General features: G+C 35.3%; 102 protein-coding genes (1 of these 102 running past the window's edge). 46 read left to right on the forward strand and 56 right to left on the reverse strand.

The features are described 5' to 3' along the window. Nucleotides 1–217: 217 nt before the first annotated feature. The 20 genes from C7377_RS07085 to C7377_RS07175 all read right to left on the reverse strand — a co-directional run bounded on the left by C7377_RS07085 (nucleotide 218) and on the right by C7377_RS07175 (nucleotide 22,538). Complete coding sequence (locus C7377_RS07085) at nucleotides 218–655, reverse strand: DUF3276 family protein (protein WP_116496657.1); 438 nt, start codon at nucleotides 653–655, stop codon at nucleotides 218–220. Nucleotides 656–1,158: 503 nt separating this feature from the next. Then, nucleotides 1,159–2,679 (reverse strand): ATP-binding protein, encoded by a 1,521-nt coding sequence (locus tag C7377_RS07090; protein ID WP_116496658.1) that lies wholly within the window; start codon nucleotides 2,677–2,679, stop codon nucleotides 1,159–1,161. Nucleotides 2,680–2,923: 244 nt separating this feature from the next. Then, nucleotides 2,924–3,877, reverse strand: a complete 954-nt coding sequence (locus C7377_RS07095) for a ComEC/Rec2 family competence protein (protein ID WP_116496659.1) — start codon at nucleotides 3,875–3,877, stop codon at nucleotides 2,924–2,926. A gap of 2 nt (nucleotides 3,878–3,879) precedes the next feature. Further along, nucleotides 3,880–4,368 (reverse strand): hypothetical protein, encoded by a 489-nt coding sequence (locus C7377_RS07100; protein ID WP_116496660.1) that lies wholly within the window; start codon nucleotides 4,366–4,368, stop codon nucleotides 3,880–3,882. Between the two features lie 394 nt (nucleotides 4,369–4,762). Beyond that, entirely contained in the window at nucleotides 4,763–5,422 is a 660-nt protein-coding gene (locus C7377_RS07105; RefSeq protein WP_116496661.1) for a hypothetical protein, read from the reverse strand. Further along, nucleotides 5,368–5,616, reverse strand: coding sequence for a hypothetical protein (locus C7377_RS09385; protein ID WP_165806868.1), 249 nt, complete (start codon nucleotides 5,614–5,616; stop codon nucleotides 5,368–5,370). Before C7377_RS09385 ends, C7377_RS07105 begins: the two co-directional genes overlap by 55 nt. 111 nt (nucleotides 5,617–5,727) lie before the next feature. Continuing rightward, nucleotides 5,728–5,934 (reverse strand): GDCCVxC domain-containing (seleno)protein, encoded by a 207-nt coding sequence (locus C7377_RS09800; RefSeq protein WP_116496662.1) that lies wholly within the window; start codon nucleotides 5,932–5,934, stop codon nucleotides 5,728–5,730. A gap of 2 nt (nucleotides 5,935–5,936) precedes the next feature. Continuing rightward, nucleotides 5,937–6,743 carry a cation transporter gene (locus tag C7377_RS07115; protein ID WP_449374850.1) on the reverse strand — a complete coding sequence of 269 codons (807 nt, stop codon included), beginning with the start codon at nucleotides 6,741–6,743 and terminating at the stop codon, nucleotides 5,937–5,939. Beyond that, on the reverse strand, nucleotides 6,724–7,110 hold the full coding sequence (locus C7377_RS07120) for a DUF302 domain-containing protein (protein ID WP_116496663.1): 387 nt from the start codon (nucleotides 7,108–7,110) through the stop codon (nucleotides 6,724–6,726). Before C7377_RS07120 ends, C7377_RS07115 begins: the two co-directional genes overlap by 20 nt. 79 nt (nucleotides 7,111–7,189) lie before the next feature. After that, a complete protein-coding gene (locus tag C7377_RS07125; RefSeq protein WP_207778452.1) occupies nucleotides 7,190–7,528 on the reverse strand; it encodes a P-II family nitrogen regulator in 339 nt (112 codons plus the stop codon). A gap of 34 nt (nucleotides 7,529–7,562) precedes the next feature. After that, complete coding sequence (locus tag C7377_RS07130; protein ID WP_116496665.1) at nucleotides 7,563–10,067, reverse strand: heavy metal translocating P-type ATPase; 2,505 nt, start codon at nucleotides 10,065–10,067, stop codon at nucleotides 7,563–7,565. A 12-nt stretch (nucleotides 10,068–10,079) separates the two neighbouring features. Then, complete coding sequence (locus C7377_RS07135; RefSeq protein ID WP_116496666.1) at nucleotides 10,080–10,409, reverse strand: P-II family nitrogen regulator; 330 nt, start codon at nucleotides 10,407–10,409, stop codon at nucleotides 10,080–10,082. A 13-nt stretch (nucleotides 10,410–10,422) separates the two neighbouring features. After that, nucleotides 10,423–11,715 (reverse strand): efflux RND transporter periplasmic adaptor subunit, encoded by a 1,293-nt coding sequence (locus tag C7377_RS07140; RefSeq protein WP_116496667.1) that lies wholly within the window; start codon nucleotides 11,713–11,715, stop codon nucleotides 10,423–10,425. Nucleotides 11,716–11,733: 18 nt separating this feature from the next. Beyond that, nucleotides 11,734–16,074, reverse strand: coding sequence for a CusA/CzcA family heavy metal efflux RND transporter (locus tag C7377_RS07145; RefSeq protein WP_116496668.1), 4,341 nt, complete (start codon nucleotides 16,072–16,074; stop codon nucleotides 11,734–11,736). 72 nt (nucleotides 16,075–16,146) lie between these two features. Continuing rightward, nucleotides 16,147–16,449 (reverse strand): DUF6660 family protein, encoded by a 303-nt coding sequence (locus C7377_RS07150; protein WP_116496669.1) that lies wholly within the window; start codon nucleotides 16,447–16,449, stop codon nucleotides 16,147–16,149. Between the two features lie 70 nt (nucleotides 16,450–16,519). Beyond that, entirely contained in the window at nucleotides 16,520–16,933 is a 414-nt protein-coding gene (locus C7377_RS07155) for a Fur family transcriptional regulator (protein WP_116496670.1), read from the reverse strand. 438 nt (nucleotides 16,934–17,371) lie between these two features. After that, nucleotides 17,372–18,634 carry a TraB/GumN family protein gene (locus C7377_RS07160; RefSeq protein WP_116496671.1) on the reverse strand — a complete coding sequence of 421 codons (1,263 nt, stop codon included), beginning with the start codon at nucleotides 18,632–18,634 and terminating at the stop codon, nucleotides 17,372–17,374. 124 nt (nucleotides 18,635–18,758) lie between these two features. Next, nucleotides 18,759–20,006, reverse strand: a complete 1,248-nt coding sequence (locus tag C7377_RS07165; RefSeq protein ID WP_116496672.1) for a hypothetical protein — start codon at nucleotides 20,004–20,006, stop codon at nucleotides 18,759–18,761. Between the two features lie 206 nt (nucleotides 20,007–20,212). Then, entirely contained in the window at nucleotides 20,213–22,177 is a 1,965-nt protein-coding gene (locus C7377_RS07170) for an LTA synthase family protein (RefSeq protein WP_116496673.1), read from the reverse strand. Then, complete coding sequence (locus C7377_RS07175) at nucleotides 22,170–22,538, reverse strand: diacylglycerol kinase (RefSeq protein ID WP_116496674.1); 369 nt, start codon at nucleotides 22,536–22,538, stop codon at nucleotides 22,170–22,172. The genes C7377_RS07170 and C7377_RS07175 overlap by 8 nt, the downstream gene beginning before the upstream one ends. A 220-nt stretch (nucleotides 22,539–22,758) precedes the next feature. Here C7377_RS07175 and C7377_RS07180 point away from each other — a divergent pair, with 220 nt between their 5' ends. Together C7377_RS07180 and C7377_RS07185 are read left to right on the forward strand one after the other, a co-directional pair. Next, nucleotides 22,759–23,829, forward strand: a complete 1,071-nt coding sequence (locus C7377_RS07180) for a tyrosine-type recombinase/integrase (RefSeq protein ID WP_116496675.1) — start codon at nucleotides 22,759–22,761, stop codon at nucleotides 23,827–23,829. A 325-nt stretch (nucleotides 23,830–24,154) separates the two neighbouring features. Next, nucleotides 24,155–24,346, forward strand: coding sequence for a cold-shock protein (locus C7377_RS07185; RefSeq protein WP_116496676.1), 192 nt, complete (start codon nucleotides 24,155–24,157; stop codon nucleotides 24,344–24,346). A 96-nt stretch (nucleotides 24,347–24,442) separates the two neighbouring features. Here C7377_RS07185 and C7377_RS07190 read toward each other — a convergent pair whose 3' ends face one another. Genes C7377_RS07190 through C7377_RS07205 form a run of 4 tightly spaced genes read right to left on the reverse strand, consistent with a single transcriptional unit; the run spans nucleotide 24,443 to nucleotide 26,808 of the window. After that, nucleotides 24,443–24,709 (reverse strand): arginase family protein, encoded by a 267-nt coding sequence (locus C7377_RS07190; protein ID WP_116496677.1) that lies wholly within the window; start codon nucleotides 24,707–24,709, stop codon nucleotides 24,443–24,445. Nucleotides 24,710–24,720: 11 nt separating this feature from the next. Further along, a complete protein-coding gene (locus C7377_RS07195; protein ID WP_133241471.1) occupies nucleotides 24,721–25,137 on the reverse strand; it encodes an arginase family protein in 417 nt (138 codons plus the stop codon). A 42-nt stretch (nucleotides 25,138–25,179) separates the two neighbouring features. Further along, complete coding sequence (locus C7377_RS07200; protein WP_116496679.1) at nucleotides 25,180–25,368, reverse strand: hypothetical protein; 189 nt, start codon at nucleotides 25,366–25,368, stop codon at nucleotides 25,180–25,182. A 24-nt stretch (nucleotides 25,369–25,392) separates the two neighbouring features. After that, nucleotides 25,393–26,808, reverse strand: a complete 1,416-nt coding sequence (locus C7377_RS07205) for a DUF2130 domain-containing protein (protein WP_116496680.1) — start codon at nucleotides 26,806–26,808, stop codon at nucleotides 25,393–25,395. Nucleotides 26,809–26,984: 176 nt separating this feature from the next. Here C7377_RS07205 and C7377_RS07210 point away from each other — a divergent pair, with 176 nt between their 5' ends. After that, nucleotides 26,985–28,475 (forward strand): SGNH/GDSL hydrolase family protein, encoded by a 1,491-nt coding sequence (locus C7377_RS07210; RefSeq protein WP_116496681.1) that lies wholly within the window; start codon nucleotides 26,985–26,987, stop codon nucleotides 28,473–28,475. After that, a complete protein-coding gene (nadD, locus tag C7377_RS07215) occupies nucleotides 28,475–29,050 on the forward strand; it encodes a nicotinate (nicotinamide) nucleotide adenylyltransferase (RefSeq protein ID WP_207778453.1) in 576 nt (191 codons plus the stop codon). The genes C7377_RS07210 and nadD overlap by 1 nt, the downstream gene beginning before the upstream one ends. On the opposite strand, the gene C7377_RS07220 is transcribed toward nadD, so the two are convergent. After that, on the reverse strand, nucleotides 29,047–30,366 hold the full coding sequence (locus C7377_RS07220) for an MATE family efflux transporter (protein ID WP_116496683.1): 1,320 nt from the start codon (nucleotides 30,364–30,366) through the stop codon (nucleotides 29,047–29,049). The genes nadD and C7377_RS07220 overlap by 4 nt on opposite strands. A gap of 141 nt (nucleotides 30,367–30,507) precedes the next feature. Here C7377_RS07220 and C7377_RS07225 point away from each other — a divergent pair, with 141 nt between their 5' ends. The 3 genes from C7377_RS07225 to dnaB all read left to right on the forward strand — a co-directional run bounded on the left by C7377_RS07225 (nucleotide 30,508) and on the right by dnaB (nucleotide 35,131). Next, nucleotides 30,508–30,882 carry a hypothetical protein gene (locus C7377_RS07225; protein ID WP_116496684.1) on the forward strand — a complete coding sequence of 125 codons (375 nt, stop codon included), beginning with the start codon at nucleotides 30,508–30,510 and terminating at the stop codon, nucleotides 30,880–30,882. Nucleotides 30,883–31,069: 187 nt separating this feature from the next. After that, on the forward strand, nucleotides 31,070–33,370 hold the full coding sequence (locus tag C7377_RS07230; RefSeq protein WP_116496685.1) for an ATP-dependent helicase: 2,301 nt from the start codon (nucleotides 31,070–31,072) through the stop codon (nucleotides 33,368–33,370). Nucleotides 33,371–33,592: 222 nt separating this feature from the next. Then, nucleotides 33,593–35,131: a replicative DNA helicase gene (gene dnaB / locus C7377_RS07235; protein ID WP_116496686.1), complete on the forward strand. Its 1,539-nt coding sequence runs from the start codon at nucleotides 33,593–33,595 to the stop codon at nucleotides 35,129–35,131. Here the strand turns inward: dnaB and C7377_RS07240 are convergent. Then, nucleotides 35,128–35,859, reverse strand: a complete 732-nt coding sequence (locus C7377_RS07240) for a pseudouridine synthase (RefSeq protein WP_165806870.1) — start codon at nucleotides 35,857–35,859, stop codon at nucleotides 35,128–35,130. The genes dnaB and C7377_RS07240 overlap by 4 nt on opposite strands. Nucleotides 35,860–36,002: 143 nt before the next feature. On the opposite strand from C7377_RS07240, the gene mdh reads away from it, so the two are divergent. From mdh to C7377_RS07265, 5 genes are all read left to right on the forward strand, one after another. Further along, the gene (gene mdh / locus C7377_RS07245) at nucleotides 36,003–36,938 is read left to right on the forward strand and encodes a malate dehydrogenase (RefSeq protein ID WP_116496688.1); all 936 of its coding nucleotides are present in this window, start codon (nucleotides 36,003–36,005) and stop codon (nucleotides 36,936–36,938) included. 95 nt (nucleotides 36,939–37,033) lie between these two features. After that, on the forward strand, nucleotides 37,034–37,396 hold the full coding sequence (locus C7377_RS07250) for an arsenate reductase family protein (protein WP_116496689.1): 363 nt from the start codon (nucleotides 37,034–37,036) through the stop codon (nucleotides 37,394–37,396). After that, entirely contained in the window at nucleotides 37,372–37,800 is a 429-nt protein-coding gene (locus tag C7377_RS07255; RefSeq protein ID WP_116496690.1) for a retropepsin-like aspartic protease, read from the forward strand. Before C7377_RS07250 ends, C7377_RS07255 begins: the two co-directional genes overlap by 25 nt. Before the next feature lie 85 nt (nucleotides 37,801–37,885). After that, nucleotides 37,886–40,852, forward strand: a complete 2,967-nt coding sequence (secDF, locus tag C7377_RS07260; RefSeq protein WP_116496691.1) for a protein translocase subunit SecDF — start codon at nucleotides 37,886–37,888, stop codon at nucleotides 40,850–40,852. A 191-nt stretch (nucleotides 40,853–41,043) separates the two neighbouring features. Beyond that, nucleotides 41,044–42,165 (forward strand): OmpA family protein, encoded by a 1,122-nt coding sequence (locus tag C7377_RS07265; protein ID WP_116496692.1) that lies wholly within the window; start codon nucleotides 41,044–41,046, stop codon nucleotides 42,163–42,165. A gap of 73 nt (nucleotides 42,166–42,238) precedes the next feature. Here the strand turns inward: C7377_RS07265 and C7377_RS07270 are convergent, their stop codons facing one another. Then, entirely contained in the window at nucleotides 42,239–43,447 is a 1,209-nt protein-coding gene (locus C7377_RS07270; protein WP_116496693.1) for a M20 metallopeptidase family protein, read from the reverse strand. A 45-nt stretch (nucleotides 43,448–43,492) separates the two neighbouring features. On the opposite strand from C7377_RS07270, the gene C7377_RS07275 reads away from it, so the two are divergent. From C7377_RS07275 to bioB, 7 genes are all read left to right on the forward strand, one after another. After that, complete coding sequence (locus C7377_RS07275; RefSeq protein ID WP_116496694.1) at nucleotides 43,493–44,557, forward strand: DUF1573 domain-containing protein; 1,065 nt, start codon at nucleotides 43,493–43,495, stop codon at nucleotides 44,555–44,557. Between the two features lie 107 nt (nucleotides 44,558–44,664). Then, complete coding sequence (meaB, locus tag C7377_RS07280; RefSeq protein WP_116496695.1) at nucleotides 44,665–45,759, forward strand: methylmalonyl Co-A mutase-associated GTPase MeaB; 1,095 nt, start codon at nucleotides 44,665–44,667, stop codon at nucleotides 45,757–45,759. 24 nt (nucleotides 45,760–45,783) lie between these two features. Then, the gene (gene lpdA, locus C7377_RS07285) at nucleotides 45,784–47,175 is read left to right on the forward strand and encodes a dihydrolipoyl dehydrogenase (RefSeq protein ID WP_116496696.1); all 1,392 of its coding nucleotides are present in this window, start codon (nucleotides 45,784–45,786) and stop codon (nucleotides 47,173–47,175) included. Between the two features lie 130 nt (nucleotides 47,176–47,305). Beyond that, entirely contained in the window at nucleotides 47,306–48,667 is a 1,362-nt protein-coding gene (gene xseA / locus C7377_RS07290) for an exodeoxyribonuclease VII large subunit (RefSeq protein WP_116496697.1), read from the forward strand. 45 nt (nucleotides 48,668–48,712) lie between these two features. Next, entirely contained in the window at nucleotides 48,713–49,369 is a 657-nt protein-coding gene (locus C7377_RS07295; RefSeq protein WP_116496698.1) for a cysteine dioxygenase, read from the forward strand. A gap of 273 nt (nucleotides 49,370–49,642) precedes the next feature. Beyond that, nucleotides 49,643–51,709 (forward strand): TonB-dependent receptor plug domain-containing protein, encoded by a 2,067-nt coding sequence (locus C7377_RS07300; protein WP_116496699.1) that lies wholly within the window; start codon nucleotides 49,643–49,645, stop codon nucleotides 51,707–51,709. Between the two features lie 72 nt (nucleotides 51,710–51,781). Further along, nucleotides 51,782–52,756 (forward strand): biotin synthase BioB, encoded by a 975-nt coding sequence (gene bioB, locus C7377_RS07305; protein ID WP_116496700.1) that lies wholly within the window; start codon nucleotides 51,782–51,784, stop codon nucleotides 52,754–52,756. Between the two features lie 111 nt (nucleotides 52,757–52,867). Here the strand turns inward: bioB and C7377_RS07310 are convergent, their stop codons facing one another. Further along, nucleotides 52,868–53,809 (reverse strand): glycosyltransferase family protein, encoded by a 942-nt coding sequence (locus C7377_RS07310; RefSeq protein WP_116496701.1) that lies wholly within the window; start codon nucleotides 53,807–53,809, stop codon nucleotides 52,868–52,870. Nucleotides 53,810–54,060: 251 nt separating this feature from the next. Here C7377_RS07310 and C7377_RS09590 point away from each other — a divergent pair, with 251 nt between their 5' ends. The 3 genes from C7377_RS09590 (at nucleotide 54,061) to C7377_RS07320 (ending at nucleotide 56,525) form a co-directional block, all read left to right on the forward strand. Beyond that, entirely contained in the window at nucleotides 54,061–54,633 is a 573-nt protein-coding gene (locus C7377_RS09590; protein ID WP_207778454.1) for a glycosyltransferase family 2 protein, read from the forward strand. Between the two features lie 87 nt (nucleotides 54,634–54,720). After that, on the forward strand, nucleotides 54,721–55,023 hold the full coding sequence (locus C7377_RS09595) for a hypothetical protein (protein ID WP_207778455.1): 303 nt from the start codon (nucleotides 54,721–54,723) through the stop codon (nucleotides 55,021–55,023). 326 nt (nucleotides 55,024–55,349) lie between these two features. Further along, a complete protein-coding gene (locus tag C7377_RS07320; protein ID WP_116496702.1) occupies nucleotides 55,350–56,525 on the forward strand; it encodes a CD0519/CD1768 family membrane protein in 1,176 nt (391 codons plus the stop codon). Between the two features lie 53 nt (nucleotides 56,526–56,578). Here C7377_RS07320 and C7377_RS07325 read toward each other — a convergent pair whose 3' ends face one another. The 7 genes from C7377_RS07325 to folE all read right to left on the reverse strand — a co-directional run bounded on the left by C7377_RS07325 (nucleotide 56,579) and on the right by folE (nucleotide 67,001). After that, nucleotides 56,579–58,237, reverse strand: a complete 1,659-nt coding sequence (locus tag C7377_RS07325) for a nucleoside kinase (RefSeq protein WP_116496703.1) — start codon at nucleotides 58,235–58,237, stop codon at nucleotides 56,579–56,581. 9 nt (nucleotides 58,238–58,246) lie between these two features. Continuing rightward, nucleotides 58,247–59,581, reverse strand: a complete 1,335-nt coding sequence (locus tag C7377_RS07330; protein ID WP_165806871.1) for a serine hydrolase domain-containing protein — start codon at nucleotides 59,579–59,581, stop codon at nucleotides 58,247–58,249. 183 nt (nucleotides 59,582–59,764) lie between these two features. Further along, nucleotides 59,765–62,590 carry an excinuclease ABC subunit UvrA gene (gene uvrA / locus C7377_RS07335; protein ID WP_116496705.1) on the reverse strand — a complete coding sequence of 942 codons (2,826 nt, stop codon included), beginning with the start codon at nucleotides 62,588–62,590 and terminating at the stop codon, nucleotides 59,765–59,767. Between the two features lie 6 nt (nucleotides 62,591–62,596). Next, on the reverse strand, nucleotides 62,597–63,559 hold the full coding sequence (locus C7377_RS07340) for a lytic transglycosylase domain-containing protein (protein ID WP_116496706.1): 963 nt from the start codon (nucleotides 63,557–63,559) through the stop codon (nucleotides 62,597–62,599). A gap of 110 nt (nucleotides 63,560–63,669) precedes the next feature. Continuing rightward, nucleotides 63,670–65,385, reverse strand: a complete 1,716-nt coding sequence (locus C7377_RS07345) for an AMP-binding protein (RefSeq protein ID WP_116496707.1) — start codon at nucleotides 65,383–65,385, stop codon at nucleotides 63,670–63,672. A gap of 125 nt (nucleotides 65,386–65,510) precedes the next feature. Further along, complete coding sequence (locus tag C7377_RS07350; protein WP_116496708.1) at nucleotides 65,511–66,425, reverse strand: DMT family transporter; 915 nt, start codon at nucleotides 66,423–66,425, stop codon at nucleotides 65,511–65,513. A 24-nt stretch (nucleotides 66,426–66,449) separates the two neighbouring features. Then, entirely contained in the window at nucleotides 66,450–67,001 is a 552-nt protein-coding gene (gene folE, locus C7377_RS07355; RefSeq protein ID WP_394336367.1) for a GTP cyclohydrolase I FolE, read from the reverse strand. Nucleotides 67,002–67,210: 209 nt separating this feature from the next. Between folE and C7377_RS07360 the strand changes: the two genes are divergently transcribed. From C7377_RS07360 to C7377_RS07375, 4 genes are all read left to right on the forward strand, one after another. After that, nucleotides 67,211–68,029, forward strand: a complete 819-nt coding sequence (locus C7377_RS07360) for an enoyl-ACP reductase FabI (protein ID WP_116496710.1) — start codon at nucleotides 67,211–67,213, stop codon at nucleotides 68,027–68,029. 154 nt (nucleotides 68,030–68,183) lie between these two features. Further along, on the forward strand, nucleotides 68,184–70,691 hold the full coding sequence (gyrA, locus tag C7377_RS07365; RefSeq protein WP_116496711.1) for a DNA gyrase subunit A: 2,508 nt from the start codon (nucleotides 68,184–68,186) through the stop codon (nucleotides 70,689–70,691). Between the two features lie 16 nt (nucleotides 70,692–70,707). After that, the gene (locus C7377_RS07370) at nucleotides 70,708–71,865 is read left to right on the forward strand and encodes a tetratricopeptide repeat protein (protein ID WP_116496712.1); all 1,158 of its coding nucleotides are present in this window, start codon (nucleotides 70,708–70,710) and stop codon (nucleotides 71,863–71,865) included. Nucleotides 71,866–72,033: 168 nt separating this feature from the next. Continuing rightward, on the forward strand, nucleotides 72,034–72,540 hold the full coding sequence (locus C7377_RS07375; RefSeq protein WP_116496713.1) for a hypothetical protein: 507 nt from the start codon (nucleotides 72,034–72,036) through the stop codon (nucleotides 72,538–72,540). A gap of 74 nt (nucleotides 72,541–72,614) precedes the next feature. Here the strand turns inward: C7377_RS07375 and C7377_RS07380 are convergent, their stop codons facing one another. From C7377_RS07380 to C7377_RS07435, 11 genes are all read right to left on the reverse strand, one after another. Next, nucleotides 72,615–73,697, reverse strand: a complete 1,083-nt coding sequence (locus C7377_RS07380; protein ID WP_116496714.1) for a baeRF3 domain-containing protein — start codon at nucleotides 73,695–73,697, stop codon at nucleotides 72,615–72,617. A 175-nt stretch (nucleotides 73,698–73,872) separates the two neighbouring features. After that, nucleotides 73,873–74,343: a rhodanese-like domain-containing protein gene (locus C7377_RS07385; protein ID WP_116496715.1), complete on the reverse strand. Its 471-nt coding sequence runs from the start codon at nucleotides 74,341–74,343 to the stop codon at nucleotides 73,873–73,875. Between the two features lie 32 nt (nucleotides 74,344–74,375). Next, the gene (locus C7377_RS07390; protein ID WP_116496716.1) at nucleotides 74,376–76,145 is read right to left on the reverse strand and encodes an aminopeptidase P family protein; all 1,770 of its coding nucleotides are present in this window, start codon (nucleotides 76,143–76,145) and stop codon (nucleotides 74,376–74,378) included. Between the two features lie 3 nt (nucleotides 76,146–76,148). Then, complete coding sequence (locus C7377_RS07395; RefSeq protein ID WP_116496717.1) at nucleotides 76,149–77,048, reverse strand: NAD-dependent epimerase/dehydratase family protein; 900 nt, start codon at nucleotides 77,046–77,048, stop codon at nucleotides 76,149–76,151. A gap of 4 nt (nucleotides 77,049–77,052) precedes the next feature. After that, complete coding sequence (locus tag C7377_RS07400; protein WP_116496718.1) at nucleotides 77,053–77,703, reverse strand: phosphoadenylyl-sulfate reductase; 651 nt, start codon at nucleotides 77,701–77,703, stop codon at nucleotides 77,053–77,055. 50 nt (nucleotides 77,704–77,753) lie between these two features. Beyond that, entirely contained in the window at nucleotides 77,754–78,836 is a 1,083-nt protein-coding gene (locus C7377_RS07405; protein ID WP_116496719.1) for an alanine racemase, read from the reverse strand. 3 nt (nucleotides 78,837–78,839) lie between these two features. Further along, nucleotides 78,840–79,280 carry a GNAT family N-acetyltransferase gene (locus C7377_RS07410; RefSeq protein ID WP_116496720.1) on the reverse strand — a complete coding sequence of 147 codons (441 nt, stop codon included), beginning with the start codon at nucleotides 79,278–79,280 and terminating at the stop codon, nucleotides 78,840–78,842. Between the two features lie 141 nt (nucleotides 79,281–79,421). Then, entirely contained in the window at nucleotides 79,422–81,134 is a 1,713-nt protein-coding gene (locus C7377_RS07415) for an alpha-amylase family protein (RefSeq protein WP_116496721.1), read from the reverse strand. A 94-nt stretch (nucleotides 81,135–81,228) separates the two neighbouring features. Next, entirely contained in the window at nucleotides 81,229–81,990 is a 762-nt protein-coding gene (locus C7377_RS07420; protein WP_116496722.1) for a metallophosphoesterase, read from the reverse strand. Between the two features lie 439 nt (nucleotides 81,991–82,429). Then, nucleotides 82,430–83,542, reverse strand: a complete 1,113-nt coding sequence (locus C7377_RS07430) for a metallophosphoesterase (RefSeq protein WP_116496724.1) — start codon at nucleotides 83,540–83,542, stop codon at nucleotides 82,430–82,432. Between the two features lie 12 nt (nucleotides 83,543–83,554). Then, on the reverse strand, nucleotides 83,555–84,346 hold the full coding sequence (locus tag C7377_RS07435; RefSeq protein WP_116496725.1) for an SDR family NAD(P)-dependent oxidoreductase: 792 nt from the start codon (nucleotides 84,344–84,346) through the stop codon (nucleotides 83,555–83,557). 102 nt (nucleotides 84,347–84,448) lie between these two features. Here C7377_RS07435 and prfB point away from each other — a divergent pair. Continuing rightward, nucleotides 84,449–85,544 (forward strand): peptide chain release factor 2 gene (prfB, locus tag C7377_RS07440; RefSeq protein WP_116496726.1). Its coding sequence is split into 2 segments (ribosomal slippage): nucleotides 84,449–84,511 and nucleotides 84,513–85,544, totalling 1,095 coding nucleotides; the frame shifts between segments, so codons are not numbered across the junction. A gap of 4 nt (nucleotides 85,545–85,548) precedes the next feature. On the opposite strand, the gene C7377_RS07445 is transcribed toward prfB, so the two are convergent. Then, nucleotides 85,549–85,896: a hypothetical protein gene (locus C7377_RS07445; protein ID WP_116496727.1), complete on the reverse strand. Its 348-nt coding sequence runs from the start codon at nucleotides 85,894–85,896 to the stop codon at nucleotides 85,549–85,551. Between the two features lie 276 nt (nucleotides 85,897–86,172). On the opposite strand from C7377_RS07445, the gene C7377_RS07450 reads away from it, so the two are divergent. The 8 genes from C7377_RS07450 (at nucleotide 86,173) to C7377_RS07485 (ending at nucleotide 95,170) form a co-directional block, all read left to right on the forward strand. Next, nucleotides 86,173–87,513: an MBL fold metallo-hydrolase gene (locus C7377_RS07450; RefSeq protein ID WP_116496728.1), complete on the forward strand. Its 1,341-nt coding sequence runs from the start codon at nucleotides 86,173–86,175 to the stop codon at nucleotides 87,511–87,513. 3 nt (nucleotides 87,514–87,516) lie between these two features. Further along, entirely contained in the window at nucleotides 87,517–88,257 is a 741-nt protein-coding gene (locus C7377_RS07455) for a class I SAM-dependent methyltransferase (protein WP_116496729.1), read from the forward strand. A gap of 65 nt (nucleotides 88,258–88,322) precedes the next feature. Then, complete coding sequence (locus C7377_RS07460; RefSeq protein WP_116496730.1) at nucleotides 88,323–89,150, forward strand: universal stress protein; 828 nt, start codon at nucleotides 88,323–88,325, stop codon at nucleotides 89,148–89,150. 5 nt (nucleotides 89,151–89,155) lie between these two features. After that, entirely contained in the window at nucleotides 89,156–89,944 is a 789-nt protein-coding gene (locus C7377_RS07465) for an MBL fold metallo-hydrolase (RefSeq protein ID WP_116496731.1), read from the forward strand. Nucleotides 89,945–90,043: 99 nt separating this feature from the next. Beyond that, nucleotides 90,044–91,966 carry a tetratricopeptide repeat protein gene (locus C7377_RS07470; protein ID WP_116496732.1) on the forward strand — a complete coding sequence of 641 codons (1,923 nt, stop codon included), beginning with the start codon at nucleotides 90,044–90,046 and terminating at the stop codon, nucleotides 91,964–91,966. Nucleotides 91,967–91,970: 4 nt separating this feature from the next. Continuing rightward, nucleotides 91,971–93,242, forward strand: a complete 1,272-nt coding sequence (locus C7377_RS07475; RefSeq protein WP_116496733.1) for a replication-associated recombination protein A — start codon at nucleotides 91,971–91,973, stop codon at nucleotides 93,240–93,242. Beyond that, nucleotides 93,239–93,940 (forward strand): SAM-dependent methyltransferase, encoded by a 702-nt coding sequence (locus tag C7377_RS07480; protein WP_116496734.1) that lies wholly within the window; start codon nucleotides 93,239–93,241, stop codon nucleotides 93,938–93,940. The genes C7377_RS07475 and C7377_RS07480 overlap by 4 nt, the downstream gene beginning before the upstream one ends. A gap of 75 nt (nucleotides 93,941–94,015) precedes the next feature. Continuing rightward, complete coding sequence (locus C7377_RS07485; RefSeq protein WP_116496735.1) at nucleotides 94,016–95,170, forward strand: clostripain-related cysteine peptidase; 1,155 nt, start codon at nucleotides 94,016–94,018, stop codon at nucleotides 95,168–95,170. A 7-nt stretch (nucleotides 95,171–95,177) separates the two neighbouring features. Here the strand turns inward: C7377_RS07485 and pssA are convergent, their stop codons facing one another. The 5 genes from pssA to rsfS are packed head-to-tail and all read right to left on the reverse strand — an operon-like array spanning nucleotide 95,178 to nucleotide 99,977. Next, a complete protein-coding gene (gene pssA, locus C7377_RS07490; RefSeq protein WP_116496736.1) occupies nucleotides 95,178–95,879 on the reverse strand; it encodes a CDP-diacylglycerol--serine O-phosphatidyltransferase in 702 nt (233 codons plus the stop codon). Nucleotides 95,880–95,885: 6 nt separating this feature from the next. Beyond that, nucleotides 95,886–96,539 (reverse strand): phosphatidylserine decarboxylase family protein, encoded by a 654-nt coding sequence (locus C7377_RS07495; protein WP_116496737.1) that lies wholly within the window; start codon nucleotides 96,537–96,539, stop codon nucleotides 95,886–95,888. Between the two features lie 3 nt (nucleotides 96,540–96,542). Continuing rightward, complete coding sequence (locus C7377_RS07500) at nucleotides 96,543–97,358, reverse strand: phosphatidate cytidylyltransferase (RefSeq protein WP_116496738.1); 816 nt, start codon at nucleotides 97,356–97,358, stop codon at nucleotides 96,543–96,545. Continuing rightward, complete coding sequence (gene ftsH / locus C7377_RS07505) at nucleotides 97,351–99,573, reverse strand: ATP-dependent zinc metalloprotease FtsH (RefSeq protein WP_116496739.1); 2,223 nt, start codon at nucleotides 99,571–99,573, stop codon at nucleotides 97,351–97,353. The genes C7377_RS07500 and ftsH overlap by 8 nt, the downstream gene beginning before the upstream one ends. Before the next feature lie 35 nt (nucleotides 99,574–99,608). Then, a complete protein-coding gene (gene rsfS, locus C7377_RS07510; protein WP_116496740.1) occupies nucleotides 99,609–99,977 on the reverse strand; it encodes a ribosome silencing factor in 369 nt (122 codons plus the stop codon). Between the two features lie 247 nt (nucleotides 99,978–100,224). Here rsfS and C7377_RS07515 point away from each other — a divergent pair, with 247 nt between their 5' ends. From C7377_RS07515 to mnmA, 3 genes are read left to right on the forward strand one after another with little or no spacing between them, the layout of a single operon-like run. Beyond that, nucleotides 100,225–100,947, forward strand: a complete 723-nt coding sequence (locus C7377_RS07515) for an SIMPL domain-containing protein (protein WP_116496741.1) — start codon at nucleotides 100,225–100,227, stop codon at nucleotides 100,945–100,947. Nucleotides 100,948–100,970: 23 nt separating this feature from the next. Then, nucleotides 100,971–101,699 carry a biotin--[acetyl-CoA-carboxylase] ligase gene (locus tag C7377_RS07520; RefSeq protein WP_116496742.1) on the forward strand — a complete coding sequence of 243 codons (729 nt, stop codon included), beginning with the start codon at nucleotides 100,971–100,973 and terminating at the stop codon, nucleotides 101,697–101,699. 33 nt (nucleotides 101,700–101,732) lie between these two features. After that, a complete protein-coding gene (mnmA, locus tag C7377_RS07525; RefSeq protein WP_116496743.1) occupies nucleotides 101,733–102,878 on the forward strand; it encodes a tRNA 2-thiouridine(34) synthase MnmA in 1,146 nt (381 codons plus the stop codon). Between the two features lies 1 nt (nucleotide 102,879). Here the strand turns inward: mnmA and C7377_RS07530 are convergent, their stop codons facing one another. From C7377_RS07530 to C7377_RS09390, 3 genes are all read right to left on the reverse strand, one after another. Next, the gene (locus tag C7377_RS07530; protein WP_116496744.1) at nucleotides 102,880–103,788 is read right to left on the reverse strand and encodes an endonuclease/exonuclease/phosphatase family protein; all 909 of its coding nucleotides are present in this window, start codon (nucleotides 103,786–103,788) and stop codon (nucleotides 102,880–102,882) included. An 82-nt stretch (nucleotides 103,789–103,870) separates the two neighbouring features. Continuing rightward, the gene (locus C7377_RS07535; protein WP_116496745.1) at nucleotides 103,871–104,425 is read right to left on the reverse strand and encodes a hypothetical protein; all 555 of its coding nucleotides are present in this window, start codon (nucleotides 104,423–104,425) and stop codon (nucleotides 103,871–103,873) included. A 213-nt stretch (nucleotides 104,426–104,638) separates the two neighbouring features. Further along, entirely contained in the window at nucleotides 104,639–104,800 is a 162-nt protein-coding gene (locus tag C7377_RS09390; RefSeq protein WP_165806872.1) for a hypothetical protein, read from the reverse strand. A gap of 153 nt (nucleotides 104,801–104,953) precedes the next feature. Between C7377_RS09390 and C7377_RS07540 the strand changes: the two genes are divergently transcribed. The 8 genes from C7377_RS07540 to C7377_RS07575 all read left to right on the forward strand — a co-directional run bounded on the left by C7377_RS07540 (nucleotide 104,954) and on the right by C7377_RS07575 (nucleotide 114,742). After that, nucleotides 104,954–105,328, forward strand: coding sequence for a DUF3127 domain-containing protein (locus C7377_RS07540; protein ID WP_116496746.1), 375 nt, complete (start codon nucleotides 104,954–104,956; stop codon nucleotides 105,326–105,328). Next, the gene (gene aat / locus C7377_RS07545) at nucleotides 105,329–105,961 is read left to right on the forward strand and encodes a leucyl/phenylalanyl-tRNA--protein transferase (RefSeq protein ID WP_116496747.1); all 633 of its coding nucleotides are present in this window, start codon (nucleotides 105,329–105,331) and stop codon (nucleotides 105,959–105,961) included. It abuts the gene before it with no gap. 58 nt (nucleotides 105,962–106,019) lie between these two features. Next, nucleotides 106,020–107,141: a DUF4369 domain-containing protein gene (locus C7377_RS07550; RefSeq protein WP_116496748.1), complete on the forward strand. Its 1,122-nt coding sequence runs from the start codon at nucleotides 106,020–106,022 to the stop codon at nucleotides 107,139–107,141. A gap of 5 nt (nucleotides 107,142–107,146) precedes the next feature. Further along, complete coding sequence (locus tag C7377_RS07555; RefSeq protein WP_116496749.1) at nucleotides 107,147–107,902, forward strand: UDP-2,3-diacylglucosamine diphosphatase; 756 nt, start codon at nucleotides 107,147–107,149, stop codon at nucleotides 107,900–107,902. 5 nt (nucleotides 107,903–107,907) lie between these two features. Continuing rightward, nucleotides 107,908–109,260, forward strand: a complete 1,353-nt coding sequence (rmuC, locus tag C7377_RS07560) for a DNA recombination protein RmuC (RefSeq protein WP_243408308.1) — start codon at nucleotides 107,908–107,910, stop codon at nucleotides 109,258–109,260. Nucleotides 109,261–109,438: 178 nt separating this feature from the next. Further along, a complete protein-coding gene (gene dnaE / locus C7377_RS07565; protein WP_116496750.1) occupies nucleotides 109,439–112,948 on the forward strand; it encodes a DNA polymerase III subunit alpha in 3,510 nt (1,169 codons plus the stop codon). A gap of 75 nt (nucleotides 112,949–113,023) precedes the next feature. After that, nucleotides 113,024–113,341 carry a thioredoxin gene (gene trxA / locus C7377_RS07570; RefSeq protein WP_116496751.1) on the forward strand — a complete coding sequence of 106 codons (318 nt, stop codon included), beginning with the start codon at nucleotides 113,024–113,026 and terminating at the stop codon, nucleotides 113,339–113,341. Nucleotides 113,342–113,458: 117 nt separating this feature from the next. Next, complete coding sequence (locus C7377_RS07575; protein WP_116496969.1) at nucleotides 113,459–114,742, forward strand: MgtC/SapB family protein; 1,284 nt, start codon at nucleotides 113,459–113,461, stop codon at nucleotides 114,740–114,742. On the opposite strand, the gene C7377_RS07580 is transcribed toward C7377_RS07575, so the two are convergent. Then, nucleotides 114,739–115,343: the 3' portion of a DMT family transporter gene (locus tag C7377_RS07580; protein WP_116496752.1), read on the reverse strand. 334 nt of this gene lie beyond the right edge of the window; only the last 605 of its 939 coding nucleotides appear in the window; its start codon lies beyond the right edge, outside the window; it ends in the stop codon at nucleotides 114,739–114,741. The genes C7377_RS07575 and C7377_RS07580 overlap by 4 nt on opposite strands.

Raw genomic sequence — 115,343 nt, forward strand, 5'->3', positions numbered from 1 at the left:
TATATGTAATTGGCATAGCACTGCGATGATATAGCATTTACAAAAGGACGGGAATTTGAGTGAAGCGAAAATGTAGGAATTTTGTTCGCCGCAGGCGAATGCTATATCATCGTGTTTGTGTATGGCTTCGTTGCGGAAAATCAGCTATGATTTTTCGTCGTAAAACGAAGATAGCAAATTGCAAGGAATTTTCGGCAGAAAATTCAGCCGCAATGAGCTATACACGGTGTTGTGTGCCGTATTTTTCTTTCAATTCAAGTTTTTTTATTCGTGACCTAATCGCTCCGCTATTCCGTCCGAATAGTTCAGTTAGTTCGGTTACACTTTTACCTTCGCAATACAGCAATTCAAGTCGGTTGTCATCTTCATCAGTCCACGGATGGTATGCGTTCCGATGCGTTTTTCTTTTTTCGTCCAAAGAATAACTTTTTTCATCAGTCCGAATTTTTTCCGCTACTTCCGCTATTTTTTTCGCTAGTTTGTCAATTCCTTCGTCAAATACAATTATTTGGTGTCGTTCAAATTCAGTTTCACCTGTTCGTTTACTTTCAGAGATTTTTAAATATTTGTCGCCCCCTTTGGTAGTTTTTACGTCCAAAAAATAAGTCCGATTTCCCGCTTGAAATTTGGTTGAGAATATGTTTTCGTTTTTCATTTACGGTCAGTTTTTATATGGCACACAACGCAGTGCTATGTGTAGTTGTCTGTTTTTTTGTGAAGATAATTAAAATCGTTAGATTTTATATTTTGGGAACAAAAAAATAGCAACCAATTGCATATAGCTAATGATGTGTAGCGTAAATCACGCCTTGGCGGCGTTGTTTGATGATAGTGTTTTTTTTAGCTAATAGAGGTATATGTAATTGTCATAGCACTGCGATGATATAGCATTTACAAAAGGACGGGAATTTGAGTGAAGCGAAAATGTAGTAATTTTGTTCGCCGCAGGCGAATGCTATATCATCGGTTAGTGTATGTGGAGTGCGGAATTAAAAGTGATGAACTTTCAGTTACGCACGGAGCCAATTCGTTTATTCAGTATTTCAAATTTTCCGTCAATCGTCAAAGACGAATTGGCGGTGTTGCAACGAAGAACTGCGGTTGAATTACCCGCTGAAACCCGCATTACATTTACACTTTGTTGTGCGTTCGTACTTTTTAAATGTCCTTTATAAATTCTCTCATTTCTCCAATTGATTGTTGCAATTGTTCATTTGTAAATCTTAAATTTTCGTTATTCTCTGGATGATGGATTTGATGTCGAATATATTCACTTATAATTTTTTGTTCCTCCTTTACACTTCCATCTTTGCACTGCCTTTTATAATTCATCGTCGCTTTTCCATTTCTAAATTCGGTTAATAGCTGTTCACTCTCAATAAAACCATAAAGTTCATTGTGATATTCATCGTTAGATTCGTCAAAAGCCAAATAATTTACTTCATTTAATGATGGATAAGGCAAATCTCCTCTTTCTATACTTATTACTTCTATTCCTTCTCCATTTTTAACTAGTTTCAAATCTTCAAATTCTAATAATTTTACAATTGCAGGACTATGTGTTGTCATAATAACCTGGGTATTATCTGAATTGGAAAGCTCTTTAAACGCTTCAATCAACTTTCGTTGATGACTTGGATGTTGTGAAGTTTCTGGTTCTTCAATTGCATAAATGATACTTGGAATATTTTCCTCATTTTTTCTCCTTTCAGCCTCCGCTCTGAAAAAATTTAAAAGAATAAGTCTCTTAATGCCACTCCCTCTTTTATTAATTGGGATATCTTCGTCACCTGTAATTGATACGCTTTTAAATACATCTATCCATTTTAAACTGTCAGGGCTTGGGATAACTGGATTAAGACTTTGAGCAATTTCGGGATTCATTTCATTCAGCTTTTCTAAAGTTTTGCTGGAAACTTCCGTTAATTTCTTTTCCACTTCTTCAGCAACTTTGTCCAAGCTAGCTTTTAATTCTGCATCTTTAAGTATTTCTTGGACTGCAATTTTCATAGGATTTTGAACTTCACTATCTCCATCACTATTTTTTCTATCTGACTGAAACAAGGAATATAATGGCAAATAGTTTTTAAAATTTTCCCAACTGTTTTTAGCGTCAAGTTTGCCAAGTTCAATTTCTACTTCTCCTAACTGTAAATCATTTGAATAAAAATCCCAAATTGCTTTCCTTATGACTGCATTTTTTGTTTTATCTGCACACTCAATTTCGTCTGTGAGCATTTTTTTTAGGTCTGCATTCTTTTTTAATAATAAATCAGAACAATTAGGATTTGTAGGATGATTTGCTTTTATAAATACTTTTTCTTTACCTGCATTGGGATAAACTTTAATGATTTCAAGAGTTCCATCGGGTTGAAGTAAATATTCTTCTTCGAGAGTCGTTGGATTTGTTGCATCAATTGTTAAACTTTCTGGTAGTTCTTCAAAAACCACACTAATCTTTATTTCTGTATTTCCATTTTCTTTGCAATGTTTATTTACATCATCCTTATCAATTTTTATAACACCTTTATTTTCATTGAAAAAGATGTCTAATGCCTCAAGAATTGTTGATTTTCCAATATCATTTTTTCCAACAAAAACGCTCAAATTCCCAAATTCTATTGTTGTCTCATTTTCGTAACCTCTGAAATTCTCTAATTTGATTTTTTTGATTTTCATATTAATCTAAATTGGTTAGTATGGACGGTTTAGTATGACGCACATCGTTTGTGTATAAGAACAGTAGGGCGGAAAATACCCGCTAACTATTCGGTTGAACACAAGCCGAATTTTTAAATTTTTCTTATTACTTTTCTTTTCTCAATAAGCCAAATTTAAAAATTTGGCGACCTCGAAATACGCCCGAACCATTCGGTTTTGCTACAATTGCCCTATTGTTTTTATACGTTGTTACCTGTAGTGCTTAGGTGTACTGTTGATTATAAGTACCACTTCCATCGGCATTTATCTCAAACGTTATGTTCCCTTTATACCTTGTTGACCAAACGTGGTCGGAATATTGTCTGTAGCTATTTGTGGCATCGGTTGAAGGTTTTTTTCCAACCGAAACTATAGTATATGTAGGATTCATTAATTTTACGGCTGGTTGGTAATATCCACTTTTTCTACCGTGATGCGAGGCGTCCAAAACGGTTACATCTTTTATTTCGTCCTCATAGTTTTCAACTATATATTCCCAAGTTTCTTTTTCAGCATCGCCACCAAAAATAAATTTACGACCGCCATATTTTATTAATAAAACATAGCTCATAATATTTTTATTGTTTTTTTCTTGAGCAAGTTTTACCAATTCAGGTGTTGGTGATAATACAGTAATATTATCTTCGTTCAAATATTGTCTTGTATCTCCAGCAAAAGGTCTAATAACTGTTACACCATCCACAGGATTGCTCTTACTATCTCTAAATTTTTTAAGAAGTTTCCAATCATCTTTTTGCTTTTCGGAAAGTTTCGATTCGTCAACAGTAAAATTATTTTTTGCACACCAAATATTGTACACTGATTTTTGTTTAAATAGCTCACTCATTCCAGTAAAATGGTCAGCGTGAGGATGAGTTTGTACAAATCTAAAAACAGATGAATAACCTAAGTCAGAAATATATTGAATAGGGTCGGTAAGAGATTTTTTTACACCTGCTTTTTCCATTAAATTATCGGCAGACAAACCACCTAATAAGTAATTTAATTCATCACTTGAACTTAATCTTGACAAAGATTCCTTTATCAATTCACTCTTGGTGTCATCATCAAATTCAGACGAACGATTTATATCAATTATCATCAACCTATTAGTGTCTAAAAATTCAATTACTATTGTGTCTCCGTGTCCTACATTTAGATGATGTGTTTTTATCATATTCAGTCTTTATTAGCTTTTATTCTCTTGTTAATATACTCAGTTTGTTTTTTATAAGAAAGAATGTAAATTATTATAATAAAAATTGTTAAACCTGAAGTAGTATATATATCTGGAATATCAAAGTAATCGTCATATTCGCTGTAAATTTTGGTGAGAAGTAGGCAAAATCCCAATGAGATAAGTGTGCGATAAGTGTTATTAATTTCTGAAAAAAGGTTGATTTTGTCATCTTTTTTTGAAGAATAAACAAGATCTTTATAATTAGAAAACTTGACTAATTTACTTTTCTTTAAAACTTTTTCAATCCACAATGAACCTATTCGGCTAATTGTCATTCCCATAAAATAATATAGAAAAACTCCTAAAATTATATTTTCTACTTTAAAATTGTAGATACTCCATTTAGTAGCAATTACTGCAAAAAGAACTCCCGGAAAAAGGTAGTTGAAAAGATTATAGCTTGTTATTTTACTTACTATGTCTGTCATTTCGGTTGGTTGCTCGCATTACAGGTAACGGTTGGTGTATGAAGCGTTGGGCATTTCGAAGCACTTTACTGTCAAACCGCTACAAAGTTTATTAAATGTAACGCCCTTGAAATTAGCACTATCCGCCCAATGATTTATACACTTTGTTAGCAACTGGGCGTTGATTCTTCCAGTCTGTTTTTCAGTCATTTAAGGTTTCTTTAATTGTCTTTTCAATCTGCACAAAACTGTCAACGGAGCGCAAATTTATTTTGTTTTTTTGTGGGAGGGCAACCCTAAAACCGCCCTTAAAGGCGGTTACTTGGGCAGGCTTTGTAAGCTCTTTGGCAAGTTTTGGTCGTGCGTTGGCTCGTGGGGCTTGCCAATGTGCTTACAAATAGGGAGGGCAATTCCACTATCCTCTTATGGTTTTGCCCAATGCTTCTAATAGTTGTGGATTGTCCTCTAAACCAATCTTTGCTACGGCATAGAACTCACTCATCCAATCATCTATCTTTGCAAATGCTGCATCTTTGCCTTTGGTTGCATCTTGTGATTCCCCTTTTTCTTTCAGGTAAACTGCTCTTGCCGTTTCTAATTCAGAAATCAATGTGTTTGCCGCTGTCAAGTCGTCAACGGAGATTTTTAAACGGGATAATTTACCTTGAACCGCTGTATCGGCTGATGCCACGGAATAAAATTTCTTTGCAGCTTCTAACCATTTGATATAAGTCCGTGGCATTGTTCCAGAAATTGCCAATTTGTCAGCGGTTAATGAATCGTTACGGAATACAACTTTTGCTTTCTTGCGGTGAATGTTGAATGTATCCTCCAATTGTTCCTTTTTACTTGAAAAATCGGCGTAAGCGGCAGATGTTTCATCGTCTTCGGTTTTGTTTGCATCGTATGCAGTTCGGGTTTTTGTTAGCAATGCTTTGCCGTCTGCGATAACTGTTGAATCATAGCCTAAATCTGCCATGATTGCTGAAATTTCAGGTTGGGTTTCTGCATTTTCCAAAGCTACCCGGTACAATTCCAAGGTTGCTGTGTCTGTAAGTTTTGTGCGTGATGCCATAATTTAATTTTTAAAGGTTTATAATTAATTACATTTGGTTTTTTCGCTTTTACAATTTTGTTTTTCAGTTTTACAATTGCGTTTTCCCCACTCACATTTTCTCTTTTCTTATTTGGAATTGTATTTTCCGAACGTACTGCAATATTTTCCTTACTTGCAAGTCTATTTTTCCTTTCTACTATTGCATTTTCCAAACTTACACCTGCTATTTTTCAACTTGATTTTGTGTTTGTAAAACTAAATGTTAAATATAACGAAAATACTTTTTGTTAGAACTCAGTTGTACTTCCATTTGTTAAAAATAATCAGCAGCAACTTTCATTCTTTTGAATGGAAGGGCATTTTGCCGAACCATACGAACAATACACACAGCAATCTCCCTGTTTTGGTTTCAGAATGGTATGGCAATTTTCACATTTATAAAAGAATTGGCAAGAATCCATGGGCATGGTTTCTTTCTTCTGAAAGTCACAATTTGGACAGCTTATTATTGACTCTAAAATTACTTCCATATCTATTTTCCAAGTTTTAATATCCTGAAAGCCCCCCTGACCACAATTAAAAAAACAATTGCACCAATGATTAAATCAGGATACTTTGATTGGGTCAACAAAACCAATACTCCTGCTGCGATAACACCAGTATTGATAATAATATCATTCGATGTGAATATCATCGTGGCTTTCATGTGTGCTTCTTCACTTTTTGATTTTTGTAATAAATAAAGGCAAACGGAATTGGCAATTAATGCCAATATGGAAACAATAATCATGGTTTTGAAATCCGGCACAGCTTCGAAACTGATAAATCTGCGTATTACTTCTATAAGCCCAATCAATGCTAAAGCCAGTTGAAAATAGCCACTCAGCTTTGCCACTTTTTTCTTACGGAACACAGTTGAACCGACAGCCCAAAGGCTAAGACCATAAACAAGTGCATCTGCCAGCATATCCAACGAATCGGCAACCAAACCCATAGATTTAGAAATAAAACCCGTGGTAATTTCAATAATAAAAAATGCAAAGTTGATAATCAAAACCGTCCAAAGGAGTTTCGATTGTACCGATGAATTGTCCTTGAATTCATCCGCTTGGACAACAATTGTTTCTTGGAGTTGCGACCCTAAATTGAGTTCTTTCAGGTGATTCTCAATTTCAGAGCTTTCTTCAGAATGAAAGACAGTAAGTTTTCGGTTTTCAATATCGAACACCAAACTTTTAATCATGGAAAGCCCTTCGAGTTTCATCCTGATAAGGGTTTCCTCGGAAGGGCAATCCATTTTGGAAATTTTAAAGGTGCTTTTAAACATTGTGAATGACATGTTTTAATTTTTGTTGAACCTCATTTGCAACACCTGCCAATTTTTCATTTTCAACAGATTGCATTGATGCCATCGGGTCAACGGCAGCAATTTCTGTTTGGTTTTCTGAAATTTGTTGCACGATTACATTGCAAGGCAACATCGTACCGATTTTATCTTCTTCCTGTAATGCTTTGTAGGCAAAAGCAGGGTTACACGCACCAAGTATGCGGTACTTTCTGAAATCTACCCCCAATTTTTCTTTTAGTTTTTCGTGTATGTTGATTTCAGATAATACCCCGAAACCCTCCTTTTTGAGTTCTTCTGTTACCCTTTTTACTGCTTCTTCAAAAGAGCAATTCAATGTTTTTTCAAAATAGTATTTCATCGTTTTTGCTTTTAATGTGAATTATTTAAAAAAGCAAGTTGCCCGATATATTAAGGCAACCTGCCCTTAAAGTTATAAATTATTTTTCTCCATTTCCCAAACCCGTTTTCACACGGTACCCCTTTTCAATATCGGAAATATAGATTAGGCCATCGTCCGGATTTAGTGTACATCCGTATTCACAGATTATAGTACAAATAGTATCAACATCTTTATTTTCTGCTACATTCTCAAGTTTCGCAATCTCACTATCGGTAACAGAAAATATCTGCGAAACAAATGCTTTTTCATCTTGCAGTTTCCCTGTGCCTTCTGCCGAGGAGAGTGTAATGTTCTCAATATCGAACACCAAATTTTTAATGTGGGAAAGCCTTTCGAGTTTCATTCTGATATGGGCTTCCTCGGAAGGACAATCCATTTTGGGAATGTGAAATGAACATTTTAGCATATGATTACTTTTTGTACGCCAACAACCTTAGTGCATTAAATACCACAACAAGGGTTGAACCTTCGTGAATGAGCACGGCAATACCGATGCTGGCTAGGCCAAGGATGGTTGCAGGAATAAGTAGAGCTACGACACCCAGGCTAATCCAAAGGTTCTGTTTTATTATACCTTTTGCCTTTCTGCTCAGTCCAATAGCAAATGGAAGGGTTTCAAGTTTGTCGCCCATCAGGGCAATATCAGCGGTTTCGAGTGCCACATCAGAACCGGCCGCGCCCATGGCTATGCCCACGGTGCTGTTGGCCATTGCGGGGGCATCGTTCACGCCATCGCCTACCATTGCCACCTTCGATTCCTGCTTTTGTAGTTTCTTTATGGCATCTACTTTTTCCTCTGGCAACAGGCTGCCCCAGGCATCGGTCAAGCCTATTTCTTTGGCCACGGCATCGGCCACTTTCTGGTTGTCGCCCGTGAGCATGACCATCCGTTTGATTCCGATTTTCTTTAATTGTTCTAACGTGCTTTTTGCTTCTGCCCTCGGGGTGTCCATTAAGGCGATGATGCCCACATAATCGCTGTTCCGGCGAATTAGCATGGTGGTATTCCCTCCAGCTTCAAGGGCTTTTATTTCATCTACAATCTTTTTTGAAGGTTTTTTATCATCGAGGGCTTCATACAGTTCCAAATTGCCTATATATACTTTATCATTTCCCAGCGTTGCTTTTATGCCTTTTCCCAAAACGGCTTCCAAATCAGTGGCCTCGGGAATACTATCTCCTTCCAAACGCTTTTTGCCGTCCCTGACCACCGCCTTTGCCAAGGGGTGGTCGCTTAGGTTTTCTACGGCAATTGCCATTTTCAGCAATTCATTCTCATCGGTATTGTTCAGCGGAATTACTTTAGTGAGTTTTGGTTTGCCTTCAGTCAGAGTCCCGGTTTTATCGAATGCCAGGGCGGTTAAAACACCCAGGTCTTCCAACGGCCGCCCGCCTTTGATAAGCACCCCGCTTTTGGCAGCCCTGGCCACCCCACTCAGTACGGCACTCGGCGTGGAGATGGCTAGCGCACAAGGACTGGCGGCTACCAGAACGGCCATGGCCCTGTAAAAGCTGTCGCTAAAATTTTCATCAATAACCAAAAAAGCCCCGAGCAATAACACCACCAATCCCAAAACGGAAGGCACAAAGTATTTCTCGAACTTGTCGGTAAACCGCTGGGTGGGCGATTTCTGCGTTTGAGCTTCATTCACAAGCTTTACCAAACGGGAGAGGGTAGAATCTTTGGCTTCCTTAATGACTTTAACTTCTAATGTGTTGTTGCCATTGATTGTGCCCGAAAAAACCCTGTTTTCATCACTGATGTCTTTTTCGTTGTAATAGTCTTTTTCTTGGTCCTCCACCGGCATTTTATCCACGGGTACACTTTCGCCCGTTATTGGTGCCTGGTTCACGCTACTTTTGCCGCTAACCACAACCCCATCGGACGGAATTTTAGTGTTGGGCTTCACGACGATGATGTCGCCGACACTCAATTTTTCTATGCCTATCTCTTCTGTTTTCCCGTTCTTCTTTCGTAACGCAGTTTTGGGGGCGAGTTTGGCCAAAGCAGCAATAGATTTACGGGCTTTGTTCATGGCATAATGTTCGAGTGCATGCCCCATGCTGAAGAGAAACAACAACAAAGCACCTTCGGACCATGCGCCCAAAATAGCCGCACCAATGGCGGCAACGAGCATCAAAAAGTCAATTTCAAATCCACCTTTAAATACGGTTTCGACTGCTTCTTTGGTGGTGTAGAAACCACCAAAGAAATAAGCCCCGATGTACAGCGACAGGCTTACCCACGAGGGGAGAGCATCCACGAAAGAGAAGCCAAAACCAATAGCCAGCAATATTCCCGAAAGGATAGAGAAAATCAACTCCGTATTTTTGCCAAAAAGGCCGCCATGGGCATATTCATGTTCTACATCACCTTCTTCATGTTCAGGCTTCTTTTCAGACTTTTGGTCTTTCTGCGGCTTCTCTGTTTCTTTGATGCTGCGTAGATATTTTTCGGCATTTACGGCAGTATCCGGTATGTCGAGGCCTTCTTTTTGCAAAGCTTTAATAATTGTCGCTTCATCAAGCTGACTTCTATCGAATTCAACACGTACCATTCCCGAAGCAGAAACCGATGCTTCAATCATACCGTTTAAGTCGCTAAGATTGCGCTCGATACTGCGCGCTTGGCGAGAATGGCGGATGCCTTCTACTTCGATGAGCTTGTGTGCGATTTTTTCGGTAATGGACGCACCAGTTAGTCGGGCTATTGAACGTACGCGGTCAATGGAAATCAGTTCCGGGTTATAGTGAAAACAGAGTTGGGGCACGCCCTTATCTGCAGCTTCTAAAACATGGACTTTTTCCAGACCCTTTTGCTCCTGAAGCAGTGAGATAAGCTCCTGAACGCATTGGTCTTTTTCGTTTGGCACTTCGGGCAAAATGAGTGGTATTTCTATTTTTAGTTTTTTCATATTCTTTAAATATTAAAACCCGTTTTCCAGTCCTGTTTTCACCCGATACACTTTTTCAACATCGGAGACATAAATTAATCCATCGCCTGGATTTAATGTTTTACCATATTCCGAAATGATGTTTATTACCGTATTTATCTTTTCTTTTGCTACTACCATTTCAATTTTTGCCGTTGGGCTATCGGTTATGGAGAATTTTTGGGAAACAAACGCTTTGTCATCCTGAAATTTCCCTGTCCCTTCTGCAGTAGAAATGGTCATGTTTTCAAACCCAGCATCTTTTAAATGCTGAACAATTTCATTCACTTTATTTGGTCTTACAAATGCTTTTATTTCTTTCATAATTTCCTTATTTTTAATGTTCGTGTTCAGTTTCTTCTTTTTTCATATCGGCCAATAGATAGTAAGCCGCATTTAAAACCACCTGTGTGTTTTCAGGTAAGGAGTTAATCAGTTGTATTTCTGTATAACCTTCGTCTTTTAAACCGGGAATGACCTCTACCATTCTGAAAGCCATCTTTTCTTGAGTTGCATCATCATCGTCTGCATCGCCATGTTCATGCCCCTCATGATTTCCTTCTTCAACTTGTGCTTCTTTATCCTCATCGTGTCCGGCATGTTCGGTTTCGCTGTGCCCTTGTTCTTCAATAGCTTCATTGTCCAAAATAAAAATGAAGGATTTTGTCCCTTCGGAAACAATGGCATCGTTGGGCAAAGCCCTGGTATATTTTTCATCTGTATGCAAATGCCCCGAAATGTACATGCCGGGTATAAGCCCAGAAACTTTTTCATTGATTTTTGCATGGATATGAACTGCCCTTGAATTGGCCTCAAACTCTTTTCCAATGGCAAAAACGGTTGCTGTTAACTCTTCTCCCGGACGGTTTGAAACCGTGAAATGCACTTTTTGGCCTTCTTTTACCAGATGCACATCTTTTTCATAAACCATAAAATCGGCATGGATTGCACTATTGTCGGTTATTTCAAGGAGTATGTCTTTTGCATCAACGTAAGTTCCAACTTTTATATTTATGTCATTTATAAAACCGTTAATAGGCGACAGAATACTTATTGTGCTTGAAATCTCACCTTCTTTAACTTTATCAGGAGAAAGGTTCAACAACTGCAATCGTGATTTTAAGCCTTCATATTTAGCCTTAATTGTATTGTATTCAGATTTTGTTTGCTGATAATCCCTACCAGCTCCCACATTATTCTCGAAAAGCTCTTTTTGGCGTGCATACTCTTTTTCGATAAATTCGAGTTTGCTGGATATTTCAGCAAAGCCCTCCTGTAAAGAGATATAATCGGGATGTTCGAGCACTGCCAGTAATTGACCTTTTTTTACCCTATCGCCATGAAAAACATTAATTGTTTTTACATTGCCACCAATAATGGCTGTAACTTCGGCACTGCCTGACGGGGGGACTTCCAACTGACCATTTGACTTTACAAGCGTTGTTAGATTACGCATTTGAAAAGACCCCAATTTTAAATTTAGGGCTTCACGTTGTCTGGCATTTAAAACTACTGCCCCTTCAACACCATGCTCTTCATGTTCCTCACCTTCATGGCTATCTTTTTTTTCTGAATTACACGATAACATTGTAGCCACCATGATAAATGCTAAAAATATTTTTGTCTTCATTTTATATAATTTTTTCGATTATTTACCTGTTAAATATTTCAATTGGGCAGATAATTCATTGTACTCCGCCTGTTGCATTAAAAAATCTTGTTTTGTACGTATCGCCGCTTCAGTATTCTGAATAAATTGAACGTAGTCGATACTGCCAAGACGGTACGCTAGGTTGGAAGCCTGAATTTGTTCGTCGGCCAGAGGCAATGCTTCTTTTTGATAATAGTTGATAACCTGTTGCAAAGTAAGGTAACGGCTAATTTGCTGGTTGTACCCGGCTTTCAGTTCCAGTTCTTTTTGCTGGTACTGCTGGTTTGCAATTTGGAAGTCGATTTTTGCAGCTTTGGTTTTGCCCGATTGTGAAAAGAAAGCCAGCGGGACAGAAATACCTGCTTCCCAACCATAAAACCCTGAATTGCCGTCAACCGATTGCCACTTATAACCCAAGTCTAACTTTGGAAGGAAATTGGCTTTTTCCGCTTTCCATGCCGATTCTGCCACATCAATCCCGGTTGAATAATAATTCAGCAGCGGGCTTTCGCTCAATGAATCAATTTCGGAAACTATATTGAAAGCATACTGCCCCAAATCCTGTATGTTAACATCTACCGCAATCGGGTATAATAGGTATTGATTCAGAATTTGCAAGTTTGCCAAATAGTTGCTTTCAGCTTTTTTTAAATTTACCTGCAATTCTTTGTACTTAGCCGAAGCGGAAAGGTATTCAATCTTAGAAGTAGCTTGTGTTTTGTACCTCAATTCAGCGGCTTTTTGAAAATCGGCGTACAAGGTGTCAAGGTCTTTAAATAGCTGCCATTGCTGTTTGGCATGGACTGCATTGTACCAGGCAAGACTAACATCACGAGCCAACGAGTATTCCGTAAGTTGCTGACCGGATAAAGCTTGTTGGGTACGGCTGTTTGCAAGCTTGCTTTTAGCCGGTATGCCGAACAGGTCAATGTCTGTTTGTCCAATCCCGATTTTGTTTTGAATACCCGGTGCGTTGTTGCCTACTTCTTCTTTCCCGGTATAAATCGAAGTCGTTCCCAGTTCGTATGCCGTAGCTTTTAACGCTTCCTGTTTGTCGACTTCCAATTGGGCTGCCTTAATTGCCGGATAGTTTTCTTTTGCCCTTTCAATGGCTTGTGGCAATGTTAACGCAGAATCCTGCGCATTGGCATTTCCTGAAATTCCCAAACCTGCAATCACAACAAGAACGGTAAACATCCCTAAAGCTGTTTTTGGCATTTTTATTTTTTTAACGCCACTTTCAACAAATTTATAGAGAATGGGCAGCACAATAAGCGTCAACAAGGTTGATGTCAACATTCCTCCAATCACCACAGTAGCCAGAGGACGTTGAACTTCTGCTCCTGCCGACGTGGAAACCGCCATAGGCAGAAAGCCCAGAATATCGGTAGATGCTGTTAACAGTATTGGTCGGATACGCCTGATAGAACCTTTTATAATAATATCATTGATATGGAGTTTCCCTTCTGCCTTGAGTTCATTAAAACCCGATATGAGGACTAATCCGTTTAACACAGCCACACCAAACAAAACAATAAATCCCACTCCGGCAGAAATACTGAATGGCATATCTCTTAAGTATAATGAGAATACACCACCTACAGCGGCAAATGGTACAGCTACATAAATCATGAGGGTTTGTTTAAACGATTTTACCGCAAAAAACACCAACATGAAAATTAATGCTAAAGCGAGTGGAACTACCAGAGTCAATCTTTTTGAAGCTCTTTCGAGGTTTTCAAATGCTCCCCCATACCGAATATAATAACCCGTCGGTAGCTCCAAATTTTCATCTAAAGTTGTTTGAATTTCCTCTACGAGCGACTTAATATCCCTGCCTTCAACATTAATCCCCACATAGGTACGCCTGTTGGTATTGTCACGGCTAATTTGCATCGGCCCCGGCTGGTAACTTATTTCAGCCACTTCTTTTAAGGGAATTTGATTACCATCGGGAAGATTAACAAATAAATTCCTGATATCGTCAATACTTGTGCGGTGTTCTTCGTCCAATCGCACAACAAGGTCAAACATCCGCTCGCCTTCGTAAATGCTTCCGGCAACACCGCCACTAAAAGCAGTTTCAACGATAGTATTAAGTTCTTTAATATTCAAGTTGTACCGACCAAGCTTATTTCTATCGTAATTAACCGTAATCTGAGGTAATCCTCTTGTTGCTTCAGCTTTCACGGCTGCAATACCATCAATTCCAGAAATTAACCCGGCAATTTCTTCTGCTTTGTCAGCCAGCATTTCCAAATCATCGCCATATAGTTTAACGGCAACATCCTGACGAATACCAGTTAGCAATTCATTGAAGCGCATTTCAACGGGCTGGCTAAATTCATAATTGATACCGGGCAATACGCTCACTTTTTCTCTCACCTTATCAATTAATTCAGCTTTTGATTCAGCTTTTGTCCACTGGTCTTGTGGGGTTAATATCACAAAAATATCAGCAATATCAATTGGCATCGGGTCCATGGGTAAATCTGCCACCCCAATTCTACTTTGGATACTTTCTATTTCATCGGGGAAGTTTTCCAGAACAATTTGTTCCAGACGAGTTGAAGCTTTAGTAACCTCAGTTAAGGAAGTTCCCGGCTTTAAAAAAGCCTGAAAAGCAAAATCGCCTTCATCAAGTTTGGGAATAAACTCAGCCCCCATTCGTGTAAACACGAATCCCCCTGAGATTAACAAGACCAAAGCGATTACAATAACAATCCGGCTTCTTTTCAGTGCCCATACAATTACAGGAGTATATATCTTTTCAAGTTTTCCAATTATTTTATCTCCCCATGATTTTTTATCTGTTTTAGGCGGCTGAATAAACAGAGCTGCCATCATAGGAATATATGTAAGACACAATACTACCACGCCCAATACAGCAAAACCAAATGTCATTGCCATAGGGATGAACATTTTACCTTCGACACCTTGCAAGGCTAATACGGGTATAAAAACAATCAGAATTATGAGCTGCCCAAAAAATGCTGAGTTCATCATTTTACTTGCCGAATTATAGGCAATTTCATTGCGCTTGGTCTGGTCAAGTTTTGTGCCTATAAGGTTCTTTCGATGAAGGTAAAAAATCATACTTTCAACAATAATTACTGCTCCATCTACCAATATCCCAAAATCAAGTGCCCCCAAACTCATCAGGTTTGCCCACACCCCAAACAGGTTCATCATAATAAATGCAAATAGCAAGGCCAGCGGAATGGTTGATGCCACAATTAAACCGCCCCTTAAATTCCCGAGGAATATAACCAGCACAAAAATAACAATCAGCGCACCCAACGACAGGTTTTCGGCAACGGTAGATGTGGTGCTTTTAATGAGCTTACTGCGGTCAAGAAAAGGTTTAATTTCAACACCATCAGGCAGTGATTTTTGAATTAAGGCCATCCGCTCTTTTACATTCTTAATCACATCGTTTGAGTTTTCGCCTTTCAGCATCATCACGATTCCGCCAACGGCCTCTCCCTTTCCGTCTTTGGTAAAAGCACCATAACGGACAAAACTTCCGAATTTCACTTCTGCTACATCCCTGATGAAAATGGGTTGCCCGTCAATGTTTGCAACCAACGTATTTTTAATATCATCCAACGAACGCATCAACCCTTCGCCACGGATAAAGTTGGCCTGAAAATTTTTCTCGATATATGCGCCGCCTGTGTTCTGATTGTTGTCGTCAAGTGCTTCAAAAATATCCGAAATGGCTAAACCCATACTTCTGAGTTTATCAGGATTAACAGCGACTTCGTATTGTTTACCCCTGCCCCCAAAAGAGTTTACTTCTACCACTCCGGGCAGCATAGCCATTTGTCGTTTTACAATCCATTCCTGCATGGTGCGCAGTTCCATGTCGTTATAAACGGTATCGTAACCGGGTTGCACTTCAAGCGTGTATTGATAGATTTCGCCCAAACCCGTACTTATTGGAGCCATAAAAGGCTGTCCAAAACCATCGGGAATTTTTTCTTTTACTTCTGCCAAGGCTTCACTTACCAATTGCCGGGGTAAATAGGTTCCCGCACTTTCTTTAAAAACAATGGTAACAACAGAAAGCCCAAAACGTGACACGCTTCGTATTTCAGTCACATCAGGGAGGTTTGCCACGGCTAATTCTACCTGATAGGTTACAAACTGTTCAATGTCTTCTGTACCCAAATTGGGTGCAGTTGTGATTACCAATACTTGATTGTTTGTAATGTCAGGTGTGGCGTCAAGCGGCACTTTGGTCATAGAATATATTCCGCCAATAATCAGTCCGATTGTCATCAGCCCGATAAGTGCCTTATTCTTTATTGAAAAGGATATTATTTTGTTTATCATTTGATTTCTATAAATTTTTAATGTGAATACGATTAATAATAATGATATGAGCAAATTGTTAAGATGAAACGATTATATTTTGGGAGGTTGCCAGATAGAAGAAAAATGATTTGAAAATCTTGATTCTTTGAAAGTAATATTCAAAGCAACCACTTCAACATTGGACAATAAACCATTAAAAAAAGATGGGAAAGAAAGTGTTTGGCAACAATGACAAAAACAAAAAGGGGAACATAAATCAACATCACTTGTGTGATTTTGGCTTTGTTCCGCCAATTCCAAGGTGGCAGAATTTGTGCCAGCATGTACATCATTGCAAGGTATGGCTGTTAAAACCATTACATACACTGATAATATTACTGCTATATATTTCATCTGCAAATTCTTATTTCTAATAATTACAACTACAAAAATACTATATAGTTCGTGCAACCGAGTTGCAAACTTACTTTTTGCAATTTGAACAAATACCTTTGACAACAAAGTTTGCACTGGAAAATTCAAATCCATTGGGTAAGTCTGGCTGGGGAACAGGTAAATCTTTCATACAATACGTTTTTCCGCATTTGTTGCATAAAAAATGAACATGTAAATGTTCTGGTTCGCAAGTGCAAAAATCTTCGCAAAGTGCGTATCTTAAAGAGCCAGAGCCATCTTCAATTGAATGAATGAGTTGATGTTCCTGGAAAGTTTTTAAAGTTCTATATAACGTTGCTTTATCAGCTTTTTCAAATTTTTGTTCTAATTCAGGCAAACTAATAGCCGTTTTTTGTTCTGTCAGAACTTGTAAAACCAACTGTCGCATTGCGGTTGGTTTGATATTTTTCAAGTTGAGTTTGTTGTCTATTTCCTTTTTCATTTTACTAATTTCAATAATCTCGGTTTGTTCAAAGCTCAAATGTAACAATTAAGCACCGGTGCGTAGGCAGAATTGCAGCTCTTTTACAAGCCTTTGGTTTGGGTGTTGGCTTGTGGGGTCTTGGAAATGTGCTGCAATGTGGGTCAGGGTTTCCCTTCTTCTTTTTGCGGGGGGAGAAAAAACAAAATAAATTCCTCCAAGTTTGCACCGAACTTTTATAATTGCATGTCTTTTTTCGCCTTGTTGCTAACGGTCTTGCTAAGTTGCGTGGGCGATTTAAAAGAATTTACTATCCAAATCGCACGAAAGCAAGCCGAATAAATTTGTTTATATTTTTTTGCAAACCAATTTATATGGCTTGCTGGTGTTTCTTAATTGAACTAACTCTCAAGCAACTCGTCACCGCCCATGAAATTTAGCTTTTGTTATATGGCGTTTTTACTTCATTTCTTCGATTGGCACTTGTTCTTTAGATTCTCTTATCAATATTGCATAATCTATGAATTGTAAAGTATTTTTTCCTTTTAGTTTTCTTGTATTATGGTCTTTAAGAAACATTTTAATCTCTACTAAATCTGTCTCATGTGAATAAGGTGAGTTTTTTTGATTAAGTTTAAACAAAGTCAAATCGGAAAGACTTGCCTTTTTCAGATTTTTAATTCCTTTAAAATACTCTTTCCAATAATCCGAAATTCCGTAACCTGCTTTAGTTGTATAGCTTCTATAATTTCCGTCTTCATCATATTTTTTGTCCCAAAGAACTTTACTTTTTGTTAAATATCCCATTATTGTAATTACGTTATTTCTCTCGTAAACATTGTTTTCGATTAACCGAGTGAAAAATGAAGGATAATTTCCTTCACGTTCTTTTTGAATATGGAAGTAACCATATTTGGCAAATTGTTTCTTATCTGATAAGTTTAGTTTTTTATGCAAATACATATAGTTTGCAAAGATGATTTTTTCTCTTTCTCTTTTCTCTTTAAAATTGTAATTGATATTACCAATAATATGATCAAAATCGTCAATATCAGTAATTAACTCCTTGTATTTTTCTTTATTAGAAAGATAATCTTGAACAAATGATTTAACTATTGAGTTTATTTCTTTGTTCCATATTCCAAAATCTAGATCAACTTGAAGGTTTACTTTTTTCAAATTTTCTCGTTCATTCCAACTGTTATCATCTTTTGTGAGGTGTAAAATGTGTTTTATTGGAAAACGATATTCGTTTACAACGTCACAGCCAATAACTTTAATTGATTTATTTGGATATTTTAAGTTTAATTCACGAATGTTTTTCCAATGATTAAAAGTTTCGATTGTTCCTTCTTGAGAAACTATAGTTTGAAAAGAAAGAGTAAGTTCCTTTAATAATTTCTCATTCCCTGTTTTAAGGTATTCTTGAAAATAATATGCTTGGCTGTAATTCGTTTCAATTATATAGTAATCCAAAAGATTTTTTTCTACCAATGAACTTACCAAACTTAATTCTGCGTCATACGTTTTCGCACTTCCGTGTAATGCTCCAAAACCAATAATGTTAAAATCAGTTTCTGTTATCATTGGACTATCTGTTCTCAAATCAACCCTATTATCAGATAGATAATCAGTATTTTTTTGTCCGAAAATTGCTTGAACGAATAATATAAATAGAATAGTTAATTTCGTTTTTATCATTGTGTCTTTCTTAAATGCCATATAACGGTAAATTGTATGGTTAGCTGTGGTTTTTCGGGCGATTTCCTTTCCGCATACACACCGCTTTGAGGCGTGTGGGGGGCGCTGAAACGACCACTGCGCCCACAGTTAACTATACAAAATGTTATGTGGCGTTATTATGTTCATTTTCAATTCCTAACAATCTAGCAAATTCTAGTTTTACAGGATTCATAAACGCAGGTAGTTTTTGCTCAATTGAATCTGCATTCATGATAGAAGCGATATATTTAAAATCATTAATTTTCTTTGTATCATAGCTACGGGACTTAATAGATAGCTGATTGTCAATCATAAAAAATGATAGAATCTCATTTTTTGCATGTTTAATTCTTTCTTTACTATCAAGATTTTTTATATCACTAACACTGTATGCATACATTTCAGTAACAAAGAGAATATTGACTATATCATCTTTCTCTATTCGTTTTGCGATTTCATTAAACTTCCTGTATACTGTAGTTTTGATTGAAAACTCAAAACTATTTAATTCAAAAGTGTTATCACTGTATACTATCATACAAGTCGGCATTAGTTTGTTTTGCATTTGGAAAATCACTAAATGCATTAATTCAAACTTGCTTAAAATATCTCCATCAGACTTGAATTGATTTAAATTTTCAATAGAAGCTCTGTGTTTCCTATCTCCAGTAGTCAATGCAATTCTAGATGCTTTTTCAAATTTTTCATTTTTACAATTGAAGACATAATCGTCTACAAAAAGAAAATCTTTTGGCACTCGATAAAAATTCATCTTTTCTATTCTTCGTTCCAGCTCTTCTGATAAAATACAATCTTCATTCAACACCTTTTTCATACCAGACAAAAGTTGTTTCATTTGTGTTATTCCTAAAATAAAATTATCGTATAAGTCTTTTGTATGTCCTCGCTCATAAAACATGAACTCTACAGAAAAGAAGACTTCTATTTGACCTGAATTTAAAAATATCTCCCTTAATGATTCGACTATAGATGAGAATTCTACATCATTTTCAATCGTAAAAATAAACTCTGGTAGGGTATAGATACTCTTACCTGAATAGATGTTGATTACTATTCTTTTTTCTAAATCAAATGGTTGTTCTTTGGTTATATTATTCCGTTTATCTATAAACCATTTACCCACATCATAAATAAAAAATTTATCTCGTAGTTGCTCATAAACAGAACTAAATTCCGTTTTAGCCAAAGATTTTTGCAAAACAAATGTGATGTTTCTGTATTCTGAAAAAAAATTATCTAAGTGGCTTATATTATCGAAGAAGTTTGACCCTTTTTCAAATTTTTCCAAACTGCTTAAAGCACTATAAAATTTATGTAAGGCTGGATATAGTAAACCTCTTGAATTTTTCATTTAATCTATATTGAATATATGTTTATGCCTAATAATCGATTTAATTGCAATGCTGTTTTTTTAATGCCACATAACGGTTTGTGTATGGTTAGTGGCGGATTTAGAAGCACTTAACTTTCGGTTTAGCACTTGGTTTGTTAAATGCCAAAACCTTGAATTTCAGCACGAAACCGCCATTAACTATACACTTTGTTGTAAACAGTGCATTATTTTTTTAGTTTCATTAATCCATTTTTATATCGATAATCATTTGTTTGATAATAAGAAATAATATCTTTTAATTGTATTGAATCTTCTTTTTCAGGATTTAAAGTATTGGTTATTTTTTCATAAGTATAAAAAGATACTTTCTTTTGGTCGCCTAATACAGTTAATTTATTTCCTTTTAGCAACCCAAGTTTTCTGTAATTTCCAAAAAACGCTCTTTGTTCATTCTCTTTAATTGTATTTATATCTTTCCCGTAAAAATTAGATGTGTAATTCCAACCTAAATATCCAAAAAGTGTTGGAAATAAGTCTATTTGCGAGGTCTGTTTTTCAATTTTACTTGGTTCTATGTTTGGTAGATTATAAATTATTGCTGGAATATGGTATTTATCAACATTCAATTCCCATTTTCCAGCAGAACTTGCACAATGGTCTGCCATAAATACAATTACAGTATTATTATACCAAGGTTTGTTTTTAATTTTGTTGATAAACTCTCCAATCGCGAAATCTGTATATTTTACTGCACCATTTCTTCCTGTTCCAGATGGAATATCAATTTTATTGTTAGGGTATGTATATGGTCTGTGGTTTGAAGTAGTCATAATAAAATTAAAGAACGGTTTTTTATTAGAATAACTTTTATCCGCTTCCTTTATTACTTGTTTATAAATATCTTCATCACAAACGCCCCAAGCATTTTCAAATTGAATCTCATTATCTTTTATGTTTGTTCTTTTTGCTGTAAAAGAATCTCCAAAAAGATAACCTCGACCTCTATCTACAATGTCAAAACCATTACCGCCAAAAAAGGTATTCATATTGTCAAAATAACCATCTCCACCATAGAAAAAAGTTCTTGAGTATCCTTTTTCTTTAAAAACATCACCAATATTATACAAATTTGTGTTGTCTTTTCTTTTCACAATGCTTCTTCCAGGTGAAGGAGGAACAGATAACATAATTGCTTCCATTCCTCGAACTGTTCTTGTTCCGGTTGCATATAAATTCTCAAAAGAAATACTTTGGTTTATTAAAGAATCTAAATTAGGTGTTATGTTATTTTTATTACCAAAATTGTTTAAAAAATCTGCATTAAAACTTTCCAAACAAATAAAGATAACATTGGGTTTTATTTCTGTTCTATAACTTTTTATTGTTCGTTCAATACTATTTGGCTCGTTTGAAAATAAGGTATCATTTTGTGTTATTAATTTTTGTTTCAAATCTTTAAAAGAGTATTCTAAATCTTGAGTTTTATAAAAATCTGTATAACTCAATTCATTATTTCTAAAAGCAGCGAAAAAGGAATAAATTCCCGCTTTTGAAATTTCGTTTTCGTATCTGTTTTTAGACCACTCAGCATCTGTATTACTTATATAAAAACCAAAAAACAAGGGGATTAACAATCCTATAAATAATAATAGTTGCTGTTTTTTAGTTATTTTTAAAGAAAAAGTATGTGTAAAAGCTTTTTGTTTTTTTAAAATAAAATATTGTAAAAATACCAAAAGAAATATGATAAGTAAAAGCAATGGTATTGGATAAGATTGATTGATGTTTTCTACCACTTCATAGGTGTAAATTAAATAATCTACTGCAATAAAGTTAAATCTATTTTGAAACTCCTCCCAAAAAGTGAATTCTGCGAAAAATGAAAAGGTTAGTATTATTGTTGTTATAAAATAAAACGTATAGGTAAATAATTTATCAAAAATAGTTCCAACCCATTTATTAGGAAAAAGTATTAAATAGGTAAAGTAGATAATCGTAAAAAATGAAATAACGCCAATGTCAAAAAACAGCCCGAAAAACAAAGTTTTAAAAAAAGCTATTATAGAAAAATCTATATTACTAAATGACCAAATATAAAGTACTAACCTTACAATAAATGATATAATTAAGAATTGAATAATAAAGAAATATACAAGCGATAATCGATTGTTTTTAAAGATTTTAAACATATGTTAAGATATAAGGTAAGTATGTTATTATGAAAATTATTAGAAAAGTAAGCATTGCAAATGTTACTGCGCCAGCAGAAATATCTTTGATAAAGCCTATTTTTGGGTGGTGTTCTTTATGTATAAAATCTGCTGTTTTTTCTACGGCTGTATTCATTCCTTCTATACTTAACACTAATCCCATAGCAAAAGTTTGATTTATCCAGTCTTGTTTTGAAATACCTAAAAGAATACCTAAAATTATAATACCTAAAAAAATGATTGATTGTGCAATTATACTATGTTCTGTTTTAATTAGTAAAAAAAATCCTTTTATTGCATATTTGAAACTTTTCAATCTTCCTTTTAAAAAAATATTCATTTTTGTTTAGTGTTAATTTTATTGAATGCAGAATTACCTTCGCGCATTGTTTACAACACACAAATATACGCAATTCCTCTAAATTATATGCATAATTGTTGAAATTTTGTATTTTTATTGATTATCAGGCGTCTATGAGAATATTTCATATGCGTATTTTGCGTAACAATTGTTGCGTATTATATGTATCTTTACCATCTGATATATAAAATGCGTAGTGATGGATTTAGAAAAGTACAGGTTTAAGCAGGGAACTTGCAAAGGTAAAAATGTAATTTGGATTGCTTTTCCATATTCTGTAAAATTGAAAGATGACTTGAAAAGGCGCTTTCCTTCGGCTCGGTGGAGTGTCACAAATAAAATGTGGTATTTAACTGATTTGCCATCAGTAAGAAGTGTGCTAAATATTAAGCAGAGAGAAGAGGTAGGAGAGTTTTACAAATCAAAAATACTTCCCGTTAATCAGCAAGCGTTGAATAGTTTTATTCATCAATTGAAGTTAAAAGCATATAGCCGAAATACCATTCGTATTTATGTCGCTGAATTCACACATTTATTAGAATTATTAAAAAATAAAAATGTAGATGAATTAACGTCTGAACAACTAAAATCATATTTTCTTTATTGTATCAATTCGCTGGGAATGAAAGAAGCGAAAATGAATGGCAAAATAAATGCTGTTAAATTTTATTATGAAAAAGTATTGCATCAGCCACGAATGTTTTTTGATATTCCTCGACCTAAAAAACCACAAGTTTTGCCAAAGATGTTGAGTAAGAGTGAAATTAAAAAGATTTTTAACCAAATTGAAAACCGTAAGCATTTATTAATGTTAAAATTGTGCTATGGAATGGGCTTGCGAGTCAGTGAAGTGGTTAATTTAAAAATTCATCATATCGATAGTTCACGGATGCAAGTTTTAATAGGAGGTGCAAAGGGTAAAAAAGACCGCTATGTAAATTTACCTGAGTCAGTATTGGGATTGCTTCGGGAATATTATTTAGAATATAAACCTAAGGATTGGCTCTTTGAAGGGCAGTATGGAGGACAATATTCTGCACGTAGTGTACAGGCTGTTTTTAAAAAAGCGATGAAAAAAGCCAATATACATAAGCAGATAGGTATCCATGGATTACGACACAGCTATGCTACTCATTTACTGGAAAGTGGTGCAGACTTGCGATTTATACAGGAACTTTTGGGACACAATAGCATTAAAACTACACAAGTTTACACGCATGTAACAAATACCTCAAAATCAAAAGTAAAAAGTCCGTTAGATTCACTCTAAAGAAGTATTTTTTAACAAAATATTATAGATTTGGTTTATATATTTTAATATTTTACAAGATTTTACATTTATTTTGTTGTAATATTAGGTAGTGTCAAATATTAGCGGTACGTTTGCACCATAATATAAAAGACACCTATTTAAGTCCGTTTACAATACAATTAGTTTTATCGAGTTTTACTCATCTTTCCAATTATATTTTCACAACAACTTTACCAATAGCGTTTCTGAAAAGAATGGATGTTTCCATTGTAAGATCGCAAATCATTATGTGTCTTTTTATTATAGAAAATAATAATTAATAAAACATTTAAAATTAAGTAAAATGCAAGAAGGAACAGTAAAATTTTTCGACACAACAAAAGGATTTGGATTTATTACAGCAACTGAAACAGGTGAGGACATCTTCGTTCACAACTCAGGTTTAGTAGATGATATCCGCGAAAATGACAAAGTACAGTACGAAACTGAACAAGGAAGAAAAGGTTTAAACGCAGTTAACGTTCAAGTACTGTAATTAAGTAACCAAAATAAACGCTTTATCTTTACATGATAAAGCATAACTAAAGACCATCTGAAAATGATGGTCTTTTTTTGTGCAATCAAGTGTTTGTTACTGTTTATTTTTTGCTTTGATAAAATCTGAAATAAGGAAACTGAGAAATTCTCCCACTTGAGTTCTCGTTAGTTCATCGGAACTTATAGCAGGTGCACCTTCGCAGATATGCAAATAGCTTGTATTTTTGTTTTGTGCCATATACGAAGTGAAACGCCGTGCTTGCTCGGGAGTGAAACCACTCGGAGTTATGGCACTGCTAGGAAATCCCTGTATAGAGTCCAAGTCTATTTCAATACCATAGGGTTTTTCACTGATAAACATTATTCCTCGCTCTAGTTCCGCATCAAAATCACGTGATTTGTATATGGCGATCTGCTCAAATGTATTGAGTTTGAAATTGTCATTTTTAGCAATCGTGTCAAAAATATACTGTGGCGTTCTTCCAATTTTCTAAGATCTGTATGTGCATCTAGATTGACCACGTTTATCGGCGTTTTTTTGGCTAACGATAATCCTTTCAGGTTGCCATAAGCATTGTTGTGCCCACCACCTACAATAATAGGAGTTTTCTTGCAATCAATGATTTGCTGAACCAAACTGGAAACTTCATTATCAATTTTTTTGACCAATGCATCTCCTTCTTTTTTACTCATATATTCAAAGTCCATTACGTCTTCGAAAAAGTCCAAGTGCCCTAAGATTAGGATATCTTTACCTGTAATAAATTGGTTTTCTTGAATGTTGAGCAATGAAGTAAGTGCAGGAGTGTAAGCGGAGTACGCACCCCCAACTCAACGGTTCATTCGCACACCGATATCTTCCGGAATACCAAAAAGAACATATTTATAAGGAGACCTTTTTAGTTCTTCGAGATAATCTTCTTGATTCTTGATCACAGAAACAACTTCGCCTAATTTTACTTCTCCTTTTCGTGGTTTTATAAATGAATTTAACTCATGTTGGGTAGTTATGTGCAACATGTTATCCTGATTTTTAGAAATTGATTAGAATAATTCGTTTTTCTTATTGGCTTCGTCAAACTTGGCTTTCATAGTCGGATTGCCATGAGTGAGTTTTTTTATGGTAAGGTCATCAGCTTTATTGTTTGCCAGACGCAGGTTGTTCTCAGAAGAGAGCAATGCTTCTTTCGTTTTTTGCAGATGATTGATTGTTTTGTCTATTTCATCAATTGCAGTTTTAAACTTGCGACTCGCTAAGTCGTAATTCCTTGCAAATCCTGTTTTAAAAGCATTTATTTTTTCTTCAAAATTGGTAATGTCGATGTTCTGACTTCTCATCAGATTGAGTTCTGCTTTGTATTTTAAAGAATTCATGGCCGCATTACGAAGCAAGGTGATGATTGGGATAAAAAACTGAGGACGAATCACATACATCTTTGGATATTTGTGCGAAACATCTACAATTCCTTGGTTGTAAAATTCATTATCAGCTTCGAGAACAGAAACCAAAACTGCATATTCGCAATTTTTCTGATTACGATCTTTATCTAATTCTTTAAAAAAATCTTCATTTTTCTTTTTAGTAGCCGTCTCATCACCTTCGTTCTTCATTTCAAACATAATGGAGATGATTTCATTACCCTCATTATCTTCTTCTTTGTAAATGAAATCTCCTTTACTGCCTTGCCTTGCATCATTATCTTTTTCAAAATAAGCATTAGGGAAGGCTGTGGCTCGGATTTTATTAAACTCAATTTCACAATGTTGCTCTAAATTTTCGCCTAACATCTTTGTTGATTGCCTTACTTTAAAATCTTTATAGAATGCAACTTCTTCTTCTTTTGATTTTAATTTAATTTCGTATTTTTCAGTCAATGATTTTTCGAGCAGTTGTTGTTCTATTTCCTTACTTTTTAAATGGCTGGCTAAATCGTCACGTTCTTTTTCTATGGCTTTGGTAGCTTCCGACACTGCTAACTGTTTTTGTACTTCCGCATTCGCTATTTTTGACTGCAAAGTTGCTAGTTCAGACTCTTTTTGTGCTAGTTTTTCTTTAAGCAGTTCCTCTGTTTTTGCTTTGGCATCGGTGAGCTCTTTTTCAATAGCCTTTGTAGCTTCTGATACTGCTAATTGCTTTTGCACTTCGGCATTGGCCATTTTAGATTGCATCTCTGATAGTTCGGACTCTTTATTCGCCAGTTTTTCTTTAAGCAGTTGCTCAGTTTTTGCCTTTTCTTCGGTGAGTTCTTTTTCAGTTCTCGCTAAATGCTGTTGAAATTTCGATCGTTGCTTTTCCTCAGCGAGCTTTATCGCATCATTTTTTTCTTTTTCGGCAAGATGAAGACGCTCCGTTAGTTCTTTGTCAAATTGATTGTCTCTTACTTGTTTTAGAATCGACGCAAATCCTGCTTCGTCTACTTTAAAAACTTTTTTGCAATTTGGACAGATAATTTCGTTCATCTTCTTCTAAATTTATACACTTACATTTTAGCAAATTTACCGAAATTTGAGAGAATTGTCGTTTATTGCTTTAAAAAAAATGATTGACTACGAACTAAAACTGGTAAGAAAAGTATTTTTTAATATCAATCTCAGCTTAAATTTGTCTAATTTTGTTCTTTATAGCTAGATATCTTATGAAAAAAGCATGGTTAATACTTTTTATTGCAGCTTTGATAGGTGTGGGCTTACGCTATGCTTTTCCAAAAGATGCTTTACTGCCTACAGAGGAGAAAAAACATATCGACGAACTTTTAGCTGAAACTTTAAAAGAAGTAGAGAATGTCACTGTGGGTGATACTACGGTCGTTATAGTAGAAAATAAAGCTGTAGAGCAGAAAAAGGACGAACAAAAGTACAAAATACAGCCAGAAGATAAGTCTTTAGTTAAGGAAAACACCTTGGTTGGGTTTTTTGAGAAGTTGAGGGAACTTGAACTGCACAATAAAGGGCAGATTCGGATTGCTTTCTACGGCGATAGCATGCTTGATGCTGACATGTTAGTAATGCAGTTTAGACATTATCTTCAAAAACGATTTGGTGGCAAAGGGGTAGGCTATGTACCCATAACGTCTGTTTCTGCAGCTGGACGGTACAGTGTCAAACATTCTTTTTCCAACACCTGGAATAAACAAACATTTCTAAAAAAGAGAGATACTATATTTCCCTATGGAATTAATGGAGAGAGTTTCTTTGTTGGCGATACAGCTACAATCCAAGAAGCTTATGTTTCCTACAAAAGAGGACCGGCGTATAAGGAATTGAGTTTAGTAAATCCTAAGTTGTTTTATGGTAAACGTAAGGTTTATGATAGCTTAGAACTTGCAACTCCAGAAGTGCATGTTCTCACTGATGAAAATGAAATGGCGGTTTCATTAGACGGAAAGCGTTCTGTAAATATCATCGACTTACCTAATTATCAAAAAAAAATAGTTATTACTGTGAATGATCAAGGTACATTACCTCTATATGGCGTTTCATTTGCATCTTCAACGGGTATTATTGTTGATAACTTAGCAGTGAGAGGCAACTCGGGGCTTCCGCTCACACGACTTCACACAAGTTTGATGAGAGAGTTTAATCAGTATCTTGATTATGATTTAATTATTTTGAGCTATGGTACTAATGTGTTTTCACCAACATATACAAAAGGATTCAGATGGTATAGCAGACGTATGAGCAGAGTAGTAAAACATCTGAAAAATTGTTTTAATGACGCTAATGTGGTGATTATGTCTATGGCAGACAGAGCTTTTAAAGATGGCGAAGAAATGCAAACCCCTGCTGAGCTACCACTGTTTATCCGCGAGCAGAAAAGAATAGCTGATAGTACACAATCCGCATTTTTTAATCTTTATGCAATGATGGGTGGTGCAGGCAGTATGAAAGAATGGGCAGATGCCGAACCTCCGTTGGCAAATAAGGACTATACGCATTTTAATTCCAAAGGAGCGGAGAAAGCCGGACGTATGTTGTTTGACTGGATGATGAATGCATATCAGCGATATAAAGAGGAAAATCCCCTGCAAAACATTTCTGAAGAAAATTTGGATTTAAATAATAATAAAGTATCCCAAGCATCTGAGGTGTTACCAATTATTGAAACACATTCTAAAACTGCACAATAATGAAAATAGGGTTGTTTTTTGGTTCATTTAATCCTATCCACGTAGGACATCTTATTATCGCTAACTACATTAAAGAATATAGTGATTTAGACAGAATTTGGTTTGTCGTAAGTCCGCAAAATCCATTAAAGAAAAAAGCTTCCTTATTAGATGATTATCACCGATTGGAGTTAGTGAATCGTGCTGTGAAAGGATATGATGATTATGAAGAATCATCCATAGAATTCAATCTGCCAAAACCATCTTATACAATAGACACCTTAGTTTATATGAAAGAGCGGTATCCTTCTCATGATTTTCAAATCATTATGGGAAGTGATAACTTGAAGCATTTTCACAAATGGAAAAATTTTGAAATTCTATTGCGCGATTATGAAATTATCGTTTATCCTCGACCGACTTTTGATGTGGCAGATTTTAAATATGAAGGAAATCTAAAAGTGGTAAACGCTCCACTGATGGAGATTTCTTCATCGCTGATACGTAAAATGTATGCAGAAGGTAAGGATCCTTCTTTCTTCTTAGCACCTTCTGTGTATCAATATATTGAGGAAATGCATTTTTATGGAGCCTAGCTAACAAGCTGGGGTTTGTACCTCTTGCGGAAATCCCAAACCAATCCTCCTGCACGTATAAGCATCCATACGAAAAAAGCAGTCCAGATGGCATAAAGCTTCCAATCTAAATAATCAAAGAAAAGCAGAGTAGGAACGAAGCCAATAAAAGTAGCTGTCAAAAGAAGATTTCTTAACAAGGCTGCTTTGCCAAGCCCTTTGTACATCCCATCAAATAGAAAAGCAATAGCATTGATAGGTTGCATAATAATAACGACCCAAAAAACTTCTTCAAATAGTTCAATAATTTCAGTCTGATTTGGAGCAAACCATTCTCCAATAGATCGATAGAATCCAAAATAAAATGCCATTAAAACTAGCGTAACTATAACCATGCTTTTTGAAAGATCGATACTTAATAACCAGAGACTTTTATAGTCTTTAGCACCTAGTAATCTACCAGATATAGCATTGCCAGCATTCGAATAACCATCTAAAATAAATGCTGAGAGCAACCATATTTGCATTAAAATAGACTGCGTATCGATATATGCGGCTCCGTAAGATGTGGCATAGCGACTCGCGAGAAATAAAGCAATATTTAAAGAAGCCGTTCTGGCGATGAGGTTTAGTGTCATTCCTATAGCTTGAGGCATCAGAGGATGCAGTTTCAGCCTAAGTCGTAGTCGGAAAGGAGTTTTTGTAAATAAATAAAATAAAGCAAGCAAGAACATCACGCCTTGAGCTACTAAGCTTGCGTAAGCAATACCTTTAACATGCATGTCTAGTTGCAGAGCAAAGATATAATCTAACACAATGTTTAATAAGCCACCTGTTATGCTAATAGTCATCGCCCAAGAAGTGTTTTGCAATCCTCTAAAGGCACCAAAAATAGTGAATGTTAAAAGCGTAAGAGGATATCCCCAGGCTCTTATTTTATAATATTCTTCACAATAATCGAGGACTAAACCTTTTGCAGCATAGATTTTGAAAATTTCTCGAGCAAAAAAATAGGTGCTACTCAATATAAGGATGCTTATCACAAAATTCATCCAGAATATCTGACTGAATAAGGGACGTATGCCATTTATCTTACTAGCACCGTATGCTTGGGAAACGTAGGCAGAGATTGCAGATTTTGTCTGTGCAAATATCCAAATCAAAGTTGACAAGAAAGCACCAACTAAACCCACACCTGCTAGAGCAGCGACAGTGTCTGTGGGTAAACGGCCTGCAACAGCCGTATCCGTTATCGAAATAAGAGGTTCAACGATACCCGCGAATATGGCTGGAATAGCGAGTCTATTAATTTCTTTAAAGGATACTTTAGCAGTCATAGACCGCAAAGGTAGAAAAAATGAAGTTTTCTGAAAACTAGGTGGTGATTAACACTTATTTAGAACTTATAACAGACTCTTTGTTTGACTTTGGCACAGCACTTGCAATGGTATTATTGAAATTTTAAAATTTAAAAAGACATGAAAAAAGCATTAAAATTATTTGGAATTTTGAGTATTGCATTATTATTCTTAGCATCATGTGATGACGATGATGATCCTAAAGATAATAACGTTTTTGTTGGAACCTATGAAGGTGCGATTGGCTATACCAACGGTGATGAGTCAAAGAGTAATGATAATGGTGAAGTAACTGTTGTGAAAGTTGGAGACAAATACAACTTCCGCTTTTCTGATGGAATACCTTCCATAAAAGATGTCGAAATCGAAAAAGGAGAAAACAAATTTGAAATAGATTGGACAGAAGGTAGTATTATAACTATTGATGAGTCAAATTTAAATATCAAAATGTATAAAGACGGTGAAGCTTGGACAGCCAACTGTAAAAGAAAGTAAGTAAACATTAGTTTTTTAGTTAGTAAAAGAGGGGTAATATTACTCCTCTTTTTTTATGTGAAAAATAATGAGTTTAAGAAAAATTCTTTGTTATTAATTTCTTAGAATTATAGGAATTTATTGACAATGGCTTTGGTTGCTATTGAAATGCCTTATCTTTGAATCTTGAAATAAAAAAATAGCAGGAGTGGATTATTTACAGGATTTAAATGAAGAGCAAAGAAGAGCGGTTGAGCACATAGATGGAGCTGCATTGGTGATAGCCTCTGCAGGGTCTGGGAAAACTCGCGTGCTTACCTATAGAATTGCACATCTTATTGCAAATGGAGTGACACCCCACAATATTTTGGCATTGACATTCACCAACAAAGCGGCTCGCGAAATGAAAGAAAGAATTGCAAAAATCGTTGGTTATGACTATGCTGCAGGTCTATGGATGGGGACTTTTCACTCAGTCTTTGCTAAGATACTCCGCTATGAGGCTGAAGCAATAGGTTTTAACTCTTCGTTTACTATTTACGATGCGACTGATGCAAAAAATGCTGTAAAGCTCATTATTAAATCCCTGCAATTAGATGATTCCGTTTACAAACCTGTAGCTATTTACAATAGAATTTCTGCAGCTAAAAATAATCTTATCACTGCTTCAGCTTATCAAAATAGTCCGCATATACGTGTAAGAGACGAAGCTGCAAAACGTCCAAGAACAGGAGAAATCTATGAAATCTATGCTAATAAATGCCGAAAAGCGAATGCAATGGATTTTGATGACCTTCTATTGTACACTAATATTTTATTTAAAAATAATCCCGAAATACTGGCGAAGTATCAACAACGTTTTACACATATATTAGTAGATGAGTATCAAGATACGAATATGGCGCAATATATGATTATAAAAATGCTTGGACAAGTTCATAGAAACGTTTTTATGGTTGGGGATGATGCTCAAAGTATCTATTCATTTCGTGGAGCTAAAATTGAAAACATTCTGAACTTTAGAAACGATTATAAGGATGCTAAACTTTTTAAGTTAGAAAGAAATTATCGTTCTTCTCAAAATATAGTCAATGCAGCCAATAGTGTTATTGCACGAAACAAAGAGCAATTAAAGAAGGAAGCCTATTCTATGAATGATGAAGGGAGTAAGGTGAAAATAATTAAAGCCCTCACTGATAATGAAGAAGGTTTTCTTGTAGTTAAAGAACTTTTTAATCAATACCATCAAGGTGATAATACATATGAAGATTTCGCAATACTATATCGTACTAATGTTCAGTCACGTATTTTAGAAGAAGCTTTGCGTAAGCATAATATTCCATATAAAATCTATGGAGGCTTATCATTTTATCAGCGAAAAGAGATTAAGGATATGTTGGCTTATTTGAGATTGATAGCTAATCCTAATGACGAAGAAGCACTTCGCAGAGTGATTAATTATCCAAAGCGTGGTATCGGACTCACAACTATTGATAAAGTGGTAAATATTGCGACCTCTGAAGGGAAAAGTATGTGGGAAGTGTTAAGTAATATAAGTGCTTATCGTGATTACTTTAACTCTGGAACGATTAAAAAATTGTACGATTTTGTGCAACTTATCGAAAAATATCGAAAAGATCTAGAAGAAACTTCAGCTTTTGAATTAGCCAAAGATGTTGCCTTACAAACAGGTATTTTACAAGAAATGCGAGTTGATAAAACTCCCGAAGGAATTTCTCGGTATGATAACTTAAACGAATTGCTTAATGGAATTCAAGAGTTTTCCGAAACTGCACAAGAAGAAGATAATGAAGACAATTTAGCCAGTTATTTGGAAAATGTTGCACTCTTAACAGATATGGATAAAGATGAAGGAGACGATAAGAATCATGTTTCTTTGATGACTGTACACGCCTCTAAAGGTTTAGAATTTAAAAATGTATTTATAGTCGGTTTGGAAGAAAAACTTTTTCCTTCTGATATAGGTGGTGATATTACTGAGAAAAGTTTAGAAGAGGAACGCCGGTTGTTTTATGTTGCACTTACTCGTGCTAAGGAACGTGCGTGCTTGTCCTTTGCAGTTACGCGCTACCGCTGGGGAAATGTGCATCAGGAAAATCCTAGTCGTTTTCTCTTTGAACTTGACGAGAAATATTTGGAACAAGATTTAAAAGAATTGACTCATCGTCCAGCTTTTCTTTCGCGGAGCAATACTTTTGGTAAACCCAAATATCAATCATCGAAACCAAGCTATGCCAGTGGTGTTAATACTAACCGTCCAGCACCAAGATTTAAAAAACTATCTAGCACTACAGCCCCATCCAATTTTAAACCTGACGAGGCATCTGCTTTCGAACCCGGTATGCGAGTCATTCACTCCAGATTTGGCGCCGGAGAAATTATGAAAATTGAAGGGGAGGAGCAAAACAGAAAGGCTACGGTAAAATTTATCAGTTTTGGAGAAAAAACCTTGTTGTTGAAATTTGCAAAATTGCAGATTGTAAAGTAATTGAATGTAAGAAAGATTTCTAGTAATCAGATAATTTTACTCTGTGGTGGAATTAGATACAAAAATCAAAATACAGGAAGAAAAAGTATTGATTAGAGTAGATTTAGGTTATTATATTTTATCCGATCTATCATTCCAAAAAGTAATTAACAAAGGGAGGTAAAAAATGAAAAAGCTGTTACCTTTGTAATCCACAAAAAAATAAAAGTACCAATTATCAAGATGGCAAAGCAACAGCAACAAAAGAAAAAGTACGTATCAATAGACCAATTAGCAAGCCAAATCGGCAAAGTGCCACCGCAGGCTATCGAAATAGAAGAAGCAGTTCTAGGGGCTCTGTTATTAGAAAAAGATGCTGTAGTTGCCGTCGGCGATATATTAAATGCAGACAGCTTTTACAAGGAAGCACATCAGCATATTTATAATGCTATTTTTAGTCTCAACAGAAAGGGAGAAAATGCTGATATGCTTACCGTAGTGGAAGAATTGAAACGGATGGAACTTTTAGAAGCAGCAGGAGGTGCGGCTTATGTGGCACAGCTAACAAACAGCGTAGCCTCTGCGGCTCACGTAGAAACACATGCTCGGATTATCCATCAAAAGTTTATCCAAAGAGAATTAATTAGAGTTTCTTCTGAGATTCAGACTGATGCCTATGATGAAAGCGAGGATGTTGCTGAATTACTTGATAAAGCGCAACAAGATGTCTTCGATATTGCTGCCGGAAATATTCGTACAGAGACAAAACCGATAAAACCACTCATTGATGAAGCTTTAGATATTGTGAAAGAGTTGGCAAACCGGGAAGATGGTTTGAGTGGTGTGCCTTCAGGATTTACAGAACTTGACAGGATAACTGCAGGTTGGCAAAACAGTGATTTGGTTATTATTGCTGCCCGTCCCGCTATGGGAAAAACTGCATTTGTGCTGTCTATGGCTCGCAATATGGCTATTATTCACAAAGCTCCTATTGCCATTTTTTCTCTTGAGATGTCTTCTATTCAGTTGGTAAATCGTTTGATTGCAAGTGAAACGGAACTAGGCTCTGAGAAATTGCGTAGCGGTGATTTGAAAGCTTATGAATGGGAGCAATTAAATTCAAAGATTAAGGATTTAGTGGAAGCGCCTATTTATATCGATGATACTCCGGCCTTATCTATTTTTGAGTTAAGAGCAAAGGCGCGGAGACTTAAGCAACAATATAACATCGGCTGTTTGGTGATTGATTATTTGCAATTGATGTCAGCAGGAAATGTAGGCAGAGGTAATCGGGAACAAGAAGTTAGTCTCATTTCTCGTCAGTTAAAGATTATTGCTAAAGAATTAAATATTCCAGTTATCGCATTATCACAGTTGAATCGTGGGGTTGAGCAACGTGCAGATAAGCATAAAAAGCCTATGTTGTCAGACCTTCGTGAGTCTGGAGCCATAGAGCAAGATGCCGATATGGTGCTATTCATTCACCGGCCCGAGGTTTATGGTAAGACTGATGATGATAATGGTAATTCCCTTATAGGAATAGCTAATATTATTATAGCTAAACATAGAAATGGTGCTATTGGTGAAATCTCATTGAATTTCCGTAAAGAATTAGCTAAATTTTCAGATTTAGAAGATAAGGACTACAGTGATATAGCTAGATTTGGTTCTAGAATGAATGATAATGATGATGGTGGAGATACTGTATTTGATACCTCGCCCAATGATCATGCAGATTTTGAAAACTTCAGAAATCAAGAAGATGAGAATACACCTTTCTAAAAGAACTTTATATTCCGAACCTCTTTCTCTGTAAGCATTCGCCAATGACCTCTTTTTAGATTCTTCTTGGTAAGTCCTAAATATAACACTCTATCAACACGTGCTACTTTGTAACCTAAGCTTTGAAAGATTCGTTTTACCACTCTATTCTTATGAGAAAGAATTTCTATGCCCACAACTGATTTATCGACCTGTTTTACCCATCGAATGTTTGGCACTTCTATAAGTTCTCCATTTATTCTTATTCCTTTCTTGATTTTCTCCAGATCTTTTTCTTGCAGAGGCTCATTTAGTTGTACTTGAAAAACTTGTTCCTTTTTGTAAGTGCTAGCCATCAGTTTTTTGGTTAATTCACCATCATTAGTAAACAACAGCAAACCAGTGTCTTCTCTGTCCAATTGTCCTACAGGGTAGATGCGTTCTTTGCAAGCCGTTTTTACGAGTTGCATCACATGACGAGGATCATCTATGTTTTTTACTGTAGCTATAAAACCTTTAGGCTTATTCAGTAAAACGTAAAATCTTCGACGAGCTTGCAATTTTTTATTATCCCACTGTACCGTATCAGTACGACTTACTTTAGTGCCAAGTTGCGTGACTACCTCACCATTTACACGTATTTTCCCTTCTTTAATGAGTTGATCAGCTTCCCTGCGAGTACATACTCCAGCATTGGCAATATATCGGTTCAGACGAATCAGACGATGGGTGTATTTGTGCTCTGGCATAGGATATTTTTTTTGCAAAGGTACAATATCCATCGATATATAGATATGTTCTAAAGTATTTTTTTAGAACAGTGAATTTCTGTTATATTTGTTGAGACATTTTAACACAATAAAATATTTAAAACTCATTTAAAAATACAGATATGAAAATTACAGTCGTTGGTGCAGGAAACGTAGGTGCTACTTGTGCAAATTGCATTGCTCAAAAAGATCTAGCAAATGAACTAGTTTTAGTCGATATCAAGGAAGGTTTAGCAGAAGGTAAAGCTTTGGATATGTGGGAAACTTCTCCAATTAATTATTATGACACCAGAGTAAAAGGTGTAACTAATGACTATGAAGCTACTGCTGGTTCTGAAGTTGTCGTCATTACTTCTGGTATTCCTCGTAAGCCAGGAATGAGTCGCGCTGACTTGATTGCAACGAATGCAGGAATCGTGAAGTCAGTAACTGAAAATGTAGTGAAACATTCTCCAGATGCAATTATTATTATTGTTTCGAATCCATTAGACGTAATGACTTACGCTGCTTATTTGACATCAAAGAAAGCATCGAATAAAGTGTTTGGTATGGCAGGAGTGTTGGATACAGCACGCTACCGTTCTTTCTTAGCTGAGGCTCTTGATGTTTCTCCTAAAGATATTCAAGCACTGCTAATGGGAGGACATGGTGATACTATGGTTCCACTTCCACGTTATACTACAGTGAGCGGTATTCCTTTGAAGGAGTTAATTGATGACGACAAATTAGAAGCTATCATTGAACGTACGAAGACAGGTGGTGGAGAACTAGTAAATCTTATGGGAACTTCTGCTTGGTATGCACCGGGTGCTGCTGCTGCCCAAATGGTTGAAGCTATAGTGCGTGACCAAAAACGTATCTTCCCAGTATGTGCTTACTTGAATGGTGAGTATGGTATGAAAGATATTTATTTGGGAGTTCCTGTAAAATTAGGAAGAAACGGTATCGAGGAAATCATTGAAGTGAAATTGAATGAGGAAGAAAAAGCACTTCTAGATAATTCAGCAGAGGCTGTAAAATCAGTGATGAAAGTGCTTGACGAAATGGATATGTTCTAGAATATCTAATAATAAAATCAATAAAAAGGGGTTGTTTTGTACATCAAAATGCCCTTTTTTATTAAATAATCATATTCGAAATTAAGATTATTACGATGACAAAACTTTTATTAGTACAATATCCCAATTGCAGTACTTGTCGTAAAGCAAGCAAGTGGCTGGCAGATGATAATATAGATATTGAGTCAAGACACATAGTTGAAGACACTCCCACAAAGGATGAACTCGCTGAATGGATTAATCGCAGTGAGCTTCCAGTAAAGAAATTTTTTAACACTTCCGGAAAGGTTTACAGGGAAATGAATTTGAAAGATAAGGTAAAGACCGCCTCAGAAGAAGAACTAATAAAACTCTTGGCTTCAGATGGAATGTTAATAAAGCGTCCTATTGTTGTTGCTGATGATTTTGTGTTGGTAGGATTTAAAGAAGAAGAATGGAAGGAGAAGTTGCTAAAATGATGAAAATCCCTCTGGAAATTCTCACTCTCGAGGATAATAGCTACCACCTTTTAATAGATGTATTAATAAATGATGAAATTCATGGTAAAATGGTGGTAGATACAGGAGCTTCACGAACGGTGATTGATGCTACTTTGGCATTTGCCATTGATGAACTAAAAGAAACACCCTATACCAGTGGAATTGGGGGACAAGTTGATGTAACTTTTACCACATTGAACAGCTTAGCACTTGGAAATTTCCTAATAGAGGGTGTTTCCTTAGCCATGATTGATTTATCAACAGTAAATGAGGCATACAAACAAGTGTCAATAGAACCTATTATTGGACTTCTGGGTAGCGACTTGTTATTAAAATATCAAGCAAAAATAGATTACAAAGAAGCTAGTTTATATTTAGAATAAAGCTTTGGAAGTTATTTTCTAAAAAAATAAATTATCTTTGTGAGTTGAAAAAATACAATAGTATAACTTAAAACTTATATACAGAATGCAAAACAAAGGATTATTCCTCACGCTTATCATAGCGGTATCATTAGCATGCTTGTATGCATTATCTTTTACCATGGTAACCAAAAGTGTGGAAAGAGATGCTAGGAGCTACGCGTCGGGAGACTTACAAAAAGAAAAACATTATTTAGACTCTATGTCTTCAAAGGAGGTTTATCCTCTTTTAGGTTACACTTACAAAGAGAGTAAAGAGCGTGAGATTAATTTGGGACTAGACTTACGTGGAGGTATGAACGTAACTATGGAAGTGGCTGTGCCGGATATCCTTGTTGCACTTTCAGATCATAGTAAAGATGAGAACTTCAATAAAGCTATCGCCTTAGCTAAAGAGGAACAGAAAGAAAGTCAAGCAAACTTTATCGATATTTTCCAAAAGCATTTTGAAGCTATTGCGCCAAATGCAAAATTATCTTCGATTGATATCTTTGGTATGCGTCTCAAGAAACAAGGCGTAAACGAAAATACAAGTAATGATAAGGTGGTTAGTATTTTGAAAAAGGAGGCTGAAGCTGTTATTGACAATACCTTTAACGTTTTGCGTACTCGTATTGATAAGGTAGGTCTTACTCAGCCAAATATTACAAAATCTGATATTGCTGGTCGTATTGTGATAGAGCTTCCGGGGGTTAAAGATCCGGAACGAATTCGTAAATTATTGCAGGGTGCTGCTAATTTGGAATTTTGGGAAATATACTCAGCAAATGAAATATACCCAATCCTTTCCATGGCCAATAATAAATTGATAGAACTGAAAAGCTTAGAAGCTACTGGAGAAGAAGAGCTAAGCGAAGAAGCTGATAAAGTTGAGGAAGTTAATGAAGCAACAAATACAGAAACTTTGCAGTTAGATAGTCTTTCATTAGGTTTGGAAAATGAAAAAGGAGAAAAAATTGATGAGGTAAACAATCCATTATTTTCATTAATGTCATATCAGATGCAAGGTGGAGTCGTTTCTGTTAAGGCTAAAGATATGGATAAGGTTCAAGAATATCTTGACCTGCCACAGATAAAAGAATTGTTTCCAGCTAATATGAAAATATTGTGGAGTGGACAGTCTGTTGAACAAGGAGGAGAAGAGTTCTTCGACTTATATGTTGCAAAAGTGAATACACCAAACGGACAAGCTCCTCTTACAGGAGATGTTATGGTAGATGCTTCACAAAGCTACAGCAATAGAGGAGGAATCAATAGTCCATCTATTAGTATGACAATGGATAGTGAGGGAGCGAATATTTGGTCAAAATTGACACGTAAAGTAGCTACAAACTATGCTGGAGCTCAACAACCGGGACAAATCGCCATTGTTTTGGACAATTTAGTGTATTCAGCTCCTTCTGTAAGAGAAGAGATTAACTCACGTACATCTGAAATTACAGGTACATTTACAATTCAAGAAGCACAAGATTTAGCAACAAAATTAAAGTCGGGTAAATTGCCGGTTCCAGCACAAATTGTTTCGGAAGAAATTATTGGGCCATCATTAGGTAAAGAACAAGTGAAATCAGGAATGTATTCATTTATCATAGCCTTTGTTTTGGTTTTGGTTTATATGTTCTTTTTCTATAGTAAAGGGGCTGGTTTAGTGGCAAACATTGCTTTGGTCGCTAACGTATTCTTTGTGTTTGGAGTTTTAGCTTCGTTTGGTGCAGTGTTAACGCTTCCAGGAATTGCCGGTATCGTCTTGACTATCGGTATGTCTGTAGATGCAAATGTACTTATTTATGAACGGGTACGAGAAGAGTTAGAAGCCGGAAAGCACATCAAAAAAGCTGTTTCAGATGGCTATAAAAATGCTCTTTCAGCAATTATTGATGGTAACGTAACTACTTTCATTACAGGATTAATATTGTTTGTATTCGGTTCAGGACCTATCAAAGGTTTTGCTACCACTTTGATGATTGGTATTGCGACATCATTATTTTCAGCTATTTTCATTACACGTATTATAATAGAGAACAGATTATCTAAAGGAAAGAGTATTACGTTCTTTACAAAAGCAACAGAAAATTGGTTGAAGAATACAAAAATTAATTTCTTAGGAAAACGAAAGATTGCTTATATCATTTCCGGGATTCTTATCACAATAGGGTTGATTTCTTTAATGACGAAAGGTCTAAATAAGGGTGTTGACTTTACTGGAGGGCGTACCTATGTGGTGAAGTTTGATAATCAGGTAAACACGCATGACCTTATAAAATCTTTGCAAGATGTTTATGAAACACAGCCAGAAGTGAAAACATACGGAGGTAATGATCAAGTAAAAATTACTACTAAGTATAGAATTGATGAAGAAGGTTCAGAGATAGATGATGAAGTGGAAGCGTTACTTTATGAAGGATTAAAACCTTATCTTACTGAAGGCACAACTAAGGCAGATTTCTTAGAAAACAATAGAATAATGTCTCAGAAAGTAGGACCAACTATAGCTGATGACATCAAACGTGATGCTCTGATAGCTACTGGCTTTGCCCTGATATTTATTTTCTTGTATATCTTAGTTAGATTCCGTAACTGGAAATATGGATTGGGTGCTGTAGCAGCCTTAGCACATGATATTATTATTGTACTAGGATTATTCTCTGTTGCTTATGGATGGTTACCTTTCTCTCTAGAGATTGATCAAGCCTTTATAGCTGCAATACTTACCGTAGTTGGTTATTCTATTAATGATACTGTAGTCGTATTTGACCGCGTACGTGAATACATTGGGTTACATCCACGTGCTAAAGAGTATGAGGTAGTAAATAGTGCATTAAATAGTACATTGAGACGTACCTTCTCAACCTCACTTTCAACTTTTGTTGTGTTATTAGCAATTTTCTTGTTTGGAGGAACTTCTATCCAAGGATTTATATTTGCATTGCTTATTGGAGTTATTGTGGGTACTTACTCATCATTGTTTATTGCTTCACCAATATCTTATGATGTAGCAAGGAAGAAGAAATAGGAATAAAAACATTAATAAGATGTATGTTTCTAGGGAGTGTTAATTTTTAACACTCCTTTTTTATTCTATGAAAAAAACTTATCTTAGTAAAATGTTAAAAAAGGTTATTTTTTGAATTTTAAGAGTATCGGATTTTGGCATAGTATTTGACTTTATGTTTATTTAATTATTAATACTTAATAAAAAACTTTATGAAAAAGATTAATTTATTACTTACAAGTGTGGCCTTATTTATTGGCTCATTCGCATTTGGACAGAGTTTTGATGAGAAACTACCATCAAACCCTACACCTGGCAAATGCTATGTTAAATGTATTACTCCTAATGTATTCGAAACAAAGGAAGTAACCATCCAGACTGCTCCTGAATATACAGTTTTAAAGATGGTTCCTGCTGAATTTAAGACAGAAGAAGAAACTTTTATGTCTAAGCCAGCTTACAAAGAATATACATTTACTCCTGCAACATTTAAAACGGAATATGTAACTGTAAGAGTTGAGCCAGATTATAATAAAGTGAATATTATTCCTGCTAAATTTAAGCCTAGTTCTGAGGAAATTGAAGTTTTCCCAATGGTAGGGAAATGGGAATATGGTACATTGCCAGGTTGTAAATCAGCTAATCCTGAAGATTGTAGAACTCTTTGCTGGAAAGAAACTCCTGCAAGATATAAAACTGTTCCTACTAAAGTTTTAGATACTGATGCAACGAATACAACTACTTTAGTGCCAGGGAAAGATAAGAAATATCCAATCCTTGTTATGGACGTTCCTGCACAAGTACATGAAAAAACAATTCCTGCTGAGTATAAAACAGTAACTAAGCGCGTGAAAGTTAAAGACGAAACTGTAGTTGAAGAAAAAATTCCTGCTGTTTACAAGACTGAAGAGATTCAAGTATTAAAATCAAAAGGTGGTGTAACTGTTTGGGAAGAAGTTGACTGTGGATTGTTAGATTACAGTTTATTACCAATTTATTATGATTTGAATAGCGCTAGATTAAGAGAAAGTTCTAAAGCGATTATTGATAGCAAAATCTATAACGTAATGAAGCAAAAGCCAAATGTATCTGTAGAGATTGCTTCTCACACTGACTCTAGAGGAAATGCAGCTTTCAATAAAGATCTTTCACAAAGACGTGCACAGTCTGTTGTTGATTATTTAGTTTCTAAAGGAATTCAAAGAAATCGTTTGGTTGCTAGAGGATTTGGTGAAACTCGTTTAGTAAACAAATGTTCTGATGGTGTTGATTGTACTGAAACACAACATCAACAAAATAGAAGAACTGAGTTTAGAATTATTGGTGCAAACTAATAATAAGTTCAATAAAATATTAAGAGCGATGAGACTTCATCGCTCTTTTTTTATAATATGGTTTTATTATTCTCTATTTTATTTTAGCTAAATAAGAAAATGCTATCCAAGCCATAGTACCCATTGAAGTCTTCAGTGCATTTGCGTCCCCTAGAAATTTAGGAGTATGCAGACTAGATGATTCATTTTGATGTGCTGGTTTTATCCCAAACCGATAAAATGTAGCAGGATATTTTAAGGTGTAGAAGCCAAAATCTTCACCAGCCATTCTCATAGGAAGTTCAACAACATTCTCATTGCCTAAATAAGCTTTAGCTTCGCTTTGAGCTAATAATGTAAAATCTTCTCTGTTGGTCACTGCTGGATATCCATGACTAATGTTTACTTCACAACTAGCTCCGTACACTTTAGCTGTGAGCTCAGCAGTATTCCTTATCAGGTTTTTTGCCTCATTTCTCCATTCTTCATTCATACAACGAAGAGTTCCAGCAAGTTTTACCTCATTAGGAATTACATTGGTTGCACCGTCTGCGATGAATTTGCCAAAAGAAATTACGCTAGGAGGTAGTACAGGGTTCTTTCTTCTACTCACAATATGCTGTAAAGACACAATTATTTGTGAAGCAGCCAAAACAGTATCATTGAGTTGGTGGGGGAAACCTGCATGACCACCTTTACCTTTTATGGTAAGATATATTTCGTCAGCAGATGCCATATAAGGACCGGCTCTAAATCCTATTTTTCCTGTTGTTACTTCCGGGTCTGTATGTTGACCCACAATCCAATCAATATTGTAATTCTCCAAAATGCCTGACTCCATAATCATTTTAGCACCTGAGGGCATGTATTCTTCCCCAGGCTGGAAAATAAGAATAACTTTACCTTTGATTTTATCTTTAAGTTCTTGTAAAATTTTAGCAGTGCCAAGCAGGGAAGCTGTGTGCATATCATGACCACATGCATGCATCACACCATTTGTTTTTGAGCGAGGGCTATGGTTCTCATCTTCTTGTATTGGAAGTGCATCCATATCTGCACGTAGCGCTATGGTCTTTCCAGGCTGGTCTCCTTGAATTTCTGCAATTACTCCCGTTTCAATGATTCTTTTACTGTTGATGCCATACTCAGCAAGTTTATTTTCAATATATCGAGCAGTGTTGTATTCCTTAAAGGAGAGTTCAGGGTGCTGATGTAAATAATGGTAAATGTCTATGACTTCAGCTTCATGAGTTAAGGCTAATTGTTTGATAGACTTTATAAAATCTTCGTGGCGAGATGGCATAGTATTTGATTTCTGTACAGAACAAAACTATCAAATATTAATTAAATGAAAAAGCGGATTATCATATTATTAACTTTCTTTTTGCCAGTTCTTGTTTTTGGGCAACAGGAAGTGATGAAATTTAAGAAAACAACTCATGATTTTGGAACGATTAAAGAAGAGGGCGGATCTGTAACTCATGTTTTCGAATTTGAAAATATAGGAGAAATTCCAATCTTGATTAGAACTGTAGAGGCATCGTGTGGTTGTACTACGCCTGCATGGACTAAGGAACCTGTGCTTCCTGGTGAAACAGGTATAGTGAAAGTTACTTACAATCCAATAAATCGTCCGAATAAGTTTACGAAAACAGCAAATATTACCACTAATGTGGGTAGTAAACGATTGATTATTAAAGGATTTGTAACGCCTAGACCTAAGAGCTTGTCCGAATTGTACCCAAAGAAGATGGAACAATTGCGTTTAAAGACGTCATATGTTATGTTTAATGAAATAGGCAACGGTAAAGTGGGGAAACTTATGGTAGAAGCTGTAAATGATAGTAATGATATTATAAAAGTAAAATTTGGAGACACTCCATCGTATATTACAGTATCCATCGATAAAGTAGAATTAAAACCCAAAGAAAAAGCAACTATTGAAGTCATATACAATGCTAAACAAACCAATTTCTGGGGATTCCATAGTGATATAATTCCTGTATATGTTGATGAGGTTGTAAAATCGTCTAATAGTTTGATAGTAACCGCTACGGTTATCGAAGATTTTTCGGATTGGACTGATGAACAAATTAGTAATGGTCCCGTAGTGGGAATTGACAAGCTAGAAGCACAGTTTGTCTCTGCATTGTCAGGTGACTTATTTAAAGCTCAATTTAAAATAACAAATGTAGGAAAACAACCCCTCATATTACGAAAAATCGATACATCTTCTGACTTCTTGGAAGTAAAACCTACTAATACTGTTATTCAACCGAATACTCAGGGATTACTAAATGTTACTTTTAAAACAAAGGGAAAGAAAGGTTACCAAAATCAACAGATAACCATTATAACGAATGCACCTGAATTACCTGTATTTAATCTGAGAGTGAGTGGTTTTGTAGAGTAATGAAACTTAATCATTAAAAGTTAAAAGAAAGGATTGTCTTTTTTTAGGCAATCCTTTTTTATTTGTAGCCTTATTTTGTATCTTCGTACCTTGTAATACATATGACAATGGCACACATAGAAGATAAAGAAGATTACAAAAGTTTGGGAGTGATGAAGGGGGTTGAAACACCACCTGTTGTTAATCCTAAAGCCTTAGAACGTGTTAGGAAAATAAAGAGGGTGAAACTTAACTTAGAAAGCCTTGTTCAAGGAATTCTTGCTGGTAGGTCCGATGTTTTAGCACGTGCTATAACTTTGCTTGAAAGCACAAAGAAAGAGCATAGAGCATTAGCGCAGGAGGTCCTTGAAAAATGCCTCCCTCACACAGGTAAGGCACTTCGCATAGGTATTACAGGTGTGCCTGGTGCAGGGAAAAGTACATTTATTGAAGCTTTTGGTAAAATGCTTACAAAACAAGGCTATCGTATTGCTGTGCTAGCCATTGACCCTAGTAGCCAAAAATCTAAAGGAAGTATTTTGGGTGATAAAACTCGAATGGAGGAACTTGCCGGTGATTCAAAAGCATTTATTCGTCCCTCACCATCAGGAACGTCATTAGGAGGTGTTGCTCGGAAAACTCGAGAAGCGGCTTTGTTTTGCGAGGCTGCCGGGTATGATATCGTACTGATAGAAACTGTTGGTGTCGGGCAGTCGGAAACCGCAGTGCATTCTATGGTGGATTTCTTCTTGTTATTACAAATAGCTGGTGCAGGAGATGAATTGCAGGGCATAAAGCGAGGCATCATGGAGATGGCTGAGTTGATTGTAATAAACAAAGCTGACGGAAATAATAAACAGAAGGCTGCACTAGCCAAAGTTCAGATTGATAACGCATTGCATTTGTTTCCACCACCAGATTCAGGCTGGTATCCAACATCTATGACTTGTTCTTCCATAGATAAAAATGGAATCCCGGAAATATGGGAAAAAATACAAGATTATTTTGAGTTTACGAGAGCTAATGGATACTTGAATGCTCGACGTCGCGAACAGGCAATTTATTGGATGCACGAGTCTATCAATGAATATTTGAAAGATGACTTTTTCAATGATGAAGTGGTGAAAAAGAATTTACCTATTAAGAAACAGCAAGTGCTCAATAATCAATTGAGCTCATTTATTGCAGCCAATCAGTTATTTAAAGAATATAAACGTAGATAAAAATTCAATTATAAACTTAATGTTATGAAATATGATTTAGTCGTAGTAGGAAGTGGCCCAGGAGGTTATGTTGCTGCTATTAGAGCGTCTCAATTGGGAATGAAAACAGCCGTGATAGAACGTGCAGAGTTAGGAGGGATTTGTTTAAATTGGGGATGTATCCCAACAAAATCTCTTATGAAATCTGCACAAGTGTTAGATTATGTTAAACATACAGAAGAATATGGAGTGAAGGTAGAAGGTGCTACTGCTGATTTTGAAGGTATCGTAAAACGCAGTAGAGGTGTTGCTGATAAAATGAGTGGAGGAATTCAATATTTATTCAAAAAGAATAAAATTGACGTAATCAACGGTTTTGGGAAATTAAAATCCAAAGGTGTCGTTACTGTTACTAATGATAAAGATGAGACTCAAGATGTTGAGGCTAAGCATATTATTATTGCTACGGGTGCTCGTTCTAGAGAGTTGCCTAATCTTCCGCAAGATGGCGAAAAAGTCATTGGTTATCGTCAAGCTTTGACACTGAAGAAAATGCCGAAATCTATGTTAGTCGTAGGTTCAGGAGCTATCGGTTCGGAGTTTGCTTATTTTTATGCATCTATGGGAGCAAAAGTGACTCTTGTTGAGTATTTGCCTAATATTGTACCATTAGAAGATGAGGAAGTTTCTAAACAACTAGGACGTTCCTTTAAGAAAATGGGCATAAAAGTAATGACTAATTCTTCTGTTGAGAGTTTAGATACTTCGGGAGACTTGGTGAAAGCGCAAGTAAAAAACAAGAAAGGAGAGATGGAAGAACACGAAGCTGAGATTGTACTTTCTGCTGTAGGTATTGCGCCTAACACTGAAAATATCGGCTTAGATGAATTGGGAATTGAAACGGAGAGAGGAAGAATTAAAGTGAATGACCATTATGAAACTAATGTTGAAGGTATTTATGCTATCGGTGACGTCATTGAAACAGCTGCCTTAGCACATGTTGCTTCTGCTGAGGGTATTCATTGTGTCGAAACTATCGCAGGCGAGAAACCTGAAAAGATTGATTACACTAACATTCCAGGATGTATTTATACAAGTCCCGAAGTGGCTTCTGTTGGAATGACCGAAAAGAAAGCAAAAGAGGAGGGTTACGAGATTAAAGTGGGTAAATTCCCATTCTCTGCCTCAGGTAAGGCAAGTGCTGCCGGTGCTAATGAGGGTTTCGTAAAACTGATTTTCGATGCTAAGTATGGAGAATTGCTAGGTGCACATATGATTGGTGCTAATGTAACTGAAATGATTGCTGAATTAGTACTAGCAAGAAAGCTGGAAACTACAGGGCACGAAATTATCAAAGCAATTCATCCACACCCAACAATGTCTGAAGCAGTGATGGAGGCTGCTGCAGCTGCTTATGATGAGGTGATACATATCTAATAAATAGTATTTTTACATACAATAAATAAAAGAATTACTGGGAACCTTGAGTTTTCGGTAATTCTTTTTTTATAGGTTTCTGTAAATTTTAAATCAACCTCAAAAAGAATTTTCTCAGTATCTTTGCTAAATGGCAAATAATTCTATCTCACTACTCGAATTAAATCAAAAAATTAAGCAAGGAATTGAAGGGCTTTTCCCTTTTCCTGTGTGGGTAGTTGCTGAAATAAGTGAATTAAATGTTAGAAATCATTGCTATTTGGAATTAGTAGAGCGCGATGAGTCAACTGACCGTATTGTAGCTAAAAGTAGAGCAATGATATGGTCATATACTTACAATCTATTAAAGCCTTATTTCGAGACAAGCACAGGTTATGAATTGAGTGCAGGATTGAAAGTGATGGTGCAAGTGGAGGTGCAACATAGTGAACTCTATGGACTAAGTTTGAGCATCAAAGACATAGACCCCAATTATACCTTGGGAGATATGCAACGTCGAAAACAGCAGATTATTCAACAACTAAAGGATGAAGGAATTTTAGAGATGAACAAATCTTTAGAATTTCCACTTGTACCTAAAAATATTGCTGTTGTTTCTTCTGAGAAAGCCGCCGGCTATCAGGATTTTATAGAACAATTAACCAGTAACGATTCGGGTTTTAAGTTTCATATTCAGTTATTTCCAGCTATGATGCAAGGTGAGCAAGCAAGGTTTACAATAATGCAAGCTTTAGAAAATATCTATTGCTATGAAGAAGTGTTTGACGTTGTTGTAATCATTCGTGGTGGAGGTGCAGTTTCTGATTTGTCTTGTTTTGATGATTATGAATTAGCAGCTCACGTAGCTCAGTTTCCTCTTCCCATTCTTACAGGTATTGGGCACGATAAGGATGTGTCAATAGTTGATGAGGTTGCCCATTTAGCATTAAAAACACCGACTGCAGTGGCTGCATATCTTGTTAATAGTTTTGAGTCGAGAGAACTAGAAATATTTTCGATGATAGAATCGTTTGCTGTAGCCATAAATAATCATCTTGACGAACAGCAAGACCTGATTTCGGGATACTATAATTCGCTGAAATATACGTTGCCTTCATTGCTAAAAGAGACTAAACAGGAACTTGCAACTATAGCAAAAGACCTAAATTATATACTGCAGGATAAATTATCCTTTGCAATAAATAGGCAAGAACATTTAAAGCAAAAACTTCAATATGCACTCAAGCATCAAAAAGTCAAAGAATGTGAACAAATAGCTTACTTAGAGCGTAAGTTGGTACACCGAACTCAGCAATATCTAACAAAGAAAGAAGATGATATTAATCATAAAATGCAATTGATGGAATTGGTTTCTCCGCAAAAAATATTAGAAAGAGGCTATAGCATTACTATTTTTGATGGGAAAGTAGTGAAAGACGCTACAAAGCTTACCAAAGATGATGAAATAACAACACAACTTGCTAAGGGGAAAATAAAAGCAACTATTAAATAATATTTTATCTTTGTATAGAAACATCCTGTAGAAATAACGAAGTGTATGGAATCTATAGCATCAGAAAAACTCAAAAAACTTATTAATACTCTTAACTCAAGAACACAATGGAATAGTGCATCCGTGGTGGGAGTCGTTGAAGAAATGAGAATTGATGAAAAGGATATTTATTTGTATCAGCAATATACTCACGACCCTAAATTGAGCTATGGAAGAAAACAAATTTATGCAAATGAACTTTACCAGATTTATCTCATGTCATGGAATCCTGGTGATGCTACTGCTATTCATGACCATGGGAAAACGGGTTGGGGCTGTGTACAATTTCTTGGAGAACTCGAGCACAGAGAATACCTCATAGAAACAAACTGTCTTAAACTAAAAGAGAAAGATACCATATTAAAAGACGTCATTGTGCCCATTGATAAAGATCTTATTCACCTGATGTCTAATGCTGAGGAGGAACGAGTGTGCTCATTGCATATTTATGGAAATAATAATGAATGCGTAGAAGATAAAAAAGCCAGTATCTACCAGCCAGAGTTTAAACGAAAAGTAATAACTTCAGGTACTGCTTATTTGAATATGGATGACAATGAAGTCTTTTCTACTGGAGAAATGCCTGATATGTCTGAAGAAGACTATAATGATTATCTAAAACTGATAACTCCATTTTATGAACGGATAGGAAAGAATATTTAGAAGCGGTAGCTTTTCCGTAATTTGCAACCAAAGTCTCGCTTTCCGTTACTATCTTTTTTGCCTCCACACCAATTACCTAACAAAAAAAGGATTACCACTGCAATCGGGGCTATTTATTGGTAGTTTGTTTGTCTTTATCATAGAAAATCGAACTGACAAAGGCTATATTCCCTCTTGGAGAAGGGAGATTGATTATTTTCCCTTTTATTTTTTCGTTCTTTATGATTATTATACCTTTGCGACGATTCAATAATTAACTAAAACAAATTTTTAATGAAAAATGCAACTAAACCAGTTGCAGTTGCTCATTTTAAAAGATGGAAAAACCAAGCTTGTGCTGTTTTTAACAGCTTAGGCAAAGAGGTTAAAGTAGGCGTATTACTTGTCGCTTATATGACTTCTTGTCCATCTACAGGTGTATTTGCCGAAGAGCCACAAAAGAAACTTCAACCAAAAGAAGATGAGGTTACTTTAGAAGAAGTGGTAGTAAGTGCACAGAGGAGTACTGCAACTTATGCAGACATTGCAAGAGTAGTGTCTGTAATCACAAAAACAGAGATTGAACAAGCAGGGGTACAAAGTATCAACGAGCTGTTAGAGTTCGCACTTAATGTAGATGTGCGACAGAGAGGACAGCACGGCATCCAAGCCGATATTACCATTCGCGGTGGCTCATTTGACCAAGTCTTGGTTTTACTCAACGGAGTCAACGTTTCCGACCCACAAACGGGTCATCTTAGTTTAAACCTTCCCGTATCTTTAGAGGCTATTGAGCGTGTAGAAGTCATCTCAGGTTCTACTTCTCGTATCTATGGACCTAATGCTTTTACAGGAGCAGTAAACTTCATCACAGGTAGTTATGAGGACAACGTCGCTATTGCTAAACTTGAAGGAGGGGAACATGGTTTATGGAATGGTAGTCTCACCACAACTTTACAAGGAAAGAATGCTCGTCATTTATTATCGTTAGGTTATAAAACCAGTGATGGCTATATCACTAATTCAGATTATAAAATGATGAATTCTTTTTATCAAGGACAATATCAAGCGAAAAAAGCAAAATACGATTTACAACTAGGACGTACATCACGAAATTTTGGAGCCAATACATTCTATACACCTAAATATCCTAATCAATATGAGGATGTACAAACCAATTTTATTTCAGCCAAAGCGACATTTGAAGGGAAGGTAAAGTTTACCCCAACGGTATATTACCGCCGACAAACTGACCGTTTTGAGTTGTATCGAGATATGAAAGATGCTCCGTCATGGTACAAAAAACATAATAATCACGTGACTGATGTGTATGGTCTAAATTTAAATGCTTCATTTAGTTGGGCATTAGGAAAAACAGCTATCGGTGGAGAATTTCGCAGTGAAAACGTACTGAGCAATGTACTTGGAAAGCCTCGTGACAAAAAACGCGTACATGGTGAGGCAAATGCGTTTTACGATAAAGAAGACGATAGAAATAACATCAGTTTATTCCTAGAACATACCATTGGACTTTGGAATGATAGATTTACAGCTACAGCAGGAGTAATGGCTAACTATAATGATTCGTTTGAGGATGAATTATCTTGGTTTCCGGGCGTAGATGTTAGTTTAAAGCTTACTGATAACTGGAAGCTATATGGTACAGCAAATAAAGCACTACGCTTACCTACATTTACTGACCTTTACTACAATAGTCCTACCCACAAAGGAAATATTGATTTAGTTCCTGAAGAGGCGACTTCTTATGAAGTAGGAATAAAATATTCCGGAAATGGAATACAAGCCCACGTAGCTTATTTCTTTAGAGCAGGTGAAAACCTGATTGATTGGACTAAAGAAAAAACTACAGATGATAAATGGGTTGCTCGAAACTTTACGGATATAGATATGTCCGGTTATGAAGCATCATTTAAGATGAGACCTTTTTTGTGGAATGAAAAATGGGATTTCTTACGAAGTATAAACTTAAGCTATAGTTTCACAGATGTTGATAATGTGGAATCCCAGCGTATTTCAGCCTATGTTTTAGACCACTTAAAACATAAATTTGATGGAGAAATTACTTTAGGCATTATGAAAAATTTATTTTTTACAACCCATGCTTCATGGCAAGATAGAGCTGGTTCTTTTGGATATTATGCCAATCCAAAAGCTACCTCAATAGAGAAAGAGTACGCTCCTTTTTGGTTGCTCAATAGCCGTTTGACTTGGCAAAAAGAAAACTACGAATTGTACCTGCAAGCTTCCAATCTCTTGGATAATGAATATTACGACATCGGAAATGTAGTACAACCGGGACGTTGGATTACTGCTGGCGCAAAAATCAAATTGTACTTGTAAGTCATATCATGCAAACAATGTCTCTCGCTCACAAAACACGGGTGAGAGCATTGTTTCTAAAATCATTATCTTATGAATGAAATACGTAACAATTGGACTGCCGAGGAGGTTGCTGAAATCTATAACTTGCCTCTACTTGATTTGGTTTTCAAAGCATCACAAGTGCATAGGAAATACCATAATCCACGAAAAATAAATATGAATACCCTGATTTCTGTACGGACAGGAGGTTGTTCTCAGGACTGTAAGTACTGTGCACAGTCGTCTTTTTATGATACAGAAGTGCAACGAGAAAGAATGACGCTAAAACAAGTGTTGCTTAATGCTAAGAGAGCGAAAGAAAATGGTGTGAAGCGTGTTTGTTTGAGTTCTTCAGGACGTGATGCTAATAATGATAAGCAGTTCGATGAAATAGCTGAAATGATTACGGAAGTGAAAAAGATGGGGTTGGAGGTTTGTTGTACCATGGGAATGCTCAATAAGGATAAAGCGAAACGATTGGCAGACTTGGGTATTGTAGCTGTAAATCACAACTTAGATACTTCAGAGTCGTATTATCCAGAGGTCACTACAACTCGAACCTATGCTGAAAGATTGGAGACTTTAGCAAATCTCCAAGAAGCTGGCGTTAACTATTGTTCCGGAGGTATTTTGGGTATGGGAGAGAGCGTAACAGACCGTGCTGAAATGCTCCGTACCTTAGCTAATCAAGATAAGCATCCTTATAATGTGCCAATTAATGCACTCGTACCTGTAGCAGGGACACCGTATGAAAATAATGGAGTCATAGATATATTCGAAATGGTGCGAGCTATAGCTACAGCTCGGATTCTCATGCCAAAAGCTGTGGTGGCATTTGCAGCTGGACGGACCCACTTTAGTAAAGAAGGACAAGCATTATGCTTTTTAGCTGGAGCCAATTCTATATTTTTTGGCAGTAAATTACTAACCGTTGATAATGTAACTATCAACGAAGACAAGTATTTACTCAATCTTCTCGGTTTGGAAACTACAAAATATGAGGAATTAACAACTGTGGACATCTAGCTTCAAAATTTTAGTCTTGAATTATATATAGATTCACTTTCGAATAGAGAATTTTTAAGTTGTGTATTCAGTAAAGAATACGCAACTTTTATTTAAAAAACAGATACTATTTTAGTTGTCTTGATATTCTAGAAATACGGTTGTGTAATTCTCAAAAACTGACGGTGCTATAAAAATTGTTTTGAAACGAGCTTCAAAAATAGTATTGTCTCTTATTACTTTATTCTTTGTTAATACTAATGCTTGTGGATGCAATTTGATGTACTGAATAAGTTCAGTTTCATCATTCATAACATGAAAGTTTCGTTGATAGTTTATATTAAATGCTGGGTCATAGGTTTTGTAGATAATTAAATTATTATTTTCTATTAATGAGCCAGCTTGTACTACTGGAGTAATTTGCGTTAATTTGGGATAAATAACATAGAATATAGATAAACCTATCATTATCCAAAGAATGGCTAAAGAAAATATCCATCTTAGGTTGTTTCTTTTAAGATATTGAAGCCAAATGTAAGCCAAAGCAACAAGTATTATTAAGAAATAAATGATAGATAAGTTGAATTGATAATCCTTTAATAGGGAATGATTAAATAAAACATACAATGCTACTGATACTGCTAAACTCACTAAAGTAATTAGTACTAAAGACAATGAATTGTACCAACTTTTCATATTTTGTTGGTAATTCATCTCATTTAAAAAATAGGCTATTAGAATAGCTAAAAAAGGCATTGCTGGAAGTGTGTAATTGGGTAGTTTGGTTCCAGAGATGCTAAAAAAAAGAATAATCACTGTACTAAGTACAAAACAGTAAGCTATTAAATCATTTTCTTTTCGAAATTTCCAACCCTGCCAAAGACTTTGTGGAATGAAAGTTCCAAAAGGGAAGAGTCCGAGCACAACAAATAACCATGTTATTATAAATAAGCCACCATGACCCTCCATCTCACTACTAAATCGGTTGATGTTATGCTTTATGAAAAAACCTTCAGTGTACGCTCCTTGAGTTTCGTAATGAATCCAAATAAACCAAGGTGTAGCTAATAACAAAACGAATAATCCTCCTAATATAGGTTTATAACTAAAGATAGAAAGTGATTACCCTGAAACATTTCTCTTGCTGCTTCAGCATTTTTTGCTTCATCTAAAATAGTAATAGGATAACCCCATATATTCGCAATGCATAATAATAAACTAACTACAAAACCAAATAAAGAGGTAACTTAAACTTAATAAACACGCGCATAATTTTAAGGTATATTTGAAAAGCTTTTATAGAGTACTAAATTACACTTTATCAAGTGAATTCAAACACTAGTCCATTTATATCTATTGTAATTCCTGTTTATAACGAAGAAGAAAATGTAAAATTGCTTTCAGAACGTATATCTGAAGCTATGAGCGACTTTAATTATGAATTAATCTTGGTAGATGACGGTTCTACTGATAGAACTAGGTCAAATATCAAAGTAATAGATAATCCGCATTTAATTCTAGTCGGACTGAAAAAAAATTACGGGCAAAGTTTAGCTCTAGCCGCTGGAATAGATTTAGCAAAGGGAGATTATATCGTTACGCTTGATGGAGATTTGCAAAATGATCCTAGAGATATCCCAATGATGATAGAAAGGATACAAAAGGGTGATTTTGATGTAGTAACAGGCATTAGACACAAAAGGAAAGATAAATTCTTGAAAACAATCCCTTCTAAAGTTGCAAACTTCATGGTTCGTAAAGCGACCAAAATGAATATTAAAGACAATGGTTGTGCATTAAAAGTGTTTAACAAAGAAACGGCTAAGGAATTAAATCTATACGGAGAAATGCACCGTTTTATTAATTTGTTAGCTTTTTTGAATGGTGCAAGAATTTAACAAGTTCCAGTTCGTCATCATGCTCGTCAATTTGGAAAATCAAAATATGGTTTAGGTAGAACGTTTAAAGTCATAAACGATTTAACTTTGATAATTTTTCTCAGGAAGTATTTGCAACGACCCGTTCATTTGTTCGGAAATGCAGGACTTATTGCATTATCCCTTGGGAGTTTAGTTATGCTATGGCTGCTGGTAGTGAAATATATCTTAGGAGAAGACATCGGTTCACGACCTCTTTTAATCATAGGAGTTATGTTACTTTTAGCAGGAATTCAACTTATTAGTGTAGGTATTGTTGCTGATTTATTAATGAAAACTTATTATGAATCTCAACATAAAAGGCCCTATGCTATCAGAAAAATTACAGAAATAAAAAAAAGAGTAGCCTAAAAATATCTTCATTTTAATTAATAATTTAAAGCTTCAAACCTTTGAGTTAACACAAAAATAGAATCTAAAATAAGGAATTCAATCAAATGAGATTTTAACTAGTAAATGCTAAACAAGTAGAGCAGATATTATTGTTAGTTTAGAATTTATTGAATTAAGACTCTCTATTCATTGAAAAAACTGCTGTAAAGCTAATTTTAAGCTATTCAATATAATCATTTGAAAACTTACATTTGCACTGCAAAATATAAAGAGTATGTCTAGTTATTATTCATACTATATTATAATGATTAGTGCATCCTTTAGCACGTTTAAACAGCCATGCTATGAAAATACCTCGCAAAAAGACTATTAGGCAATCAGATTTTTTATTGAAGAGACGTTATGAAGCTTTTGTTTTTTTAATATTGTTTTTTGGTTTTTTTGCTTACCTCAGTCATCATATGGGAATGAGTAATATGTTAAACACATTGATGAATACCGCTTGGGACTTACTTCTGAATACGGTTTTTTTCATTATGGGAATTACAGTGCTTTCTGGTGCCTTAGGTCGTTTATTTATTGAATTTGGTGTGGTTCGTCTTTTAGAGGTCATTTTAAAACCATTTATGAGACCTATTTTTAATCTTCCTGGTGTTGCTGCTCTTGCAGGATTGATGACGTTTTTCTCAGACAATCCCGCAATTATCAGTCTGGCAAATGATAAAAACTATAAAAGTTATTTTAAAGAATATGAGTTGATTTCACTGACGAATTTTGGGACTGCTTTTGGTATGGGGCTTATAGTGATAACTTTTATGTCTGGATTTGGCTATTTCAATGCCGCAATGGTGGGCTTAGCGGGGACAGTAGTGGGGGCTGCAGTTTCTACTCGGTTGATGCAATATTTAATTAAAGACAGGAAGGAAGTTGATACTGTAGTTGATGAAGAAGAGCAAGATGACGAAGTTGAAATATCATATAAAACAGAGGGTGGTGTATTTTTGCGCTTTCTCAACTCTATTTTAGATGGAGGGAAAGAAGGAGTAAATTTGGGTCTAGCAATTATTCCTGGAGTTTTAATTATTAGTTCTTTGGTAATGATTACCACATTTGGACCTAAAGATCCTACTATTGGGTATCAAGGATTAGCCTATGAAGGAGTGCCTGTATTGCCTGAAATTGCAGGAACTATTTGGTGGTTTTTTGAAGGTTTGTTTGGGTTTGAACAACCCGAATTGATTGCTTTTCCTATAACATCTTTAGGTGCTGTTGGTGCAGCTTTATCTTTAGTGAAAGCTTTCATGGCTGAAGGATATGTGGGAGCTAATGAAATTGCAGTTTTCACCGCGATGGGAATGTGTTGGAGTGGTTATTTGAGTACGCATACGGCTATGCTTGACTCGCTGAATTTTAGAAGTCTAACATCAAGAGCCCTACTTTCACATACAATAGGAGGTATAGCTGCAGGTACTTTTGCACATTGGCTCTATGTGTTACTCCATTATTGGAATTTCGTATAAATGGATAGAATTAAGAAGTCAAACATTCTAATTCACCAAATTCCGTCTAGTTTTTAATATTCAAAAGAGCTACCCCCGAGAAATTCTCGAAGTAGGGAAGTCGGAGGGATTTCATCTGCCAAAATAGGAACAAAAAAGCTGAAAAATTTCAATAGTCGCTGTGCCTCAGAGTATTCTTTACAATTTGAGGAGACTTCACGTAAAATAGGCTCTGCGTATTGTTTTAGAACACCTAACTCGTAGGGGAGAGCAGAATTAAACATAATATTAGCTTCATTCATATATGGGATAACGTGTTTCTTTTCGCCACGTCTCACGCTCTCCCAACGTGATATAGTGTCTTTGGCAGAATATCCACGATAATTATAATCTCTTATAATTCGGCGAATTAGTCTATTTTCAAAACTTGGAATACGGTTATCTCTATCGATATTAATAGATGCTAAAGCAGAAATATAAATTTTGTATTTTAATTTATCGTCAATAGCTTCAGTAAGGCGAGGATTCAATGCATGAATGCCCTCAATGATAATGACATTCTTCTTTGAGATACTTAAGGTTTCACCAGTGTACTGTCGTTTTCCTTCTTGGAAAGAAAAACGAGGAACTTGAATTTCTTTCTGTGCTATTAAATCTGTTAAATCCTGATTAAATTGTTTTAAATCAACGGCCTCTATAGTTTCAAAATCGTATTCGCCGTTCTCATCTTTAGGATTAAATTCCCGATCGACAAAATAATTATCTGTAGAAATATTGACGGGTCGTAAACCATTAGCACGTAGCTGTATGGACAATCTTTTGCTAAATGTTGTTTTTCCGGAAGACGATGGACCAGCTATAAGAATTAGCTTTGTTTTCTTTCTCAAATGATATATTTCATCAGCTATACGGGCAATTTTCTTTTCATGTAGAGCTTCAGATATTTTGATGAAGTCACTGATACTCCGGTTAATTACAGTATCATTAAGAGTACCAACATCAGTTACTCCTAATATTTTGCCCCATCGTTTAAACTCGTTGACTACAGCAAATTTTTGAGGCTGTTCTATAAATTCAGATGTTTCTTTAGGATTACTTGTTTTAGGAAGAAATAATAGCATACCCTTATAATGATGCACCAAATTGAATACTTTTACTGAGCCTGTAGAAGGTGCAAGGGCATTATAATAATAGTTGACTTCTCCGGCTAATGAATAAACAGAATTATAAAGATTGCCTCGTGTTTTCAAGATAGATACTTTGTCTAATAAACCTTGTTTTGCAAATAAGTCAATAGCTTTTTCAGTTTGTATTTCCTCGCGGATAATAGGTAAATCCTGATCAATAATAGCTTGCATTCGCAGTTTTATAGCAGCCACTTTTCCGTTATCTAAAACAAGTTGCTTGTTGGCAAAGCGACAATAGATACCATTATGAACACCATGTTCTACTTTTAACTTTTCTTTAGGATAAAGTTGACGTGCTGCCACATAGAGAATGAATGATAGTGTACGCTCATAAATATCCATCCCAATGGTCGAGCTAGCATCCAAAAACTTTAGTGTTTTAGGTTTGAAAACCTCGAAATCCATATTTTTTAAGGTATTGTTGACTAAGACTCCGATCACATTCATCTCAGGCACAATGTCTCTTGCGATATCAATAAGAGTCGTTCCCAGAGGAAATTCCTTCGTTATTCCGTTGTTTTTACAAAGTATTTTTATTTTTTTCATATATTATTTTTAATCATTAGGAGGTAAAGCATTCATAATCTCTTCCATTAAATTTTCATATCGTCCATGTTTGTAATTACTATAATCAGTTTCTCCTAAGCGAACTATAATTATATTTTTTATAGGGTCAATGTATAATATTTGATGCATAATTCCTAATGTTTGAAAACGTCCTGTCAGTACAGAGAGTTCCCATCTACATTCATTTATATCTGTCCAATTATAATGTTTTTGACAATATTTTATATATTTTTTATTTGTCCAGTCTTTTATACAACTTTTAAAAATATAATAGCTTGTATTATAGCGTTTGTTAGCATAGACATTTTCGTATCGTTTTAGAGCTTGTAAAGAGTCTGTAAAATAAGGAATTCCTTCTTCATCAGTTCCTGCTATAAACCCATTATACCACTGATAGTTGTAATTGTTATTTTTCGGATAATTTGTTAAGGTAGCGTCAATCCAATTTTCGGATACGATTTGTTGGTCTTTAAATTTCCCTTTATTAAGATATAGACGACCAATTTTTGCCAAATCAATTGCTGATAAATTCAATCCGCAATAAGATTTTGCAGAACGATGTCTTTTATCATCTAATGACCATGAACCTTTATTTTCCATTTGTAGAGGTTTCCATACTTTTTCTTCAAAATATTCTCCCAAATTTTTACCTGTAACTTTTTCAACCACTATTCCGAGCAAAGCTGTTTGAGCACTTTGGTATGTGTGATAAGTTCCCGGTTTGTGTGCAAACTTCATACGCTTCAATTTTCCTAATTGGTTTGTTCCGTAGTATAATCGAGCCATATCAGACAATGGACTGCTATAATTTTCATTAAAGTCTAACCCTGCCTGCATATTTAGAAGTTGCTTTATAGTAAGTTCATTAAATTCAGGGGCTTTGTTGCGTAATTCAGGAACATATTTTGTGATAGTATCATTTACACTTTCGATTAATCCTTCATCAATGGCAATGCCGACAAGTAGCGAAGTTACTGATTTTGAAATGGAAAATAAAGTTGTGTAGTCAGAGCGTTTATAGCCGTTGAAGTTGCCTTCATATAAAATGGTATCGTTTTGTATAACAATGAATTGGCTTGTTTTTGTTCCTTTAAGAAGTTCGTCTAATGTTTCTTTCTCACCCTTTGCATTTTTAAAGAGCATTGTATCTAAAAGATTTACCTTTTTAGGACAAAAAGAGTATTTCTTATTATTTTCTTTAAAATCGTAAGTTGGGAATACTTTATAATCGTCAATGTCAGCGTCCCAGTAAATGGCTTCTCTCGTAAGAATAGTACAAGAAGTTAGCACTAAAAGAGTAATTAAATAAGGTAATTTTTTCATAGTTTTCATATTCTTTTTTCTTCTTCAATAGTCCATAAAAATACTAAAAATGTAGTAGTAATGTTTTTTTCATTTTGTAGCGGTAGGTTTTCCCTATTTTGAGTCACATTACCACTTTCTGTTTCTATTATTTAATATTATTGACGGGCATTTCACTAAATACTAACACCTAAAAGCTAAAGCCTATTTAGAACCGTTCATGTATTTCCCCAAATGAAAACCTGTGTAAGAATCTTTTTTCTTTATAATCTCTTCCGGTGTGCCTTCAAAAAGGATTTGACCACCATCTTGACCACCTTCTGGTCCTATATCAATAATATGGTCAGCCATCTTTATGATGTCTAAGTTATGCTCTATAATAATCACTGTATTTCCTCGCTCCATGATTTTATCAATGACTTTTAGCAAGATACAAATATCTTCAAAATGTAAGCCTGTTGTGGGTTCATCAAGGATATAAAGCGTATTGCCGGTATCACGTTTTGCTAATTCTGTAGCTAATTTCACCCGCTGTGCTTCACCACCAGACAAAGTCGTAGAGGATTGCCCTAACGTAATATAACCTAGACCTACTTCTTCAAGTGTCTTTAGCTTATGATGTAGCTTGGGAATATTCTCAAAAAACTCTACCGCTTGTTCTATTGTCATCTCTAAAACATCACCTATAGATTTTCCTTTGTAACGAACTTCTAGGGTCTCTCTATTGTAGCGTTTTCCGTGGCAAACATCGCATGGCACATAAACATCAGGCAGGAAACTCATCTCTATCGTCCTAAGACCGGCACCTTGGCAAACTTCGCAACGACCGCCTTTTACGTTGAACGAAAAACGTCCTGCTTTATAGCCTCTAATTTTAGACTCGGGAAGTTGCTCGAATATTTTTCTAATATCAGTGAATATATTTGTGTAGGTCGCAGGATTGGAACGTGGGGTGCGACCAATGGGCGCTTGATTAACCTGGATTACTTTATTGATATTTTCAATTCCCTCAATTTTTTCATAGGGCATAGGATTGGTAATTGCTCGGTAAAAATGATGAGACAGAATAGGATAGAGTGTTTCATTGATTAATGTAGATTTTCCACTACCTGAAACACCGGTTACGCAAACTAATTTACCTAGCGGGATGCTCACAGATACATTTCTCAAATTATTACCAGTACAATTAATTAGGGTTATATTTTTCCCTGAACCTTCACGCCTTTCTTCTGGAACAGGTATATACCGCTCTCCTTTAAGATATTTAGTCGTTAATGTATCGTATTTTAAAAGCTCTTTATAACTTCCTTTAGCTACAACTTTTCCACCGTGTCTTCCTGCTCGTTCACCCATATCGATAATATAGTCAGCACTTTCCATCATTTCTTGGTCGTGCTCTACTACAATGACCGAATTTCCTTTATCTCTAAGCTGTAAAAGCGAATGTATCAATTTATCGTTATCTCTCTGGTGCAAGCCAATACTTGGTTCGTCTAATATATATAAAACATTTACCAATTGTGAGCCAATCTGCGTTGCTAGTCGAATACGCTGTGCTTCACCACCGGAGAGACTTGCTGAAGGTCTGTCAAGTGCCAAGTAATAAAGTCCAACATCAAGTAAGAAATCTAAACGGGTACTTATTTCTTTCAGAAGTTCTGTGGCAATTAACTTTTGTTTTTTTGTAAGATGTTTAGGTAACTCTTTAAGCCATTCTGCAAAAGCACCTAAATCTAATTGAGCAAGTTCCGAAATGTTTTTGTCATAAACCTTAAAATGTAATGACTCTTTCTTTAATCGCTGACCTTTACATTTAGGACAAACTTTATTTTCTACAAACTGTTCGACCCATTGTTGCGCTTTTTTTGAAGTTTTGTTAGAATTTTGACTTTTAATATAAGATATAATTCCATCAAAAGTTATCATATAGTTGGCTGAACTCCCAAGAGGGGTATTTTTCAATTTCAAAGGCTCTTGAGAGCCATTAAGAAGGACTTCGAGAGCTTCTTCTGATAATGATTCAATAGGGTCATCAATTGTGAAACCATATTTTTTCCCGATAGCTTCAAATTGCCAAAACAATAGTGCATTTTTGTATTTACCAACGGCTACAATTCCACCTTCTCTTATACTTAATTTTTTATTTGGAATAATTTTTTCTACTGCAATATCATCTACTCGACCTAAACCATTGCATCGGCTACAGGCACCTCTAGGCGAGTTGAATGAAAAGGAGTGGGGTGCTGGGTCTGCATAAGCGATTCCTGTCGTTGGGCACATCAGCGAACGACTGTAAAAGCGAGGTTGCTCACCTTCTTTATCTAGTGCCATCATTACACCCTTTCCCTGTTTCAATGCTGTTTTGACAGAGCTTTTTAATCTATCGTGCTTCTCGTTTGTAATCTTCAATTTATCAACTAGCAGCTCGATATCATGAGTCTTGTATCTGTCAAGTTTCATTGCAGGTAAAAGTTCAACAATCTCACCATCTATACGAGCATGCAGAAATCCTTGCTTACGAAACTGTTCAAAAAGTTCACGATAATGTCCTTTTCGACCTTTTACTATAGGACTTAATAAATAAACAGGTTTACCCTCAAAATCCTTAATAATCATATCAATGATTTGCTCTTCAGTTTGCTTTACCATCGGTTCGCCAGTTTTGTAGGAATAGGCGATTCCAGCACGTGCATAGAGCAATCGCAGGAAATCATAAAGCTCAGTTACAGTACCTACTGTAGAGCGCGGATTTTTATTCGTTGTTTTCTGTTCAATAGCTATAACAGGACTTAAACCTGTTATTTTATCGACATCAGGGCGTTCTAGTCCGCCTAGAAACTGTCTTGCGTAAGCGGAAAAGGTTTCGATGTACCGACGTTGTCCTTCTGCATATATTGTATCAAATGCAAGTGAAGACTTTCCACTGCCACTAAGTCCTGTAATTACAGTGAGTGCATTGTGCGGTATTCGCACATCGATATTACGAAGATTATGTTCTCTCGCCCCAAATACTTCAATCCAATCTTGCATTGTCTTTTAATTATTATATGTTGAATAGTCGAAGTCAGCCCATCCATCAGCTGGCACTTCAAAATAATAAGTCTTTTTATTTTTATTCTTTAGGTAACTCTGTCTCAACCAAGGATTGAATTCCTTTAAGATAGGGTAATTAATTCCATTTCGCTTAGCCCAAATAGCCAAATCTTCTATTTCAGAATCTACAACTATTCTTTTGGTTGGTATAGGTTGATACAAATCATTAGGATGGAATTTAAATCCATATTTACCTGGATTCTCCAATATCGTTTTTAATGCTAAAATTCGGTAAATGTATCTTCCCGTTTCTGGGTTTAACCGTAAATCATAATAGTTAGAGGCATTTTGCCGTTTCATCTGTCTGCTTATCCCTGCAAAACCCGCATTGTATGCAGCAGCAGCTAAAGTCCAGCTACCTAAATCAGCTTTCCCTTTTTTTAGGTAATCGCATGCGGCGCGTGTAGCTTTCTCAATATGATAACGTTCATCTACTTCACTGTTAACTTCCAATCCATATTCACGACCAGTTGATTTCATAAATTGCCATAGTCCAGCAGCACCAGCAGGTGAAACAATCGTAGGGATCAATCCGCTTTCAATAATGGCTATATACTTGATATCGTCGGGCATTCCTTCCTCTCTAAGAATTTTTTCTATTAAAGGTATAAAACGGGCAGAACGCTTAATTAGAAGCAATGTTTGTGATTGCCAGTAGGTGTTCACTAATAATTCTCTATCTAAAGCTTCTTTCACATACCAACGATTTAGTGGAGCACTTTCACCAGCAAAATCTACAGGCGATGGTACTTCAAGAGCATAGACATTATAGTTTTGCATATATTCGCTACTGCTTGATGAGGAAACTAGTTGATTGTTGTCATTTACAGCGCTGTTAAAAATAAACAAAACACTGCCTAATAGCAATATAAGTAATGATATGCTAATGATTTTATTATATTTCATAAGGTCATCTTATTAGTCCGAAACAATTTACAAATATAATCAAAAGAAAAATGATTGCCTTCCATATTTATAAGGAAAACAATCATCTTTTATTTGAAGGACTTCAGAAATTATTCCTTGTCTTTTTTGTATAAAAATCGTTTAATTTTTTGCGTAGGAGTCTTTTCAAAAGGATCATGTTGCAATACCATCTTTTGAATTTGTGAAAACTTATTCAGTTCGTTATTGACCTTGACTTTCATTTCTTGCAAAATTTCTTGAGATTTTTCCTCAAGATACTGTTTGGCGTCATCTTTCTTCTGAATAGCATCTGTTTTGAATGTTGACATGTTCGACTGAATACGCTTAACTCGTTTTTCAAGTTCATCCATATTCAAGTGTACCATTGCCACTAACTTACCGCCAATCTGTGTAACTAATGATTCTGAAACTAATTCATCTTTGTTGATGATTGATTCGATTTCTTCTGGATAAATATTTTCTCCGCTAGCACCTACAAGCATTGTTTTTATACGTCCCTTAATGTATAGATTGCCTTTTTTATCAAGGAGTCCGAGGTCTCCAGTACGCAACCATCCATCTTCAGTAAAGACTTCTCTAGTGGCTTCAGGATTTTTATAATATCCTTGCATGACATTGTCGCCTTTCACTTGAATCTCACCAGTTTCTGCATTAGGATTCTCTTTTGCAATTCGAACCTTCAAACCTCTTACAGGTTCGCCTGTAGATCCTAATTTTGTTTTTCCAACTCCTGCTCCAGCAATTAGAGGGGAGGTCTCCGTCATTCCGTAGCCTATAGAGTAAGGAAATTTGCTGTCCAGAAGAAATTGTTCCACTGTGGGGTCTAGTTTAGAGCCACCAATACCAAAGAATTTTAAATTACCGCCAAACGCCTCATAAATTTTCTTCCCAGCGACTTTATTGAGCAAACGTCTCCCGATAGGTAGTTTATATGCCCACCTTGTCAGGAATTTGTTGTTTATCCCCGGCAATACCTTCGACTTATAGATTTTTTCCATTATTAAAGGTACTGTAAGCATGAAATCAGGGCGAATTTTTTTCATAGCTGGAAGTAAAACTGATGGAGTAGGTAGTTTTTCCAAATAATATGTTGAAGCACCTGCAACTGTAGCAAACATCATCCCGACAGTATTCTCATATGTATGTGATAATGGTAAAACAGACAGAAAACAATCATTCTCTGTAATTTCTTGAACATCGCGTCCTTGATAAACGTTGTAAAGAATATTCTTATGTGTCAACATTACGCCTTTGGAAGTACCTGTAGTACCTGAGGTATAAATGATTGTCAATAAATCATCTTCTTCCACATCAGCATATTGATAGCCCTCTGCTGAAACTATGGCATCTGGAATATTAGTAAAGTTTTCAATAGAAGTGTTGTTCGGAATTTGAGCTAAGCCATCCATTCTAAAAGTATATTCCAAACTCTCAATCTTTGCATCCTGCACTTTAGGATAGAGTTTGGAAGAAACAAAAATAGCTTTGATACCAGAATGCTGAAGTATAGATTCAATTTCTTTATCAGTAAAGTCTGGCAATATAGGAACTGAAACAGCACCTAGGGTCGCTATCGCGAAATAGCTGGCTACCCAGCTTGGTGAATTTGCACCAAGAATAGCAATTTTATCACCTTTTTGTATTCCTTTTTCTTGTAGTATATTTCCTATTCTCGCTATTTCTTCTTGTAAATCTCTGTAAGTATTTTGTTTCCCATTTACAAAAGAAAATCCTTTTTGATCTATAAATTTATCAAAAACTTCGTCCAATAAAGACGGTACTGTTTGTTTAGTAAGTTCTATCATAACAACATATTACCTTTCAGAAAGTATGCCAAAAGTACAAAACACAATGGAATAGTCAATATTTAAATCAGAATAATGTTTTCTTAGCGATAAACAATGAGGATTTTTCCAAAAATCATTAGAACTTAATTTAGTTTAGCTTTGTTTTTATAGGAGAAGAAAACTGAAATAACCGCCCCAGTAAGCAGGAGTAAGGCTCCAAAAGCAGAAACTAATGAAAGTTGTTCGCCTTCGATCCATGTGATACTCGTATGATAGATTATAGTCATAATTACTAAAGTGATGATTGGGTTCAAAATAATGATGATGCTCACTTTGTAGGCTTGAGTGTATTTAAATGCTAAAGCTAGGAAACCATAGGCAAATAGTGTGTTTAATCCTAAGAAGACAAGAAGAATCCATTGCCAATTAGCTAAGTCATTAAATTCATTGAAATCAGTAGCAGGCATAAGCATAATCGCAGGAATACCATAGATAAATAAATTAAGAAGTTGGGGGTCATATTTAGCGACTAATTTTTTTTGCAAAATAGCATAAACAGTCCAGCTGACTGCCGCAAACCCTGTCCACAAAAAACCTTTGTTGAACGATTCTACTTCAACAAAATGACTAAGCTGGTTGTTGTAAAATAATAGTAATCCGATAATGGCAATTGCAAAACCAGTTAATTGCCATTTGTTGACTTTTTCTTTGAAAAATAAAATGCCACTAAGGGCTAATAATATTGGTCCTATTTGTATGACTATCTGTGCCGTCGATGGTCCTGTGTAATGGAGTCCGTATATATATCCGATATAGTTAAATCCGAGGCAAACTGCTGCAATAAATAGGATAATAGGAAAAGCTCGAACAATAGATAGTAACTTAGGTTTAACTATGATAAAATAAAACAGCAAAATGCCTGCTGCAAGTGTGAAGCGAAACCATGCTACCTCTACGGGGCCAACATATGCTAAGGCAACCTTCATTAGCACAGCTAAGAATCCCCAAAGAATGGCTGTGACACAGGCTGATAATATTCCTTTTAAGTTATCACTCATGATCGCTTACAACAGCATAATGAATTAGAGCAAAGTAGTTCCGATTAATCGAATAAACTCCTCACGAGTCTTTAATTGGGTCTTGAAAGCCCCAGTAAAATCAGACGTAGTTGTTATAGCATTTTGATTCCGTACACCTCGCATACACATACATAAGTGTTTTGCTTCTATAACCACGGCTACACCCAAAGGGTCCAATGTGTCTTGAATACAATCTTTGATTTGCATAGTCAATCGCTCTTGTACTTGCAATCGTCGGGAAAAAGCTTCCACAACACGTGCAATTTTACTCAAGCCGGTAATAGTTCCATTGGGAATATAAGCAACATGTGCTTTCCCTATGAAGGGAAGCATATGGTGCTCACAAAGAGAGTACATTTCAATATCTTTGACTAGAACCATTTGTTTATAATCCTCTTTAAAAAGTGCTGCCCGCAATATTTCTCGCGGATCTTCAGCATAGCCTTTGGTAAGATATTGCATGGCTTTAGCTACACGTTCAGGCGTTTTTAGTAAACCTTCTCTTTCGCTATCTTCTCCGAGTAATTCTAAAATGGCTTTATAATGTTCAGTCATTTTTTGAATGCGTTTCTCGTCGTATTCTAACTTTATTTCAAAATCTGGACTATTCATATGATGAATTAAATAAAAAAATAGTACGCGAAAGTAGCAAAAGTAGTTTGGCTTACCAAACTCGAGCAATAATGGCAAGTTGATTTTTATAAACTATTGCTTATATTTGTATAATAATTCATACGAGAAATTACGCTCAAAATATAGTAAATATGGGAAGTCTATTAAAAGGAAAAAAAGGAATCATTTTTGGGGCATTAAATGATATGTCCATCGCCTGGAAAGTTGCTGAACGTGCCTATGAAGAAGGTGCTGAAATAGTTTTGACCAATTCGCCAATGGCATTGAGAATGGGTACAATCAATGAGTTAGCTGAAAAATGCAATGCTGAAGTAGTACCTTGTGATGTTACCAAAATGGAGGACATCGAAAAATTGGTTGATAGAGCTATGGAAGTATTTGGCGGGAAATTTGATTTTGTACTTCATTCAATAGGTATGTCACCTAACGTTCGTAAAGATATTGACTATGCAGAACTCAATTATTCTTTCTTAGATAAAACATTGGATATATCTGCTATTTCATTTCATAAAGTACTCAATGCTTGCTATGCGAAAGATGCTATTAATGAATGGGGATCAGTAGTTGCCTTAACCTACATGGCTGCACAGCGCACAGTGTTCGGATATAATGATATGGCTGATGCTAAAGCATTATTAGAATCAATCGCTAGAAGCTTTGGTTATAAATACGGAGTCAGAAACAAAGTGCGTATTAATACTGTTTCGCAGTCGCCAACAGTAACTACTGCAGGTAGCGGGGTAGGTGGATTGAAAGATTTACTCGATTTTGCGGAGAAAATGTCACCACTGGGAAATGCAGATGCATTAGATTGCGCCAACTATTGCATTAGTTTATTTTCAGATCTTACCAAGAAAGTTACCATGCAAAATCTTCTAAATGATGGAGGTTTTTCAAGCATGAGTATGAGTGAAGAAGTAATGAAACAATACAAAAAAGGAGACAAATAATTGTTTCTAAAAACCAATAAAGAGATGTGGGAGTTTTAGCGATAAATTTCCACATTTTTTTGTGCATTTAGAATATCTAAATTATGTGGGTTGCATTATAATAAAAACATATTTTTTTGTATTTTTGTGAACCTATTAAATTGAAAGAAAATACATGAGTTTGGAAGAGAAGATTATTAAAATCAATATAGAAGACGAAATGAAGTCTGCGTATATTGATTACTCGATGTCAGTGATTGTTTCCAGAGCCTTACCAGATGTACGTGACGGGTTGAAACCTGTACACCGTCGTGTCCTTTACGGAATGAATGAGCTGGGCTTAACGGCAAACAAATCACACAAGAAATCAGCGAGAATTGTCGGAGAAGTTTTAGGTAAGTATCACCCACACGGTGACAGCTCTGTTTATTATACTATGGTGCGTATGGCTCAAGACTGGTCATTGCGTTATCCTTTGGTTGATGGACAAGGTAACTACGGTTCTGTAGATGGCGATAGCCCTGCAGCTATGCGTTATACAGAAGCTAGAATGGAGCGTATTGCAGAAGAAATTTTAAAAGATTTAGATAAAGAAACCGTTGATCTCTTACCTAATTTTGATGAATCACTTACTGAGCCTTCAGTTTTACCGACACGTTTACCTAATTTGCTTTTGAATGGAGCATCAGGAATTGCCGTAGGTATGGCAACGAATATGCCTCCGCATAATTTAACCGATACTGTTAATGCTATCTGTACTTACATAGATGATAATGAAGTAAGTATAGATACGCTTATTGATATTATAAAAGCTCCGGATTTCCCAACAGGCGGTACTATCTATGGTTACGCTGGTGTTCGTGAAGCTTTTGAAACAGGACGTGGTCGGGTAGTAGTAAGAGCTACTACAGAAGTTGAAACTACTTCTTCTGGTCGTGAGAAGCTGATTGTTACAGAGATTCCTTATTTAGTAAATAAGGCAGACTTAATCAAAAAAATTGCCGAACTTGTAAATGATAAGAAGATAGAGGGAATTTCTAATATAAACGATGAGTCAGACCGTAATGGTATGCGTATTGTGATTGACCTAAAAAGAGATGCCGTTGCTAATATTGTACTTAATAAATTGTATAAGTACACTGCAATGCAATCGACTTTCAGTGTGAATAATATTGCTTTGGTAAATGGACGTCCTTCAATGTTGAATCTGAAAGATTTAATCAAACACTTTGTTGACCATCGTCATGATGTTGTGACTCGCCGTACACAGTACGAATTGCGTCAGGCTGAAGAAAAAGCACATATTTTAGAAGGATTAATAATCGCTAGTGATAATATTGATGAAGTAATTCAAATTATCCGTTCTTCGAAGAGTAGAGATGAAGCTCGCCAACGGCTGATAGAACGTTTTGAATTATCGGAAATTCAAGCCAAAGCCATTGTAGAGATGCGCCTGGGACAGTTAACAGGACTGGAACAAGATAAGTTAAGAGCTGAATATGCTGATCTTCAGAAACTGATTGCTCATTTAAAAGATATTCTTTCAGATATTACGCTTCGTATGCAAATCATCAAGGATGAGTTGATAGAAATCAGAGACAAATATGGAGATGAGAGACGTACCAAAATAGAGTACGCTGCTGAGGAATTTAACCCAGAAGATTTCTATGCTGATGATGAAATGGTGATTACTATTTCACATGAAGGATATATTAAAAGGACACCGCTTACAGAATATAAAAGCCAACACAGAGGTGGTGTAGGAGCTAAAGGTGCTGCTACAAAAGATGAAGATTTTGTAGAACACATGATAATGGCTACGATGCACAATACTCTTCTGTTATTTACAGAAAAAGGGCAGTGTTTTTGGCTGAAAGTTTATGAAATACCAGAAGGTTCTAAAAACTCTAAAGGACGTGCAATCCAAAATCTTCTAAATCTAAGTAGTGACAATAAAGTAAAAGCATACATAAATGTAAAAACGTTGAATGATGAAGAATACATCAACAACAATTACATTATGCTTTGTACTAAGAAAGGAATTGTAAAGAAAACAGCACTTGAAGCCTACTCGAGACCACGAGTAAATGGTGTGAATGCTGTAACCATTCGCGAAGGTGATCAGTTATTAGAGGCACGACTTACCAATGGGCAAAATGATATATTGATGGCAGTACGCTCTGGTAAAGCCATTCGTTTCCACGAAGAGAAAGTTCGCCCGATGGGGCGAACAGCTACTGGAGTTCGTGGTATTACCTTGGCTAGCGAAAAGGATGAAGTAGTAGGTATGGTGTGTATCAAAGACAATGAAAACATACTCGTTGTGTCTGAAAATGGTTACGGTAAACGTTCTGATGTTGATGATTATAGATTGACCAACAGAGGTGGTAAGGGAGTTAAAACAATTAATATTACTGAGAAGACCGGTGAATTGATTGCAATGCTTTCTGTAACTGATGAGCATGATTTAATGATAATCACTCGCTCTGGAATTACTATTCGCATGGCGGTTGCTGACCTTAGAGTAATGGGACGTGCAACACAAGGGGTGAAATTAATTAACCTATCAGAAAAAAGTGGTACGATTGCTGCAGTAGCTAAGGTAACAACTGAAGATGTAGAAGATCAAGATAGTAGTTTGGAGGACAAATCTTCAGATGCAGAAACAGATAATATAGAATAATAAAAAGTAAAAAGTTATGAAAAGAGTAAGTATTTTATTGGCAGTTTTAATGATTGCTGTAGGAGCGATAGCTCAAAAATCAAAATGGAGAGAAGCAAATAGCTACTTATCCAAAGGTAAATTAGATCAAGCTAAAGAAAGCATTGATACAGCTTTGAAAGATGCATCTTTGCAAAATGAAGCTAAAGCATATTATACTAAAGGAGAGATTTATCAAGCAATAGCTCAAGACCCAACAGGCTTGTTTCAAAAATTAGATGAAAACGCAGCTAGCATGGCTTATGAAGCATACATGAAGGCATTGGAGTTAGATTCTAAAGGAAAATTGAAGAAAAAAGTTAAGATTAATGTGATTAATTTAACAAATGCTTTAGCGAATGAAGGTGCTAATGCTTTTGAGAAAGAAAACTATAAAGGTGCGGTTGATCGTTTTGAAAAGGTATTGGAAATTCAAAATTCTGATTTAGTAAAGATGGAGGGTATTGACACTGCAATGATGTTCAATGTTGCTTTAGCTGCTGAGAAGGCAGAGGATTATGATAAAGCAATTAAATATTATAATGAAGTAAAGGAATATGGATACCAAGAAGCTAAGACTTATGCACGCCTTTCTGCAGCTCTAAAAGGCGCTGGTAAAGAAGATGAAGCAACTAAAGTATTAGAAGAAGGTGCAGAAAAATATCCTAATGACTTAAATATCATTTTTGAATTAATTAATAAGAACCTACTTGGCGGAACTCCTGAAAAAGCTGCAGAGTATGTAGATAAAGCAATAGAGTTAGAGCCAAATAATGCATCTCTTTATAGAGCTAAAGGTTCTATTTATGAAAAAACAGGTGATATTGAGCAAGCTAAAGTATGGTATGAAAAAGCCGTAGAAATGAATCCAGATGATTTCGCATCGCAATACAACGTTGCTGTGATGTTACTCAAAGCTGTTGAAAAACGTAGAGAAGAGGTAAACGATATTATGGATCAAGCAGAATATGACGCTGCTGTTGAAGATTTATATGATCGATATGCGGAAACATTACCATATTTTGAAAAAGCACATAGTATTAATCCTGAGGATGTAGGTACTATCCAAATCTTAAAAGAGATTTATTTCAAGTTAAGAGAACGCTCTCCAGAGATGATGGAAAAATATGAAAAATATAATGCGATGTTACAATAAGATTAACCTTGCATGATATAAGGAAATGGAGCAATAACTTGCTCCATTTTTTTGTCACTTTATGCATAAAAAGGTATAGTTATAATCAAATAAAACCAATTAAAAAAATAGATATTATGAAATTAAAATTTGTTAGTTTATTTGCGTTTTTTTATAGCGCTGTTTTTTGTGTCATGTGATGATGACAACGATGGAGTAAAAGCACCTATAGACATTCCCACACCTGTAAAAGATGTGGAGTTTCCATTTGCATCATTCGATGGATCTAAAATTCCAGTAATAGGTCCTATAGATTTGAATTTTGATGCAGATCAATATCTAAAGGACAATGTACCTTTGGCTACCATTGATAATGTGAAGTCTGCAAAATTGAAAGACTTTATTGTGGAGTTGGAAGATAGTAGTTTTAAAGGTGATCTTACGGCAATCAGAGATGCTGAAGTGTATCTAAAAGCAACAAATCCAGATCATGAAGAAATAAAAGTAGCATGGGTTATAGGAAATACAAATGGTGAGAAAATTGAGTTTGAAGTTGATGACAGTATAGAATTGTTACCTTATTTTAAGGCAGAAGACCAATATTTATATCTTAGAAACATAGTAGGAGGTGATGGTTCATTAACTACTTTCACAGTTAAGTTAACTCCGAAGTGGGAAATGAGTTTTGGTGTTTAAACCTTTAATTTAAACAAATTAAAAGAGCTATTTCATTCGAAATAGCTCTTTTTGCTTTTACCTAAGTTCTTTTATTAGAATCTTTTAATTAGCAAAATATCTCCAAAATCATTTAATTTCTCTTTGTCAGTAAAGATTACCTCACCATCCTTAGACCAAACTTCCCAAGCGATTTTACTGACGATATCATCAGTGGTGTTTTGTTGATCTGAGACATTCTCTGCAATCTCGAAATTTCTTTCATCTTTAAAAACTACAGATTGTTTGTAGTCCTGACTTACAATGAGTATTTGTCCCAATCCATCAATAGATGCTTTATATATTTCCTGAAGATCTGTGAGTACTCTTCCTTGTGAAACAACTTCTTCCGCAGATGCTATAGCTGCTTCAGCTTTTCTATTCTTTTTATCAATAATCAACTTATAAGCTTGTTCTGTTATATGATCTTTGTCAGTATTATTATAGTCAATGGAAGCAAAACCAAGGTAAGCTTCAGGTCGATTAGCGACTTCAAGAAGTTTGTTGTAATTATCCGCAGTGCAAATTACAACACATGGCTTCTTCGCTTCGTTATAAATGTCTACAAATGCTTTGTCTACATTGTTTAGATACTCCCTAATCAAACTATCCATATATTTGGGATCGCTTTTCTTTTTAGCATTTGGTGCATAATATCCACTTTCTGGATAAGGAAAATCCTCGTTTTTTATTTCATTCACTATAGCTTCATCACTCGCTTCATATAAATCCACGCCACCTTGAGAGAGCACCATAATATAATAATCTCTTTCTTTCGTGTAATTTTTGATTAACGGACGAATAACGAAGCTTTCAGAAACGACATATCTTTCTATTTCTGTTTTACGCTCCAAGCGGATAATCTCCTTCTCATCATTTGAGATGAATATGTGTATGCTTTCAAGATTATAATTAGAGTCAATATCTTTTTCTAAGCTTCCGAGTTTATCTAACAATTTTGATATCTCCCTCTTATCATATTTATCTAATAACTCTTTTTCAGCTTTTGAAATATAATTTTTTAATTTGATGTCATCTTTCTCATTATCCGGATGGCTCCTGTGAGTATTAAATGATATGGTGAGACAGGGTGTATTACTTACTTTTGCTAATTTTTCTAACTGTTTGTGTAGTGACATAATAAATTAGTTTTAAATTAATAAATAGTGTGAAAAATGAACTTCTAAAAATAAAATTATTAGTTTAATAGAAGCTTCTACTATATGAGGCTCAAATACCATGCAATAGTTCATGAAAAATAAAAACCTTCTTAGATTTTAGGCTAAGAAGGTTTTTACATTTATAACTTAGTCTCTATTTTTCAATCGTCATATACTGAAACATTCCATTTTCGTTACAGAGTAAATATCCGTTTTTTCTCCATGATTTAATACCCCCAGACAGAATGAAAACATTTTTATAACCAAGTTCCTTTAAAGTTGTAGCTGATAATAAGGAACGCCCACCGCTCTTGCAATAAACGACAATATCTGCATCAGCATCTTTTAAAACTTCTTGTACTTTAAATTCTAACATGCCCCTAGGTATCCATTTGGAATTATTAATATGCCCTATCATTCTTTCCTTTTCTGTTCGAACATCGAGAATAGTTATGTTTTCCCCAGATTCAATCATTTCATGAAGTTGCTCGGCACTTATTTGAGTAACTTTATCTTTATTTTCTTGGACAATTTGTTTGCCTGTTTTGATGTTTTCATCTACATCTTGTGAAAAAAGAAGAACAGGAAGTAATGTAATGATGAGTGTTAAGACTTTTTTAAGCATGACTTTAAATTTTAGTTAGTGTAATTATTAAATTAAATGCTTTTACAAACTTCTTTTAACCAATTTTTATGTTCTTCATCTAGTTCAGAACTCAGATTTTGATATACCCACTGGTTGTATTCGTTTAACCATTTTAATTCCTCATCATTAAGAAGTTCTTTAATTATAGGTTCAGTAAAAAATGGACAGATGGTTAAGGTCTCGTGTGCATAGAAGTTTCCGAACTCAGAAGTTTCATCTTCTTTACATAGGATAAGATTTTCGTGACGAATACCATATTCTCCTTCTCGATATAGACCTGGTTCGTTGGAGGTAATCATTCCGGGTAAAATTTCTTGATCTTTTAATTCTTGACGGATGCTTTGTGGACCTTCGTGTACGTTTAAAAAACAGCCCACTCCATGCCCAGTTCCGTGACCATAGTTTCTTAAGTTTTGCCAAAGTGGTTGTCGGGCAATAGCATCAATGTTGCATCCCTTAGAACCCTTTGGGAATCTTGCTAAAGTCAGTGCAATCATTCCTTTTAGCACTAGAGTGTAGTCCTTATTAAAAATTTCTGAGGTGTTTCCTAAAGGTATAGTTCGAGTAATGTCAGTAGTTCCCTCAAGATACTGGCCACCAGAATCCAGTAAAAGAGAGCCACTGTCAGTTAGAGACTTTGCATTTTCAGCTTTTGCTGAATAATGAACAATCGCACCATTTTCATTGTATCCGGCAATAGTTCCAAAACTTGCACCTTGAAATCCTTCCTGTTCGGCGCGGAAAGAAAGTAGTTTTTTGCCTACTTCATATTCACTTAGAGGTTCAGAACCTACAGCTTTTTTCAGCCAATAAAGAAAATGAACTAAAGCTACCCCGTCTTTTTGCATAGCTTTCCGCATCCCTTCGATTTCAGTAGCATTTTTTACGGCTTTCAGAAGTTGGGAAGGGGGAGTGGCGTAATAAAAATCGTTATCGTCTTGCAATCGTTCAAATATTGTTTGATTGCTATGTGCAGCTATTAATATCCGTTGATTTTTTACATTGGTTAAATATTGGAAAAAATCTTCATATTCAGCTAATCTCACATTAGCTTCGTCCAATTGTTTCTTGACAGTTGGACTACATTTTTCCATATTCACAAACAAAGTTGCATCTTCGTTAGTAATTAAGAGATAACTTAAAAATACAGGATTATAAGCTACATCAAATCCTCGAAGGTTTAGAATCCATGCAATATCATCCAAACTGCTCACTAAATGCATTGTTGTATTTGATTCCTGCATTTTTTCTCGAATAATCGCTAACTTATCTTTGGCTGATTGTCCTGCATACTCTAGAGGTTGAGTGATTATGGGTTGCATTTCACCTGCAATACGAGTATCCCAAAGTTTAGCCAATAGCGGTAAATCTTTGACCTTGATATCTTTTACAGCCAACTTTTGCTCCAGCAATTGCCAATCATCATGAGCACAGCATAGTCCATTTATTGCTACAGTTCCGTCACGCTCAACCTCGCTTTTTATCCATTCCATATAATGAGGAAAACCTTCTATTCCCTGTTTGAATAATTCAATGCCACTGTTTTTTAATTCCTCGGTAGCTTGTACAAAATATCGTGAATCTGTCCAAAGCCCTGCTTTGTCAAGAGTTACTACAACTAAGCCAGCCGAACCTGTAAAGCCAGACAGCCATTCACGTTCTTTCCATTCTTCGGGTAAATACTCACTCATGTGCGGATCAGCACTGTAAACGATAAATGCATTAACCTGATGTTTTTGCATTAACTTTCTGAGTGTCTTTAATTTTGTAGGCGTATCCATATCTTAATAATTTAGATTTGACAATAATTCTTCAATGCCAGTAGTCAATGAAGTCTTAGTTTTTATAATTTTCTGTGTTGTTTCGTCTGATTCGATGATATTGTCTTGAAGTCGTAAGTGATGACTTGTAAAAGTGGCTTCTAAATTTGGATAAAAACTTTTCAATGATTCGTAGATACCCATTCCGTCCCAATGTTCACTATTCGCAAGATATATAGATTGTTCTGGAGTTGTTAAGCTAAGATAGCAGATGAGTTGGGCTAAATCATTTACATGAACTGCACTTTGCTTATGTAGACCATCTGCATCTAACTGCAAGAGAGCATTGTATTTTGCATCGAAGATGCGCTTGTTTAATCCATAACTAAAATCCATGGCAGGATTGTAACCATATATGTCAGGTATCCTTACGATAGCAACTTCGCATTTATTTTCGAGCGTTTTTACATACTTTTCAGCACGGAACATGCTATGAGCATAAGGTGTTTCGGGCATTATTTCATTGGATAAATTGATTTCTTTGTTACTTTGTCCATAAACCTCTGTAGAGCTTAGGAAAATAAACCGTTTTACAGAATGCTCTTCCATTAAGTTTATCAGGTTAGCTGTACCCCAGTGATTGACCTGCTCCATATAATGATGAAAGCGTTCTGGCTGTTTAACAGTTGCTAAATGAACTGCAGTATCTATATCTTGCAGTGATTTGCTTAACTTATAATTGTCTAAAATGTCCCCTTCAATAAACTGAATTTTAGAGCTTTTGACAACTTGTTGTAATAATACATGCTTCCCTTTGCTAAGGTTATCGAAAATTCTTATTTCTTCAACGTCTTTATTACTGATGAGTTGTTGTACCAAGGCGTTGCCTGCGTAGCCAGCACCTCCTGTTATGAGTACTTTCATTTCTTTATTTTACTAGATCTGTATTTAATCCACATTCTGTTTTATTCATTCCAAACCAGCGAGAAGCTCGTTCGTCTCCCAATATCATTTTTCGCGTACAAGGTTCACAACCGATGCTCGAATAACCTTCTTTATCTAAAGGATGATGAGGGATATTATGCTCTTTTAAATATTTAAAAATATCTTGTTTACTCCAATCTAACATCGGATGAAAACGCAAAGTGTTGTGTGGTGCTTTTTGTTCTGGTTTCATTTGTTTCCTTACAGCACTTTGGTCGGCACGTACACCATTTATCCAGACATCATACTTCGTCAATACACTGTCTAAAGGTACAACTTTATTAACATGGCAACAGCGTGTAGGATTTTCTGTAAATAGAAACTTCTCTACACTGTTTTTTTGTGAAGATTTTGGTGTTTCAGGATTTATATTGATAATGTTCAAATCGAACAACTCACCTATTTCATCACGAAATTGTATTGTCTCAGGAAAAAGAAATCCAGTATTGATAAAATAAATTGGAATTTCTTTATCAATTCTACTGATGATATGTAATAAAACTAAACTGTGTGTTTGGAATGAAGATGAAGAAAACAAACGCAAATCATGCGCTTGGTATTCTTCAATCTGTGTTTTTATCTCTTCAAATTTCATTATCAACAAAGATAATAAAAAGTATGCCGAGTTTTGTATGATTTCGTATGTTAGGAGATAGGGTTTATCACTTTCTTATCGATATATTTGGAATTGATAATTCTCAAAATACCCATATAGTTAAGTTTGAATTCAAGCAAATCGCCAACTTTATAATTTTTAGGATTGTTTTTCAAGTCTATCACTAACATATCTGAACTTGCCCCCACAAATTCAATATTTTCATCAGTAGGGAAGATATGTTTTTGCTCTACATCTAACAAACCCACATCAATAATTGCTCTGTATGATTTCTCACCAAGTTTTGATTCATCAAATTCAAAAGAGTCTCCTTCTAAGTTGGTGCCAAATTCGCCAGTAGGAACTACGGGCTTTTCAATCAATTCAATAATTTGTGAATGCAATGTGAAAATATCACTTTCCATAGATTTGATAAGTGTTTCGTGATAAACATCTGTGCCTAAAAACAAAGTTTCACCCACTCGGAAGTGATTAATTCCTTTAGGTAAGATCTTTTGAAAGATTAGTGGTATTGTTACAGATGAGCCTCCAGAAACAAAGGGGATTTTTTTGTTGAATTTAGCCTCTATGAGTTGCGAATACAGGCTTAGTTGAATGAGTTTATCTTGATTTGGCAGAACTCCGTATAGACAGGAAAGATTTGTGCCTATTCCAATAACTTCAATATTAGGCAACTCGAATACTGATTGAAAAAAATGAATGAAGTCATCACGCATCACGCCCTCTCGTAACTCTCCCAAATCTATCATAATGATGATTTTGTGCGTTTTGTCTTGTTTTTGTGCTTCTTCAGAAAGAAGCTTTATTGTATCAATTCCAGTATTTAGACTTATGTCTGCATAGCGAACAACATTGGGGACAGCACGCTTTGCCGGTGGTTTTATATATATTGTTTCAATATCAGGATTGATTGATTTTATCGACTTCAAATTTGTAACTCGTGAATCACATATTTGCTTGATATCTAATTTCAAAAGTTCTAAAAGAAAAGTTTTGTTTCCACTGAGAATTTTTGAAACTACCGACCATTTTATGTTTTTCTTTGCAAATAACTTATCTAAATACTTAAAGTTTTTTTGAAGTTTTTTTCCGTCTAAAGTTATAAAAGCCATATCTTATTTTTTTAGACGCATTTCAAGGTACGGATTGGTAAAACCAACCTTTTCATACAGGAATATTGCTGGATTGTTTTTCTCTACATGCAAAGCAATATCACCTTCCGTTTTTTCAATAACTTCAGTAATTAGCTTTTTGCCAATCCCTTTTCCGCGAATATTTTTATGTGTTGCGATATAAACAAGAATATTCTCAGGAATATAACCTTTCATTCCTGTTTTGTTTATGACTACTGTTCCACAAATTTGCTCATCTTCATAACCTACTAAAACGAATCCTCCGAATGACTCAGTTTCTTTAAGTGCATATTTCACGCATTGTTGAATTTGTTCCTTAGGGTCTCCATATTCTTCCAATTGCTCATATAGAAAAGAGATGAATTCTTCTCTTTGTTCATTATTTGGTTTACTATCTGGTGTGAAAAGTTTTGTTTTAAACATATAAATCTATAAATATTTAGGTTGAATGTTAAAATTACAAGACAATTTGCACAAATTTCTTGCCTAACTTCTGAAATTTCAAAATACTTTACCATTGTTTAAAGCTATAAATAATTAGATATTGAATTATATTGGAGGTAGCTACATACCGAATTCAAGTCTAAAGATTTTAAATGATGATGGGGTAAGGTTGATGTGTACTCCCTCATTCATTAGTTGTGTCTTTGGTATTTTAAAATACTCTTTCTTTTCTCCACAAATTTCCATTCCAAATATCTTAGCACTATTTGAAATTTCCATTACTTCGAAAGTATGTTCAGGAATTTTAAGTTTAAACTGAAGATTGTCTGTTTTGTTAAAATTCAGCACAAAAAGGAGTCGCTCTGTATTGATGTGTCTGATGTACGCATAAATATAATTTTGGTCTAAACCTTCGCTATCGTTATTGGCATACATTAGGTCATAAAAAGCACCTTCAGCAACAGCCTCATGTTGGCTTATTTCCATGATTTTAGCGTATTGCTTCCTTAATGCTTTTTGCCAGTCGGATAACTTAACTTCATTGAATTTACCTTTATTTGTCCATTTTTGAAATTCTGGCATCGTCCAATAATCAAAAATAGTGGTGCGACCATCATCTCCGCTGTATCCGGAGGCACCATCAGCGGGTTCTCCGATTTCTTGACCCGAGTAAATCATTACAGGCCCAGTATGCATTGTGGCAGTAGCAAGCATTCCTGGAAGTGCTGAAAGAGCATTTCCTAAGAAATGTTTTGAGGCAAGACGTTGCTCGTCATGATTTTCTAAAAAACGCAGCATTTTAGGAAGTTGTGAGTCTAACTTTCGCCATACTTGTGTGAGTGATGATGCACTATGTCCATGTTGCATGATGTTTCTCAAAGTGTCATACAATCCGTCTTTGTCATAAAGATAATCAAAACGTCCTCGCTCAATGTAATCTTTGTATTTGTCAGGATTATAAACTTCAGCAATAAAATGAAGTTCTGGAAATTGTTCTTTTACTTGAGGGATAAGCCATTCCCAGAAAGCTACTGGTGTCATCTCTACCATATCGCAACGGAAGCCATCGACACCTTTTTTCGCCCAGTAGATTATGATGTCTTTCATCTTTTCCCATACGGAAGGTATGGGGTCGAAGTGTTCAGAGTTTCCATCTGAGTAGTTGATACCGTAGTTTAGTTTTACCGTTTCGTACCAATCGTTTTTATCAATATGAGCAGAGAATTTGTCGTTGCCTGTGACCTTAGCTGGTTCTTCATGATACGGAGGACGAGGATTATCCATCGTAGTTCCACACTCTTCGGGCACTTGCAAAGGTTCATCGAGATAGTAAAAGTCATTTTGTGTAGAGAAATGTATCGTGGTATCGTCATCTGTCCCAAAATCGGAAACACCTTTAGGTTTCATATCCGATTTGTAAATTCTAGCTACATGATTAGGAACAAAGTCTATAATAACTTTAAGGTTCTCACGGTGAGTACGTAAAATAAGCTCATTAAATTCTTGCATGCGTCGATTAGGCTTTTCAGCTAAATCAGGATCAATATCATAATAATCTTTGATGGCATACGGGGAACCAGCTTTCCCTTTAATAACACGAGGATTACCATCTTCTATTCCATATTTAGGATAACCTTCTACACAGGCGTGTTCTATTAGACCAGTATACCAGATATGCGTTGCACCAAGTTCTTTTATTCCTTGCAGAGCTTGCGTCGTTATATCATTGAGTTTTCCGCAACCATTTTGTTTGCGTGTACCATTTATTTTAGGCGATCTGGTGTAATTAGAAAATAATCTTGGAAGTAATTGATAGATGATAGGTTTTTGCATATCTGAACTTTTTGACTTGAATCACAAATATACTAAATCTACACGTCTTTAATAAAAGTATAATAATACATTTTGGTTAAATATATTGGCGCTGTTAAAGCAAGGGAACTAGGTGGATTACTACTATTTCTGCATTAGTTCCAAGTCGCATCGGAGGTCCTGCAGTGCCAATACCTTGAGAAACAAAAATTGATGTGCTTTTATAGTGGCTCAATCCTATATTGTATGGGAAGAAGTAATCTGAAATCTTTGTTACAGGCCACATTTGCCCACCATGAGTATGACCTGCAAGATATAAATCAACCGCGTGTTTGTTCGCATATTTAATACCATCAGGACTGTGGTGTAATAATATAGATGGTTTGGTTTTTATTGGAGCTAATTCATCTAAGACTTGCTTTATCGTTGATTTTGTAGATGTTGTATGTCTGCTATGGGTATTTTCATCTTTAACCATATGATTAAGACCAATAACCTGTATCCCATTCCATTCTATCATTTCGTTTGCAAGCACCTTAGCACCGTACTTCTTCGCTTTTTTCAATACGACGGGGGCGTTCACTACAACATCATGATTACCTTCTACAAAATACAAAGGGGCTTTAAGTTTCGAAAGTGGGGCAAAATGTTTGTCTTTTAAAGTTATGGTAGCATCTAAGTAATCTCCTGTGAAGAATATTATATCAGGATTTAGTGCATTTGTTTTATCAATTATCTCCTGTAGATACTCTGCATTAGATCGAAAACGACCTATATGTATATCAGAAAGATGTACTGCTTTGAACTTCTTTTTTAAACCTCTTATTTCAACCGTATGTTCAGTAATTTGATTTTTTTTGCTGTGGTTAGTACCCATAAGTACACAGAATAGCCGTAGAACCTATGGTAAAAAAATTAAAATATTTTGGAGGGAACTTGATTAATAGATATAGAAAATCAAAAAAATAGATGAGATTAAGAAATATAGTACAAATCCCATGGTAAAGACCCCACAGAGATAGATAAAATGGCTTAGTTTATCTGTTTTACTAATAAATGCAAACACTGCTAGATAAGCGAAAATTGCTAAAAAGAAAAAGCCTAAAAAATAGAAAATCCAACCACTACCACCAATTGACCACATAAATCTCTGTGAAACATACAAAGAACCCAAGACGAGTAGGATAAAAACGGAGATGAGAGTGATATATGGTGACAATTTCGACATAAAAAGAAGCAAATTTTATTAAAAAGCACTAAATGATATTAAAGCAATTTTTATGCCTATACATAGATATGAATTAGATTAAAATAGCCTAGTTAGATGGCGTTAAGTGCAAAATTACAATCTCAGATTTTGTTCCAATTCTTATAGGAGGACCAAAAGTTCCAATTCCTTGAGATACATATATCTTAGTGTTTTTAAAATGATCTAGTCCTTTGTTGTAAGCAAACATATAATTCGCTAAAATGGTGATGGGAAATAGTTGTCCCCCATGTGTATGACCAGTTAGGTACAAGTCTATGCCGTGTTTGTTAGCGTACTCAATACCATCTGGACTGTGGTGGAGTAAAATGGTTGGTTTTTCTTTATTAGGAGCTAATTGATTCAAAACTTTTTTAATTGTTGACTTTTCAGCTGAAGTGTGTGGACTGAAACTATTTTCATCTGCAACCATATGATTTAAACCAATGATTTGTATGCCGTTCCAGTCTGTCATTTGATTCATTAGGACTTTCGCACCGAATCGCTTTGCTTTTCGCAATATTGCCGGAGCATTTGTACTCACATCATGATTTCCTTCAACAAAAAATAAAGGGGCATTAAGCCTTGTAAGTGGTGAAAAGAATTTATCATCCAAAGCGATAACTGCATCTAAATAATCGCCAGTAAAAAATATAATGTCGGGATTTTGGGCATTCGTTTTCTCAATAATCTCATTTAAGTATTCAGGATTGGAACGAAAATGTCCTATATGAATATCTGTAAGATGTACTGCTTTTATAGGCTTAGGCAAACCAATTATTTGAATTGTTTGTTCTGTGATATGTATTTTCTTGCTGTATAAATAGCCACCAAAAAATAAAATAAATGAAAGGCTTATCGTAAGGTAGTTAAAATATTTCGGAGGAAATTTAATGAGCAAATGGATAAAATCGGCTAAAAGCGTTGAGCATAAGAAGTATAAAGCCAAACCCATTGAGAATGCTGAGATTATGTATACTACATGGCTTAAAGTATCTGTTTTGTTCAAACATAGAAACAAGCCAACAAAAGAAAGAATGGTAAAAGCAAAAAAACCAATAAAAAAGAATATCGTTTTGCCACTGCCGAGCGACCAAACAAAACGCTTAGAGACATATAGAGAACCAAGTATAAGTGCAGTGAGTAAAAGAGTTGGGACTAAATAAGGTGTTAATTTTAGCATAAGTAATTTATCTTATTTTTTGAATTGTTGCATTTTATAAACCTGCTTTAATACGAATCTCTTTGGGGAAAAAGGAATAAGTTTCATTAGCATTTTAAGTGTCCCGTTTACTCCAGTTACACATTTAAGTTTGCCTTTGAGCATTGCATCATAGCCATCTTTTGCAACTTTTTCGGGTGTAGCCGTATTGTCAAATAATACTGTTTTATCCATATCTGAAATTTTACCAAATTCAGTATCAGTAGGTCCTGGCAGGAGTGTTGTTACGGTCACATTTGTTTTGGTGTGGCGAACTTCTTCATTGATAGCATAGCTGAATGAAGTGACAAATGCCTTAGTCGCATAGTAAATTGACTGAAGAGGACCCGGCATCCAGCTTGCAGTTGAAGATACATTTAGAATTTTTCCATGGTTTCGGTTTACAAAGTCTGGAAGAAATAAAGCCGTGAGTTCTGTTAGTGCTAAGATATTTAGTTTAATCATATCGAGATTTCTATTGATATCTTGCTTATGAAATTCCCCAATGCCACCAAATCCGGTATTATTGATGAGGTAATCAACTTGTATATTTTGTGATTTTATTTCATTATATAGCTTTTTAACGGAATTCTCTAGAGTGAGATCTTTGGTAATTACCAATACTTTAACCTTGTATTGTGCTTCCAATTCTTTTTTAAGTTGTAGTAATTTATCTTTACGTCTAGCTACTACAATAAGATTTCCACCTTTAGATGCATGAATTTTAGCAAATTCTTTGCCCAATCCACTACTTGCTCCTGTGATAAGTGCTGTTTTATTCTTCATCTCTGTGTTGTTATCTTAGAACAAATATACATATTATCGAGAACAAGAAAAGACTATTATTTCAGAAAGAAGTATCTTTGCAAAAAGAAAAATATAGTAGCTATGATTACACACGAGCAATTAAAGGACAGTATAAGACGCTCCGAAGCGTTGGGGAGGTATCTTTGACATCGAAGATAAACGAATAAAATTACACGAAGAAGAATTGCGTACGCAAGCACCTGACTTTTGGGATAATCCTAAAGAGGCAGAGATGCAACTCAAAAAAGTACGAACTCTCAAAAATTGGGTTGATGAGTATGAGAAAGTAACGGCTTCGGTAGCTGATTTATCCATATTATATGATTTTTTTAAAGAAGGAGAGGGTACAGAGGAAGATGTCGACAAGCAATATCAGAAAGCAATTCAATTGATTGAAAAATTAGAATTGAAAAATATGCTCTCTGAAGAAGAAGATGCTTTGAATGCGGTTTTACAGATAACAGCAGGTGCAGGCGGTACAGAGAGTTGCGACTGGGCAGAAATGCTCATGAGAATGTATGTGATGTGGGCAGAGAAAAACGGCTATAAACTCAAAGAGCTCAATTATCAAGCAGGGGATGTCGCAGGCATTAAAACCGTAACCATAGAGATAGAAGGTGATTTTGCTTTTGGCTACTTAAAAGGCGAGAACGGTGTTCATCGCTTGGTACGTATCTCACCATTTGATAGTAATGCAAAGCGACATACTTCGTTTGCTTCCGTTTACGTTTACCCATTAGTTGATGATACTATTGAAATAGAAATAAAACCTTCGGAATATACTTTCGAGACAATGCGCTCAAGTGGTGCGGGCGGTCAGAATGTGAATAAAGTTGAGACGGCAGTTCGTCTACGTCACATTCCAACAGGTATCGTGATTGAGAATTCAGAAACTCGTTCACAGTTAGACAACAAGGAAAAGGCAATGCAGTTGTTGCGTTCTCAGTTATACGAAATAGAGATGCAAAAGAAACAGGCGGAGCGAAACAAAATAGAATCAGAGAAGAAGAAAATAGAATGGGGTTCGCAAATCCGTAACTATGTGATGCATCCCTATAAATTGGTGAAAGATGTACGTACAGGACATGAAACAGGTAACGTAGATGCCGTTATGGATGGACACATTGACGACTTTCTTAAAGCTTACTTGATGCAAGAAGGCGGAAGTGGGGAATAAAGATTTAAGAGATTTTCTTCTTTCGTGACAAATACTTTATAAAAAACAGGAGTGCACATAATGTACTTAGAAACATTACAACTACCCGGATGATAGCTATGCTACTATTTCTGTCTATGGCTCCTAGAAGGGGTTTTATGAGTCCTATGAGAACAATCACTGTTAGAATAAGTGATACATTTATTGCAATTTTCTTGTGAGCTTTAATTCCACTATTAAGTAATAACAATGCCAAACCTATAAAGGTAGGAATGAGCGCTGTTAATGATGGCGTTTCAGAAGATAAATACCCCCAAAGAGATATAACAATAAGGATTAATGCGTTTTGCAGACTAGCTAGATGTAATTTCATGCAGTAAAAGTAATTAAATTTAGTTGATTGCATAGAATTTGCAGTCATATCTTGATATAAATAGGCGCAGAAAGTTTAGTAGCCACATACTCTTAGTATTTTATTATGCTTGTTGTTCCGTTTTGTCTGTAGTTTAATTATCAAATTGAGTAGTATTTGATTAAAATAAGTGAAGCTGAAATGATTATCTGATCACTATTTTGGGAAACAGATTTTTAAATTCTCTAAAAACTACTTACTTTTATATAGATAACCAGTTTTTAATTTAATTGAGTCATGAAAATAAAACAGTTTGAGTTTACGCCTTTAGCACATTATTCTTACGCCATAATTAGTGGAGATAAGATGGCAATAGTTGATCCATCGAGAAATCCTCTGCCTTATTATAATTATGCTGAGGAGAATGATGCAAAAATCGTTGCTGTATTTGAAACTCATTTGCATGCGGATTTTATTAGTAGCCATTTACAAATTCATAATGAGACTGGAGCAACTGTATATGTAAATAAGCATGCAGAGGCAAAATACCCACATAAAGCTTTCAATCATAATGACACTTTTAAGATGAATGACATTGAGTTTCGTTGCATTTACACACCCGGTCATTCTAGAGATAGCATTTGTATTCTTGCAGAAAGTGAAAATAAAAAATATGCTCTCTTCACCGGTGACACTCTATTCATAAGTGATATAGGAAGACCTGACTTGAGAGAAGCTGGTGGTGAAACCGATGATGAACGAGAAAAATTAGCGAGGATGATGTTTGAAACAATTCAGACAAAATTTTCTGATTTAAGGGATGATGTCATCATTTATCCTACGCACGGCGCAGGCTCGCTCTGTGGGAAAGGTTTAAGTGAAGAATTAATTAGCACATTAGGTAAGGAAAGAAGAACCAGTTGGGCTTTTCAGATTAATAATGAAGAAGAATTTGTAAAAGAATTAACTAGCGGACAGCCTTTTATTCCAAATTATTTCAGCTTTAATGTGGAGCAAAATCGACAAGGTGTTGGAAAAACAGCGATTAATTTTGCTAATGTAGAATTCATAATGGGAAGAACATCAGGGGGTAAAGAAATTATTACCATAGATATGCGTGGCGAAGAAAGCTACAAAGATAACCACCTAGAGAATAGCATAAACATTATGTGTACAGATGAGAATGATGCTATGGAAACTTGGCTTGGTTCTATTGTAAAACCAAACGAACAGTTTGAAGTTATCATAAATTCTGCAGATGATGTTAAAAGAACGTTTGATAGAATTAGCAGTATAGGTTATGACAAAAATCTTAAGAGTATCTCGACTTTAGGCAGTGGTGGATTTTGTAAAATGCACCAGTTTTGTTATGAACATTTTAAAAACAATATGGAACTATACACTATAGTAGATGTTCGCAATAAAGATGAATATGAAGAAAGCAAGGTTTTTGAAAACGCACTAAACTTTCCTTTAGACAAGTTGATGGAAGAAGCTGAAAATATCCCAACAGATAAACCAATTGTGGTGCATTGTGGTTCAGGATATAGAAGTTCTATAGGAAGTAGTATTATTCATAGGCATTCTCCTGATGCTAAAGTGTTAGATATGGGCGAATATATTAAAAAGTTTAACTAGCTTATGAGTTTAAACGATTCTAATAAATTTTATGCAACAATTGCTCAGTATTATGAGTATATTTTCCCTTTAAAGGAAATGAAACTTCGTTTTGCAAAAGAACATATAACCTCAAATTCTAATGTGCTGGATGTAGGTTGTGCTACAGGAGCTTTTAGTATTGCTCTTTCAGAGCATTGTCAAGATATCAAAGCTTTTGATTTGAGTGAAGATATGATAGAGATAGCTAAAAGCAAATTGAATTCTAAAGTTGGTTTTGCTATTGGTAATATGCTGGAGATAGAGAGAGATTATTCAGAGAAGAAGTTCGACGTCATTACGTGCTTTGGAAATACTTTAGTACATCTTTTATCCGAGAAGAAGATTCAATCCTTTCTAAAACAAACACATCAACTCTTATCTAAAGATGGTGTTTTGTTATTACAAATACTTAATTATGATTATATATTGGATAATAATGTAAATGCATTACCCAAAATAGACAATGAACAAATTTGTTTTAAAAGAGTTTATGAATTTAAGGAAGACAATCGTCTTATAGATTTCAATACCGAATTAATTGTAAAAGATGAAAATAAGATAGTGAAAAATAGTTCGTTATTATATGCTATTCGTCCTTTTGAACTGAAAAACCTTTTAGTTGAAGCTGGATTTTTAAGAGTGGAGATGTACAGTTCATTCAAAAAGGATAGGTTGGATAATAAGAAATTACCGTTGGTAATCCAAGCATTTCGAAATAATTGAAAAACCCCCAATTTGGATTTATAGACTTGTAGAAAAAGTGTAAATTAGCAGCAAATAAAAATACTATGGCAAACATAATTTTACCCGTAAATTTTTCAAGAGAAATAAGACGTGCATTGATTTCTTTTATGAAACAAATGGTTCAACATGATAGTTCCTCACATTTTACGTTGTTACATGCTTATGATATTTCTGGCTATGGCACAGCTATGCTACGCGACATGACAGAAGTGTTAGAAAAAAATGCCTATCAGGATTTAGAGCATGAAAAGGAAGAAATGCTAAAAGAGGTGCCTAATGCATCTATAGCTACCTATGTTGGACGTGGACTGTTACCCAATGTGGTAAATAGCTATGAAGAGGATAATAGGGTAGATTTCATGGTAGTGGCTTTAAAAGGCAGTAATATGTTACAAAGTTTACTATCATCAAACAAACCCAGCCAACTTGCACAGAGTTCAAATGTGCCAATGCTTTTCTTGCCAGACGCAGATAACGTAAAACTACCAACGGCAATTGCATTTGGAACTGACTTAAAACCTTTCCAAAATGTTGAGGACTTTAAAAGCTTACTCAACATGGCTAAAATATTAGACGCAAAACTTCATTTTGTATATGTTAACGAAACAGGTGAGAGCAAAAAGTCAGCTTTTGAATCTCATTACGTAGAGCATTTGCAGGATGTAGGATATGATTTTGTTGAAATTGAAAATAAAAATGCTGCTAAAGGTATGATGGATTTCATTAAAGAGAATAATCTTGATGGTATTGGTTTAATAGAACGGAAAAGCGGTTTTCTGCAACGACTTTTTAGTGAGAGCATGCTGAATCAAATGTTAGGTCTGGCAAAATTGCCTATTATGGTTATTAACGAATTAAGAGAGGCAGAATAAATTCTATGCAAGATCAACTTATATTTTTGGGAACAGGCACTTCTCAAGGTGTGCCTATCATAGGTTGTAACTGTGAGGTCTGTTCATCGAAAGACCCACATGACCATCGCTTACGAACTTCAGCACTATTACAATACAAAGATAAAAATATCCTATTTGATACCAGTGCAGATTTTCGCGGACAGCTATTGTCTGAAGGTATTACTAATATTGATTACGTACTTTTCACCCATGAACATCGTGATCATACAGCGGGCTTAGATGAATTGCGACCTATAACTTGGAAACGAGAAGATTCCTTGCCGATTTATGCTGAACAGAGAGTACTGACTTACCTACACGCTGCATTTCCACATATTATGGGCGGGAAACCAAAATATCCAGGAGGAGCAAAGCTACGTGAAGTTGCAGTTGATAAAACGCCATTTGCTTTAAATGATGAAATTCAGGTTATTCCTATTCGTATGACTCACTTTCAAGGGTTACCAATCTTAGGCTTCAGAATTGACAAAGTCGCTTACCTTACAGACTGCAAAACGATAGATAATGAAAATTTAAACAAGTTGAAGGACTTAGATGTTTTGGTAATTAATGCTTTAGGTAAAAAAGAGCATCCTTCTCATCTTAGCCTTTCAGACGCATTGGAAATTATTGACTATTTAAAGCCTAAGCAGGCCTATCTCACCCATATTGGTCATGCCATGGGTTATCATAAGGATGTTCAAAAAGAATTACCTGAAAATGTTTATTTGGCTTATGATGGCTTGAAGGTTTCATTAGTAGCAGTCAAATAGTGTATTTGTAGCAAAGTAGTCACGTTTTAACAGTTTATAGCACTACTTGGTTTTTATTATGAATGATAAACCGTATTTTTGCTTTCTAGAAACCCTCTTATGAAACTACAGCATTTCCTCAAATTAATATTCTTTACATTCTTGTTATCTTTAGGATGTGCTCAGCAATTGCAGGCTCAGCTGAATACAAAAAATATTTTATTAGTTGGCAGGAATGCACTGTATTATGATGATTATACCGAGGCGATCAAACATTTTAACAATATTATTATTGTAAAACCTCATCTGCCTGAGCCTTATTTTTTTCGTGCAGTCGCAAAATTAAATTTAGAAGATTATACAGGAGCAAAGGCTGATTGTGATAAAGCTATTGAACTCAATCCAAACTATGCTTATGCCTATATCTACAGAGGAATCGCAAAGCATCATCTAAAAGATTATGAAGGAGCTATGCAAGATTACGAAACAGCTTCACACTTAGCTCCCGATAATGCTATTAATTATGCTAACCGTGGTATCACTAAAGCAGCTCAGAAAGATTATGAGGGAGCCATAAAAGATTATACTATTTCCTTGAAGTTTGACAATACACTTATCGGAGTTTATCTGAACCGGGCTATTGCAAAGCAAAAAATGGGCAATACCGATGGAGCTATGGCTGATGTCAATAAGGTGCTGGAGTTGAATATGTTTTATGTTGATGGCTATAACACAAGAGGTTACTTAAAGTATAAACAAAAAAACTATCGTTCGGCTATTCTCGATTATAATAAATCAATAGATCTAGAGCCAAATAATGCACGCACCTATATGATACGTGGTATAGCAAGATATGAATTGAATGATTTGCAGGGAACTCTAGACGATTATAACAAAGCCATAGCCATAGAACCTTACAATGCAGCCGCTTTATTTAATAGAGCTATGCTAAATGCTGAAGTCGGTGATGCAAATGCGGCATTGGAAGATTTAGAAAAGACCTTAGATTTACAACCCACCAACATTTTATTTTGGTATAATCGTGGCGTTGTGAACTTAGAAATGAAACAATACCAACAAGCTATTAGCGACTTTGATGAAGCGATACGGATTTATCCAGATTTTGCAAAAGCTTATATTGCTAGAAGTGATGCTAAACGCAGATTGAGAAACTTCATAGCAGCAGAAGAGGATCTAAAAAAAGGTTTGAAGATAGTTGATGATAATAGTGATATTAAAACAGTTGAGGAATTAAAAAATTATCGTGATACTACTGCTAACTTCCAAGCATTGATTGATATTAATTCCAAAGAATTTACCGATGGCGAGGTTACTGATGGGCGCATTCAGAATAAAAATGTATTCGTAAGCTTGTTGTCAGATTATCGAGTGATTCTAAATGCAACAGAGCAAAAAGATAGGTTGTTGAATTATGAAAAACATATTGCTGCTTACAATGCACAAAGTAATTTTGAACATAATATTGCGTTGTCTAATCACGAATCAAATAAATCAAATCAAAAACAACAGGGTGCAACGACATTTCTCCAAGGAATAAATGCACTCAAACAGAAAGAATATCAGCAAAGCATCGATTTATTTACACAAGCACTAAAAGAGAATGAAGTCGGATTGTTAGGATATTTGAACAGAGCTTATGCTTACACTAAAATGGTGGAATATATAGCTTCATTTGAAGAAAGTAAAACGAGATTTGAAAACAAATTAATTAAAAAGGAAACAATAATCGACTATTCACAAGCAATAGCCGATTATGATACACTTCTGAAGGAAGATGATCAATTTACATATGCTTATTATAATAGAGCAAATTTATATGCCAAGTCTAAGCAGATTGAAAATGCTCTTGCAGATTATGGTAAAGCTATTGAATTAGATCCCTATTTTGCAGAAGCTTACTTTAATAGAGGAATTGTTAAGATTTATATGGGTAATACCGAATCTGCATCAGTTGATTTAAGTAAAGCTGGAGAATTGGGCTTGCAAAGTGCATATCACATTATAAAGCGTTATTGTAATTAGAACCATGGCTACAACTCATCACATACCCTTAGCAGAAAGAATGAGACCTACTAATCTTGATGATTACGTGGGACAAAAGCATTTGGTGGGGAAAGAGGGTGTTTTGCGTAAAATGATAGAAAGTGGCAAACTGAGTTCTTTCATCTTGTGGGGACCACCCGGTGTTGGAAAGACCACGTTGGCAAAAATCATTTCGTCGTCTTTAGATAGACCTTTTCATGCTCTCAGTGCAATTAATTCTGGCGTAAAAGAAGTCAGAGAAGTGATTCAAAGAGCCAAAAGCCAAACTTTTTTCTCTTCTCCACGTCCAATTCTATTTATTGATGAAATTCATCGATTCAGTAAAGCACAACAAGATTCACTGTTAGGAGCCGTAGAACAGGGAGTGGTGACATTGATAGGAGCTACAACTGAAAATCCTTCATTTGAAGTTATCTCGGCATTGCTTTCACGCTGTCAGGTATATGTGTTAAAGCCTATGAGTGAAGAAGATGGGAAAGAGCTGATCCATAAGGCACTTACGCAAGATTGTGTTCTTAAGGAAAAACATTTTGAAATACAAGAATACGATGCTATTTTACGATTCTCGGCAGGTGATGGTCGTAAACTATACAATATTTTGGAACTATTGGCGAATACTGATGAGGAAAGAATAATAGTAACGAATGCAAAAGTAGAGAAAGAATTACAAACTCAGACGACTTTATTTGATAAAGGTGGGGAGATGCACTATGATATAGCCTCTGCTTTTATAAAATCTATACGAGGTAGTGATGTTGATGCCGCAGTTTACTGGTTGGCTAGAATGCTGGAAGGTGGTGAAGATCCAAAGTTTATTGCTAGACGTCTAGTCATTTCCGCTGCTGAAGATATCGGTTTGTCTAATCCTAATGCACTATTATTGGCAAATGCTTGTTTCGAAGCTGTTAACAAAGTGGGAATGCCTGAGTCTAGAATTATTTTATCTGAGGCAACTATATATTTAGCGACATCTTTAAAAAGCAACGCAGCTTATGAGGCTATTAATAAAGCTCAAGCACTAGTCAGAAAAACGGGTAATCTTTCTGTGCCTTTGCACTTGAGAAATGCTCCAACTAAATTGATGAAAGAATTGGACTACGGCAAAGACTATAAGTATGCACATGCTTACGAAGGTAATCACGTTCAACAGCAATATCTACCAGATGAAGTAAAAGATGAGAAGCTCTATACGCCACAAAACAATCCTCAAGAACAACAAATTGCCGAACGTATTCGTAAATTGAAAAAGAAATGATGAAATTGTATTTGATTCCTTGCAATCTCAGCGATAATAAACTTGATGAAGTGCTACCAAGATATGTACTCGAGGATATTATTCCAAATATTACTGTTTATATGGTGGAAAATTTGAGAACAGCACGGCGTTTCTTAAAAAAAGTAGACCGTTCAATCAATATTGATGAATTAATTTTCTGTGAGATTGGTAAAAATTCAGATAGGAACGAAGTAAGCCATTTTTTTGAAAAACATTACGACAGATATGATATCGGTGTGCTTTCTGAAGCGGGTTGTCCTGGTGTAGCTGACCCTGGAAGTGAAATGGTAGCCTTGGCGCATCAAAAAGGAATGCAAGTAGTACCTTTAGTTGGACCTTCCTCTATTCTTTTAGCATTGATGGGTTCAGGTTTTAATGGACAACAATTTACGTTTCACGGCTATTTGCCTGTACAAAAAGGAGAGAGGGCTAAAATATTGAAGCGCTTAGAAGCACAAGTCAGAAAACTACAACAAACACAGATTTTTATAGAAACTCCGTTTAGGAATATGCAATTATTAGATGCAATCGTAGAACATTGTCATCCAAAATCGAAGTTGTGCATCGCCTGTAACCTTACTGCTACGGATGAATTTATCCAAACAAAAACTGTGGGAGAGTGGAAGAGCAATCTCCCGAAAATACATAAAAAACCTTCTTTATTTATTTTGGGATAATGCTGGTTTATTTTATAAAAGAATTGGTAGTCTTATTTTTTGTATATTTGTAGTCAATATTGTTAATAACAATTTATGAAAAAGCTATTCTTATATTTTATATTCGCCCTGTTTCTATTTACTTCATGTGATGATAGCGACCATCCGGATGTTCCAGAAATTGAAAACAGAACCGTTATCTTTTATATGATTGGTGATAACAGTCTTTCACGATTTATTGATGTAAACTTGTCAGAACTCCAAGAAGGGCTTACAGAGAGTGGTCTTAATGATGGTCACCTTGTGCTTTACATTGATGATAAAGGTGGTAAACCTAAGGTGTTAGAATTGAAAGTAGTAGATGGTACAGTTACTAAGGAAGTAGTGATGACGTATGATGAACATGATTCTACTGATCCTGCTGTAATGAAGGGAGTGATTAATGACATTAAAACAGAATTTGCAGCTACTAAATATGGGCTTGTTTTATGGAGTCATGCCACGGCTTGGATGCCTAAGAATGCAGATAACATGATTTCAACTCGCTCTTTTGGAGATGATTATGGACAGGAAATGGATATAAACGTTTTAGCAGATGCTTTAAGTAGTTTTCATTTTGATTTCATACTTTTTGATGCTTGCTATATGGCGAGTATAGAGGTGGCTTATGAATTGCGTGATGTTGCTGATTATTTAATCGCTTCTCCAATGGAAGTGATGGCTAAAGGATTTCCTTATGAACTTATTGTAAATAAGTTTTTCACCATTCCTAATGCCGATTTACAGGGTATTGCACGAGATTTTTATAATCACTATAATAGTCAAGAAGGTGATTATAGAACAGCATCAGTGGTTCTAGCAGATATGAGTAAAATCGAGAAGATAGCTAGTTCTATGCAGACAATAATGGATAAATATAAACCACAACTTTCACAGGTAAATCTTGACGAAGTACAGGCTACAGAGCACCTATATTTTGGAGAGGAACTAAGCATTTTATACGATTTAGATGATTATGTAAGAGTTTTGACGATTGATGATGCATCTACCGCTGATTATATGGCTTTTCAAGATGCACTGAATGACGCAATCTTATATGAGGCTCATACTCCATTTTCATATTTTGCAGAATCTGGATATTCATTCGAAATAAAAAAATGCAGCGGTTTTTCTATTTATCCTTTAGGATTTCACCCGGAATTAGACAGCTGGTATGAAAAGTTAGAGTGGTATCAAGCGGTGTATCAATAAAAATAGATTAGTGTTTGATTTGTCTGTCAAAATAAGAAAACAGACCACTTCCTACGTAAAGCAATATAATAAAGAATAATCCACCCCAAAGGAAAAAAACTATTAACAAGATAGAGATGATTAGAAAAAGCCAAAGCGTTTTATTTCTATAACTCTTGTCGTCTTTGGAAAATTTTAATCCAAATAAAGGCAATTTACTCACTAATAGTAGAGAGAAAACTATTACATAAGTTAATAGTAGGTATGGATTATAAAAGTGATGTATCCATTCAAAATCTATATTTTTCAAAAAGACTAAGCCAACCCATAACATAGCATGTGCAGGAACAGGCAAACCTATAAATGACGTGGTTTGGTTTGTTGAATTGTTGAATATTGCTAAACGTAGCGCTGAAAAAGGGACGATAATAAATGCTATATATGATAAAATCATTAGATGTTCAGGAAGCATTATTTCTAAAAGCTTAAATGCAATACTTGCGGGTGCAACTCCAAAACTTACAATGTCTCCTAATGAATCCAAATCGGCACCCAAAGCAGATTTAGCGTTTAATGCACGTGCCAATAATCCATCTACCCAATCACAAAATGCAGCAAGCAGTATGCAATATCCAGCTAAATGGAGCTGATCTTGAAATGCAAAAGAAACAGCTAGCATCCCAAAAAGAGAAGCAAGCAGGGTGACTGTATTTGGAATATATTTAGTCATTTCGTACTATTTTACATGAGCTAATACTGTATGTAATCCACTTACTTTCTGTCCAAGGTTAACTTGAATTTCTGCATCTAAAGGAACAAACACGTCAACGCGTGAACCGAATTTAATAAAACCAAGTTGCTCACCTTGGATAACCTCATCATTTGTTTTTGCATAGGTCACGATACGCCTAGCCATTGCACCTGCAATTTGGCGAGTGAGTATTTTTACTCCATCTGCTCTTTCAGTAACTACTGTTGCGCGTTCATTATCAGTAGATGATTTAGGGAGCCAAGCTTTGTAGAATTTCCCGGAATGATGCTTTGAGTAAAGAACTTTTCCTGATATTGGGTGCCAATTGATATGTACGTTTAGAGGAGACATGAAAATGGATATCTGAATACATTTTTCTTTCAGATATTCTGTCTCAAATACTTCTTCAATTACGACGACCTTTCCATCACAAGGGCAGAGTATAGCGTCATTAATGGTATTAAATATTCGCTTGGGCTCTCTGAAGAAATAAACTACTAAGAAAAACAGAGCAATACTAATGATTGAAATTATCCATGCCCAAATTGGGGGTAAATAGCAGTAAACGCCTAAATTGATAACAAGCATCAGAAAAAGCGCAACGCTAATAATGATTATACCTTCCTTATGAAGTCTCATAACTTAAAAAGTTTCGTAACCAATAATTCCTAAATATACAAAAACTGCAGGAAAAGCAAATAGCATAGAATCAATTCTATCTAAAATTCCGCCATGACCTGGTAAGATTTTGCCAGAATCTTTAATATTAACACTTCGTTTTAGCTTTGACTGGAATAAATCTCCTAAAGTGCTAAATACTATAATAACAATAACAAGAATTAACCTTTCATAAATTGGGAAATTTAAAAGCTTCTCTGGTAAAAAATATCCTAATGTTAGACTTGACAGAGCACCACCAATAGCGCCTTCCCAAGTTTTATTTGGAGAAATTTTAGGTGCTAATTTATGTTTTCCAAAGAGTGAACCGATTATATAGGCTCCAGAATCATTTGCCCAAATAATGAAGAAAATACTTAAAATAAGATAAGGGTTGTATTCTATGTAAAATAAATATTGAATAATTGTAAGAGGTAATGCTATATAAAGAATACCCGAAAATAAAGAGCCTATATTAAGGACAGTTGTTTTAGTTTCTCTGAAAATTTCGCATATTAAAACTAAAGAGAGTTCTAAAATAATAAAATACATCCAATAAGCATCTTTAAAAGAGCTATGCATATATCCACTAGAAAAAACGGTAGCACCAGTGATGATTCCTAGCCAGGAAAGTGGCATAGCTCCAGCTAATTTAGCAATCAAATAAAACTCTCGCATTGCAAGAAGTAATATAAGGAAGAAAACGGCAAAGAATGTTTCCTTATAAAACAATACGCTTAGTATAATAGTAATGCTAAATAGTAGCCCGAAGACTATTCTTTTTAGCAATGCTTTATTCATTATACTTCTTTAAAATATCGCGTGCATTTTGTTCGTCCTCTTTAAGTACTTTTAGCTGTGCTTCGAAAAGCTCACCTACTGTACCGGCAAATGAAGAATCAGTTTGGTCAATAATGATAGACTCAATACCTGCAGTGTCTAAATGATTTTTCATTAATTCAACTTGATATCTTTTGTTTGCTTCGTAAACTGTAATCCAATCTTTATCCATGGCGTTTGCTATTAAATTAGTATCCTTTTTATCTTTAAGTGTTTCTTTGTTGAATTCTCTTTTACCAAAGATTTGCTCTAAATCCTCACTGAAAACTACTTCTTTTTCAAGCAATAATTTAGCCAATTTTTCATGACCTTCGGCGTTATCTGCTAGAATTTTTTTAGCTCTTTCATAACTTTTCTCAATCATCTTTTTAGCTTCTGCATCTATCTTTTGTGCAGTCTCTTCGCTATAGGGTTTTGAGAAGCTGTAGTCTGACTGCCCTGTAGAATCATAGTAACTGAAGTTTCCAACTACTGGACTCATGCCATAAATCGAAATCATTGCATAAGCCTGTTTTGTAACTTTCTCCAAATCATTTTGTGCGCCTGTTGATATATTACCAAAAACATTCTCTTCAGCAGCACGTCCACCTAGTACAGCACACATTTCATCGAGAAGTTGCTCTTTTGTTGTGATTTGTCTTTCTTCTGGCAAGTACCAAGCAGCACCTAGAGCCTTACCTCGAGGTACTATTGTTACTTTTACAAGAGGATGAGCGTGTTCTAACAACCAACTTATCGTTGCATGACCAGCCTCATGGTAAGCGATGCGTCGTTTTTCTGATTCAGTGATAACATGGCTTTTTCGTTCCAGACCTCCAATAATTCTATCTACAGCATCTAAAAAGTCTTGTTTTGTTACCTCGTTCTTTTTTCCTCTGGCTGCAATCAATGCTGCTTCATTACACACATTTGCAATATCAGCACCAGAAAAACCAGGTGTTTGTTTTGCAAGAAATTTGACATCTACATCCGCTCCTAATTTTAATGGGCGTAAATGCACCTTAAATATTTCTTCACGCTCTTTAAGGTTAGGCAAGTCTATGTGGATTTGTCTGTCAAATCGTCCTGCTCTCATCAATGCACTATCAAGCATATCAGCGCGGTTTGTTGCAGCGAGAATGATCACTCCAGAATTTGTGTCAAATCCGTCCATTTCTGTGAGCAACTGATTCAAGGTATTTTCACGTTCATCGTTTGATCCCATGTTAGGATTTTTACCTCTAGCACGTCCTATCGCATCAATTTCATCAATAAAAATGATACAAGGTGCCTTCGCTTTTGCCTGACGGAAAAGGTCACGAACACGTGATGCACCTACACCTACAAACATTTCTACGAAATCCGAACCAGACATTGAAAAGAAAGGCACATCAGCCTCGCCGGCAACTGCTTTGGCAAGTAATGTCTTTCCGGTTCCTGGAGGTCCTACTAATAGTGCTCCTTTAGGGATTTTACCACCTAATTTGGTGTAGCGATCAGGGTGTTTTAGGAAAGCCACAATTTCTTCAATTTCTTGTTTCGCTTCTGCCAATCCTGCCACATCTTTGAACGAAACATTGATTTTGGATTCTTTATCAAATAACTTAGCCTTAGACTTTCCGACACTGAAAATGCCACCACCGCCACCTGCACCACCACCGGCACCGCCACTCATTCTGCGCATCATGTATATCCAAAATATAATGATAATAGCTATCGGCAAAACACCGATTAAGAAACCGCTGAACCAATCACTTTCTTCCTCGTAGGAGGGTTCTATTATTTTGTCTTCAGGGAGTGATTCTTTTAACTCATCAAATTTTTCCTCAAAATGTTTGAGAGTCCCAAACTTCTTGATAAATTCAGGTTGACTTTGAGTGCTAAATCTTGATCCTTTGGTTGCATTTGGATAATCTTCTCTACTTTCTTTTGTTAGATAAATCTTTGCAATTCCTCGATTCTTAATGACTGTAATTTTCTCAGCATCACCTTTTTGAATAATCTCGGAAAGTTTTTGCCAACTCACTTCCTCTGTTTGTGAATCTCCACCCATTAAAAATGATGCTATGATAAGTAGCATCAATAATCCATAGATCCAGTAAAAGTTGAATCTTGGTGTTTTCTTGCCATCATTGCCTCCTTGAGGGAAGAGATTTTTAAATGGTTTATTCTGTTCTGGTTTTTTATTTTCTGCCATAATTAATTTCTATACTTGTAGCTTGGAAGTTCTTTTTATTTAACTTCATCAATCGTTACCTGAGGAGCATCTGCCCAAAGTGCCTCCAGTCCATAAAATTCTCTGTATTCTTTTTGGAAAATATGAACAACAACATCAACATAGTCTAAAATAACCCATTGAGAATTGTCTAAACCTTCTTTTCGCCATACCTTTTGTCCTAAATTTTCTTGGACATACTTCTCTACAGATCGAGCGAGTGAATCAACATGTGTGTTTGATGTTCCTGTGCAAAGAACGAAGTATTTGCATACAGCGTATTCTATGTTTGATAAATCTATTTGAGTAATATCAACACCTTTGTTCTCCAAAAGTCCTTCAATTACACCATTCTTTAAGTCTTTAGCTTCTGTTTTTATCTTCATATTTTATTTTTCGAATAAAATGCAAATATACGCTTTTTATAGCTTTGTTTCTATATTTTAAGACCTATTTGTCTGCTTTTGAACTATAAATTTAATGATTTTTAGTAATTATGTGAGGCTCTACAATTATAGAAATAATAAATTATTTGAATTTTAATAAAAAATAAGAATGAAAGTGCTGTTTTGATGAGAATTTTTGAGAGAAAAATCGTACTTTTAACCTAAAATAATTTAAAAAATTCAAGAAATGAGAAAAATCATTTTATTGTTAATAGCTTTTGTGACAGCAGTAGCAAGCGTTTTTGCACAAGAAGAAACACCAAATATACAAGTTCTTGGCACATCCTCTGTTAAAACATCGCCTGAAAACGTCATTATAAATATACCTGTATCTGTTAAACATGTAAGCTATGAAGAGTGTTATTCTCTATTAGTCGACAAACTGAGTAGATTACAAGAAGCTTTTAAAGCAATTGGTGTAGATAATAAGCAATTGAAAATTTCAGGATTCTCAATTAGTGAAAACTACAGGTACATTGAAGAAAAAGAAGAAAACAAATTGATAGGTTATTCTGGAGAAGCTTTTTTCAACATTGAAGACACCTATGAAAAACAACTATTACAACAAATCATTGAAATCATTAGTGAAAATGAGACGTCTTATAATGTGAAGTTTAAACTTTCAGAGGAACAAAAAGAAAAGCTCAGAAAAGAAGCTATAGAAAATGCAGTTAAAGATGCTAAAAATAAAGCGGTAGTTTTGGCTAAATCCTCGGGAATTGTCCTTGGAGATATTATTAAGATTAAATATGGAGTTGTTAAAAGTGCATCGTATTTTGGAGATATGTTAGATGAGGTTGTAGTAACAGGCTATTCAAACCACAGAAGGAGATTGAATTCTTTAGACCTTTCTCCTCAAGAAATTACTATCAGCAAAGAAGTTGTTGTCGTTTGGGCTATTGATATGTAGTGCATATTGCTTTACTTTGCAAAATGTTTGAATTGATAAAGAAAGAAGCTCTAGCATCTACGAATAGCTATGCTTTAGAGTTAATAAATAAAGAAGAGATTTCTGAGCCAACGGTGGTAGTTGCCAAAAATCAATTAAGCGGTAGAGGACAAGCTCAAAATCAATGGTTTAGCGAAAAAGATAAAAGCCTTACCTTTTCCATCGTTTTGTTTCCAAAGAACATAAAAGCTGAAAGACAATTTATTTTATCGCAATGTGTATGCTTAGCATTATATGATACTCTATCAAAATATGTAGAGGGTGTAAGCATTAAATGGCCAAATGATATTTACATAAACGGGAAAAAGTGCTGTGGGATTTTAATAGAGAATACCGTTATGGGTAATGGACTTGCTTATAGTATCTGCGGAGTTGGTTTAAATGTCAACAATAGTTCTTTTTCCGTAGGTTATGTTGCAACTTCTTTGGCTTTGGAAGCTGGAAAAACTTTCGATTTGGACGTCATCTTTCAACAACTTTTGATGAGATTTGAATATTACTATCAAAAAGCAGAAGTTGGAAAGAATACTTTCATCAATACGGAGTATCACAATCATCTTTTTAGATTGGGAGTTCAGTCTTCTTTTGAGGACAAAGATGGACAGTTTCAAGCTAAAGTGATTGGTGTAGATCAATATGGACAGCTACTTCTCGAAGATAGTGAAAATCAGTTACGAACCTACGGCTTCAAAGAAGTCATGTGGTTGCCGTAATTTGTTTTAACTTTGCACCAAAATTAAAAGTATATGCGAATTGTAGTCGGTTTATCAGGAGGTGTTGATTCTAGCGTTGTAGCATTATTGCTAAAGCAACAAGGACATGATGTTGTGGGGCTTTTTATGATTAATTGGAAAGATACTACGGGCTTAAAATCTGAAGAGTGTGATTATGATAATGATTTACTCTTCGCAAAGATGGTTGCCAAAAAGATTGATATACCTTTAAAAGTAGTTGATTTGAGCGATTACTATCGTGAACGTGTTGTTGATTATATGTTTTCGGAATATGAACAAGGTCGAACACCTAATCCTGATGTATTGTGTAATCGTGAGATTAAGTTTGATGTTTTCATGAAAGAAGCATTAAAGCTTGGTGCGGATTATGTAGCAACGGGTCATTATTGCCGTAAGAGTGAAGAGATTGTTGATGGTAAAACCTATTATAATTTATTAGCTGGTATTGATAAAAACAAAGATCAGAGTTATTTTCTTTGTCAGCTCTCACAAAATCAGTTAGCAAAAGCAATGTTTCCTATTGGTGATATAGATAAACCTAAAGTCAGGCGTTTAGCTAAAGAATATGGTTTAGCATCAGCTGAGAAAAAGGATTCTCAGGGTATATGTTTTGTTGGGAAAGTTGATTTACCTGTGTTTTTGCAACAAAAACTGGAAGCTAAAAAGGGCGACACTATTGAAATACTAGCAGATACTAAAATAAAAGCTAAAGACAAATATAGTCCTTACGATTTTCAATCATCAGATGGAGAAAAAGTAGGAGAGCATAACGGTGCACATTTTTTCACAGTAGGACAACGTAAGGGAATAAATGTTGGGGGTAAGCCTCAACCGCTTTTTGTTTTAGGTACTGATGTAGATAAAAATATCGTATACGTTGGGCAAGGTCATGAACATCCATTATTATTACGTCAAGGATTATTTATTAGCAACGAAGAAATACATTGGATACGACCAGATTTAGCCTTAAAAGTTGGAGAGGAGCGTATGTATGATGTCCGTATTCGCTACCGTCAGCCATTGCAAAAGGCAAAGTTGCGTCAAGAGCAAGACGGCTTATACATAGATTTTGAAAAACCGCAACGTGCTATTGTAGCGGGGCAATTTGCTGCTTGGTATGACGGTGATGTTTTGTTAGGTTCAGGACCTATCTCGTAAATTATTTTAAAACAATACACACTGGTTGGTGGTCAGAAATAATCTGGTCATAATTCTTATCACAACTCATAAATGGATAAGTGTAGGTATCTGCTTTATTATCAAACAGTTCGTTGGTAATGATAATATGGTCAATGTGACTTGGCCAACTTGGATAAGACCATTGTGAAGTCTCACTGCTTTCAGCGATTGTAGCATCAGCGAAAGCATAGTTCACTGAATCATTTAGGAATACTTGAAATACATTTTTTGCAGGGAGTTCTGTTATTTCATCATTTAAATCACCTAAAATCACAACGTTGTCATCAGGATGTTCTGAGTCAATCCATTGTTTTAATAATTTTGATGCTTTTCTTCGACGAGCTTCATTTTTTGCACCACTCTTAGCTTTTAGATGATTGTTTACAATAATCACGTCTAAACCTGTACTTTTAGAATGTATAGGTAGCACAAATGGTCTTCTTGGGAAGGGGGAGTGATACTCGTCTTCAGGATAAATGCCATAAGGATTACCATTGATACTTATTTCAGACGTTTTATAAATAAAAGCGAGATCTAAGCCGGTACGTGCCATAATGACGCCCTCATAACCTGGTAATAGTGCAATGAATTGTTCAAATGTACTTTTACTAGTAACTTCTTGTAAAGCCAAAACATCAACATCCATGGCTTTTATTACTTTGGCAACTTCCTTAGCAGTTGAAGTTCCCTTTGGAAAGTTCTCGATATTCCACGTAACAATTTCTAATTTCTCATCAGATGTACTAACAATACACTTATCTAAGTTTAATAAAACTTCTTGAGGAGGTGCTGGTGTCGGTTCTTCTGTGTTGTTTGAATTACTTGATGAGCATGCTCCTAAAATAGAAAAGAAATAAAGAATTGTAAGGTAAGTGAGATGTTTCATCATGTTTTTATAATTATATTTTACTGCAAAGATATATTGAAAAAGTGGAAGGCAATAGTTTGTGATAAAATTACTAAAAATAATATTACCAAGAATATTTTCTAGATTCTATATCACATACGTTTTTGTGCATCACCTGAATATATTCACAAAAGGCAGCCAATTCAAACTCTACTTCATAATCTTCCATATAAGGATAAACATCTGTAGTTGGGAAGTCATTGTAAACTTCGTTTAGAAACTCTTCGACACTAAATCTATGTGGTTTGTATTTTGTTAATGGCTCTTTATTAAGAGGTTGCCACCAAATAGTTTTAGCATCAATACCATACAAAAGTTTTGTTTCTGAAGTTTGAAATACTGTAAATCGTTGGTCTGTAAGTTTACGGAGGATGCTTAAATCAATGAAATCCCATAAATAAATAAGAGAGATATCCCTAATATCTTGCCAATTTATATTATTTATTATAAACTCACAAGCATTAAAAGTTAGTCCTTTGTACCATTCGTTTCCTGTGTTTTTATGAACAAGACAAAGGTTAAGTATGCATTTGTAAAAGATTATATTGTTCAGATTGGTAGAATTGAACGATGTCGATTCTATCTTAGAATCTAAAAAAAAGAGTGCCTTTGAAATCACAATCTAAAATAAAGCCGTTTTTATTTAAGAATTCCTAAATGATTATTCCTTGTAATTGCAATCAGATGCATGTATAGACTCTATTATTGTATTTTTAATCTTTAATCGTCTCGTATCACAATTGTTGACATAGAGACTGATTTCAGAATTATTGAATTTGTTGTTAATCATTGAACAATCTATAAAAGAAATAGATTTTATTTGTGCACCTGTTCAGTCGACATTATTTATATTTTCAGATACAACACTAAGATTTTTGAGATTGATACCGTGTGCTATGGCTTCAATAAGAACAGAGCGATAGTTTTGGAATAAATCACTTTTTGGAAGTTCATATAGAATCTCTTCTTCTATTGTTTTTAATTGAATCATCATAAGTGATATATATTGTTAAGTTATTTTTCGTGATTAAAATTACCAGAAATATATTGATTTATACTCTATAAATAAAAGCATTGTCGAAAACTTTCGTTCTGTAACAATCTCTTTTTCTCTTATCTTTGTAGAAAATAAATGATAAAATAAATTATGGAAGTAACGGGAAAAGTAAAAACGGTGCTTGAGCAACAGACATTTGGCAGTGGTTTTACAAAAAGAGAAGTGGTAGTGACTACAGATGAGCAATACCCTCAACATTTGTTGATAGAATTTGTACAAGATAAAGTGGCTTTACTTTCTGATCTTTCAGTTGATGATAAAGTGAAAATCAGTATCAATTTGAGAGGTAGAGAGTGGCAAGCACCTGATGGAACAATAAAATATTTTAATTCCATTCAAGGATGGAGGTTAGAGAAATTAGGAGATAGTCCATCGGGAATTCAAGATACACCTCCTCCTTATGAACAATTTGGCGGAAAAGACCTTGCTCCCCCTAATGAAGAAATGGACGATTTGCCATTCTAAATGTACCAATTAACGAACGAGCTCGTTTTTCCACATCCTATGCTTGCCGATGAGCATGGCATTTTAGCTTACGGAGGTGATTTATCAGCGGAACGTCTCATGTTAGCTTATACCTACGGTGTTTTTCCTTGGTATAATGAAGGCGATCCCATAATGTGGTGGTCACCTGAACAGCGTTTTGTTTTGTTCCCAGAAGATCTGAGAGTTTCGAAGAGCATGAAAAAAGTCTTGAGAAACAAAGAGTTTGTAATTACTCAAAATGAAGACTTTTCAGGAGTCGTTCGTTCGTGTAAAGAGGTGCAGAGACCAGGACAAGACGGCACGTGGATAACTGATGAAATGGAAAAAGCTTATACAAAACTCCATGCAAAAGGAATCGCCCAAAGCATTGAAGTGTGGAAAGAGGATAAACTCGTCGGAGGTCTTTATGGTGTGGTTGTTAGAGATGTTTTTTGTGGTGAAAGTATGTTTGCAAAAGTCAGTAATGCTTCGAAAGCTGGTTTCATAACTTTAGTGCAGAGTAAACAATTTAAATTGTTTGATTGTCAAGTGCATACAGATCATCTAGAACGCTTAGGAGCTAAGCATATTCCACGTGAAGACTTTCTTCGCTTTCTGGGTATTGTAGTGTAGTTTTTGGAATATTGAAATTTAATGTAATTTAGTCAGCATAAAATCTTAAAATAAAATAATGAGAAAATATACATTTTTTTTGCTAATCATAAGTAGTTTCATGCTTTTTTCTTGCGGCAAGAAAACAATAATTGAGGGAGTCGTTTCTAATGCGGATAGTAGCAAGTTGGTGTTGGAAAATTTCAATGCCGGTACACCTATAGCTCTAGGTGAAAAGAGTTTAGATGAAGACGGTAAATTTCGATTTAATGTACCTGCTCTTGATACCACAGAAATTTATAACTTAGTTTTAGATAGTAGTCGTATTATTCGTTTGGTTGTAAAGCCTGAAGAAAAAATTTCGATAAAAACTGATAAAAAAACGTTTGGAAAAAACTACGCAGTTTCAGGCTCAGAAGAGAGTGAGTTGTTGCAAGAAGCAGAGATGAGGCTTGCAACTACTCGTGCTGAACTTAAAAAACTTCGCAAACAATATACTGAAGCGAAGAATGACGATGAAAGAGAACAAATTTCAAAATCTTTTGATACGAAGCTTAGTGAGCATTACGAGTATCTACGCCATTTTGTCTTTGATAATGCCCCCTCGCTTGTTTCCTATTTGGCATTGTTTCAAAAGATAGATGCAGAGACTTTTGTGTTCAATGATTTGAATGATGATAAATATGTGAGAGCAGTAGCTCAAAGGATGAAAACGGAGTATCCCAATTCTCCATATTTGCCTCTATTGATTAAGGAACTAGACCGTAGAACTGTTCAAAAACAAAACGCACGGATCGCACAAATGGTGGAAGTTGCGAAAAACTCGTTTCCTGATCTTAACTTAAAAAATGCAGAGGGTAAAGAACGTAGTTTAAAAAATGTGAATGCTAAATATGTATTACTTTGGTTTGGGGTGCTGAATGAAGCTTCAAAAAATCACTTGTTACCTATATATACTAAGTATCACAATCGTGGTTTAGAAATCTATTTTGTTGATGAAAATCCAAATGAACAAGTATGGAGACAAGCCGTTGAAGACTTGAATACTCCATGGATCAATGTGCGTGATAACGGATTGGCTTCTAAAATTTATAATGTAAATAAGCTCCCGGCTAATTATATTCTTGAAGTTGAAGGAACTATAGAAGGCAAGGATTTGTTCAATGCTTATCTTCCAGAAAAATTAGAAAAGTTATTATAAAGGAAATGTCAAAAACTCCTGTTAAAATATATTTTGCATCTGATTTGCACTTAGGAGCGAGGGCTGTCAAGAATAATAGGGTTAATGAGTTACGTTTTGTTCGGTGGCTTGAGGAGGTGCGCAAAGATGCGACAGCCATTTATCTACTAGGTGATATTTTTGACTTTTGGTTTGAGTACAAGCGTGCTGTTCCCAAAGGAGGAGTTAGACTTTTAGGCAAGATTGCAGAAATTGTTGACAGTGGTATTCCTGTTCATTTTTTTGCAGGTAATCATGATGCTTGGTTGTTTGGTTATTTCGAGGAGGAACTTGGAGTTACTGTACATCATAAACCTATTGATATTACTCTCTCCGATAAAAAATTCCAAATAGGACATGGCGACGGATTAGGGCCAGGTGATAAGTTCTATAAATTCATGAAAGTGATTATGGATAATAAACTCTGTCGTTTTCTTTTCCGTTGGCTTCATCCTGACATTGGACTTTGGATAGCACATCAATGGTCTAAAAAAAGTCGTGAGAAAAGTGATGGAGAAGATGTTTATTTAGGAAATGATAAAGAGTGGTTATACCAATATTGCCAGGAAGAGTTGAAGCGTGAGCATTATGATTTTATGGTGTTTGGACACAGGCATTTAGATATTGATGTAAAACTGAATGATGCAGGAAGTCGTTACATCAATATTGGCGAATGGTTCTCTAAATATACCTACGGCGTGTTTAATGGAGAAGGTTTTACATTGAAAAAATATACCAATTGACATCTTTGGAATTAAATATTTTCATAGCTATTGTGATTACAGCATTAGTTGTTTTTCTCATTATGTATCTTTGGTTTCAGCGACAAAGACATAAATTGAAAGATGAACTTCTTGTAAAAGAAAATCAATGGCAAATTGAAAATAGTAAGCTTCAGCAGAAAATTGATTCTAAAGAAATTGAGATTGCAAAAGCTTACAAAGAATTAGAGCATCAAGAGATTTTGCATGCAAACCTTCAGGATCGTATAGAAGAATTATTGCAAGAATCAACTCGGTTAGGAGCCGAAAAGCAAGCACTCACAGAGAATCTTGAGAATCAAAAGAATAATTTAGCAGAAATGGAAGAACGCTTTCGGGTGCAGTTTGAAAATTTAGCAAGCAAAATACTTAAGCAAAATACAATTGACTTTTCTGAAACTCAACAAAAAAATATTTCTGAGATTCTTAATCCCCTGAAAGAAAAAATTCAAACTTTTGAGAAGAAAGTTGAAGATACCTATGAGAAAGGACTAAAAGACCAAACGGACTTAAAAGCTGAATTGAAAAAACTTTATGAATTAAATTCTCAAATAAGCACAGAAGCTAATAATCTTACAAAAGCATTAAAAGGAGATGTGAAGCAACAAGGGAATTGGGGCGAATTGGTTCTGGAGCGGGTATTAGAACGCTCAGGATTGAGCGAAGGTGCAGAATACCAACGGGAGAAAGTCGTCAATAATGATTTAGGAGAGCGAGTTCGGTTGGATGTGCTAATTAAGTTGCCTGATAACAAACATTTAATTGTTGACTCTAAAGTGTCTTTAATCGCTTATGAGAAAGCTGTAAATGAAGAGAATGAAATAGATCGACTGCGATATCTTAAAGAACACGTGAATTCCATAAAGAAGCATATTAAGGTCTTGTCAGAAAAACACTATTCATCGGTTTCAGGTTTACAGTCGCCAGATTTTGTATTGCTGTTTATTCCTGTAGAATCATCCTTCGCTTTGGCAGTACAACAAGATAACGAGTTGTTTAATATCGCTTGGGATAATAAAATCGTGATTGTAAGTCCTTCTACATTATTAGCAACACTTCGTACGGTTTCCTCTATATGGAAGCAAGAACACCAAACACAGAATGTGCAGGAAATCGCACGACAAGGAGCTTTATTGTATGATAAGTTTGTCAATTTCTATAATGATTTAGAAAAAGTAGGTGTTAAAATGGATGAAGCGCAACGAGCGTACAGTGATTCCATGAAAAAACTGTATGACGGGAAAGATAATCTGGTGCGAAAGGCAGAACGACTTCGCGAGTTAGGAGCTCGTCCCAAAAAAGAATTGCCAGAAGAGCTAAGAGAAAGAGCAGGGGCGTAAGTTGAAGAGTATTAATCAAAAAAACATAAAGTCAATTTTGTTAATAACTTTTGTACTGATTATCAGCATTAATTTATAGGTCTTATTTCAGCTACTTACAATACAAAACTTTTTTGAAGAGATTTGATAAAATTGTACCTTTACAAACCTTTTTTACAATTAAAAATCAATTTTAAATATGCAAAATTTTGTTCATTTACACGTGCATTCGCAGTACTCCATACTTGATGGGGCTTCAAGTGTAGAGGGTTTAGTAGGTAAAGCCAAAGCTTGTGGAATGCCAGCTATTGCACTGACTGACCACGGAACAATGTTTGGCATAAAACACTTTCATCAGGCAGCGAAGAAAGAAGGAATAAAACCAATTGTTGGCATGGAAGCCTATGTTGCTAGGGGGAGTCGCCATGATAAAGAAACGCCTTTTAATCGTTCAGGTTATCATTTAATATTATTAGCAAAAAATGAACAAGGTTATAATAACTTAGTGAAGTTGTGTTCCTATGGCTATACGGAAGGTTTTTATTACAAACCGCGTATCGATAGAGAGTTGTTGGAGAAGTATCATGAAGGTATAATCATTAGTTCTGCCTGTTTAGGAGGGGAAGTGCCACAGCATATCATGAATAATGATATTTCGGCAGCCGAAGAAACTATAAAATGGTATAAAAGCATCTTCGGAGAAGATTATTATTTGGAATTGCAACTGCAACAGAATGGAGACCCCAAGATTGACGAAAATGTCTATGAAAACCAATTGCTCTGCAACAAAGTTATCTTGGAATTGGGTAAGAAGCATGATGTTAAAGTAATAGCTACTAATGATGCTCATTTTCTCAACGCAGAAGACGCTGATGCTCACGATGTTTTAATATGTTTGAATACAGGCAGGGACAGAGATGATGAAACACGAATGCGTTATACTCGACAAGAATATATCAAAACTCAAGAGGAAATGTTTGCCTTGTTTGGAGATCATCCTGAAGTGTTGGCAAATACGTTAGAGATTGCTGATAAAGTAGAAGAGTATGAGCTGAATAAAAAGCCTATAATGCCAGACTTTGAAATTCCTGAGGGATTTACAGATGCAAATGATTATTTACGTCATATTACTTATGAAGGAGCTAAAGAGCGATGGGGCGAGGATTTGTCTGAAGAAATCACCGAGCGCTTAGATTTTGAACTGCAAACCATCAAGGATATGGGATTCCCAGATTATTTCCTTATCGTTTGGGATTTTATAAAAGCAGCTAGAGAAATGGGCGTTCTTGTAGGACCAGGACGAGGATCAGCCGCGGGTTCCGCAGTAGCGTATTGTATTAAGATTACGAATATTGACCCACTCGCATACAGTTTGCTTTTCGAGCGCTTCTTGAATCCTGATCGGATTTCTATGCCTGATATTGATATCGATTTTGATGATGATGGACGTCAACTGGTGCTGGACTGGGTAGCTAAAAAATATGGGAAGGAAAAGGTGGCACACATTGTTACATTTGGAACTATGGCAGCAAAGATGGCGATACGTGATGTTGCACGGGTCTTAAAATTGCCTTTGGCAGAAGCAAATAGGCTTGCTAAACTAATTCCAGATGGAGTTGGTGTAACATTAAAAAAAGCAGAAGAACAATCTCCAGAATTTAAACAGGAGCTGAATAGTCAAAACCCTTTAGTTGTAGAGACCTTAGAGTTAGCCTCTAAGTTAGAAGGTTCAGTACGTCAAACAGGAATTCATGCCTGTGGAGTTATCATTGGGAAAGATAAATTAGAGAATTATATACCCATAATGCCTGCAAAAGATTCGGACTTGATGGCGACTCAATATGATGGTCGTTTTGTAGAATCTATAGGTATGCTAAAAATGGACTTTTTAGGCTTAAAAACCTTATCCATTTTAAAAGAAGCCGTTGCAAATATAAAATTATCAAAAGGAATTGATGTCGATATTGATACTATTCCATTAGACGACGAAGAAACCTTTAAATTATTCTCTCGTGGTGATACCACAGGAATCTTCCAATTTGAATCACCAGGTATGAAAAAGCATTTGCGAAGTCTGCAACCGAACCGCATTGAGGATTTGGTCGCAATGAATGCTCTCTATCGCCCGGGACCTATGGAGTACATACCTTCATATATTCGCCGCAAACATGGAAAGGAAGACATCTCCTATGATCATCCTTTGATGGAAACGTATTTGAAAACAACTTATGGGATTACGGTTTTTCAGGAGCAGGTGATGCTACTTTCTCGCAGTTTAGGTGGATTTACTCGCGGACAATCTGATTCTTTGCGTAAAGCAATGGGTAAGAAGAAGATAGAAGAAATGAATAAACTCAAGAAGAAGTTTATTTCAGGCTGTCTTGCTAATGAAGATTTCGTAAAAGATGCAGGTAAAGAACCTAAGAAACTCATCGATAAAATATGGAAGGATTGGGAAGCCTTTGCGAAATATGCTTTTAACAAGTCTCACTCTGTTTGCTATGCCGATGTTGCTTATAAAACGGGATATTTGAAAGCACACTATCCTGCGGAATTTATGGCTGCAGTATTGAGTCGAAATTTTAGTGATATCAAAAAAGTAAGCATTTTTATGGACGAATGTCAGCATATGGACTTAGATATTTTAGGTCCTGATGTGAATGAATCTCATGCACGATTTATGGTAAACAAAGACGGGGCGATTCGTTTTGGGATGGCAGCCATAAAAGGAGTAGGAGCGAATGCTGTCAATGATATTATTCGAGAGCGTGAAAAAGGAACATATAGTTCTATTTATGATTTTTTTGAACGAGTAAATTTAAGTTCCAACAATAGACGTACTTTGGAGAATTTAACCTTAGCGGGAGGGTTTGACAGTTTTGGTTTTAAAAGAAGTCAGTTTTTTCAAGATGTTGATGGCAAAACAGTTTTGGAAAATCTCATTAGTTATGGACAAAAGATACAATCAGAAAGCAATATGGGAATGACGCTTTTTGGAGAGATGCAAGCTGAAACTGTCGTGAAACCTGAAATTCCTTATTGTGAACCATGGAGCAAGATGCGATTACTTTCGGAAGAAAAAGAGTTAGTGGGAATTTATCTCTCTGCGCATCCATTAGATGAATATAAATTCGAAATACAGAATTTTGCAAACACGACTTGGGCTGAGGTTAACGGCGATTTGTCAAAATTGCAGGGAAAAACACTTAACCTTGTAGGACTTGTAACTTCTCATAGAACCGGTTACACCAAAAAGAAAAATGACCCTTATGGAGTGATAGACATTGAGGATGCCAGTGGAAGCTATCAATTGTTTTTATTTTCAAAGAACTTTTTCGATTATCGTAATTATATGGTAGAAAACTGTGCATTGTTTATAAAAGCGACTGTAGAACCTCGAAGGTGGGGAAAGCAAGAGGGTGATTTGCAATTTCAAATCAAAAAAATTCAATTATTATCCGAAGTTCGCGATCAGTATTTAAAATCACTGACACTACATCTATTTGCTGACGATATGACAGAAAAATCTGTAGAAGAGATTGTGGCATTAGCGGAGAAGTATAAGGGAAATAAAAAGCTGAAAATACATATTCAGAATGTTGAAGGCTTAAAAGTTAAGATGTATTCTACTAATTTTCAGGTGAATGGGTCAAATAGTTTTTTTAAAGAACTCGACTTGCTTGAAGATGTATACTATACTATAAATTAGTTTTGCATCATTTTTGATAGTATATTTACTGCTTATAAAATAGAGAACAATATTAAATTTTAAAATAATTAGATTATGGCAATTAATGTAACAGATGCAAATTTTGAAGAGGTGGTTTTGAAGTCAGACAAACCTGTTTTGGTTGATTTTTGGGCTGAGTGGTGCGGCCCCTGTCGTATGGTTGGACCTATCGTTGAAGAATTAGCATCAGAATATGACGGTAAAGCAGTAGTAACCAAGATTAACGTTGATGAAAACCCTGAGGTTACTGCTAAGTATGGCATTCGCAACATACCTACAATTCTTTTCTTTAAAGATGGAGAAGTTGTTGATAAGACAGTAGGTGCATTGCCTAAGGGTAAACTTGCAGAAAAATTAGATGGAATAGCTTAATAACTATTCAATATATGATGAAAGAGGCCTCCGAGTGAGGCTTTTTTTGTGCTCTTATATTATCGCTTCTGAAAAATGTGTAACTTTGATACGTATCTTTTTAATGCTTTGAACGTTATGATTGATTTCCTGAATAATATAAATCCTTTATTGGTGAATTTCATACTCGTAGTATTGTTTTCCTTAAGCCTAGGCATGGAACGCAGACAGCAGTATGAAACTAAAAGTACCAAGCAAACCTTCGGAACCGATCGTACATTTACATTTATTGGCGTTTTAGGTTTTTTACTACTTATAGCAGATCCTAGCAGTAAAATCCCTTATCTTTTTGGTATGGGTGTTTTAGCAGTGTTTATGTTGGTTTTCTATATTTTTAAAGCTAAAAAAGAAGAACATTATGGAATGACCTCTGTATTGTTGGCATTCATTACCTATGGTTTTCCGCTGTTTTTATCTACTGCATCCATTTGGCTTTCATTACTTTTATTTGTTGTAGTGCTGATAATGGCAGGTGCTAAAAAACCACTACGCAATGTGAGTAAGGAAATCGCTGACGATGAATTTCTGACATTAGCGAAGTTCTTGATTATTACGGGGATAATATTACCCATTTTGCCAAAAGAAGACATTCATGCGTACATTCCTGTATCTCCATACAAAATATGGTTGGCTGTAGTAGTTGTTTCAGCAATTTCTTATCTCAGTTACCTGTTGCAAAAGTATGTTTTCCCTAAAGCAGGTTTGTTGCTCACCGCCTTTTTAGGAGGATTGTATAGTAGTACTGCCAGTACAATTATTCTAGCGCGAAAAAGCAAGAATCATGACGAACACCCCAAAGCGTACACCGGGGCTATTATGATTACTATAGCCATGATGTATTTGCGGGTGTATATTTTACTGATGATATTTATGCCTTCTATTATTCGGCTTACCTTGCCATATTTCTTAGCGCTTTTTATCATCAGTTTGCTTGTAGGTATTTTCTATTATCGCGCAAATCATAATAATGATAAACTTGAAACAATCAATACTGCACTGGAAGATGAAAATCCCTTAGAGTTTAAAGTTTCCATAATATTTGCGGGATTATATGTGCTCTTTTCTGTAATAACCAATCTTGTTCTTACGAATTTTGGTGAAAGTGGATTATCCTTGTTGTCTATCGTTGTTGGTGTTACTGATATTACCCCTTTCTTGCTGAACCTTTTCCAGGGACATTATCAGGTAGAACATATTATGATTGCAATTGCTACGTTTCAAGTGATGGCAAGCAACAATGTGTTGAAAGCTGTATATGCACATATTTTCTCAGGAGAAAAGACAAAAAGATATATCTGGAAAGCATTCTCAATAATAATTGTTGCAAACATTATTGCAGTAATTGTGTTGTATTTTCTCTAAGACGTTAATGGTTTTTTTCGTTTAAGGACTTTTTTCAAAGTTCTACGGAAGAAACTGCCTTTAAACTGTGATAAGAACAATCCACCTACGGTGAGTGCTATTCCTGCCACCATATAGACATTCAGTGTGTCTAAACCTTTATGAATAGCAAACGTAGCCGTAAATACAGGAATTAAATTGATAAAATAATTGGCTTTGCTCACTCCAATATGGCGTATGCCATCAACAAAAAGGATGTAAGCTATGGAGGAGCAAAAGAAGGCAAGCAAAAACAATTTCTGCCAGCTTTCAGCTGTTACAGCCGTAAAACTAAAAGACTGATAATCATTTATAAAGAAAATAGGAGCAAAGAATATAGCACCAAAAGCATTCTGATAAGTTATTAAAGAAAATGGAGTATACTGCGTAGATATCTTATTGAGAATAAGAGTATAACCTACCACAGAAGATACAGCTAAAAACATCAAAAGTATTCCTAAGGCTTGCCCTTTAAGATTATCTCCATTACTTATAATCATGAGCAATACCCCTGAGAAAGAGATCAATGCCCCAATAAAACTTAAAAATGGCAAACGTTCTTTAAAAAAAAGAAATGAGGATA

The sequence above is a fragment of the Balneicella halophila genome (genome assembly GCF_003096835.1).
Classification (GTDB): Bacteria; Bacteroidota; Bacteroidia; order Bacteroidales; family Balneicellaceae; genus Balneicella; species Balneicella halophila.

What these genes read in the sequence shown, in the direction of transcription:
- C7377_RS07085 (WP_116496657.1), bottom strand. Translation starts at nt 655, where the DNA reads ATGAAAAACGAAAACATATTCTCAACCAAATTTCAAGCGGGAAATCGG.
- C7377_RS07090 (WP_116496658.1), bottom strand. Translation starts at nt 2,679, where the DNA reads ATGAAAATCAAAAAAATCAAATTAGAGAATTTCAGAGGTTACGAAAAT.
- C7377_RS07095 (WP_116496659.1), bottom strand. Translation starts at nt 3,877, where the DNA reads ATGATAAAAACACATCATCTAAATGTAGGACACGGAGACACAATAGTA.
- C7377_RS07100 (WP_116496660.1), bottom strand. Translation starts at nt 4,368, where the DNA reads ATGACAGACATAGTAAGTAAAATAACAAGCTATAATCTTTTCAACTAC.
- C7377_RS07105 (WP_116496661.1), bottom strand. Translation starts at nt 5,422, where the DNA reads ATGGCATCACGCACAAAACTTACAGACACAGCAACCTTGGAATTGTAC.
- C7377_RS09800 (WP_116496662.1), bottom strand. Translation starts at nt 5,934, where the DNA reads ATGGAAGTAATTTTAGAGTCAATAATAAGCTGTCCAAATTGTGACTTT.
- C7377_RS07115 (WP_449374850.1), bottom strand. Translation starts at nt 6,743, where the DNA reads ATGTCATTCACAATGTTTAAAAGCACCTTTAAAATTTCCAAAATGGAT.
- C7377_RS07120 (WP_116496663.1), bottom strand. Translation starts at nt 7,110, where the DNA reads ATGAAATACTATTTTGAAAAAACATTGAATTGCTCTTTTGAAGAAGCA.
- C7377_RS07125 (WP_207778452.1), bottom strand. Translation starts at nt 7,528, where the DNA reads ATGGATTGTCCTTCCGAGGAAGCCCATATCAGAATGAAACTCGAAAGG.
- C7377_RS07130 (WP_116496665.1), bottom strand. Translation starts at nt 10,067, where the DNA reads ATGAAAAAACTAAAAATAGAAATACCACTCATTTTGCCCGAAGTGCCA.
- C7377_RS07135 (WP_116496666.1), bottom strand. Translation starts at nt 10,409, where the DNA reads ATGAAAGAAATAAAAGCATTTGTAAGACCAAATAAAGTGAATGAAATT.
- C7377_RS07140 (WP_116496667.1), bottom strand. Translation starts at nt 11,715, where the DNA reads ATGAAGACAAAAATATTTTTAGCATTTATCATGGTGGCTACAATGTTA.
- C7377_RS07145 (WP_116496668.1), bottom strand. Translation starts at nt 16,074, where the DNA reads ATGATAAACAAAATAATATCCTTTTCAATAAAGAATAAGGCACTTATC.
- C7377_RS07150 (WP_116496669.1), bottom strand. Translation starts at nt 16,449, where the DNA reads ATGAAATATATAGCAGTAATATTATCAGTGTATGTAATGGTTTTAACA.
- C7377_RS07155 (WP_116496670.1), bottom strand. Translation starts at nt 16,933, where the DNA reads ATGAAAAAGGAAATAGACAACAAACTCAACTTGAAAAATATCAAACCA.
- C7377_RS07160 (WP_116496671.1), bottom strand. Translation starts at nt 18,634, where the DNA reads ATGGCATTTAAGAAAGACACAATGATAAAAACGAAATTAACTATTCTA.
- C7377_RS07165 (WP_116496672.1), bottom strand. Translation starts at nt 20,006, where the DNA reads ATGAAAAATTCAAGAGGTTTACTATATCCAGCCTTACATAAATTTTAT.
- C7377_RS07170 (WP_116496673.1), bottom strand. Translation starts at nt 22,177, where the DNA reads ATGTTTAAAATCTTTAAAAACAATCGATTATCGCTTGTATATTTCTTT.
- C7377_RS07175 (WP_116496674.1), bottom strand. Translation starts at nt 22,538, where the DNA reads ATGAATATTTTTTTAAAAGGAAGATTGAAAAGTTTCAAATATGCAATA.
- C7377_RS07180 (WP_116496675.1), top strand. Translation starts at nt 22,759, where the DNA reads ATGGATTTAGAAAAGTACAGGTTTAAGCAGGGAACTTGCAAAGGTAAA.
- C7377_RS07185 (WP_116496676.1), top strand. Translation starts at nt 24,155, where the DNA reads ATGCAAGAAGGAACAGTAAAATTTTTCGACACAACAAAAGGATTTGGA.
- C7377_RS07190 (WP_116496677.1), bottom strand. Translation starts at nt 24,709, where the DNA reads ATGTTTATCAGTGAAAAACCCTATGGTATTGAAATAGACTTGGACTCT.
- C7377_RS07200 (WP_116496679.1), bottom strand. Translation starts at nt 25,368, where the DNA reads ATGTTGCACATAACTACCCAACATGAGTTAAATTCATTTATAAAACCA.
- C7377_RS07205 (WP_116496680.1), bottom strand. Translation starts at nt 26,808, where the DNA reads ATGAACGAAATTATCTGTCCAAATTGCAAAAAAGTTTTTAAAGTAGAC.
- C7377_RS07210 (WP_116496681.1), top strand. Translation starts at nt 26,985, where the DNA reads ATGAAAAAAGCATGGTTAATACTTTTTATTGCAGCTTTGATAGGTGTG.
- nadD (WP_207778453.1), top strand. Translation starts at nt 28,475, where the DNA reads ATGAAAATAGGGTTGTTTTTTGGTTCATTTAATCCTATCCACGTAGGA.
- C7377_RS07220 (WP_116496683.1), bottom strand. Translation starts at nt 30,366, where the DNA reads ATGACTGCTAAAGTATCCTTTAAAGAAATTAATAGACTCGCTATTCCA.
- C7377_RS07225 (WP_116496684.1), top strand. Translation starts at nt 30,508, where the DNA reads ATGAAAAAAGCATTAAAATTATTTGGAATTTTGAGTATTGCATTATTA.
- dnaB (WP_116496686.1), top strand. Translation starts at nt 33,593, where the DNA reads ATGGCAAAGCAACAGCAACAAAAGAAAAAGTACGTATCAATAGACCAA.
- C7377_RS07240 (WP_165806870.1), bottom strand. Translation starts at nt 35,859, where the DNA reads ATGCCAGAGCACAAATACACCCATCGTCTGATTCGTCTGAACCGATAT.
- mdh (WP_116496688.1), top strand. Translation starts at nt 36,003, where the DNA reads ATGAAAATTACAGTCGTTGGTGCAGGAAACGTAGGTGCTACTTGTGCA.
- C7377_RS07250 (WP_116496689.1), top strand. Translation starts at nt 37,034, where the DNA reads ATGACAAAACTTTTATTAGTACAATATCCCAATTGCAGTACTTGTCGT.
- C7377_RS07255 (WP_116496690.1), top strand. Translation starts at nt 37,372, where the DNA reads ATGGAAGGAGAAGTTGCTAAAATGATGAAAATCCCTCTGGAAATTCTC.
- secDF (WP_116496691.1), top strand. Translation starts at nt 37,886, where the DNA reads ATGCAAAACAAAGGATTATTCCTCACGCTTATCATAGCGGTATCATTA.
- C7377_RS07265 (WP_116496692.1), top strand. Translation starts at nt 41,044, where the DNA reads ATGAAAAAGATTAATTTATTACTTACAAGTGTGGCCTTATTTATTGGC.
- C7377_RS07270 (WP_116496693.1), bottom strand. Translation starts at nt 43,447, where the DNA reads ATGCCATCTCGCCACGAAGATTTTATAAAGTCTATCAAACAATTAGCC.
- C7377_RS07275 (WP_116496694.1), top strand. Translation starts at nt 43,493, where the DNA reads ATGAAAAAGCGGATTATCATATTATTAACTTTCTTTTTGCCAGTTCTT.
- meaB (WP_116496695.1), top strand. Translation starts at nt 44,665, where the DNA reads ATGGCACACATAGAAGATAAAGAAGATTACAAAAGTTTGGGAGTGATG.
- lpdA (WP_116496696.1), top strand. Translation starts at nt 45,784, where the DNA reads ATGAAATATGATTTAGTCGTAGTAGGAAGTGGCCCAGGAGGTTATGTT.
- xseA (WP_116496697.1), top strand. Translation starts at nt 47,306, where the DNA reads ATGGCAAATAATTCTATCTCACTACTCGAATTAAATCAAAAAATTAAG.
- C7377_RS07295 (WP_116496698.1), top strand. Translation starts at nt 48,713, where the DNA reads ATGGAATCTATAGCATCAGAAAAACTCAAAAAACTTATTAATACTCTT.
- C7377_RS07300 (WP_116496699.1), top strand. Translation starts at nt 49,643, where the DNA reads ATGAAAAATGCAACTAAACCAGTTGCAGTTGCTCATTTTAAAAGATGG.
- bioB (WP_116496700.1), top strand. Translation starts at nt 51,782, where the DNA reads ATGAATGAAATACGTAACAATTGGACTGCCGAGGAGGTTGCTGAAATC.
- C7377_RS07320 (WP_116496702.1), top strand. Translation starts at nt 55,350, where the DNA reads ATGAAAATACCTCGCAAAAAGACTATTAGGCAATCAGATTTTTTATTG.
- C7377_RS07325 (WP_116496703.1), bottom strand. Translation starts at nt 58,237, where the DNA reads ATGAAAAAAATAAAAATACTTTGTAAAAACAACGGAATAACGAAGGAA.
- C7377_RS07330 (WP_165806871.1), bottom strand. Translation starts at nt 59,581, where the DNA reads ATGAAAAAATTACCTTATTTAATTACTCTTTTAGTGCTAACTTCTTGT.
- uvrA (WP_116496705.1), bottom strand. Translation starts at nt 62,590, where the DNA reads ATGCAAGATTGGATTGAAGTATTTGGGGCGAGAGAACATAATCTTCGT.
- C7377_RS07340 (WP_116496706.1), bottom strand. Translation starts at nt 63,559, where the DNA reads ATGAAATATAATAAAATCATTAGCATATCATTACTTATATTGCTATTA.
- C7377_RS07345 (WP_116496707.1), bottom strand. Translation starts at nt 65,385, where the DNA reads ATGATAGAACTTACTAAACAAACAGTACCGTCTTTATTGGACGAAGTT.
- C7377_RS07350 (WP_116496708.1), bottom strand. Translation starts at nt 66,425, where the DNA reads ATGAGTGATAACTTAAAAGGAATATTATCAGCCTGTGTCACAGCCATT.
- folE (WP_394336367.1), bottom strand. Translation starts at nt 67,001, where the DNA reads ATGACTGAACATTATAAAGCCATTTTAGAATTACTCGGAGAAGATAGC.
- C7377_RS07360 (WP_116496710.1), top strand. Translation starts at nt 67,211, where the DNA reads ATGGGAAGTCTATTAAAAGGAAAAAAAGGAATCATTTTTGGGGCATTA.
- gyrA (WP_116496711.1), top strand. Translation starts at nt 68,184, where the DNA reads ATGAGTTTGGAAGAGAAGATTATTAAAATCAATATAGAAGACGAAATG.
- C7377_RS07370 (WP_116496712.1), top strand. Translation starts at nt 70,708, where the DNA reads ATGAAAAGAGTAAGTATTTTATTGGCAGTTTTAATGATTGCTGTAGGA.
- C7377_RS07380 (WP_116496714.1), bottom strand. Translation starts at nt 73,697, where the DNA reads ATGTCACTACACAAACAGTTAGAAAAATTAGCAAAAGTAAGTAATACA.
- C7377_RS07385 (WP_116496715.1), bottom strand. Translation starts at nt 74,343, where the DNA reads ATGCTTAAAAAAGTCTTAACACTCATCATTACATTACTTCCTGTTCTT.
- C7377_RS07390 (WP_116496716.1), bottom strand. Translation starts at nt 76,145, where the DNA reads ATGGATACGCCTACAAAATTAAAGACACTCAGAAAGTTAATGCAAAAA.
- C7377_RS07395 (WP_116496717.1), bottom strand. Translation starts at nt 77,048, where the DNA reads ATGAAAGTACTCATAACAGGAGGTGCTGGCTACGCAGGCAACGCCTTG.
- C7377_RS07400 (WP_116496718.1), bottom strand. Translation starts at nt 77,703, where the DNA reads ATGAAATTTGAAGAGATAAAAACACAGATTGAAGAATACCAAGCGCAT.
- C7377_RS07405 (WP_116496719.1), bottom strand. Translation starts at nt 78,836, where the DNA reads ATGGCTTTTATAACTTTAGACGGAAAAAAACTTCAAAAAAACTTTAAG.
- C7377_RS07410 (WP_116496720.1), bottom strand. Translation starts at nt 79,280, where the DNA reads ATGTTTAAAACAAAACTTTTCACACCAGATAGTAAACCAAATAATGAA.
- C7377_RS07415 (WP_116496721.1), bottom strand. Translation starts at nt 81,134, where the DNA reads ATGCAAAAACCTATCATCTATCAATTACTTCCAAGATTATTTTCTAAT.
- C7377_RS07420 (WP_116496722.1), bottom strand. Translation starts at nt 81,990, where the DNA reads ATGGGTACTAACCACAGCAAAAAAAATCAAATTACTGAACATACGGTT.
- C7377_RS07430 (WP_116496724.1), bottom strand. Translation starts at nt 83,542, where the DNA reads ATGCTAAAATTAACACCTTATTTAGTCCCAACTCTTTTACTCACTGCA.
- C7377_RS07435 (WP_116496725.1), bottom strand. Translation starts at nt 84,346, where the DNA reads ATGAAGAATAAAACAGCACTTATCACAGGAGCAAGTAGTGGATTGGGC.
- C7377_RS07445 (WP_116496727.1), bottom strand. Translation starts at nt 85,896, where the DNA reads ATGAAATTACATCTAGCTAGTCTGCAAAACGCATTAATCCTTATTGTT.
- C7377_RS07450 (WP_116496728.1), top strand. Translation starts at nt 86,173, where the DNA reads ATGAAAATAAAACAGTTTGAGTTTACGCCTTTAGCACATTATTCTTAC.
- C7377_RS07455 (WP_116496729.1), top strand. Translation starts at nt 87,517, where the DNA reads ATGAGTTTAAACGATTCTAATAAATTTTATGCAACAATTGCTCAGTAT.
- C7377_RS07460 (WP_116496730.1), top strand. Translation starts at nt 88,323, where the DNA reads ATGGCAAACATAATTTTACCCGTAAATTTTTCAAGAGAAATAAGACGT.
- C7377_RS07465 (WP_116496731.1), top strand. Translation starts at nt 89,156, where the DNA reads ATGCAAGATCAACTTATATTTTTGGGAACAGGCACTTCTCAAGGTGTG.
- C7377_RS07470 (WP_116496732.1), top strand. Translation starts at nt 90,044, where the DNA reads ATGAAACTACAGCATTTCCTCAAATTAATATTCTTTACATTCTTGTTA.
- C7377_RS07475 (WP_116496733.1), top strand. Translation starts at nt 91,971, where the DNA reads ATGGCTACAACTCATCACATACCCTTAGCAGAAAGAATGAGACCTACT.
- C7377_RS07480 (WP_116496734.1), top strand. Translation starts at nt 93,239, where the DNA reads ATGATGAAATTGTATTTGATTCCTTGCAATCTCAGCGATAATAAACTT.
- C7377_RS07485 (WP_116496735.1), top strand. Translation starts at nt 94,016, where the DNA reads ATGAAAAAGCTATTCTTATATTTTATATTCGCCCTGTTTCTATTTACT.
- pssA (WP_116496736.1), bottom strand. Translation starts at nt 95,879, where the DNA reads ATGACTAAATATATTCCAAATACAGTCACCCTGCTTGCTTCTCTTTTT.
- C7377_RS07495 (WP_116496737.1), bottom strand. Translation starts at nt 96,539, where the DNA reads ATGAGACTTCATAAGGAAGGTATAATCATTATTAGCGTTGCGCTTTTT.
- C7377_RS07500 (WP_116496738.1), bottom strand. Translation starts at nt 97,358, where the DNA reads ATGAATAAAGCATTGCTAAAAAGAATAGTCTTCGGGCTACTATTTAGC.
- ftsH (WP_116496739.1), bottom strand. Translation starts at nt 99,573, where the DNA reads ATGGCAGAAAATAAAAAACCAGAACAGAATAAACCATTTAAAAATCTC.
- rsfS (WP_116496740.1), bottom strand. Translation starts at nt 99,977, where the DNA reads ATGAAGATAAAAACAGAAGCTAAAGACTTAAAGAATGGTGTAATTGAA.
- C7377_RS07515 (WP_116496741.1), top strand. Translation starts at nt 100,225, where the DNA reads ATGAGAAAAATCATTTTATTGTTAATAGCTTTTGTGACAGCAGTAGCA.
- C7377_RS07520 (WP_116496742.1), top strand. Translation starts at nt 100,971, where the DNA reads ATGTTTGAATTGATAAAGAAAGAAGCTCTAGCATCTACGAATAGCTAT.
- mnmA (WP_116496743.1), top strand. Translation starts at nt 101,733, where the DNA reads ATGCGAATTGTAGTCGGTTTATCAGGAGGTGTTGATTCTAGCGTTGTA.
- C7377_RS07530 (WP_116496744.1), bottom strand. Translation starts at nt 103,788, where the DNA reads ATGATGAAACATCTCACTTACCTTACAATTCTTTATTTCTTTTCTATT.
- C7377_RS09390 (WP_165806872.1), bottom strand. Translation starts at nt 104,800, where the DNA reads ATGATGATTCAATTAAAAACAATAGAAGAAGAGATTCTATATGAACTT.
- C7377_RS07540 (WP_116496746.1), top strand. Translation starts at nt 104,954, where the DNA reads ATGGAAGTAACGGGAAAAGTAAAAACGGTGCTTGAGCAACAGACATTT.
- aat (WP_116496747.1), top strand. Translation starts at nt 105,329, where the DNA reads ATGTACCAATTAACGAACGAGCTCGTTTTTCCACATCCTATGCTTGCC.
- C7377_RS07550 (WP_116496748.1), top strand. Translation starts at nt 106,020, where the DNA reads ATGAGAAAATATACATTTTTTTTGCTAATCATAAGTAGTTTCATGCTT.
- C7377_RS07555 (WP_116496749.1), top strand. Translation starts at nt 107,147, where the DNA reads ATGTCAAAAACTCCTGTTAAAATATATTTTGCATCTGATTTGCACTTA.
- dnaE (WP_116496750.1), top strand. Translation starts at nt 109,439, where the DNA reads ATGCAAAATTTTGTTCATTTACACGTGCATTCGCAGTACTCCATACTT.
- trxA (WP_116496751.1), top strand. Translation starts at nt 113,024, where the DNA reads ATGGCAATTAATGTAACAGATGCAAATTTTGAAGAGGTGGTTTTGAAG.
- C7377_RS07575 (WP_116496969.1), top strand. Translation starts at nt 113,459, where the DNA reads ATGATTGATTTCCTGAATAATATAAATCCTTTATTGGTGAATTTCATA.